84 protein-coding genes, 1 tRNA gene and 1 pseudogene (1 of these 86 running past the window's edge) are annotated in these 115,343 nt (G+C 37.0%); 29 read left to right on the forward strand and 57 right to left on the reverse strand.

All coding sequences use genetic code 11. The features are described from left to right. Positions 1-357 precede the first annotated feature (357 nt). Both WH267_RS08085 and WH267_RS08090 read left to right on the forward strand, forming a co-directional pair. Positions 358-2,034, forward strand: a complete 1,677-nt coding sequence (locus WH267_RS08085; protein WP_340007190.1) for a hypothetical protein — start codon at positions 358-360, stop codon at positions 2,032-2,034. A 161-nt stretch (positions 2,035-2,195) separates the two neighbouring features. Further along, complete coding sequence (locus WH267_RS08090) at positions 2,196-2,564, forward strand: VOC family protein (RefSeq protein WP_340007192.1); 369 nt, start codon at positions 2,196-2,198, stop codon at positions 2,562-2,564. 76 nt (positions 2,565-2,640) lie between these two features. Here the strand turns inward: WH267_RS08090 and WH267_RS08095 are convergent, their stop codons facing one another. Further along, the gene (locus WH267_RS08095; RefSeq protein ID WP_340007195.1) at positions 2,641-3,495 is read right to left on the reverse strand and encodes a hypothetical protein; all 855 of its coding nucleotides are present in this window, start codon (positions 3,493-3,495) and stop codon (positions 2,641-2,643) included. Between the two features lie 598 nt (positions 3,496-4,093). Here WH267_RS08095 and WH267_RS08100 point away from each other — a divergent pair. From WH267_RS08100 to WH267_RS08110, 3 genes are all read left to right on the forward strand, one after another. Beyond that, on the forward strand, positions 4,094-4,786 hold the full coding sequence (locus WH267_RS08100; protein ID WP_340007197.1) for a DEAD/DEAH box helicase: 693 nt from the start codon (positions 4,094-4,096) through the stop codon (positions 4,784-4,786). A 76-nt stretch (positions 4,787-4,862) separates the two neighbouring features. Continuing rightward, positions 4,863-5,057 carry a cold-shock protein gene (locus tag WH267_RS08105; RefSeq protein WP_340007199.1) on the forward strand — a complete coding sequence of 65 codons (195 nt, stop codon included), beginning with the start codon at positions 4,863-4,865 and terminating at the stop codon, positions 5,055-5,057. A 343-nt stretch (positions 5,058-5,400) separates the two neighbouring features. Next, complete coding sequence (locus tag WH267_RS08110; RefSeq protein ID WP_115972393.1) at positions 5,401-5,862, forward strand: MaoC family dehydratase; 462 nt, start codon at positions 5,401-5,403, stop codon at positions 5,860-5,862. Positions 5,863-5,922: 60 nt separating this feature from the next. On the opposite strand, the gene WH267_RS08115 is transcribed toward WH267_RS08110, so the two are convergent. The 19 genes from WH267_RS08115 to WH267_RS08205 form a co-directional block, all read right to left on the reverse strand. Next, positions 5,923-6,495, reverse strand: coding sequence for a YciE/YciF ferroxidase family protein (locus tag WH267_RS08115; protein WP_123319598.1), 573 nt, complete (start codon positions 6,493-6,495; stop codon positions 5,923-5,925). A 338-nt stretch (positions 6,496-6,833) separates the two neighbouring features. Further along, a complete protein-coding gene (locus WH267_RS08120) occupies positions 6,834-7,613 on the reverse strand; it encodes a 4'-phosphopantetheinyl transferase family protein (RefSeq protein WP_340007208.1) in 780 nt (259 codons plus the stop codon). A 4-nt stretch (positions 7,614-7,617) separates the two neighbouring features. Beyond that, entirely contained in the window at positions 7,618-8,613 is a 996-nt protein-coding gene (locus tag WH267_RS08125) for a fumarylacetoacetate hydrolase family protein (RefSeq protein ID WP_340007211.1), read from the reverse strand. Positions 8,614-8,650: 37 nt separating this feature from the next. Further along, positions 8,651-9,475, reverse strand: coding sequence for an alpha/beta hydrolase (locus tag WH267_RS08130; RefSeq protein ID WP_340007213.1), 825 nt, complete (start codon positions 9,473-9,475; stop codon positions 8,651-8,653). 4 nt (positions 9,476-9,479) lie between these two features. Further along, positions 9,480-10,733 (reverse strand): flavin-containing monooxygenase, encoded by a 1,254-nt coding sequence (locus tag WH267_RS08135; protein ID WP_123319602.1) that lies wholly within the window; start codon positions 10,731-10,733, stop codon positions 9,480-9,482. A gap of 1 nt (position 10,734) precedes the next feature. Beyond that, complete coding sequence (locus WH267_RS08140) at positions 10,735-11,541, reverse strand: enoyl-CoA hydratase/isomerase (protein WP_340007217.1); 807 nt, start codon at positions 11,539-11,541, stop codon at positions 10,735-10,737. Next, complete coding sequence (locus WH267_RS08145; protein WP_115972399.1) at positions 11,528-12,772, reverse strand: hydroxymethylglutaryl-CoA synthase family protein; 1,245 nt, start codon at positions 12,770-12,772, stop codon at positions 11,528-11,530. Before WH267_RS08145 ends, WH267_RS08140 begins: the two co-directional genes overlap by 14 nt. Next, positions 12,756-14,027, reverse strand: a complete 1,272-nt coding sequence (locus WH267_RS08150) for a beta-ketoacyl synthase N-terminal-like domain-containing protein (protein WP_340007222.1) — start codon at positions 14,025-14,027, stop codon at positions 12,756-12,758. Before WH267_RS08150 ends, WH267_RS08145 begins: the two co-directional genes overlap by 17 nt. A 4-nt stretch (positions 14,028-14,031) precedes the next feature. Beyond that, positions 14,032-14,280: an acyl carrier protein gene (locus WH267_RS08155; protein WP_115972401.1), complete on the reverse strand. Its 249-nt coding sequence runs from the start codon at positions 14,278-14,280 to the stop codon at positions 14,032-14,034. Between the two features lie 12 nt (positions 14,281-14,292). Continuing rightward, positions 14,293-16,527, reverse strand: a complete 2,235-nt coding sequence (fabD, locus tag WH267_RS08160; RefSeq protein ID WP_340007228.1) for an ACP S-malonyltransferase — start codon at positions 16,525-16,527, stop codon at positions 14,293-14,295. Next, on the reverse strand, positions 16,524-25,883 hold the full coding sequence (locus WH267_RS08165) for an amino acid adenylation domain-containing protein (protein ID WP_340007230.1): 9,360 nt from the start codon (positions 25,881-25,883) through the stop codon (positions 16,524-16,526). Before WH267_RS08165 ends, fabD begins: the two co-directional genes overlap by 4 nt. Next, positions 25,883-37,426 carry an SDR family NAD(P)-dependent oxidoreductase gene (locus tag WH267_RS08170; protein WP_340007233.1) on the reverse strand — a complete coding sequence of 3,848 codons (11,544 nt, stop codon included), beginning with the start codon at positions 37,424-37,426 and terminating at the stop codon, positions 25,883-25,885. Before WH267_RS08170 ends, WH267_RS08165 begins: the two co-directional genes overlap by 1 nt. 6 nt (positions 37,427-37,432) lie before the next feature. Continuing rightward, the gene (locus tag WH267_RS08175) at positions 37,433-43,627 is read right to left on the reverse strand and encodes an SDR family NAD(P)-dependent oxidoreductase (RefSeq protein ID WP_340007236.1); all 6,195 of its coding nucleotides are present in this window, start codon (positions 43,625-43,627) and stop codon (positions 37,433-37,435) included. 30 nt (positions 43,628-43,657) lie between these two features. Then, positions 43,658-44,947, reverse strand: a complete 1,290-nt coding sequence (locus tag WH267_RS08180; RefSeq protein ID WP_340007238.1) for a flavin-containing monooxygenase — start codon at positions 44,945-44,947, stop codon at positions 43,658-43,660. Positions 44,948-44,950: 3 nt separating this feature from the next. After that, on the reverse strand, positions 44,951-48,733 hold the full coding sequence (locus WH267_RS08185) for a Pnap_2097 family protein (protein ID WP_340007240.1): 3,783 nt from the start codon (positions 48,731-48,733) through the stop codon (positions 44,951-44,953). Between the two features lie 907 nt (positions 48,734-49,640). Next, positions 49,641-49,970, reverse strand: coding sequence for a DUF4280 domain-containing protein (locus WH267_RS08190; RefSeq protein WP_340007241.1), 330 nt, complete (start codon positions 49,968-49,970; stop codon positions 49,641-49,643). Positions 49,971-49,974: 4 nt separating this feature from the next. After that, entirely contained in the window at positions 49,975-50,940 is a 966-nt protein-coding gene (locus WH267_RS08195; RefSeq protein WP_340007242.1) for a T6SS effector amidase Tae4 family protein, read from the reverse strand. Between the two features lie 11 nt (positions 50,941-50,951). Further along, positions 50,952-53,201, reverse strand: coding sequence for a type VI secretion system Vgr family protein (locus WH267_RS08200; RefSeq protein WP_340007245.1), 2,250 nt, complete (start codon positions 53,199-53,201; stop codon positions 50,952-50,954). 268 nt (positions 53,202-53,469) lie between these two features. Beyond that, positions 53,470-53,554: transfer RNA gene (locus WH267_RS08205), tRNA-Ser, on the reverse strand. 304 nt (positions 53,555-53,858) lie between these two features. Here WH267_RS08205 and WH267_RS08210 point away from each other — a divergent pair. The 4 genes from WH267_RS08210 to WH267_RS08225 all read left to right on the forward strand — a co-directional run bounded on the left by WH267_RS08210 (position 53,859) and on the right by WH267_RS08225 (position 57,259). Next, positions 53,859-54,446 carry a hypothetical protein gene (locus WH267_RS08210; RefSeq protein ID WP_340007247.1) on the forward strand — a complete coding sequence of 196 codons (588 nt, stop codon included), beginning with the start codon at positions 53,859-53,861 and terminating at the stop codon, positions 54,444-54,446. Positions 54,447-54,774: 328 nt separating this feature from the next. Beyond that, positions 54,775-55,401: a hypothetical protein gene (locus WH267_RS08215; RefSeq protein ID WP_340007249.1), complete on the forward strand. Its 627-nt coding sequence runs from the start codon at positions 54,775-54,777 to the stop codon at positions 55,399-55,401. A gap of 65 nt (positions 55,402-55,466) precedes the next feature. Then, entirely contained in the window at positions 55,467-56,495 is a 1,029-nt protein-coding gene (locus WH267_RS08220) for a sensor histidine kinase (protein WP_340007251.1), read from the forward strand. Beyond that, positions 56,492-57,259, forward strand: a complete 768-nt coding sequence (locus WH267_RS08225; RefSeq protein ID WP_340007253.1) for a LytR/AlgR family response regulator transcription factor — start codon at positions 56,492-56,494, stop codon at positions 57,257-57,259. Before WH267_RS08220 ends, WH267_RS08225 begins: the two co-directional genes overlap by 4 nt. Before the next feature lie 98 nt (positions 57,260-57,357). Here WH267_RS08225 and WH267_RS08230 read toward each other — a convergent pair whose 3' ends face one another. The 3 genes from WH267_RS08230 to holA form a co-directional block, all read right to left on the reverse strand. Next, positions 57,358-57,735, reverse strand: a complete 378-nt coding sequence (locus WH267_RS08230; RefSeq protein WP_340007255.1) for a VOC family protein — start codon at positions 57,733-57,735, stop codon at positions 57,358-57,360. A 395-nt stretch (positions 57,736-58,130) separates the two neighbouring features. Next, on the reverse strand, positions 58,131-59,072 hold the full coding sequence (trxB, locus tag WH267_RS08235; protein WP_115972256.1) for a thioredoxin-disulfide reductase: 942 nt from the start codon (positions 59,070-59,072) through the stop codon (positions 58,131-58,133). Positions 59,073-59,343: 271 nt separating this feature from the next. Continuing rightward, positions 59,344-60,381 carry a DNA polymerase III subunit delta gene (gene holA / locus WH267_RS08240; protein ID WP_115972257.1) on the reverse strand — a complete coding sequence of 346 codons (1,038 nt, stop codon included), beginning with the start codon at positions 60,379-60,381 and terminating at the stop codon, positions 59,344-59,346. Between the two features lie 7 nt (positions 60,382-60,388). On the opposite strand from holA, the gene WH267_RS08245 reads away from it, so the two are divergent. The 5 genes and pseudogenes from WH267_RS08245 to WH267_RS08265 all read left to right on the forward strand — a co-directional run bounded on the left by WH267_RS08245 (position 60,389) and on the right by WH267_RS08265 (position 63,095). After that, positions 60,389-60,820, forward strand: coding sequence for a type I restriction enzyme HsdR N-terminal domain-containing protein (locus WH267_RS08245; protein ID WP_115972258.1), 432 nt, complete (start codon positions 60,389-60,391; stop codon positions 60,818-60,820). Between the two features lie 33 nt (positions 60,821-60,853). Next, positions 60,854-61,468 (forward strand): HAD family hydrolase, encoded by a 615-nt coding sequence (locus WH267_RS08250; RefSeq protein WP_340007263.1) that lies wholly within the window; start codon positions 60,854-60,856, stop codon positions 61,466-61,468. A 192-nt stretch (positions 61,469-61,660) separates the two neighbouring features. Next, a pseudogene (locus WH267_RS08255) lies at positions 61,661-61,921 on the forward strand (thrombospondin type 3 repeat-containing protein); the annotation flags it as partial. Positions 61,922-61,949: 28 nt separating this feature from the next. Beyond that, complete coding sequence (locus WH267_RS08260) at positions 61,950-62,159, forward strand: hypothetical protein (RefSeq protein ID WP_340007470.1); 210 nt, start codon at positions 61,950-61,952, stop codon at positions 62,157-62,159. 192 nt (positions 62,160-62,351) lie between these two features. After that, positions 62,352-63,095 (forward strand): dienelactone hydrolase family protein, encoded by a 744-nt coding sequence (locus WH267_RS08265; protein ID WP_340007264.1) that lies wholly within the window; start codon positions 62,352-62,354, stop codon positions 63,093-63,095. A gap of 90 nt (positions 63,096-63,185) precedes the next feature. Here WH267_RS08265 and WH267_RS08270 read toward each other — a convergent pair whose 3' ends face one another. The 11 genes from WH267_RS08270 to WH267_RS08320 form a co-directional block, all read right to left on the reverse strand. After that, positions 63,186-63,569, reverse strand: a complete 384-nt coding sequence (locus tag WH267_RS08270; protein WP_123319621.1) for a PEGA domain-containing protein — start codon at positions 63,567-63,569, stop codon at positions 63,186-63,188. Between the two features lie 190 nt (positions 63,570-63,759). Next, complete coding sequence (locus tag WH267_RS08275) at positions 63,760-64,008, reverse strand: hypothetical protein (protein WP_340007269.1); 249 nt, start codon at positions 64,006-64,008, stop codon at positions 63,760-63,762. A gap of 7 nt (positions 64,009-64,015) precedes the next feature. Beyond that, the gene (locus WH267_RS08280; RefSeq protein ID WP_115972266.1) at positions 64,016-64,387 is read right to left on the reverse strand and encodes a cupin domain-containing protein; all 372 of its coding nucleotides are present in this window, start codon (positions 64,385-64,387) and stop codon (positions 64,016-64,018) included. Continuing rightward, the gene (locus WH267_RS08285) at positions 64,384-64,911 is read right to left on the reverse strand and encodes a GNAT family N-acetyltransferase (RefSeq protein WP_340007273.1); all 528 of its coding nucleotides are present in this window, start codon (positions 64,909-64,911) and stop codon (positions 64,384-64,386) included. The genes WH267_RS08280 and WH267_RS08285 overlap by 4 nt, the downstream gene beginning before the upstream one ends. 2 nt (positions 64,912-64,913) lie before the next feature. Beyond that, positions 64,914-65,516, reverse strand: coding sequence for a DUF2911 domain-containing protein (locus tag WH267_RS08290; RefSeq protein WP_115972335.1), 603 nt, complete (start codon positions 65,514-65,516; stop codon positions 64,914-64,916). 115 nt (positions 65,517-65,631) lie between these two features. Further along, on the reverse strand, positions 65,632-66,237 hold the full coding sequence (locus WH267_RS08295) for a CDP-alcohol phosphatidyltransferase family protein (protein ID WP_340007275.1): 606 nt from the start codon (positions 66,235-66,237) through the stop codon (positions 65,632-65,634). A 56-nt stretch (positions 66,238-66,293) separates the two neighbouring features. Beyond that, complete coding sequence (locus tag WH267_RS08300; protein WP_340007277.1) at positions 66,294-67,337, reverse strand: bifunctional transcriptional activator/DNA repair enzyme AdaA; 1,044 nt, start codon at positions 67,335-67,337, stop codon at positions 66,294-66,296. 2 nt (positions 67,338-67,339) lie between these two features. Further along, the gene (locus tag WH267_RS08305; RefSeq protein ID WP_115972269.1) at positions 67,340-68,104 is read right to left on the reverse strand and encodes an isocitrate lyase/PEP mutase family protein; all 765 of its coding nucleotides are present in this window, start codon (positions 68,102-68,104) and stop codon (positions 67,340-67,342) included. 169 nt (positions 68,105-68,273) lie between these two features. Further along, a complete protein-coding gene (locus tag WH267_RS08310; protein WP_123319628.1) occupies positions 68,274-68,786 on the reverse strand; it encodes a methylated-DNA--[protein]-cysteine S-methyltransferase in 513 nt (170 codons plus the stop codon). Positions 68,787-68,828: 42 nt separating this feature from the next. Continuing rightward, positions 68,829-69,371, reverse strand: a complete 543-nt coding sequence (locus WH267_RS08315) for a DinB family protein (protein WP_340007282.1) — start codon at positions 69,369-69,371, stop codon at positions 68,829-68,831. A 59-nt stretch (positions 69,372-69,430) separates the two neighbouring features. After that, a complete protein-coding gene (locus WH267_RS08320) occupies positions 69,431-69,949 on the reverse strand; it encodes a Crp/Fnr family transcriptional regulator (protein ID WP_115972272.1) in 519 nt (172 codons plus the stop codon). A 68-nt stretch (positions 69,950-70,017) separates the two neighbouring features. Here WH267_RS08320 and WH267_RS08325 point away from each other — a divergent pair, with 68 nt between their 5' ends. The 3 genes from WH267_RS08325 to WH267_RS08335 all read left to right on the forward strand — a co-directional run bounded on the left by WH267_RS08325 (position 70,018) and on the right by WH267_RS08335 (position 72,547). After that, positions 70,018-70,869, forward strand: coding sequence for a hypothetical protein (locus tag WH267_RS08325; RefSeq protein ID WP_340007287.1), 852 nt, complete (start codon positions 70,018-70,020; stop codon positions 70,867-70,869). A gap of 27 nt (positions 70,870-70,896) precedes the next feature. Continuing rightward, the gene (locus WH267_RS08330; protein ID WP_340007289.1) at positions 70,897-71,901 is read left to right on the forward strand and encodes a hypothetical protein; all 1,005 of its coding nucleotides are present in this window, start codon (positions 70,897-70,899) and stop codon (positions 71,899-71,901) included. 235 nt (positions 71,902-72,136) lie between these two features. Continuing rightward, positions 72,137-72,547, forward strand: a complete 411-nt coding sequence (locus tag WH267_RS08335; RefSeq protein ID WP_123947387.1) for a hypothetical protein — start codon at positions 72,137-72,139, stop codon at positions 72,545-72,547. A gap of 113 nt (positions 72,548-72,660) precedes the next feature. On the opposite strand, the gene WH267_RS08340 is transcribed toward WH267_RS08335, so the two are convergent. From WH267_RS08340 to WH267_RS08410, 15 genes are all read right to left on the reverse strand, one after another. After that, complete coding sequence (locus WH267_RS08340) at positions 72,661-73,716, reverse strand: alpha/beta hydrolase (protein ID WP_340007291.1); 1,056 nt, start codon at positions 73,714-73,716, stop codon at positions 72,661-72,663. Next, the gene (locus WH267_RS08345; RefSeq protein ID WP_340007292.1) at positions 73,700-74,974 is read right to left on the reverse strand and encodes a PepSY-associated TM helix domain-containing protein; all 1,275 of its coding nucleotides are present in this window, start codon (positions 74,972-74,974) and stop codon (positions 73,700-73,702) included. The genes WH267_RS08340 and WH267_RS08345 overlap by 17 nt, the downstream gene beginning before the upstream one ends. Positions 74,975-75,276: 302 nt before the next feature. Continuing rightward, positions 75,277-77,448, reverse strand: coding sequence for a TonB-dependent siderophore receptor (locus WH267_RS08350; protein ID WP_340007294.1), 2,172 nt, complete (start codon positions 77,446-77,448; stop codon positions 75,277-75,279). Positions 77,449-77,657: 209 nt separating this feature from the next. Continuing rightward, positions 77,658-78,155 (reverse strand): hypothetical protein, encoded by a 498-nt coding sequence (locus tag WH267_RS08355; protein WP_123319635.1) that lies wholly within the window; start codon positions 78,153-78,155, stop codon positions 77,658-77,660. A gap of 126 nt (positions 78,156-78,281) precedes the next feature. Beyond that, on the reverse strand, positions 78,282-79,118 hold the full coding sequence (locus tag WH267_RS08360; protein WP_340007297.1) for a hypothetical protein: 837 nt from the start codon (positions 79,116-79,118) through the stop codon (positions 78,282-78,284). 69 nt (positions 79,119-79,187) lie between these two features. Further along, a complete protein-coding gene (locus tag WH267_RS08365; RefSeq protein WP_340007299.1) occupies positions 79,188-79,982 on the reverse strand; it encodes a hypothetical protein in 795 nt (264 codons plus the stop codon). Positions 79,983-80,224: 242 nt separating this feature from the next. Beyond that, on the reverse strand, positions 80,225-80,671 hold the full coding sequence (locus tag WH267_RS08370; protein WP_340007301.1) for a M91 family zinc metallopeptidase: 447 nt from the start codon (positions 80,669-80,671) through the stop codon (positions 80,225-80,227). Between the two features lie 64 nt (positions 80,672-80,735). Further along, on the reverse strand, positions 80,736-82,382 hold the full coding sequence (locus tag WH267_RS08375; RefSeq protein WP_340007303.1) for a hypothetical protein: 1,647 nt from the start codon (positions 82,380-82,382) through the stop codon (positions 80,736-80,738). Between the two features lie 10 nt (positions 82,383-82,392). Next, positions 82,393-85,164 carry a S8 family serine peptidase gene (locus WH267_RS08380; protein WP_340007305.1) on the reverse strand — a complete coding sequence of 924 codons (2,772 nt, stop codon included), beginning with the start codon at positions 85,162-85,164 and terminating at the stop codon, positions 82,393-82,395. Positions 85,165-85,546: 382 nt separating this feature from the next. Next, complete coding sequence (locus WH267_RS08385) at positions 85,547-85,921, reverse strand: hypothetical protein (RefSeq protein WP_340007307.1); 375 nt, start codon at positions 85,919-85,921, stop codon at positions 85,547-85,549. 87 nt (positions 85,922-86,008) lie between these two features. After that, on the reverse strand, positions 86,009-86,452 hold the full coding sequence (locus WH267_RS08390; RefSeq protein ID WP_115972285.1) for a hypothetical protein: 444 nt from the start codon (positions 86,450-86,452) through the stop codon (positions 86,009-86,011). A 118-nt stretch (positions 86,453-86,570) separates the two neighbouring features. Further along, entirely contained in the window at positions 86,571-89,753 is a 3,183-nt protein-coding gene (carB, locus tag WH267_RS08395; protein WP_340007310.1) for a carbamoyl-phosphate synthase large subunit, read from the reverse strand. A gap of 58 nt (positions 89,754-89,811) precedes the next feature. After that, the gene (locus WH267_RS08400; protein WP_115972287.1) at positions 89,812-90,165 is read right to left on the reverse strand and encodes a four helix bundle protein; all 354 of its coding nucleotides are present in this window, start codon (positions 90,163-90,165) and stop codon (positions 89,812-89,814) included. A gap of 39 nt (positions 90,166-90,204) precedes the next feature. Then, the gene (locus WH267_RS08405; protein WP_340007313.1) at positions 90,205-91,278 is read right to left on the reverse strand and encodes a carbamoyl phosphate synthase small subunit; all 1,074 of its coding nucleotides are present in this window, start codon (positions 91,276-91,278) and stop codon (positions 90,205-90,207) included. Positions 91,279-91,495: 217 nt separating this feature from the next. Further along, positions 91,496-92,386: an aspartate carbamoyltransferase catalytic subunit gene (locus WH267_RS08410; RefSeq protein WP_115972289.1), complete on the reverse strand. Its 891-nt coding sequence runs from the start codon at positions 92,384-92,386 to the stop codon at positions 91,496-91,498. A gap of 239 nt (positions 92,387-92,625) precedes the next feature. Here WH267_RS08410 and WH267_RS08415 point away from each other — a divergent pair, with 239 nt between their 5' ends. Continuing rightward, a complete protein-coding gene (locus WH267_RS08415; protein ID WP_045495405.1) occupies positions 92,626-93,087 on the forward strand; it encodes an Lrp/AsnC family transcriptional regulator in 462 nt (153 codons plus the stop codon). 289 nt (positions 93,088-93,376) lie between these two features. Here the strand turns inward: WH267_RS08415 and argH are convergent, their stop codons facing one another. The 8 genes from argH to WH267_RS08455 all read right to left on the reverse strand — a co-directional run bounded on the left by argH (position 93,377) and on the right by WH267_RS08455 (position 102,235). After that, positions 93,377-94,681 (reverse strand): argininosuccinate lyase, encoded by a 1,305-nt coding sequence (argH, locus tag WH267_RS08420; protein WP_340007322.1) that lies wholly within the window; start codon positions 94,679-94,681, stop codon positions 93,377-93,379. 312 nt (positions 94,682-94,993) lie between these two features. Next, positions 94,994-96,076 carry a M20 family metallo-hydrolase gene (locus WH267_RS08425; protein ID WP_340007324.1) on the reverse strand — a complete coding sequence of 361 codons (1,083 nt, stop codon included), beginning with the start codon at positions 96,074-96,076 and terminating at the stop codon, positions 94,994-94,996. After that, on the reverse strand, positions 96,051-96,845 hold the full coding sequence (argB, locus tag WH267_RS08430) for an acetylglutamate kinase (protein ID WP_340007326.1): 795 nt from the start codon (positions 96,843-96,845) through the stop codon (positions 96,051-96,053). The genes WH267_RS08425 and argB overlap by 26 nt, the downstream gene beginning before the upstream one ends. A gap of 160 nt (positions 96,846-97,005) precedes the next feature. After that, a complete protein-coding gene (locus WH267_RS08435; protein WP_340007328.1) occupies positions 97,006-97,965 on the reverse strand; it encodes an N-acetylornithine carbamoyltransferase in 960 nt (319 codons plus the stop codon). Between the two features lie 32 nt (positions 97,966-97,997). Then, positions 97,998-99,137: an aspartate aminotransferase family protein gene (locus WH267_RS08440; protein WP_123319653.1), complete on the reverse strand. Its 1,140-nt coding sequence runs from the start codon at positions 99,135-99,137 to the stop codon at positions 97,998-98,000. Positions 99,138-99,411: 274 nt separating this feature from the next. Beyond that, positions 99,412-100,377, reverse strand: a complete 966-nt coding sequence (argC, locus tag WH267_RS08445) for an N-acetyl-gamma-glutamyl-phosphate reductase (RefSeq protein ID WP_340007332.1) — start codon at positions 100,375-100,377, stop codon at positions 99,412-99,414. Between the two features lie 54 nt (positions 100,378-100,431). Continuing rightward, the gene (argG, locus tag WH267_RS08450; protein ID WP_340007334.1) at positions 100,432-101,628 is read right to left on the reverse strand and encodes an argininosuccinate synthase; all 1,197 of its coding nucleotides are present in this window, start codon (positions 101,626-101,628) and stop codon (positions 100,432-100,434) included. After that, complete coding sequence (locus WH267_RS08455) at positions 101,600-102,235, reverse strand: GNAT family N-acetyltransferase (RefSeq protein ID WP_228438794.1); 636 nt, start codon at positions 102,233-102,235, stop codon at positions 101,600-101,602. The genes argG and WH267_RS08455 overlap by 29 nt, the downstream gene beginning before the upstream one ends. Positions 102,236-102,395: 160 nt before the next feature. Here WH267_RS08455 and WH267_RS08460 point away from each other — a divergent pair, with 160 nt between their 5' ends. From WH267_RS08460 to WH267_RS08510, 11 genes are all read left to right on the forward strand, one after another. Continuing rightward, complete coding sequence (locus WH267_RS08460; RefSeq protein ID WP_123319655.1) at positions 102,396-102,812, forward strand: IS1/IS1595 family N-terminal zinc-binding domain-containing protein; 417 nt, start codon at positions 102,396-102,398, stop codon at positions 102,810-102,812. Between the two features lie 171 nt (positions 102,813-102,983). Next, positions 102,984-104,363, forward strand: a complete 1,380-nt coding sequence (locus tag WH267_RS08465) for a porin (RefSeq protein WP_340007337.1) — start codon at positions 102,984-102,986, stop codon at positions 104,361-104,363. Positions 104,364-104,460: 97 nt separating this feature from the next. Continuing rightward, positions 104,461-106,041: an MFS transporter gene (locus WH267_RS08470; protein WP_340007340.1), complete on the forward strand. Its 1,581-nt coding sequence runs from the start codon at positions 104,461-104,463 to the stop codon at positions 106,039-106,041. Positions 106,042-106,084: 43 nt separating this feature from the next. Beyond that, entirely contained in the window at positions 106,085-106,312 is a 228-nt protein-coding gene (locus WH267_RS08475) for a DUF6814 family protein (protein ID WP_340007342.1), read from the forward strand. 65 nt (positions 106,313-106,377) lie between these two features. After that, the gene (locus WH267_RS08480; RefSeq protein WP_340007344.1) at positions 106,378-106,572 is read left to right on the forward strand and encodes a hypothetical protein; all 195 of its coding nucleotides are present in this window, start codon (positions 106,378-106,380) and stop codon (positions 106,570-106,572) included. After that, positions 106,565-109,267 carry an ATP-binding protein gene (locus WH267_RS08485; protein ID WP_340007346.1) on the forward strand — a complete coding sequence of 901 codons (2,703 nt, stop codon included), beginning with the start codon at positions 106,565-106,567 and terminating at the stop codon, positions 109,265-109,267. Before WH267_RS08480 ends, WH267_RS08485 begins: the two co-directional genes overlap by 8 nt. A 9-nt stretch (positions 109,268-109,276) precedes the next feature. Continuing rightward, positions 109,277-109,636, forward strand: coding sequence for a response regulator transcription factor (locus WH267_RS08490; RefSeq protein WP_340007348.1), 360 nt, complete (start codon positions 109,277-109,279; stop codon positions 109,634-109,636). A 30-nt stretch (positions 109,637-109,666) separates the two neighbouring features. Beyond that, positions 109,667-111,553: an AMP-binding protein gene (locus tag WH267_RS08495; RefSeq protein WP_340007350.1), complete on the forward strand. Its 1,887-nt coding sequence runs from the start codon at positions 109,667-109,669 to the stop codon at positions 111,551-111,553. A gap of 57 nt (positions 111,554-111,610) precedes the next feature. Beyond that, positions 111,611-113,518 (forward strand): acetate--CoA ligase, encoded by a 1,908-nt coding sequence (gene acs / locus WH267_RS08500; protein WP_340007352.1) that lies wholly within the window; start codon positions 111,611-111,613, stop codon positions 113,516-113,518. Positions 113,519-114,022: 504 nt separating this feature from the next. After that, complete coding sequence (locus WH267_RS08505) at positions 114,023-114,388, forward strand: hypothetical protein (RefSeq protein ID WP_115972305.1); 366 nt, start codon at positions 114,023-114,025, stop codon at positions 114,386-114,388. Between the two features lie 109 nt (positions 114,389-114,497). Beyond that, positions 114,498-115,343, forward strand: partial view of a RelA/SpoT family protein gene (locus WH267_RS08510; RefSeq protein WP_115972306.1) — the start only. 1,365 nt of this gene lie beyond the right edge of the window; the window shows 846 of its 2,211 coding nt (coding positions 1-846); its start codon is at positions 114,498-114,500; its stop codon lies beyond the right edge, outside the window.

The following is a 115,343-nucleotide window of genomic DNA, read 5'->3' on the forward strand; positions in this document are numbered from 1 at the left end:
ATTAATAAATATTTAATAATCGTAACATATTATTCCATTGACAAAGTTAAATTAATTTTTGTCTACTCAATAATATAAAATATCTGATAAAATTAAGAAAACAAGGTCTTATTTTACATTAAAAAGCCTATAAAACCTTTGCTTTTCATTAAAGTAAATCTATTTTTTTAAAGGAGATGCAAAATTATGGTTTCATCAAAATATTTAAAATATGTTCTGATAGGGATTCAGACCTGTGTCAATATCATATTTTCAGTTTCCAGCGTTGTATGATTATTTTTTGTCTTGCGAAAGTAATTTTCTGTTTTTACAAGTTTTTTGATCTGTTGTCTTTATTTTTGCCGGATAACAATATCTATGAAATATTATACTGTACTGCTTTTGATTCTGTTCAGCTTTTTTGCAAAAGCACAGAAAGAATATTCTGAATTAACTGAAAAGGCATCAGAATTAATGGAGGAAGCCAAAGATGAGACCGGGTACCGAAATGCACTTGCCCTATATGAAAAAGCATTTAAAATGTATCCTGAAAATATAGACGGAGAAGGTCTGTATAATGCATCGGTATTGGCTTCAACACTGAAAAATAATGAAAAGGCATTTCAGTATCTTATCCCACTTTCTCAAATAAAAGGTGACGGAGACAATTATCCCGGCTGGAGCTATATCTTTGGTGAAAATGCTGAAAAAGAATATAAAAACCTGCTTTCAGATCCGGCATGGAATGCTTTGAAACAAAAAGCGTACGGATACAAAAAACAGTTCTATAATGAGCTACAGGAAAGGGAAACTGAGTTTTATCACACCCATAAAAGCACCCTTAGTACAGTTGAAAATCCAGAGGCTTTGTACAGAGAAATCAAAAACTTCAACCCTTATGAGCCAAAAAAGGATCGCGACTACTCTATTGCTTTCAAAATAAATGATTCTGCCACCACTTCGTTTATTATTCATCTGCCCCAAAATTATAATCCTCAAAAGAAATATTCTTTACTCTTTTTTCTTCATGGTGTGGTAAGAAATAATGAACTGATAGATTACCAGAGGGCTGATTGGAATTTAGGCGGCTGGAACAGGTATTATACAAAATATGCAGAACCGGATGATGTGATTCTGGTCTTTCCAAGGGCTAGTAAACAATATAACTGGATGTTGTCTGACCATGGTTTTTTTATGATTCCCGGAATGCTTAAACAGATCAAAAAGTCCATAAATATTGATGATAATAAAGTTTTTATATCAGGACATTCGAACGGAGCAACAGGTTCTTTTTCCTATCTGATGAAACAGCCCACACAATTTTCAGGATTTTATGGATTCAACACTTATCCAAAAGTTTTTACAGGGGGAACTTTTGTAGAGAATATTAAAAACCGCTCGTTTATTAATTTCTCAACAGATAATGATTACTACTATCCGCCCAATGCCAACGATGATTTTACAAAACTGATGAACGGAATATCTGCCGATTACAAAGAGTACCGTTATAATGGATTTCCTCATTGGTTTCCTCAATTTAATGAATCGGAACCTGCCTATCAGATTCTCTTTAAAGACCTGAAAAACCGAAAAAGAAATCCGTTTCCAAAAGAAATTTCATGGGAGTTTGATGATAACAGATATGGAAATATTGACTGGATTTCCGATATAAAACTAGATACTTTAAACAAGACAATCCGCCAGCATAAAGAACTGAACTTTACAATAAACAAATGGCTGGCTTATGATGACAAAGACAGCCTGATTGCCAAACAAGTTGATAAAAAAGCATTTGATTTTCCAAGAAAATCAGGTAAAATAAAAGCAGTATATGATCATAATGTTTTCCGGATTGAAACATCAGATATTAAATCTTTTTCAGTAAACATATCCCCTGAAGCTGTGGATCTGAAGGAAAAAGTAAAAGTATATGTCAATGGGAAATTATATTTCAGTGAGAAAGTAATATATAACCGGGAATTCATGCTGCAGAATTTTAATGATACTAAAGACAGGGAACAGATCTGGATCAATTATATCAATGTGAAAATATAAAATCTGATCCATCACCTTAAAAACAGAAAACGGGTTTTCCTTGGAAGCCCGTTTTTTATTTTGTACAGAAACAGTAAACAACTAACAAATCTTGTCATAAGACAGGCTGACTGAAGAATCATTTTAATAGCTTTATGAAATTAATTGAAAAAACATCAGATATGACGACAAGATTTGAAGCCGGGATCAATATTGCCATTAAAATTCCGAAAAACAAGTATGAAAAGACAGTTGCTTTTTACAGAGATATTTTAAAACTTACTGTAGAAGAAAAAAGGATTGATAATCCTACAATTTCCCGAACTCATGAAGTGAAGTTTGGAAATAATATTATTTGGTTAGATTGTGTAGATAATTATACCCATTCAGAAACATGGTTACAGCTGACGGTTCCTAATGTAGAAGAAGCCACAGAATATCTGCAATCAAATGGTGTAGAAACCTGTGACGAAATCGAAGAGCTTCCGGAAAACATGCACTGGATTACAGACCCCGCAGGCACCGTATTTAATCTACAACAGACGTCATAACTAGCGGTATAAAAAGAAAACACCAGTCCTAAATACACATACAGATCAATTAGGACCAGTCAATAAGTTAAAAAAATTAATCTAAAATATAGATTTTCTTTTCTTTAAGGTTAAATCCAAGTTTCTTCCCTAGCCAGTTGATACTTGTCTTCCCTTCATAGATCAATCCCTCCACAAAAAGTACATTAGGCTTCTCTACCTTCGCAAACGAATTGGAAACGGAGCTTATGCTTCCTTTGTAAAACTTATTGACAATTGAAGGATCAAATTCACTTTTCTTTTCGATAAGCTGCAGATTTTCTTTTTTAATACCCAAAGTACCCATAAGACGTTCACTAAGCCAGAAAGAATCATTGCCTGCCCCAGAGTCCAGAAGAACATTGATTTTGTAAATATCATTGACAAGAATATACGTTGAAATATCCAATGACTGGTCTGCATTAGTACTTAATTGGATATCCAACACTTTACTGCCATTTAGTTTTTCTTTAGGAAATATGATCTCCTTAGTGGTATAATCAATAATAAATTCCGTGTCATAAAACATAGGCAAAGAAATTAAGCCGTCAATTCCTTTGATTTCCATATCATGAGTAGCATACCAAATATCTTTAAATTTTTTGCCGTTAAAAATGACCTCTTTTGATTTGAAGATAGGAACGGTCATTTTTTCACCGGTAGCACGGAAAGCAGTTAGAAAGTTATAGGATTCTTTCTGAGGAAAGTTTTTGTGAAAATTTCCCAGGAACAGATTAATTCCTCCTCCGGTATCGAAAATGAAATTTCCATTTTTCCCTTCTACTTCAGCCTGCACAATAAGATGCCCTGAGGGTAATATATTTAATGGTGCTTTTTGTGCAAGTACAACAGAAGAATATAAAAATACTGATGCCGTAAGAATTGATTTTTTAATAAATGACTGATTAAACATCTGATTGTGTTATTAGTTTTGTTTCAGGTTAGTTTTGTAATATCTACTGACAAATATATAATATTACAAATCCCTTTTAAAGATATAGAACTTAAATATTGAATATTTGAAGAGTTTTTCTAATCAGGAAGACGATACAAAAAATTATTGAAATTATAATGGCTTGAGCCAGTTTAATCCTTATATAAATCTGCATCGGGCGGAAGCTACGAATATATTTTTGATAATCAACCAATTAAACATAGTATTGTTTATTTTATTTATCGTAGGTTTGTGATGTATTTATAAAACAGGCCACTGCCTTTGCTATTCTGTAATAGTTTAAAATCACAATTTTTTCTTTCAGTTTTGCTTTTTCAGCTGCCAATTTATAATCTTGATTTCAAAATAAAGTAGTAAAGGTTATAAAAGTCCTATTGTAAATAGGAGCGATATGTTATTGCAGGTTCATCAATAATACTTTAGTCTTATTGCTACAGCTAAAGCAAACCATGATAAGCCGACAAGAATATTCCTTTTTTGTTTATCACAATATACCCACTCAAATACTGATAAACAGATTTGTTTACAAACTACCGGAAGGCCGGGGAATTTTATAATGAACTTCAAGAATTTAAACCTAATCAACCCAATTATTCGTGCTGTTACAGAAGCGGGATACGCTAAGCCTACTGAAATACAGTATACTGCTATTCCTTATATTTTAGCTGGAAATGACATTATAGGATGTGCACAGACAGGAACTGGAACAACAGCGGCATTTGTTATGCCCATTTTACAGCTACTTAAAAAATATACTCCCGATCACTCAGAAATAAGAACATTAATACTTACTCCAACCAAGGAACTAGCAATACAGATTGAAAATAACTTTGGTATTTACAGTAAGTATCTGCCATTATCACAGCTTTCTATTTTTGGTGGAGTTTCAATAGGAGGTCAGCTTGCTGCCTTAAGAAAAAGAGTGGATATACTTGTCGCTACTCCCGGAAGACTTTTAGATTTGATCAATCAAAGACATATTGATTTGTCCAAAATTGAAATATTTGTTTTGGATGAGGCAGACCGAATGATTGATATGGGATTGATGAATGATGTAAAAAAAATCTTACAGTTAATTCCACGGAAAAGACAAACGCTGTTTTTTTCTTCAACTATGTCATTGAGCATAAGAAAGTTTTCTGAAACAATTCTCAGTAACCCTGTAGAAGTTATGGCTGTTCCTGTAACGTCACCGGCAAAAATGATCAGACATGTTGGAAAAGAATATGCAAAACCTGATAGGCTTTAAAATAGCCATCAGACAATTTAATAAATAAGATCTGTGAGTTACAGATTAAAATATACAATTTTTAATAATAATTACAATGCAACAAGGCACAGTAAAATTTTTCAATGAAGCAAAAGGCTTCGGATTTATTTCTCCTGCAGATGGGAGTAAGGATATATTTGTACATTCTTCAGGATTAAGTACAAAAGCAATTCGTGAAAACGACAAAGTAGTTTTTGAAGTTCAAAAAAGCGAGAAAGGTTTAAATGCTATTAACGTTAAGTTAGCATAATTGAAACCCTGATTGAAGGTATATAAATAATAACCTTGCAACCTCAGTTTCATTTTTACAAATTCAAAATCCATATACTATCAGTATTCGGACCTAATGTTTAAAAGAACATTGATGCAAGTTAGATTACTTTTTATTTTCTATAATGTTCATTTAACCTCTCACACCATGTGAGAGGTTTTTATGGGCTTAAAAATTGACTCTTTTATGGTTTAGCCTGTTTTTTGTACTGTATTTTGAATAGGATACAATTCAGAAAATATTAAAAGGCATTCGTAATGCCATTGGTATAAATATTTTTTTCACTACATGAAAAAATTACTGCAAAAACAAAGAATATAATATGATTGTTATAAATTGTTTTAACGACTATAAATCTCTGGAGGGCAAAATGATTGGTGTTTCCGGCTGGCATGAAATAAATCAGGATCAGATCGACAGATTTGCCGGTGCAACTTTAGATGATCAGTGGATCCATGTCAACAAAGACAGAGCGGAAAAGGAAAGTCCATTTAAATCCACCATAGCTCACGGTTATTTAACATTAGCCCTCATTCCCTATCTCTGGAAACAGATTGCAGAGGTACGAAATGTAAAAATGGAAATCAACTACGGAATAGAAAATCTCAGGTTCGGACAGGCTGTCCCTGTAAATAGTGAAGTGAGGCTGCAAGCCACAGTAAAATCAGTCACCAACCTTAAAGGTACAGTAAAAGCCGTTGTTGAAGCGAAATTATTGATTAAAAATCAGATTAAGCCTGCCTATACAGGTGATGTAGTTTTCCTTTATCATTTTATTGAGTAGAAAATAAAAAAATATCCTCCATTAAAGGAAGATATTTTTAAGTATATGAGAAATGATGGATTACAGTGCCTTACTGTTTAATCCTACATCAGCAACCTTTGTCAGGAGCTTATCACATTTCTTTTCTTCATTAAGTGTGGCCAGGAAATTCTTAAGACATACATTTTCTTTGAGAATCTTTGCATATGCTGCAAGGGTTCCATAGGTTGCAATTTCATAATGTTCCACCTTTTGTGCTGCTGCAATAATTCCGGCATCTCTTACAGAACCGGGCTTTGTTTCTTCCATGATGCTTTTACCTTCGTCCAATAGCCCCTGCATAGCATCACATTTTTTAGCCTGTGCTCTTTTTTTGATAGATTTAAAACACTCTTCAAGTCTTTTGACATGTATTTGTGTTTCCATCAGGTGATTCTCAATGGCTGTTTTAAGCTTTTTGTCTGTTGCATTTTTAAACATTTTTGGTAAAGCCTTTACCAATGCCTTTTCAGCCCAATAGATATCTTTCATTCCATCTTCAAACAGGTCTCTCAGTTCCTTTGCTGCATTTTTCTTTGCAGGAGTCTTCGCTGTTTTTTTAGTGGTTGCCGATTTGGCTGCAGATGTTTTTCTTGTTACTGTTTTTGTTGCCATAATATTAGATTTAGTGTGATTACTCCTATAGTTGCAATTCTGATACCACTTATTATCTTATCCCCATTTTATAGACAGAATTGGACAGGTCAGACTCAAAAAGTAGTATTTCTTAAGCTGACTAAAATGGTGTTCCTGGATAAAAGATCTTCATCCAGCTCTATCCGTTCATATGAGGTTTAAAGGCCTCCTCGGGAATTAGATTTCTGAAAGCATCTCAATTGGGATTCTCACTTTATCACAAAAATAGGCTTTACGAAATCCGTAAAGCCTAAACTTTATTTAATCCTTATGGATAAAGAGTTTTAAAAATATAATAAGATCACAAACTTCAGGTATTATATACAGCTTCTTGGAATATTACCTTCCATATTCATTGAAAGCACCTCTATCAAATGATCTTTAAACCTTATTATACTGTTTAATTCCATCTCTGATTTAGCAGGAATAACAACTGAACACACATGGGTATCTGTTTTAAACATAATCCCTTTGTATTGGCTGAAATTTTTAAAATGACATTCCCATACATCATTTGTAAGAGGTCTGGACTTATTTAAAGCCAGGAATTTAAAGTCAAGAGTTAAGCCTGTATTTAAAATTTTTGACAATGCCTCCATAGCACTCCAATGCATAAAAGCTTCTTCAGTTTCAGTGATACCAGGAAAGCAATTATGATCATCCAGCGTAACAAACTGTTTTATAAGATCTGTTTTTTTATAGTCAATTTCTTCAATATCAATTCCAACAGGATGTTCTTCTGGAAAAGCCAATGCTACACCCAGCTTAGAGCAATGTGAAATACTTACTCTTATATTTTCAGATAATCCGGTTACAACAGGAAATCCAAAAACACCATGTCCAATACTTATAGAGTTGGATTGGATATCAGGTAACAGATTCGAAATCGCCAGTTTTGCGGAGACTCTTCCTAGAATATAGCTTATCTTCCTCTTTTCAAATCTGAAATGATGATACTCTTTTTCTTCCCTTCCACTTAATAAGTATGCTAATCTGTTTAAAGATGAAAATTCTCCTGTAATGAACGCATAGCCGATAGTATATACTCGATCTTTTCTTATTAAAGGAAAATTTCCATTCACAAAATAGGGTTCCATACAATTAGCCCGGAAAATATTGAACTACTTTTTGCTTTATTTTTCCAAAAACAGAGTTCCCCTCTTGATCAAGCATTTCTATTTCAATTGTATCTCCAAATTTCATGTAAGGTGTTTCCGGAGCACCGTTCTGTATGGTTTCCAGGCATCTTACTTCTGCTAAACAACTCGAGCCATCAGGGCTACCATTATTGGCTACTGTTCCGGAACCTATGATTGTCCCGGCAGTTAGAGATCTCGTCTTTGAAACATGCTCAATTAAACGGGCAAAATCGAATGTCATATCAATTCCGGCATTGGGAGATCCTATTTTAGTTTCGTTTAATGTAGAAGTCAATGGCAAATGAACTTTTGCACCATCCCATGAAGCCCCTAATTCATCAGGAGTAACAGCAACGGGAGAAAAACTCGTCCAAGGTTTCGACTGGTAAAATCCAAATTGTTTACCCAATTCGTTTGGAATCAAATTACGCAAGGTTACATCGTTTACCAACATAACCAGCTTAATATGTTTTTGAGCCTGCTCTGTTTTTGTTCCGGCAGGAATATCATCAGTTATTACAGCAACTTCAGCTTCAAAATCGATTCCCCATTCTTCGTTTTCTACCAGAATATCATCATTGGGACCAATAAAAGCGTCCGAAGCCCCCATATAAACCAACGGATCTGTCCAAAAAGAAGCTGGCAGCTCTGCTCCCCGTGCTTTTCTTACCAATTCAACATGCGTTACATACGCACTTCCATCTACCCAGTGGTAGGCTCTTGGAATCGGTGACATAACGTGAGCTGTTGAAAACTCGAAAGTATTCTCCAATACACCCTTTTCGAGATCTTCTGCAACTTTACGTAGCTGAGGTTCTACAACATTCCAGTTATCAATTGCCTCCTGCATTGTTTTGGCTATTTCAGTTGTTTTAACGGCAGTTTTCAGATCTCTGCTGACCACAACCAATTGTCCGTCTCTACTATTTATATTATCTACTACTGTTGCAAGTTTCATTTTTTTTAGCTTTTTTATTATTTTATATACAAATTTATTATAATCTATTCTTTATCCAATCTATTATCATTCTTTTTTGCCCTATACTTCTATCTCCCTGCAGTAATTCATGACCACAGTTTTCAACAGTTTCAAACGTTTTATCAGAAGAAGTTGATTTTTCAAATAATAATTTACTTCCGGCTGGATTTGATAATTGGTCATTTAAATCATGAAATACTAAAAATGGCATTTTCATTTGATTAATTGATGGTGGAACTGTATTCATGGCACGCATTAATTCTCCCAAAAACTTCCACTTTGCCCCAATATTAGCTACAAGTGGATCATTATTATACTTTTCAATTACTGCTTTGTCTGTTGAAAGTGCCAATGCATTCAATTTGACAGAAGAACGTTTGCGTGCCAGGAGTTTTGACAGAGCAAGAACAATTTTTATCTTCAGTTTTGATGCCGCGGCATTTTGAATCAGTGATGGAGATGTTAGAATCATTCCACGGACATTGGGAGTTTTACTGCCTGTAACATATTTGTAAGTGATTAATCCTCCCATACTATGCCCCAACAAGAAGAGGGGTGTAACTGTTCCAAGGCTTTTTACAAAATGATCAAGATCATGAACATACTCATCAAATGACTGAATAGCAGTTCGTTCTCCGGTAGATTGACCATGCCCTCTCAGATCGAAAGCAAAAACAGAAATCTGATGCTGATTAAGGTATTGAGCTACCTCTTCATAGCGACCGCTATGATCAGTATATCCATGTGTGATAACCACATTTGCAATAGGTTGTTCCACTCTCCATTGCCTTGTAAATAATTCAACAGTATTGTCTGTTACCAGTTTTTTTTCTTCGTACATGTTTTTAGTTTTTTTGCAATGCGATAAGACTATCTGTTTTCTCTATGAGTTTCCTAAATCTTTTGATACAAGCTTTAGGCGTTGTTCTTAACGGATTCGTCCGTTCGCCGAGACCGGCATAGATGATACCTACCGGTTTGGATTCTTTCTGTTGCAATTGGATTGCTTTGGAAATCAGTTTTGCGTTGGTAAAGACAATAGGACCAATACCATTATTCGGTACTCCGGAGCCTATCACATAAAATTCTTTAGCCAATGGAGTAAAAATTCCGTGAACCAATGCAGGCCTATTTTCTTCAACCGGGATCACTCCAGGTTCAACGATCTGATAAGAGGGCCGGTATCCTGTAGCAAAGATGATCAAATCATATTCTTTAGCTGTACCATCCACAAACAGAACATTCTTCCCATCAAAACCTTTTATTTCAGGTTTCAGGGCAAATTTCCCGTGTTTTATGCTGTGAATAAAGCTCTCGTTGACCGTTGGAGGTTTGGTAAATAATTCATGTTTGGGTTTTGGAAGCCCATAATCACGAATATCTCCGAATATTACATTGTGAGTATGTTTGATAATGCGCTTTTTAATCCACAAAGGAACATTCATTCCAAGGTAATCTGTAATGGGCTTTTTCTTGAACATTTTCGGAATAATCCATGGAGTATCTCTCAGGCTCACATCTGTTGTTTGGGCATTCAATCCGGACTCAACAACGATATCCACTCCTGAATTTCCTGCACCTACAACCAATACATTTTTCCCTTTCAGGATTTCCGGTGTTTTGTATACTGAAGAATGCAGGATTTCACCTGTAAAGGTTCCTTCATAGTTTGGTATTACAGGAATTCTAAACAAACCGATTGCCAGAACAATTCCAGAAAACTCTTCTTCATTACCATCCCTGAACTGAATAAGCCATCGCTCATCTGGCAAACATTTGATTAATTGAATTCCGGTATTGAGCCTGAGATGTTCTTCCAATCCTTTTTGTTTTACAAAATCCTGAAGATAATCCTGAATTTGTTTCTTACTTGGGAAAACAGGGAAACTTTCCGGCATTTTAAAGTCTGGAAATTCCATGACCTTCTTAGGGGTAATGGTATGACCGCTTTCGTAGACAATGTTGTACCAGTTTCCTCCGATTTGTGAATTTGAATCGTAAACTACAAAATCAACGTCTGATTTTTTCAGTTCATTCGCCATAGCAAGACCTGAAAACCCTGCGCCAATAATGGCATATTTTTTCTTTGTTTCTTTCATATTACTTTCCTTCCCAGGGAAAACGCCCTGTTGATAGATAATTTTTAATTGTCGTCTGTACCTGATCCGATCCGGCAAGTTCTGAAATAGTATTTACTGCAAGTTGTTTGGTCTGCTCATCAATAATCCAAAGTTTTTCCAGATAATTTTTAGCACCTTTGATGGTTTGTGCTTCCAGTTTCGTCAGCCGAAGTAAGAGTTTACGTACTTCATTATCCGGGTCATTCGTTTTCACATCAATTAAGCCAAGTTCATAGGCCCGTTCACATGGGTATACCTGAGTGGTGAGTGTCATCATTAATGCTTTTTGATAGCCTATTCTCCGGATCAAATAAGGCAGTACACATGCAGGAAGCAAACCAAATAAGGCTTCTGACAGGGCAAATGTGGAACGCTCTGATGCAATAACGATATCTGATGCAGCCACCAAACCAATACCTCCTGCATTTACCCTTCCATCTACTTTGGAAACAATGATTTTACCTGTTGATGAAAATTGTTTCAATAATTCATAATATTCTTCCGAATCCCTTGAAGCCAGTTTCCCTTCAACATCAGATGTTAATGCCCTGAAATCCATTCCAGTACAAAAAATACCGTTGGCTCCTTCCAGAATAACCACTTTTATCTCTGTATTTTCTTCAATTCCGGTCAATATACTTCTCATTTCGGACAGCAAAACACTGTTTATAGAATTTTGTGCTTCCGGCCGATCTATGCGAATGGTTACAGTCCCTCCATCCTGTCTGAGTTTGACCGTAGAAAATACTGTCTGCAGAATTCCTGTCATACTGTTATACCCATTCATATTTTCTATGAAAATCTTTGATTGCTGAAAAGACCAACTTGTTTTTTCCTTTAACATGATTAAATGGTTTTGGGAAACGATTAAAATCGATTTCCAGATCTCTCAATCCGAATCGGATATCTTTGTTGGAATAGATAACTTCTTCGTATTCGTCCATTGTCATCACATAACGGTCATTCAAATGTTCTTTCAAACCATATTCTCTTAATATTTCCTGTGATTTCGGAGTCACTACTCCACTGTAAAATTCAGAGCTGCATCCTGATCCGTAAGAAAATATACCTAAGCGTTTCGGAACAGAAAAATCACCATTATCAATTGCACTGGCTAACGCAAGATGAGCTGTAGCACCCATGATATTTCCAACACGCTGACAATAATGCAATGACGGTTCAACCCGCTCTTGAAAATCAGTTTCAATTTCATTAGGTTTAGCCCGTTTGAACTTTCGCATATTGGTACGATGTGCTCCTTTCACCATTCCACCGAATGGGGTATGGAAGACCAGGTAATCAAACGAATCCTGATAATCGGCATTTTCAACTCTTTTTTGATATTCCAGGAACGTTTTCTCACAACAATCAAGATATGAAAGCAAGGATAAATCAGCATTTCCGGCTTCATGATCCGGAATTGGTCTGCAGGAATCCATCACTTCATAGCCATAGTAACCATTGGCTCCTTTATCCACTTCAAATATCAGGGGATTATCACTGATCAGCATTGCTACCGCTCCTGATCCGGAACTTGGCTCTGCATAGCCTAATTCGGAAAGGCCTTCTACTACAGACGCTCTTGTGATATCCGTTGCAATTAACAATACTTTTTTCCCGGGCGCAACCTGCGAGAAAATGAAATTAACGGCCATCTGGAATCCGGCAGTTCCTGAATAACAGGCGTTTTTCATCTCAAATAAACGACAGTTTCTGCCCAACTCCAGGTAGTGATGTACATAGGTACTGAGTGATTTACCAAAATCCAAGCCGGATTCTGTACAGGTAATCACCATATCAATGGATTCCTTTTCCTCTTTACTTAAGCGATCAATGATCGGTTTTGCAGCATTCACAGCATTTGTAACCGGATCTTCGTACGGCATAGGAACCGTTTTCTCTCTCATCAGGAGGTTTTCGAAACGTTCATTATCCAGATTTCTTCGAACGGCAAGTTCTTTTACATTAATGGCAGCAGAGCCACAATAAACGTTCATTTTTTCAATTCCTGCTCTCATTTATTTTATTTTTTAATACGATGGAGGTATTGATGCCTCCAAATCCATAACTATTGCTGATACACCAGCTCAATTGGCGTTGATCGTTAAGGGTCTTTGCCCAGTTTATATTATTTTTTACTGCAGATTCAAGATTTCGTGACTTATGTACAAATCCTTCTTTCATCTGAATGACACTTGCTACTACCTCTACCAGTCCTGCAGAAGTAATACCATGTCCAATCAGCGATTTTGTACTATTAACAAGCGCCGAATGGCATCCTGCAAGCAACAGTGCTTCGGCTTCAGTCTGATCGCCTAATGGGGATGAACTGCCATGTGAATTGACATAATCAATCTCATTACCAGATATTTCTGCCATTTTCAGAGCTTTTCCCATTGCAGCAGCTTCACCGTTCAAATCCGGGTTCGGATTTCTGTTTGCATCCAGTACTACCCCATATCCCCTGATTTCTGCTAATGATTCTGCATTCCGTTTTTGCACATGTTCTGAAGATTCAAGAATAACACATGCTGCGTTTTCTCCAAATACAAAACCTGCATGCTCTTTATCAAAAGGACGGCACAAGTGTGCAGGATCACCATTATCTTTCAGTTTTGCCATTGCACCCATCTCGGTAAATCCTACAAATTCATAAATAGATAAAGCCATCATCGGTGCAACGACAATTACTACATCATATTCACCTGTTCTGATTAAACGGCTGCCCTGTACCAATCCCATATTCCCACTTGCAGAAGCAGCTCCCAGAGTATAACCTTCTCCCTTTATTCCTATTAGTTCACTGATAGTGCCAACGATATCGGTATCCAGAAAGTTGATTCCATAGCTGGCAGACAGACTTTGAAGTTTGAGTCTGTACTTCTCCATAGTTTCAAATTGATTTCCTGCCTGAAAATTACTTCCACAGGCCACAATTGCTACACGGGAAAGATTGACCTGTGTATCATTCAAACGAGCATTACACCAGGCATCAAGTGCAGTGTAAATACCCATTTGAAATCCTTTTGAAAGATTTCTCAGGCGAATTGCTTTTTTAAAAAGCTCATCATTTGAAGGATGTTGCTGGAAATATTTTTTGATGTCTAAATCCGGATTTTGCGCTATTGGGAACCGGAACTGCTGATTTTCCAATTCCAGATTGACAGAAGTATAGTTTGCATGTCCATTCTTCAGCCCATCTGTAAACTCAGCAATTCCAACCCCAATTGGAGTCACTGCACTTATTCCTGTTATTTCAACAGAGATACTCATACACTTAGTTTAATTCCTTACGTTTTTCGGCAATCAGATCCGCCAATTCTCCGATCGTTTTTGCATTCACAAAATCAATTCTTGAAATGTCCAGTCCAATACGTTCCAGAGTCAATGTAATTAATTCTCCACGATCAAGGGAGTTTGCCCCCAGATCAACAAATGTTTCTTCGTTGGAAAATGATTGGTCTTCCAATTCAGGCATGATTTCGATTAAATTTTCACGGATTACTGTTTCTAGTTCTTCTTTCATTTTTTTTTAGTTTTAGTTGTTATATATAGTGTTTACTTTTTCTTCAAAAAAGAGGGTAGCCTCATGCATCAGTTTTTCACCAATCTGATCAACATGACGTGCCCGCCAGGGTTCTAATCCTGTTCCCTTTACCCATTGATTAAAGGCTCCTAATGCCGGGCCGGTATGAATCTGAAAATCAACTCTTCGGTCACTGAATCCATTCAAGGCACTTCTGCTGCTGAATCCAAAATACCACTTGAATACCATAGCCATTTTCTGCTTTCCATTCTTTTCTGCTTTTTCAATGTCACTGCTATTCCCTTTTGATAACTGATAATTTTTTACTTCCTGCCAGATTTCATCCAGATTTTTTTTGAAATAGGATTCTTCAAGCTGTTTCCGGATATTTACGGGAAGTTCATCCAGGCTTTCATAATGATTGTAAAGTGTATATAGCTTATTGGCTCTTGGAGAAAAGAGTACTCCTTTTTTAAGTACCTGTACCTTTGCTCCTATTTCAAACATATCGCCTGCCGGTGCATAGTCTGTATCCTGAACATTCATTTCCTGTAACAGGTCCTTGACAAGGTCGCTGGTTCCAGCCTCAACGGTACATTGATTTATGGAACCTGTAAGTACAAAATCAGCTCCCATCATAAAAGCGCAAACCACTGATTCTGGTGTTCCGATTCCTCCTGCAAGACCAATTCTGATAGGTTTTGAATAACGACTGGCAGTAGAAATCTGATCACGCAATGTTCGGATTGCAGGCAAAATAACCAATGCTCTTCCGGCATCAGTGTGCCCACCGGAATCTGCTTCTACACAGATATCCTGGCTAACCGGCACTTCTCTTGCCATTTCTGCTTCCTGTTCAGTGATCTTTCCTTCAGCGATAAGTTGTTTCAATATGCGTTCCGGAGCAGGATTCATGAATACCTCAGCCACTTCAGGTCTGGAGATTTTGGCCATGATCTGGTTATTGGAAATAATATTACCATGAGCATCTTTTCCAAGTCCTTTGACACGGAAGTATACCAACGGTTTTGTCATTTGCATAAATGCAGAAGCTTCAATATATTTTATATTTTCTTTAAGGTAAAGGTCTACCAGCTTCCATTCTGTTTCCGGATCTCCGAAATGATGCAGTAGATTAATACCGAATGATTCACCATTATTTAGAGCAGTTTTTATTTGCCTGATTCCGTTTTCAATTTCATTCAACTGTAATCCACCCGTACCATAAAATCCAAACATTTTTGCTTTTCCCAACCGGATAACCATTTCGGGAGAGGCGACTCCGCGATACATTCCACCGGCAACATAAGGTAATTTAATATTATAATCCCGGCAAAAATCTTTGCTTCCAAGAAAAACTTTCTTTTCGTTTCCTGAAAGTACAGAAGATTTATGATGAGTCAAGGGGGAACAGTTTTTTTTGATATCTGCTACCATTCTTGTAAGAATATGGCCGCCTATTTCCTTGAATTCTGTTACTTCATTCCCCATTAAAAACCGAATGGAATCTACCCATCTTACAGATTGGGCTATCTGTGATCCCAAGGTTTCTTTAACTGCTGATGTGTACCAATTGGCAGTAGTATTTGCAACTACAGGAATATGTAACGGGTTCAAATCAACCCCACTGATAAATTGCTCAAATTCCAGGGCCGCGTTTTTCATGTAACGGGAATGGAAGGGAGCACTAACCTGGAGTGGGATTGCCTGGATCTTTTGTTCTTCAAAGTAAGTCACTGCACGGCGGATATCTTCTGCCTGACCTGCAATTACAATTTGACTCGTTGTATTATAGTTGGCTATATCAATTCCATCAAAGCCACCTTCAGCGAGTAATTTTTTTAATTTTTCTGCTGAAGTACCCAAAATAGCAGCCATTCCTCCTCCTGAAGCAGCAGCCATTAAAGCTCCGCGCTTATGAACGAGTCTTAATCCTGTTTCAAAATCAAATACTCCAGACGCCAATAAGGCATTATATTCTCCAAGACTATGTCCGGCCAGGAAGTCCGGTTTGGGATTCTCTTTCAGGTATTCCCAGTAATGCATAGCACTGACAGTAAAAATTGCAGGTTGTGTATATTGGGTTTGTGCAAGCAAATCGTCTTTATCTTCCAGACATAATGCTTCCAAATCGTATCCCAGGATTTCTCTGGCTTTTATTTTTATTTCCGGATATTTTTCAAACAATCCTTTTCCCATTCCTTTGAATTGGGAACCTTGTCCCGGAAAGATTAATGCTTTTTTCATACGCTTGTAATTTTTGATGAGATGGTTACTATTTCAACTAATTTTTTCAGACTGTTTCCTTCGAAAATTGTAAAGTGATCTCCTTCCAGTTCATAATAAGTATAGGTTCCGGTAAGCCAGGCTTCCCAAGCTTTTGCATCTCTTTCAGATCCGATAAATGAACGGTCTGTTGCCACTAAAATGTGGGTATTGCTGTTCACTGGTGATAATGCCTTATAATGGGAATAAGCAACACAATTATTCCTGAACATTTCGAGGAGTTTCTGTACGGTTTCCATGGTTATTTCGGCTGGAAACAGTTTCATTTCAACTGCCTCATCCAACATTTGCTGCATGGTGCTTCCTTTTATAAGCTGCCCACCTTTCTGAAAACTAAGATCCTTCAGAAATTTTTCAAAAACTTCCGTTTCGTGAACGTTTTCCAATTGATATCCACTGGAATGGAAGTAAGAATCAATCAGGAACAGATCTTCTACCTTCTCTCCCATCAGCTCGAGCTGGCGGGCCATTTCAAACGAAATAATTCCACCGAAAGACCACCCCCCTATGCAATAAGGACCTTCGGGCTGAACGGATTTCATGTCTTTAATATAAGCTGCGGCCATTTTCACTACATCCTGAGATTCATTTCCTGTGGCATGAAATCCATATACAGGTGTTTCCGGATCCATTAAGCGAGCTAACTGGTTATAACAAAAGACGGATCCTCCGATCGGATGAACCAAAAAGAGCGGTTGACCGGCAGCACCGGCATTTCGGATGGCAACAACCGATTTTGTAGTACTCTGGCCTGAGGATTTACCGGCAATCACCTGAAGTTGGGCAGAGAAGCGGCTGTTTTGTAATAATTCGCTTAAGTCGATTTTCAATTGAAGGTTACTTTCCAGCAAAGCAGCCAATCGAATTACCAACAAAGAGTTGCCTCCCAATTCAAAGAAATCATCTGATCCTGAAATATGATTTACCTGAAGTAATTCTTTCCAAACTGTTTGAAGTGCTATGGTGAGATTTTCCGACACTGCTTCCGCGCTCGGCTCTTTCTGCTCAGCTGTTCGCGGATCAGGAAGACTTTTTCTATCGATTTTTCCATTTTGTGTAACTGGAAGATCATCGAGGGAAACAATGTATTTCGGAATCATATAGGCTTGAAGCTGAGATCGCAGCTCTTCTGTTAATTCCTGTTCATTGATAGGCTGGTTTTTAGGTACAGTATAAGCCACAAGGTAATTGTTACCAATGATATCTTTCCGTATATCAACTACAGCAGCTTTTACTTGATCGGAACGCAGTAAAGCAGCTTCTATATCCCCCATTTCAATGCGATAACCCTGTACTTTCACCTGAAAGTCTTCTCTTCCTAAAAACTCAATATCACCATTTCGCATCACACGCCCCAAATCACCCGTTTTATAAATGATTTCGTTTGTTTCCGGGTGACGGACAAATTGATTTCTGGTTTTTTCTTCATCTTCCAGATAACCTTTTGCCACTCCAATTCCACCGATATAAATATCTCCGGTAGTAAGAAAAGGACAAGGATTCATAAACTGATCAAATACATGCATGGTTTGATTGGCCAGAGCTTTTCCGTAAGGAATACTACGCAGCGTTGGATCAATCTCTTTGATTTCGTGATAAATGGACCATATAGAAGCCTCAGTTGCCCCGCCCAGACTCACTACTTTTGCATTCGGTACAAACTGCCGTATCCTTTCAGGAAGCGTTACGGGAATCCAATCCCCGCTCATCATTACCAGTTTAAGTTGTGGAATAACTTTTTTCTCCAGCAATGCATTGTATTCGATAAGCATATTCATCAATTCAGGAACAGAATTCCAGACAGTGATTTCATATTCATGAATCAGTCTTATCCAATGTCCTGGATCACGCAGCTTTTTATAATCCGGAAATACAATGGTACCTCCACAGCCAAGTATTCCGAAAATATCAAAAACAGATAAATCAAAGTAGAGAGCAGAAAGTGCCAGTACCACACTTTGATTATCCAATTCAAATCGACTGTTTATATCTATACAGGTATTGAGCGCTCCCCGGTGATCAATCATCACTCCTTTTGGGAAGCCGGTAGAACCTGAAGTAAAAATAGTGTATGCCAGGTCACTGTCTGTCAGTTCGATTTGAGGTCTTGTATCTGACTCAGATGCAAAATCGGTTTCAATATTCCAACAGCGAACGTGTTCAGGGAATGCAAATTCTTCTACCGGAACAGAAGCTGTAGTTATCACCTGGTGCACTCTGGCTTTTTCCAGAATATAATTTAATCTGCTTTCTGGCATTGTAGGATCTAATGGAAGATATGCTCCGCCGGATTTCATAATTCCAAGTGTTGCAGGAACCTGTTCCCAACCTTTGTGCATTAACACCCCTATGAGCTTATTCGGGCTGGCTCCGTTTTCTTTAAGTTTGTTTGCAATACGATTCGATAAGCGTTGTATCTCTTTATAAGTGAGTTTTACTTCTCCGTCGATTACTGCTACTTTATCTCCATATCGTTGTGTACTTTTCTCGAAAGGATCAAATAAAAAGGTTTTCGGAATTTCAGCCTCCGTTTCATTGGTATGGTTAATCAATGCTAACTGATCTTCCAATATAACAGACTCCAAAGGTGTATTCCAGTTTGCTGCAGCAAGCATACGGATGGCTTTTTCATAGGAACGTATAATATCATCAGTGACACCATTCTGGAAGTATCCGTCATCGATGTCAAATGAAAGCAGTAATGATCCGTCCGGTTCCTCACAAACCTGATGATCCATTGCAACCTGGGGAACCTGAAGGCTTGCAGAAACTCTTCTGAATGGATGCTTTTCATCGTATCCTAGGCCAAAAGCACTGGCAAAAGTTACCGGAATAGCAATTTTTCCAAGTAATCCACGTTCGATATTGAGATCTCGAATCACCTCAATCCCATTATACGACTTGTATTTCTGGTCTTCCCAGATCTGACGCGAAACGGCAGCTACTTCTGCAGAAAAGGATTGCTCTTTTCTATAATCCAGCTCTAAAACTGAAATACGGGAAAAGTTTCCAATAACCTTATTGATTTCTGCATTCGGGAATTCTCTTCCCAAGGTCATCATCGTTAATGAAAAATGTTTGCTTCGGCTGTATGTCGCCAATACTTTTGTATAAGCAGTACACAATACTGATGAAAGTGACAAATTACTTTTGCGTACTTTCTCTTTTAGAACGGAAAAGGTTTCGCGATCTATTTTTTTCTCTTTGTGTACCATTATGCCTTCATCCGTTCCATTACTGTAAGCCAGTTCAGGGCCAAGTGGTAAATCTATCAGACGGTTTTTCCAGTATGCTTTTGCCTCTTTGTACTCCTGGCTATTACGAAGCTCTTTTTGATAATCAACATAATCCCTGAATGAAATTGTTAAAGGTTCAAGAATTAAATCCGGATTTGTATAAAGATCAAATAGTTCCTTGAAAAATATCGCCACACTACTTCCGTCACATACGAGTAAGCTCAGATTAACCACCACCTGATCTTTAAGATTGGTTTTGAATACTGTGAAATCAAACAATGGCCAGCTAAGTTTATCAGGACTTGATTTTCTTTTTTCATTCACATAACTGATTACGGCTTGTTCAGTAGTTTCCTGATCCATATCAACAAGATGTCTTATTACCGTATTGTAAATCGGAATATGTTCTATCAATTGTTGCTGACCGGTCTCCAAAAACCTGGTTCTCAAAATACCATGTCGGTGAATCAACTGATTGATCGCCTGATCCAATTGTTTTACATCTATGGAATCAAATTCAAAACGAACTGTAAGATGTGCTTGCTTTCCTCCTAATTCAAGTTCTTTATTTTCTCCAACCCAATATGCCTGTTGCATATAGGACAATTCAAACGGAGTAATATTTGCAGAAATTTCGCTCACTGAATTATCAACCTGTTCTGCAGCATTATTATCTGAAGTAATGAACTGTTTAATCAGATCATCAATAGTAGTATACTGATACAGGTCTCCTGCTTCTAAAGACGTTCCAAATGCTGTATTTATTTCACGTATGATTTCCACACCATTGATGGAATCCATTCCCAATTCGCTGAATACGCTGTTATCACTGAAATCAGCGCTATTAATATGCAAACAGTTGGAAATGATGATCCTGATCGTTTTTCGTGCTTCAGAAAGGTCTATTCCTATTGTTTTTTCAAGAAAAGGGAGTTCTTTTTCTATTCCTGCAGTATGATTATCAGGAGTTTGGACAGCAGGTCCTTTTTCTGTTAATCCGGAAATATGGCTGGCCAATTGATGTGGTGTAGCAAAATGGTATAAAACGGCTCCTTCAAGATCAAGACTGAATCTGGTATTGATTTCCCTAAGGATTTCCACTCCATTAATGGAATCCATTCCAAGCTCAGTAAATACGCTGCTATCAGTGATATCTGTAGTTTGAAGATGAAGTGCTTCTGCTACAATTTCTTTCAGGAAAAACAGTATCGAAGTATCTTCATGCATTGTTTCTGATACAATTATCGCTGTATCTGCACCTATTTCTACAGCTTTCGAATTATGACCGTTCAAGTGAGCAGCAAGCAAATTGAGTGTCCCGTACTCATACAATACCGGGCCTTCAAGTTGCAGCTGCAGGGTTTCATTTATTTCCCGAAGTATCTCAACTCCGTTGATGGAATCCAATCCCAGCTCCGTAAATTGAATATCAGCGGTAATTTCAGAATCCGGAATATGAAGTATTTTTCCCACAATTCTTTGCAGGGTCCCGAACAACTGTCCTTCACTTTGATCATTCAATATTGGATTCTGAACCAGTATATTATCTGATGACAGCCTGCTCAGAGTTATTTTTATTGTTTCCGTAGAATCTGTGATTGATTTTCTTCCTGCAACTTCTACTGGTGGTATTAACTTAACTTTCCCAGGTACTGATTCTTTTTCTAGGATTACTGAGTGAACTACCGGTGTATGAGGTTTGGAAAACTGCTCGGCTATTTTCTGTTTTACTTCTGGCTGCGCAAAAGTAATTTTCTGCATTTCTACCTCCCGGGCAATATGTTCTGTTTGTTTCACAGAAAGGTCATAAGCCAGTTTCTCTTTTAAGAGCTTCAGTGCAGAAACCGGTTTTGTTGCCATTTCACGTGCAATTTTCAAAGCTTCTCCCACAACATCCATACAGATTCTCACTGATGAACCTTTTTCGCGCAATTCTTTACCACTGTACATTTTTCCGGTAAAGAGCATTTCATTTGCTATGTTGATGCCAAGTTTTTCTCCCAACAGGAAAGTAGCTCCCATTCCCGGTGTAAATCCATAATTCATGAAATTGGCGCTGTAAGTACTCTTTTCTGAAAGTAAGACTATATCACCGTATAATCCGAGAACTAGGCCGCCGCCAAATGCATGCCCCTGTATTGCTGTAATCACTGGTAAATCGAATTCCAGCAGTCCTTTATATAAAAACGGCAAATCTGTATAAGCTCCTTTATTATCGGAAAGATCTGTAAGTCCTTCCCTATCTCCACCCATTGCAAAAATGGTATCATATCCGGTCAGAATTACTACTTTCAAATCTGTTCGCTTGCTCAATTGATGGAAAGCCAGATAAAGGTCATTGACCATATCATAAGTAAACATATTTTTTGAAACTCTGGATTCCATGGCCACAACAGCAATGCCATTTTCAGGAAAAGTCGTATTTACCGTTCCTGTTGATTTCCCTTGCAGACCATTGAGGTATAGTGATTTTGAAACCGGGATAATGGCCGGTTTTATTTCAGTATCTAATTTCTTTTTGATCTCTTTATCCAGAAAGCTATCAAACCAATACCGTTTATTGTCGAATGGATACGTTGGTAAACTGATCTTATGTGGGAATTGTCCGTTATAAATCTCTAACCAGTTTATATTTGATCCGCTTACCCATTGATTTGCCAATTCATTAAATACAGAAAAAAATACTCCGGATCGAGTACCGTTTTCTGAAGAACCTACAAGGTATTTACCTGATTCTCCGGTAAGAAAAGCATTTAACTGCTTCGTCAGATCATGCAGGTTATCTGCTTCAATGACCAAACGGTGTTCCATAGCTATACGCCCTGTTTGAAGCGTGTATGCAACATCATACACAGAAAGTTCTGGGTGATCCTGAATATAAAGTTTTAGTTTTTGTGCATAATATTGTAGCTGCTTTTCGTTTTTCGCAGAAATTATTACCAATGCAGGATCGTTTGATGTATAGTTTTTTTGTACCGCCTTGTATTCCTGAACAATCATGTGTGCATTGGACCCCCCTGCACCGAAACCACTGATTCCTGCTGTTCGTAAAGTGCCGTCTTCAACAGTCCATTCTTCCAGCCTTTGCTGGACTGAAAAAGGGGTATCACCAAAACGTATCTTCCGATTAAGACTTTGGGAATGAAGAGATGGAACCAATTGTCTGTGTTTGAGCTGTAAAAGTATTTTCGTCAGTCCTGAAATCCCGGCAGCAGATTCGCAATGCCCAATATTGGACTTAATGGAACCGATTTTACAGAATTGTTTTTTTTCTGAATTAAAGGCTTTTGTCAGTCCTTCAATTTCTATTGGATCTCCCAAACTGGTTCCGGTACCATGAGCTTCAATATAACTAATTGATTCGCCGGACAAACCAGCTTTTGACAATGCAGAACTGATTACATTCGCCTGTGAAGCAGGATTAGGAATGGTATACCCATTACCTTTACCTCCGTGATTAATAGCTGTTCCAAGAATTGTTGCATAAATCTGGTCTCCGTCTTTCTGTGCATCTGAAAGTCGTTTTAATACTACTGCTCCAACTCCTTCACCCGGAACAAATCCCTGCCCGTTGCTTCCAAAACTCTCACAGCGGCCCTTCGGTGACAGGAATGTACCCTGACTCAATACCAGGTATTTATTAGGATGCAGGGTAAGGTTTACACCACCGGCAATAGCAATATCTGTATCGCCACATTTCAGATCATTACATGCCATATGAATGGCTGTTAAAGAAGATGAACACATCGTATCGACTGCCATACTCGGTCCATTGAAATCCATACAGTATGAAACCCTGTTTGCAATTCCAGCCGGATTAGCTCCTAATGCAACTCTTCCGGTTTCAGATTCCATTACAGCACCATACAGCTGATATTCTTCATACATTACCCCAACATATACACCTGTTTTGACAGCATTACGTTTACTGAAGTCTGTGTATTTGTATCCGGAATCTTCAATGGATTCCCAGGCAGTCTGAAGGAATAAACGTTCCTGCGGATCCATCCGTTCTGCTTCTCTGGGAGAAATATTGAAAAATAGCGGATCAAACTGATCGAATTCATCAATAAAACCTCCGTAAGGACAGTAATTTTTGCCAGGTTTTCCCTTCAAAGGGTCAAAAAATCTCTCATTATCCCATCGATTCAATGGGATTTCAGAAATCATATCTTTTCCTTCGGATAATACCTTCCACAATTCATCTAAAGTCTTTGCTCCTGGATATTTACCACTTACACCGATGATTGCAATAGGTTCATGAATAGATGAGGTATTCGCAGATTGTGAAGCTTGCGCTTGCCCCTGAGTGGGGTCAGAAATAGAAAGCCCCGGTTCAGAAACAAAATACTCTGAATAATTTTCTGAAAAATAGTGTGTCAGTTCGTTAATTGTTGAATACTCAAAAAATATGGTTGACGATATAACGGGAATGATGCGTTGCACTCTTTTGGTAAGTTCTCCAATCATAATAGAGTCTATTCCCAGTTCATCAAGCGGAGCATTCAGGTCCAGGCGTTTTGCATCGCATTGTAGTAATTCAGCAAACATATTGATGAGGAAATTCCCTATTTGTTTAGGCTCTAAAGAAACCTTATCCTCTTTTGAAGCATCCGCAACAATAACCATTGGTTCAGTATTTTGTACTGATAAGTAAGAAGCCAGTTCATTAATTGTTCCGTATTCAAAAAGCAGTGTTACTGAAATATCACCGTATTTTTGTGACAATTGTCTGGAAAGTGTTCCTATCATAATGGAATCAACTCCCAATTCATCAAACGGAGCATTCAGATCCAGGCGTTTTGTATCACATTGTAAAACAGAAGAAAATACGTTTTTGAGTTCTTCGAGAATGAGATTACTGTCTGAGGCAACCTGTTTCCGGGCAGATAATGTTGTAAGCTGAGTCTGAGTCTGTGTTAAACTTATTTCCTGTTCAATCCATCCATCACTATAAGCAGCAATAATTTGCTGGGAACAGCTGTTACCAGACGGATAAACAGTACTTCTTACAAAACCGGTTTCTTCCAGCGCAATGGTCCAGTTTTCAAAAGATAGTCCCGGATTATTTTTAAATCGGAGTTCTTCGTCTTCATACAACCACCATCCATCAAGAAGTCCAAAGGTCAGTGTTGTGAATAATTCCTTACGTGCAATTTCATTCATCAGTACCACACCATTTGCTTTCAACAGCTTTTTCAGTTGTGTAAGCGTATTAGTGATATCTTTTGTAGCATGCAATACGTTAGCGGCAATGATAATATCGTAAGTTCCTTCCGTAAATCCTTGTTCTAGAGGATCTTTTTCAATATTCAGAATGGATGTTCTGAATCCTGTAAAATCCGATTTAAACAGTGATTCAGCATTGAACAGAAAGCTTTTTGAAAGATCTGTAAAATGATAGTCAATGAACTCTTTTTGTGCAACCAACTTGTTCAGTACACATTTAGTTGTTCCCCCTGTTCCGGCACCAATTTCTAAAATCCGGATTTTCCCACCAGTACTGGCAACTCCAGTTTGTACCAGACCAGCTAGTAATTCATTGAAATAATCTGCTTGTTTATTGCCATTGTAAATTCCTTCTACCAATTCCAATGATCCGAGTGGAAAAATAATATCTGTAGCACGTTTCTTTCCTGTAAGAATATCTCCGTACACCGCAAAACAAAGGCTTATCAATCGGGTATACGGTTCAAAATCCGGATGATTTTTCCCGAAATCGGTAAGGTCTGAAAGCACTTTATTCATTGGCAGGATTTCACTGGAAATATGCAGATGATCTCCAGAGAAGGTCAAATATCCATTTTGAATCAGTTCTTCAATCAGCTCCGTAAACAGTCTTTCATATTTTGGTAAAATTTCCAATCGTACAGCGAGTTCACTTGCTTTATTCAATTGATTTCCATTTTCTCTCACCCCCAGATCATATAATACTGCAATCAGGCCCTGGAAAAGAATTTTCCCCATGAGATCAACAGTGTGTGTTTCAGCATTGAAACGTTGTGGTTCAGGCATATTCAATACGACCTGAGAATATTGACTTATTTGTGATATCTTTTTATTTTGATTGATTAGGCTCATTAGTTCAGAAATTTTATTGCTGCCAATTGTTTTTGTTCTCCTGCTAAAATTTGTTCAAGAATTTGCATTCCTTCTTTTGCGTTAATACTTCCCAGCCCTGACGCTGCCAGTTTTGCTCTGTATTCGTCTGTGGAAACGATTCCTACGTCTCCCCAATATCCCCAGTTGATTATATACACCGGTGTTTTTTTTCTTTCCTGTTGCAATGCATGTGCATAGCTGTCTTTGTATGTACAACCGGCTGAATAATTGCTTTGTCCCGCGGCATTTACCTGAGACTGAATGGATGAATAAAAACAAATAAAGTCCAGTGCTTCCCCCTTGAATACTTCAAAGAGATTTTGTGTAGCCAGCGACTTAGGTTCAAATGCCATTTTAAACGATTGTTCCTTCATATTTTTGATCAGGCGGTCATTTAAAACAATGGCAGAATGGAAGATTCCATTAATGTGGAGTCCCTGTTCCATAAATAACTTATGAATATTTTCTACTTCTGATTTTTTTGTAGCATCACACTGGAAGTATTCCGGTCGATTGGAAGGAGTACCAACCGAATTAATCTCTTGTTCAAGCTTAGAATCCATTCCTCTTCTTCCCAGCCAAATCACTTTGGCGTTATATTGTTTAATGAGATAATCAGATGTTACTCGTCCTATTCCTCCGGCTCCACCCAATAAAAGATAGACTCCATTCTGTTTCAGTTTGGATGAAACACCAGTATGTTGATCCAGTTGTCTCAGTTCAGATCTGAACAGAAAGCCATTTCTATAGGCTACTACTGCTCCATCTTTATTGGATGAATGAGATATCAGGGCATCCCAGTTCCATGTAGTTTCTGTTCCCAGATCAATCATTCGGATGGTCCATCCCGGCTGTTCTTTTGCTAAAGACCCGATGATTCCTACAATACCGCTTCCTTTAGGATTGACTGTATCTGTATCCAATACTTTTTGAGTATTTCTGGTAAATACTGTCAATTCTATATTTTTGGGGTTAAAAATACTTTCCTGCAGCACTTTGACTGCTCGGAAAACGGTGTACTCCATCTGCTCCAGACTGTCTTCCTGACTGTAGGCAGATTGAAGTCCATGCAAAAGATATATGTGCCCAACTCCCACCGGAACGTGATCCAGAGTATCCGCATATAACGGAACTATCCCTTTCTTCTTCAGATCTTGTGCTAAGCTATCTGATAGGATTTTATCTGTTTTTTGTCCGATAATTAAATGTTGTCCAATATTTAAAATAGGTTGTACAGATATTTTCCCTGTTTTGATTCTATTCCATTTTGGGATATATAAATGTTTCTTTCTGTTTTCTACAATTTGAGGTTTGTTTACTGCTTCATGTAATGGAAACACAGCTACGTTTTGTGCTTTTCCCAGACATAGGCCTTCTTCATCGTAGATTTCGACAGTGAATGTAGTTTTACCCTGTACGTCCAATTCTTTTCGCGCATAGGTCCAAACCCTTTCTGGCATTGAGTGGTAAAGCAATAAATCTTCAATTCCAAAAGGAAGTTTCAGAGTTGAGTTCTTGTGATCTATGCCCAGGCAAGTTTGAAAACAAGTATCTAGCTGACCCAGAACAGATTCTTCACTTGAATTTCCAATTTTTTCTGAATAGGCCCATGCCTCATTTTCACTGAAATACAGCTTTTTCATCCCGTTGAAAAGCGGACCATATTCCAATCCTATAGAAGCGAATCGTTCATAAAACTCATTATTTTCCAAGGCAAAAGGAAGTAATTTGTATTGTTCATGTTTGCGACCTGAAATAACAGGTTGTTCTGTTGAAAATGACGTGAATCCTTGCGATTTCACTTTCGTCTGACCCTGCTCTACTGTAGTAATCCGGTACTCAAACTCCTGATCTTTTTGTTTGATTTCAACCTGAAAGGTAATTGGCTCCCGCCCAATATACCCGGGATCCAACAGTTGAATGTTACGGAAACGATTAACGTCCAAATGAAATCCTTGTTTCATGGCCTCTTTTACGATCTGGAGATAATACACTCCAGGTACAATTTTCCGTCCCTGAACTTTGTGATCGTTTACCAAAGGACTGTTCGGAGCTATTGTGGTTTTGTATATCCATTCATTCAATGAAGTATTCACAGATGCTTCAATTGATTTTGTATGCACTACATCCACCCAGTGACGTTCTTTCTCAAACGGATAGGTCGGCAGACTGATCTTTTCAGGTTTTTCTCCATCAAATAAAGAAATTACTTCAATAGACTGTCCTTTTAACCAACTATTGATAATCTCCTGTAATCTTTGATTTACAATTTGTAATGAGCGCTGGTGGATACCTTGCGATTTTACATTTCCCGTTATGTAATGAACACCTGTCCCATTCAGATATTCCTGCAAAGTAACAAGCAAATCTGCTTGTGTTGAAGCAACAATAGCCAAGCGTTCAGGCATTGCTTCTCTTCCGGTTAAAAGGGTATACGATACATTATTTAAATTACGTTTTTCCTGAAGAAACTCACAATACAGTTTTACCATTTCCACCAACCGTTCCTGATTTTTTGCTGAAAATAGAAATAACCGCTCCTGATCCTGAACCGTCTTTTCCGGTAATCGTTCAAATGCCTCCAGTATCACATGGGCATTGGTGCCACTGTATCCAAAACTGCTGACAGCAGCTCTGCGGACTCCTGAATTTGGTAATTTCCATTCTCTCAATTCTGTATTCACATAAAAAGAGGTTCCATTTAACTGAATGTGCTCGTTACACTGATTATAATGCAACGACGGTGGTATCTGCTTGTTTTTCATAGAAAGGACCACCTTAAGTAAACTGGAAATTCCGGCAGCGGTAAGAGCATGCCCAATATTTGTTTTTACACTGCCTAGTGCACAGCTTTCCGGTTTGAAATTCTCACCGGAATACATTTCTTTCAGTGCTTTGATCTCAATCGGATCACCGAGTTTCGTTCCGGTTCCATGTGCTTCTACATAGGAAATACTTCCGGGATCAATATCAAAACGGTTTAATACCTGTTGAATAAGCTTTTTCTGTGAATTGGCACTTGGTGCCATAATACCATTGGTTTTTCCATCCTGATTGACTGCACTCCCTTTGATAACCGCATAAATGTTGTCTTTATCATTGATTGCCTGTTGTAACGGTTTTAGCAAAACCACCCCAACTGCTTCTCCCGGAACAAAACCATTCGCTTGATTATCAAACGTATGACATTTACCATCTTCGCTCAACATTTCCGTCTTGCTGGTAAGAATATGCATACTTTCCGTGGTCATGATATTTACACCACCGGCAATAGCCATTTCACATTCACCGTTCCGAAGACTTGAACAGGCCTGGTGAAGTGCTACCAACGAACTTGAACAGGCTGTATCAATGGCAATTGCAGGTCCCTGCAAATTCAATAAGTAAGAAATACGGGAAGCAAGCATCGAAGTGGTAACACCTGTCAATACATGATTATCCAATAATTCATTATGTTTAAAACGGTCAAAATAATCTCCCGGCCCAACCCCTACAAAGACACCACAGGCACTCTCTGAAAGACTTTCAGGTGAGTAACCTGCATCTTCAAATGTTTTCCAGACTTCTTGCAGGAATACCCGTTGCTGGGGATCCATTTTTTTTGCTTCTGCCGGAGAAATATTAAAAAAATAGGTATCAAATTTATCTTCGTCATGAATGGCTCCCATCCATTTTCCATAGGATTTGCCAGGAACCCCTCTCTCTTCAGAATAAATGTCTGCTACAGACCACTTCCTCCCCGGAACTTCAGTCACACTATCTTTTCCTGAAGCTAGGTTTTTCCAGAATTCATCAACATTATCTGCCTGTGGAAAGCGACCACTAATCCCAATAATGGCAATATCCATTGCTGAAATCTGAGGCTGATTTTCTTCGACCAACACAACGTTTTCTTTAATTGAAGTAGTTGGTGTCTCAGGTATTATTATTAATTTCTCCGGAAGCTGACCTGTGATAAAATCTGCAAGTTTCCGGATATTGAAATAATCGTATAAAATAACGGTTTCCAATGACAGATCAAATTGTTCATTGATTCCCCGTACCACTTCAACACCGCTGATAGAATCTACTCCGAAATCAATAAAAGATTCATCGATGGACAGTTCTTCAACAGGAAGGTTCAGCATCCGACTGAAAATCTGTTTCAGAGACCCGATTACATCTGAGGTGTTCTCCTGTACGGTCTCAGTCTCTTCTTTCCCTGGTGAAATAACTGGTTCTGCAGCCGGTTGAACGGGTTCTTTCTGGGAAATAACCGGAATCGTCATTGAATTCTTTTCAATAAATACCGATAAGGTTTTGATATTCGGATAATCGTACAATAATACCGCTTCCAACTGAAGATCAAATTTTTCATTGACGGACCGTATGAATTCCACTCCGCTGATGGAATCAATTCCCATATCCAGGAATGTATCATCTGCTCCAATTTCGTTTGTGTGGAGATTCAATAATGCGGCAGCACAATCTTTCAGAAAATCAATAATAGTTCCACTTTGAACGGTTACCTTCTGCTGGTCTGATTTAATATACTTTCCTTCCCTTTTCGAGTCAACCAATAGTGGTTGGGTGACCGGTTTTAGTTCACTGATGAAATCTGTTTGCCTGACATCACGAAGTGATACTTTTATGAATGGCTCAAAACTGAATGGCTTTACTCCTTTAGCAGCAATCATATCAGGATGTTCAAGTTTAACTTTTGAGTCAACCGGAGCAATCGTGGTCTTTTTCTCCGGATTTACCGCATTTGGACGATTAAACGTTGACATAATGAGGTTTCTGACTTCATCAGTATGAAATGTTTTATCGTGCATTTCCAATTCTTCTTTCACATGCAGCTGTAAATCCTGCAACATTCGGTCAGAAAGGTTTCTTTTCAAAACTTCCAAAGCAATTTTCGGTTTGGAAGCAAGCTCTTTTGCTGTCCTGATAGCTTCCTTCAGTACGTCTGCCGTAATTTTTACAGTGGCTCCTCTTTCTCTCAATTCGTTTCCACCGATCAGTCGTGCAGTGTACATCATTTCCTGAGCCAGCTGCTGACCAAGTTTCTTCGGCATGATATAGGTGGCACCCATCCCAGGGGTAAAACCGTATTTCATAAAGTTGGAACTATAAGTAGACCGTTCGTCCATGTAAACTATATCTCCATACAACCCGAAAATCAGCCCTCCACCAACAGCCATTCCCTGTATTGCTGTAATAACAGGAACTTTAAATTCAAGGAGTCCCTGATATACAAACGGTGCATCAGTATATTTTTGTTTCTTACTGGCAATTCCATTTAAAACATCCTGTGAACCACCCATGCAAAATACATTGTCATAGCCAGTCAGAATTACAACTTTCAGATCAGCCCGTTGCTCCAGTTCCGAAAATGTTTTTGTAAGACTTTTGATCAATTGATCATCAAGCATATTTTTGGTTTCGCGGGATTGCATTTTAACCATTACAATTCCGTTCCCCAATTCTTCTATTCCAATTTCATTTCCAACGACATGGTCTATCTGCAAAAACTCTTTAGTCTGAGATCCTTCGGATGTACTGATCTCCTTAATTTCGTTATACCAGCAGCGCTCACGCAGAAATGGATATCCGGGAAGCGCTATTCTCCGTACTTCGGCTGCATCGTAGAACTGTTTCCAGCTTACCGGCTGGCCCTTCAGCCAGGAATGCATAAGCGATTCCAATTCATTTGAAACCAGAAGATTTCGCCGGACAGCTATTTTTATATCTTGGTCATTAAAGGCATTTAAATCTGCCATTCCGGAAACAAACGCAGATTGTTTTCCAAGAATCACTTGCTCTAATTGTTGTTTTAAATCATTTAGAGAATCCGTTACCAAAGCGGTTCTTATGGACATTGCATCTCTTCCTACAAGTAATGTTTGAGCGATATCATGCAATGAACAATCTGAATTTTTCTGAAGAAAGGCAAACAGATTTTTCTGAATAGTCAAAAGTTGGCTTTCCGTTTTTGCTGATAGGCAGATCAATGTCTTTCCATGCTTCGGTTTCTTTGCTTCATTGTCAGCATATTCCTGCAGGATCACATGCGCATTGGCTCCGCCAAATCCAAAACTGCTCACTCCGGCTATCCTCATTTTCTGATTTACAGACTCCCAGTATTCTGTTTCTTTTGACAATCGGAACGGGCTGCTGTGTAGCTTCAATAATTCGTTTGGTTCTTTGAGTTGTGGATTTCCGCCCAATGTCTGATGCCCCAGGCACAGAATGGTTTTTATTATACCCGCAATACCAGCAGCTGCTTCCAGGTGACCAATAGAAGTTTTGACACTACCAAGTGTACAATTTGCTTGTTTTAATGGAGTATTTCCTGTCAGCTCTTCAAAAGCCATTTTAAGTGCATCTATTTCAATCGGATCACCAAGTGGTGTTCCCGTTCCATGCGCTTCAATGTAGCTGATATCATTCGGATGAAGTCCCGCTTTCTGAATGGCGTGAATAATAAGGTTTCGCTGTGCATTAGGATTCGGAGATGTCAAGGTGCTTACTTTCCCACCGTGGTTTTCGGCCACAGATTTAATGACTCCATAAATCTGATCTCCATCGCGTAAAGCGGCGGCTTTGGATTTCAGCAGTATCAATCCCATTCCTTCGGAACGAACATATCCATTGGCATTTTTATCAAATGTTTTACAACGTCCGTCTTCACTTAACATTCCAGCCTGACTGAACGACAGTGATAATTCTGGGGATAAAATAATGTTTACTCCGCCCGCTACTGCCATTGAACAATTTCCTGACTGAATACTTTCTACAGCTCTGCTAATTGCAATTAATGAACTGGAACAAGCTGTATCGACCGGAATACTCGGACCGTGAAGATCAAAAAGATAGGATATTCGGTTTACCAATACAGAATGGGTATTTCCGGTTGCATATTGTGCATATTGGTTGAGCCCTTTTTCCTTGTTGATCAGCGCTGCATAATCTGAGCTGGATACACCAATAAATACTCCGGTATCGGTTCCTTTCATTTGTTCCGGTGCAATTCCTGCGTGTTCAAATAAATGATAGACTCCTTCAATGCTAATACGGTGCTGAGGATCCATCAGCTGTGCCTCCAATGGAAGCACCCTGAAAAATTGGCGATCAAATTTATCTATATCGGAAATAAAACCTCCAAATTTTGCTTTTGTTCTTCCGCGTTCTTTCTTCTCATCACCATAGTACATTTCCCATTGCCAACGATCTTTTGGTATTTCAGTAATCAGGTCTTTGTTTTCTAAAATATTTCCCCAATAGTCTTCCAGTGTTTCTGCTCCCGGAAATCTGGCTGTCATGCCTATTATGGCAATTTCATCTTCAGAAGCCAGCAGGCTTTCTTTCAAATGTTTTTCAGATTTAATCTCCTGTGGCTCTTCCTTTTCCTCAAAAGATGTTGAGACCGGCTCCACTTGTTTAAGATTTTCAAGTTCAGAACTGTACGTTATGGCAATGTATGAAGCAAATTTTCGTATTGTATCATATTGGAAAAGCAAAGTAGGATAAAGTTCAATATTCCAATTGTCACCTAATTCGCTTGTAAGTTGAATCAAAACTGTAGAATCCAATCCAAGGTCCATAAACCCTTCATCTACTAAAATATCTGCCGGCTGAATGCTTGTTTTTTGAGCAATTTTATTACGAATCAGGCGAATGATCTCATTTTCCAACCCATGGGTCAAAGGTTTCGTTACAATTGTTTTGGGTGTAGCTTCTTCTTTTTCAAAAACGGCGGAATTGGTGTCCCCTAACCAGTAATTTTCTGATTGACGCTGAACTTTTAACGGGATTCGCTTACAATTCATTTTATCCTGAGTGGCTTTCGACAAAATGAGATGACAGTTGGTTCCCCCAAATCCGAAACTTGAGATCGCTGCAATTTTCTGTTGTACATCCCATTTTTTACGAGCAGTAATTGGATAAAACGGTGATTCATTGAATTTAAATCGCGGATGTGGCTTTTCACAATGGATGGTAGGAACGAGTTCATCATGCTGCATCTGCAGAATAATCCTGATCAATCCGGTAACACCAGCTGCAGTCATGGTATGTCCAAGATTACTTTTTACCGAACCGATTGCACAAAATCCGGTTTTATCTGTTTGCTGCTGATAGACTTCAGAAGCTGCATTAATTTCGATGGGATCTCCAAGCAGTGTTCCTGTACCATGGGCTTCATAATAGGAAATCTGATCGGGATGTATTTCAGATTTAGCCAAAGCTTCTGCAATTACCTCTTTCTGACCTTGTTTATTGGGAACAGTAACTCCCATTGTCTGTCCATCGTTATTAACTGCAGATCCCTCCACCACAGCTAAAATCCTATCTCCATCCAGCAGTGCCTGTCCATAATCTTTCAGCAGAACCAATCCACCTCCTTCTCCCAGTACAAAACCATTGGCACGTTCATCAAAAACGTAACTTTTCCCGTCAGCAGAAAGAACATTTGCCTGGCTAAATCCAACATGTCCATATTCGTCTACTATTACAGAAATACCTCCTGCAATAGCCATGTTAAGCTTACCCGAAAGAATTGCGTCACATGCCTGATGGATCGCAACCAGTGAGCTGGAACAAGCCGTATCAATTACCTGACTGGTTCCTTTCAAATCATAAAAATCTGAAACCCGGGCAGCAATCATATTACTGATGCTGTTTACAATGATATGCTGGTGTGTTCCCTCGGGAAGTAAATCATATCCATTCCTGATATAATTATTGTCTTTTGCTCCAATAAATACGCCGGTATTAGTTCCTGCCAGTTCTTCTTTTTCGAAACCTGCAGATGCCAGCAGATCGCGTGTTAGTTCCAGAACAATCCGCTGTTGCGGATCCATTGCAAGAGCTTCTTCCGGCTTTATCTTGAAATAGTGAATATCAAATGCAGCAGGGTTTTTCATGAATCCTGCTTTGTTTGAATAGGATGTTGAATTTGTTTTTGTTTCGTTATAATAGCCTTTACGAAAAGATCTGTTAACAGGAACTTCACTGATCAGATCTCTCCCGTTTTGTAGATTTTCCCAAAGTTCTTCAGTATTTTCAGATTCAGGCAAATTGCAGGAAATTCCAATAATAGCAACTCTATTGGGTTTATATGAATTAACTTGTTTGTCCGGAGTTCCTGAAACCTGAGTTTCCGGAACTGCATTTTTCTGCAGAATTTCTTCTGCTGCAACAAGTTTGTTATCTACAAGATAAGCAGCCAACTCTCCGATTGACGGATGCTGGATGACCGTAGTGGGATCCAAAACACAGTCATATGTTTCTTCCAATGCCGTGAGGAGTTTCATCATGATGATTGAATCCAGTCCATAATCTGACAAATGAGAGTCTGCATCCAAATCGGATACATTTAATTTCAGGAGATTTGCACAAATTTCCTTTAATCGGTTTATTATTACTTCTATACTCATACCAGCAATTTGTGGTTCTTCATTGGTTGTTACGGTTATGTTGTCAAGTGGGATTTTTTTAATTATTTTTTGCTGTTCACCAAAGAGAACCAGAATATGATTCAAACTGCTTTTCAAAATAGCATCCAGGGCTCCCATTCCCAAATTGGTTGGAAGAGGTTCCATTCCCCAATGTCGCTTTAAGTACTGTTCTGATGACTCGTCGATCTGCATACCACCAGAACGCCACAACGGCCAGTTTATACTCAGGGTCTGTCCGTGTCTTTCTCCGCGTTCAACTAAAATATTACGGTAATGTGTGTAATCATCCAGATAGGCATTCGCGGATGCATAATCTGACTGACCAATATTGCCCAATACGGCAGATACAGAAGAAAAATTAACAAAAAAGTCCAGGGACTCATCTTTGGTTGCCTCGTCCAGATTTATAATCCCTGAAATCTTAGGATCAAACACTGCTTTGATTTCTTCGTGGGTTTTCTGAACCAATAAACTGTCTCTGAGAACACCGGCAGCGTGAATGATTCCGGTCAGATATCCATATTCCTCTTTGATTTGGCTTATGAGTCTTTCAACAGAAACGGTATCGCATACATCGGTTTGAATGTATCTCCATGAAGGTTGATCTGACAGTAACTCCTGCTGCTTTGCATTGGCTGTTCTCCGTCCTGATAGAATAATTGTAGCTGTTGGATAATTCCTGCTGATGTGCTGGGCCAACTGAATACCTAAACCGCCAAATCCGCCTGTAATAAGGTATACCCCTTCCGGGCGAAAGGAAATGCTTCGGTTACCCGTAAGATCCACAGACCTCAGCGTACACACTGATCGGATTCCTCCTTGGTAGCGGATCTCTTTGGAAGCAGTATTGAGTTCATTTTTTAGGATCTGCACCCATTTTTCAGGAGCATTAAAATCTTCCAGTCCAAGAATTCTTCCTGTAAACCAGGAACATTCCTGCTCTGCTGATTTGATTAATCCGCGTAAAAATCCAAAGCAATGATAGTGAGAAGTTAATCCCGCAACAGTAAGATTCAATGGTGATTTGCTGGTGATACTTTTAAGAATCTCTTTCTTTACTCTTTCAAACAGATCAACAGAAGAAGATGAAGAAAGATGAAGGACTTTACAGTCCAGAGATTCCGATACTGAAGCGATAAGCTCTTCCGAAGCATCGATCAAAACAATTGTAGCGGCTGGGGATAAAGTACCATCTGCATCCGGCACAAGATTTCCCTGTTTCCAGGTACTTTGGTAGTAACTCACTGAAGCTGTTTCCGATGTGGCAGAAACCGGATCGGGGTGATTCTGGCTCACCTCTGGTTTCTCTGCGGCTAATGTTAAAGCGGAAAAACCAATTAGTGACACAAATACTTTTCCTGAATTATCAGACAGGTAAATAGAATATTCTTTCAGACGTGCTTTCGGGTTCGTCACTTCAGTATAGCACCAAACGGTCTCCGGTAATGTGCCATATATATTCAATTCCCGAAGGCTGAAAGGCAGTTCAAGCGAACCTCCTTCCGGGACAAATCCAATTCCCATACAAGTTTGTAAAGCACTGTCGAGCATTCCCGGAGAAAGAAGAAAACCGTCTTCCCGTGGTAATATTATTTGAGATACCGCACAGGTTTCTGAGCAGTACATCTCTTTGATTCCCTGAAATGTGTGACCGTAGAACAGTCCCCGACTCCGGAAACTTTCATAACTTTCTTCTGCAGAAACAACCTGTTTACATGACATCCGTGCAGCTTGCAGATCAATTGTACGTGGGATAGGTAAAATTCCTGTGTAAATGTGTCCCTGGCTATGTATTTCTTTGGTACCGGAGCTTCGAGAACCAATCTCATAAGTAATTCCTGAAACTTCTTCCATATACCCGGTTACCACATCAACTGGTTCATTATGAACGCGAATCGGGCGCATCCAAACCACATCACGTAATCCTGTCACCTGTTTTTCAAGAATGTATTCTCCTCCAAAACGGGCCAATTCAAGGTAAGCAACTCCGGGAAGGACTTTTGTTCCCTGAACCACATGGTCAGAAAGAAACTTTTCCAATCCTGTAAATCTGCTTTGAAATTCTTTTAATATTGTTTTCATCTTCTCTTATTTCACCTGATGCAACAAGGGATGCAGCTTTCCGGAATGTTTTGTTTCCATGGTTTCTTTAACAACAATTACTGGTTTCAATCCAATTGATTTAACCGGGATCCAGTGTCTGTTTTTGGCAAACGGATAATTGGGCAATTGCAACTTAACAGGTTGTTTGTTCTTGTATTGTTTCGTCCAATCCACAATGTAGCCCTCAACCCAAGCAGTTGCCAGTTCCGTCAGTTCCTGAAGCTCTCCTATTTTTTTTCCTTTTGATTTGCTTACCATTCCTTCAAATACTTTCTCAGCCTTATTTTCATAAAGATTTTCTCTCAGTTCCTCTACGTCAGAGACAACTGTTGCCCAACGGTATTTGAGTTCCTCTCTCCCAATGTGGAGTGTATAGGCCATATTTTTCAGATCAGTATGCTTATTTTCCTGAATAAAATTCAGGTAATTACTCTTCAATTGTTGAAGTGCAGACTTCGTATTGGCAGATAAACAAATCACAACCGGTTCATTTCCTGAAGAATAATCCGGTGTTTTTTTAGAATATTCCTGTACAATTACATGGGCATTTGAGCCTCCAAATCCAAAGCTGCTCACTCCTGCAATTCTCGGGTTATCGGATTTCCAGTGTTGTGTTTCTTTTACCAGTTCAAACGGACTTCCTTCCAGCTCCAGATATTCATTTGGAGAAGTAAGATGAGGATTGCCTGGCAATGTTTGATGCTGCATACTAAGAATCACTTTAAGTACACCAGCAATTCCTGCAGCGGATTCAAGGTGACCGATATTTGTTTTTACGCTTCCGAGCTTACAAAATAATTTATTCTTTATCGGTAAATTTTGAACGGCAGCAATTTCTTTAAAAGCAGCTTTTAATGCTTCCGTTTCAATCGGATCTCCAAGAGGAGTTCCGGTACCATGAGTTTCAATATAGGTTACATCCGTCAAAGAAACTCCACTTTTCAAATAGGCATTTACCAATAAATCTTTCTGTGCTTTGGGGTTCGGAGATGTTAATGTATTGGCTTTTCCGCCATGATTTTCATTACTCCCTTTAATAATTCCGAAAATGGTATCTCCATCTTCTTCTGCCTGTTTCAATGATTTCAGCAAAATAAATCCGACTCCTTCCGAACGTACATAGCCATTTGCTTTTTTGTCGAATGTTTTACATCTTCCATCTTCACTAAGCATTCCAGCCTGTGTAAATGACAATGTTAAGTCGGGAGCCAGTAAAGCATTAACTCCTCCGGCAACAGCCATAGAACAGTTTCCGGATCTGATGTTTTCAACCGCCCGGTGAATTGCAACCAACGAACTGGAGCAAGCTGTATCAATAGCCTCACTAGGACCATGCAGATCAAACAGGTAAGAAATTCGATTGGCCAAAACAGCATGAGAATATCCCGTGGAAAAATGGGCTTCACTTACTACATCTGCATGTTCTTTTAGCAGAACGGAATAATCTGTGGATGAAACCCCAACGAAAACTCCGGTATCTGTTCCTTTTAAATCTTCTGGACGAATGGCAGCATTCTCAAATAAATGATAGACCAATTCAAGTGTAATGCGTTGTTGCGGATCCATCAACTCTGCTTCATGCGGAGAAATATTAAAAAACAAGGCGTCAAATTTGTCAATGTCGGTAATGAATCCGCCATGAATTGCCTTAGTTTTATTTTTTTCTTTAAACGGGTCGCCGAAATAATTCTTCCAACTCCATCTGTCTGCAGGAATTTCCGAAATTGCATCATGTTTATTGACCAGATTTTTCCAGAAGATATCCAGATTTTTTGCTCCTGGCAGTCTCCCGGCAATACCAACAATTGCCACTTCTTCCCGTTCAATTATTTGTGAATGTATTTTTACTGTTTCTTCATTTTCTATTTCTTCCGGAATATCGAAAACTGATTCGTTTGCTTCGAAAGATGATGTATTTTCCTTTACCACATGATCGGTATGTTCTTCCAGCAGGAATGAACCTAGCTCATGAAGTGTAGGATAGTTATAGAAAATGGTAGGCATCAGATGAAGATCATAGGCTTCGTTCAGCGCATTGGAAAACTGGGTCAGTGAAATCGAGTCAAAACCAAATTCACCGAATTCAAGTTCCGTATCCATTTCTGCAGCATCCAACTTCAATATATCAGCGGCCAGCTTTAGCAGATTATTTCGAAATACTTCTTCCTGCATTGTTTTATCAATAACCGGTTTCAACACTGGTTTCTTAGAAGCAATTACAGGTTGATTATAAAATTTCTTTTCGAGAATATCCTGATCACCGTATACCAATCCCGCCACAGAACAGTTGCTTTTCAAAATAGCATCCAGAGCTTCCATTCCCAAATTGGTTGGAAGAGGTTCCATTCCCCAATGTCGCTTTAAGTACTGTTCTGAGGACTCATCGATCTGCATGCCACCAGAACGCCACAACGGCCAGTTTATACTCAGAGTCTGTCCGTGTCTTTCTCCGCGTTCAACTAAAATATTACGGTAATGTGTGTAATCATCCAGATAGGCATTCGCGGATGCATAATCTGACTGACCAATATTGCCCAATATGGCAGATACAGAAGAAAAATTAACAAAAAAGTCCAGAGATTCATCTTTGGTTGCCTCGTCCAGATTTATAATCCCTGAAATCTTAGGATCAAACACTGCTTTGATTTCTTCGTAGGTTTTCTGAACCAATAAACTGTCTCTTAGAACACCCGAAGCATGAATGAGCCCGGTCAGATATCCATATTCCTCTTTGATTTGGCTTATGAGTCTTTCAACAGAAACGGTATCGCTTACATCGGTTTGAAGGTATCTCCATGAAGGTTGATCTGACAGTAACTCCTGCTGCTTTGCATTGGCTGTTCTCCGTCCTGATAGAATAATTGTAGCTGTTGGATAATTCCTGCTGATGTGCTGGGCCAACTGGATACCTAAACCGCCAAATCCGCCTGTAATAAGGTATACCCCTTCCGGGCGAAAGGAAATACTTCGGCTATCCGTAAGATCCACAGACCTCAGCGTACACACTGATCGGATTACTCCTTGGTAGCGGATCTCTTTGGAAGCAGTATTGAGTTCATTTTTTAGGATCTGCACCCATTTTTCAGGAGCATTAAAATCTTCCAGTCCAAGAATTCTTCCTGTAAACCAGGAACATTCCTGCTCTGCTGATTTGATTAATCCGCGTAAAAATCCAAAGCAATGATAGTGAGAAGTTAATCCCGCAACAGTAAGATTCAATGGTGATTTGCTGGTGATACTTTTAAGAATCTCTTTCTTTACTCTTTCAAACAGATCAACAGAAGAAGATGAAGAAAGATGAAGGACTTTACAGTCCAGAGATTCCGATACTGAAGCGATAAGCTCTTCCGAAGCATCGATCAAAACAATTGTAGCGGCTGGGGATAAAGTACCATCTGCATCCGGCACAAGATTTTCCTGTTTCCAGGTACTTTGGTAGTAACTCACTGAAGCTGTTTCTGATGTGGCATCAAGATTTTTGTGGATAATTACCGGCAACTTTTCTGCAGTTTCATCCGGTTTTCTATCATTTACTTCTATCCAAAAACGCTTTTCTTTGAACTGATAAGGTGGCAATTCTATTTTTTTAACATGGGAAGAATTTAATAATTCCCAGTCTATCTGCACTCCTTTTGTCCATAAACCAGCCAATGAATTCAATTCTGAAAAACGAACTGCTGCATCAATATATGCTTTTCCAGCTTCTCCGGTAAGCAACAATTCTATCTTATCTTTTCGTGTATTTCCTTCAAAATATTTTTTCGGAGAAGAGACGTTATCCAGGTAAGCTGTCAACTGCTGCAATAAATCTTCAATTGAATCTGTAACAAAGGCTAAACGATACTGGAATTCATCTCGTCCTACCTGTAAAGTATAAGCCAGATTGTGAAGAGAAATATCGGTTCTTATATTCTCCTCTACAGCCGGCAGTTTATAAAACGCTTGTAATTCTTTTCCCCATTTGCTTTCAATATGAGTTATTAAATGAGCAACGGATGTGGTATTTATAATTTCATGCTGGAGTTGATCAATGTTCCAGTGATCTGAAAAATAGACAGCAAAAGTAACGAGGTCAAATTGCTGAATATTCAGTTCTTCAAAACTCATGTCGGGTCTGATCTCTGTTTGCAAAATGCTCAGGTGATCTGAAAACCATCGAAGTAATTCCTTCTTCAATATATAAGATAGTGCAGGTTTTCTTTGATGAGAATCTCCCAATAAAAATGCCCGTAAAGCAATAATATACTTTTTTAAACTATCTTCAGACTTGGCTGAAACGGGAACTATCAGTTTCTTTTTCTCTTTCTGAACAGGCTGCTTATTTTTATCCTGATAGGCAGTAACAAGAATATGTGCATTGGAACCACCGGCACCAAAAGAGCTTATTCCAGCTGTTAATGGATACTTTTGTCCATTTAATTGAACTTCTTCCCAATTATCACCACTCTGAGCAATAATAAACGGTGTATTTTTCAGATCAATCATCGGATTAATATCTTCCGAATGCAATGATTTGGGAATATAGCGATGCTTCATACTGTATAGCACCTTTGCAAGCCCTGCAAGTCCTGCAGCCGTTTCAGCATGACCGATATTGGTTTTTACAGAACCTATTTTACAGTATCCATTGGGTGGACTGCTGATTCCTTGTTCTGAAAACAAATCAGAAAAAGCCATTTTCATACCGTTGATTTCAATCGGGTCTCCCAATGCTGTCCCGGTTCCATGCGCTTCAATATAGCTGATGGTTCTTGGATCTATGGAGGATTTTCGGATCGTTTCTTTGATCAGTTCTGCCTGTGCAAGCGGATTCGGGGCAGTTAACGAAGCAGAGGCACCGCCATGATTTTCCGAAGAGCCCACAATTACACCGAGAATCGGGTCATTGTCTCTCTCAGCAGCACTTAACTTCTTCAAAATAACGGCTCCTACTCCATCTCCCCGAACATATCCGTTTGCCTCTTTTGAAAAAGTTTTACAACGTCCATCCTCACAGATCATTCCTGTTTTGGCATATTGAATATGCATCGTAGGATCCATCATGATATTTGCAGCTCCTGCAATTGCCATTTCACAACCTTCGTTCTGAATAGCAAGTGCAGCTCTATGAATAGCTACCAGAGAACTGGAACAAGCTGTGTCAATAACGTGACATGGTCCATTTAAATTCAACTGGAATGCGATTCTGCTTGGGCAGAAGACATGCGATGCAGCCGTCAAGGTCATGGCATCCAGCGGTAACTTCTGTAGCTTGAGCTGATAATCCATGAGATTGATTCCCAGAAACACAGCTATTTTCTTTGAAGAGAGCGAGGCTGTGCTGTAGCCTGAGCGGTAAATAGCTTTCCAGACGCTCTGCAAAAAGAGCCTGTGTTGAGGGTCCATGAGTTCTGCCTCTTTCGGTGAAATGGTAAAAAATTCAGGATCGAACTGATCAATTTCAGGAATAAATCCACCCCATCTGACATTCGTTTTATTCTCTTTCTGTGGGTTCCCAAAGTGATTTTCCCAATTCCATCGGTCAGCAGGAATACTTTCGATACAATTATCTTCATTTCTAAGATGTTCCCATAATTCCTCTGCGGAACGACTTTTTGCAAACATTCCATCTATTCCGATGATAGCAATCGGTTCATAGACTGAAGGTTTTATTTTTTCTTCTATTGCCAGGGTTTTCGTATGGTCAGTCTGTTTACTTAAAAACACTCTTCTGTATTTTTCCAGCAATGCTTTTTCTTCAGCATGTGTTTCTGCTTTCATAACAGAATCAGCCCCGGAGACCTCTCTTTCTGTTATTTCTACAGTCGATTTTCCTTCCTGGAACAATTCCGGATTTTTTTGATAAATAATTTCCGCCAATCGCTTTAAATTTCTGGCTTCAAAAAAAATGGTAGCATGCAGTTCAACAGAAAATTTGCTGCTAAGACGTTTGATAAATTCTGTAATGAGCAACGAATCCATACCATATTGAGAAACACCACTGTTTACATCAATTTTATCAAGTGGAAGCTTTATTAATGCCGACAATTGTTCGGTAAGTTCCTGTTCAATAAAAGTAAGATGCATTTCTGATGATAATGCAGTAGCTTGGTGTGCAGCAATAGTGTCAGGAGTTTTTACTTTTTCAACAAGTGATTTGCGGGCAAGTTCTATTAATTCATTCTCTAGGTAGGCTTTCATTTTACTCTGAATAGGATCCATAAAAGTGAATTAGGAGTTAGTTAACATATCGGTGTAATAATTGACTTCTTTGAGATATTTCCAGAGATCAACTTCCCATTGATGTCTGTATGAATCGAGGAAATTCCGTTGTCCCATATCCGGAATATTTTCATTTTTTGCTTCTTTGAATTGCTGAAGGCCTTTTTTCCCGGATCGGATGGCATGGATATACTCCACGCAAAAATTAGCACTCGACTCAATAAAACTTCCAAAACCTGTGGCTGAATTAATGAATCCGACAAACAGCAGATTATCCATACTTTTTGGAACCATATGAAGGAAAAAGTCGGGAACTCCATTTTTCATATCAATTAACCCTTTTTCAAGAAATGAAAAGTCACGGTCATAGCCTGTGGCGCAGATAATCAGGTCAATTTCGGTTTCTGTTCCGTCTTCGAATTGAACTATTTTCCCTTCCAGTTTACTGATATCCGGTTTTGGTTCAATGGATCCATGGCCGATATAATACAGAATCTGTGAATTCAGAATCGGATGTGCCTCTTGAATCGGGTAATCAGGTTTTGGTAATCCAAAGTCTGTTCCGTCGAACCCGGCAAGTTTAAACACCTGCTCTATGTAAGCCATTCCTTCTTCTTTTGAGTCAAATTTATTTCCAAGTGAAAGCATCCAGTCTGAAGTTGGCATTCCATTGATAAATTTCGGCTGATAATAATACCCTCTTCTGGTACTATGAAATACTGCTGCAGAATGATGAACACAATCTACCGCAATATCGCAACCTGAATTTCCGCCACCCATTACCAGAACTCGTTTACCTGCTATCTGATGAGATCCTTTATAATTCAGGGAATGAAGGACTTCTCCTGTATAATCAGAAAAATTCAATTTGGGAAATCTCCCGATACGCTGCAAACCATTGCATACAATTACAAAGTCATAATACTCGGAATGTCCATTTTCAGTATTTATCCTCCAACCATCTTCTTCTTTACGAACAGATTTTACTGCTGTATTGAATCGGGCATGCTTATAAACCCCTGAAGATCTGGCTACTTCTCTCCAATAATTGAGTACTAATTCGTGTTTGGGATAATGCGGATAACTCTCTGGCATTGGGAAATCCATCAACTGAGTAATTTTCTTTGATGAGATAAGATGAGCAGATTCATAAACCCGGCCACAAAGCTCATTTGCATTCCATACTCCGCCGAAATCGGCTCCAGCTTCGTATAAATCATATTCAATTCCGGATGTGGAAAGCTTACGCGCGATGGAAATACCGCTAGGCCCTCCGCCAATAATACAGATTTTACTCATAGTTTAATTTTGATACAAAAATTCCGTTATCATTTCTCCTTCTCTTACTCCTTTGAATGCAAATTGCATGATACCTTGAGAGTTGAATAACAGAAAGTCATAACTGTTTTTGGTTTTCTTGATTTTAAATGGCATTAGTGGATTTAAATCTCCTTTTATATTGATTTCTTCCGAAAAATAGGGAAGTAAATCTTTTGGTTCTGCTGAATAATTGACTGTCTTTGAGTTGACAGAAGCCAGTATTTTACGAATAGTCCAGAGTCCCTGAAATATGTTGAAAAGAGTTCCTGTTCTTACTTCTATTATTCCATCAAAACTATTTTTTCCTGCATGAATTTCAAGAATTCTGCAAGGGTTGTGAACGGTCTGTAATTTGCGGTTCAGCAGCTGTGAATCCAGTTGATTCAATTGTTTTTCTTCCCGGGAATTGATCTTATTATACTCATCTTCCCTATTACATTCATGCACTTCACCAAAAAACAAAGGTTTTCCGGATTTGCTGAATTCAAAATATTCTGCTTCATCTTTTCTGATGATTCTCAATGGAACCTGGTCTCCAGATTTTAAATCCATATTCTCTTCTGTCCAGAATACATTTTTCAGAATATATTGTTTACCAGAATGATTGTCCTTAAATATTCCACGAATTAATTCAGGAAATAATAACCCAAAGTCTTTGTTTATCCACCCCGCTAAATCCGGAATTAAACAATTGATCAGTTCATCAGTTAAACAGGATCTATCGTGGTTACAAATCTCATGGGATTTATAATTTTTTACTTTATCTTTTTTTGAACCAGGAATCCAATATCTTTCTTTTGCAAACGGATAAACCGGTAAATCAGTTAACCATTTAATATTTGAAGAAATATACTGTTTCCAATTAACTGTTCCTCCGGCTACCCAATATGCTGCAATTTGGTCCCAGTCAGCATTTTCCGGAAGGACTTTTGCAGTATCCGGATTTGCTTTCCCGTGAACCAATCTATTATTGGGTTTGTGATGCTCAAAATCTTCAAGTGCAGACATTAATTCTTCCTTTTCAGAAGAGATAACAGCAATTCGTTGCCCTAATTCAGCCCTTCCCATCTGCAATGTTGCAGACAGTGCCTGCAAGTCTGTATTCTCATTTTGAAGGATGTATTTTTTCAGCTTTCTGGCAAGTTCCCGTAAAGCTTCAGCAGTAACTGCGGAAAGCACAAACAATAATGGACTGGATGTATCTCTTACTTTCTGAATTCTTTCTTGTTCGATACGAGATCCAATTATTACATGAGCATTGGTTCCTCCAACACCGAAGTTGCTTACCCCGGCAAAAAGTGTATTATTTTCATTTTCAGAAACCCATTTCTGAAGATTCTGCTGTATGTAGAAAGGACCTGAGTTCAGATCTATTTTAGGATTTAACTGTTTATAGTTGATGGTAGGAGGAATTTGCCGATGCTTCATTGCCAGTAAAACCTTCAGAACACCTACTAAACCGGAGGCTGCCTCCAGATGACCAATGTTACTTTTTACAGAACCAAGTCCACAGCTATTAGGTCTTATTTCACCATTCATTTTATTAGCAACATCATTCAGTCCGTTGATTTCAATTGGATCACCCAATGATGTTCCTGTTCCATGAGCTTCCAGATAAGACAAATCACTCATCGTTAAATTTGCATTTTTTAATGCAGCAATAACCAATTCAGACTGCTGTTTAGGATTGGGAACGGTTATTCCGCTTACTCTTCCTCCGTGATTAACAGCTGATCCTTTGATCGTTCCAAGAATTTCATCGTTATCTGCCACTGCTTCACTCAGTGGTTTCAATAAGAACAAGACAGCTCCTTCAGCCCGTACATAACCATTTGCATTTTGATCAAACGTACTGCATTTTCCATCTTCACTTAACATTTTTGAAGTATAATATGAGATGGTTTTTGCACTGTTACACATCAAATGAACTCCACCAACTATGGCTTGTGTACATATTCCTGCCTGTAATGCCAAAATCGCATCATGCAGGGCAACCAATGACGACGAACAAGCCGTATCAACTGTTTTACTAGGCCCCTTTAGGTCAAAGAAATAGGAAATACGATTGGAAAGAAGTGCAGATGCGCTTCCGGTTACACTGATTCCAGATGTAGAGTTGTATGAAAGCTGTTCATAATCACTTCCGCTTGCACCGATAAATACTCCGATATCTTTTCCTCTATACCTGTCCGGATGATATGCTGCACGCTCAAAAAGCTCCCAGGATAGCTGAAGAAGCAAACGTTGTTGTGGATCCATTAATTCAGCTTCTAAGGGAGAAATAGAGAAAAAGGAAGGATCAAATTCATCCAGTCCGGTAATAAAACCTCCTTTATCTATTCCTTTATGTAAGATTTGTGGATTTATTTCTTTCGGCCATTCCCATCTTCCCTCTGGTAAAATCCCAATGACTGATTCTCCGGATTTCAAGATTTCCCAAAAAGCTTCTGCTGTATTCGCTCCGGGCAATTTGAAGCTGGTTGCTACAATAGCAATTTCGTCCTTCGTTTTTTCCTTTTCAATTTCGAATGCTTTAACTGTGTTTCCCGATCTGTTCAAAACTATATCAGCAATTTCTTCACAGTTCTGTGCTCCATAAAACTTACTAGGATTTGTATTCAAATTCAGGTCAATATTCAGTTGCTCAGAAAGTTCCATAAACAAAATAGATTCGATTCCAAGAAGAGATAAATCAGTTTTGGATGAAATGGTTACTCCTCCAAGCATTTCGGATAAAATTCCTCCAATCTTTTGAATCAATTCTGTTCTTTCTATACAGGTTCTGTTTTCTGTAAAATCTTCAATCTTTTCAGACTGCTGTACAAACGGTCTTGTTTGTTCATCTGAATGTTTCTCTATTTCCGCTGTCCATTCTTTTTTAAATTCACGAACAACAAACTGTTTGGAAATCAGTGCCCGATCTGCTTTTCGGTATATTGAAGAAGAGATTTGAATTTTATTTTTTTCCAGGAATTCATAATGATTCAGTTCATAAACCAGCTCATCTTTTGGGTTTGCATTTCCGAAATAAAAAATATCGCGGGACAAACAAACATTGGATTGGGTCCAGTCACTATCCTCAATATCCAGTATTTCGTTAAAGACCTTACGTTCACAACGGTCGTTAATCATTGGATAGGAAGCAAAATATAACAGTCCAACACCATTAATATCAGAGAATGGATCTATCTGATAAGTATATTGAGCAATACAATGAGAAGTAACTTTAAAACTGTTCCCGGCAAATGTATGCCACCACTCTGATTTATCTGTATCCGACAAATTGCTTTTCATCTGCAGAAATCCTTTGGCAAATTCAGGTAATTCTTTATGCGTTATTGTTTTTTCGTCTGCCTGCTTTACGGGAGCTGACTTTTGCAATTCTGTATTGTCTGTAGTTCTTGCAGAAAATACAGTCATTAATGAAGCCCTTATTTTATGATCTGCTCCTGTTAATTCCTGTTCTGAAAAGAACATTTTATTACCGAATCTGGAAATTTCGCTGGTAATTCGGATCGGGTCATTTTCTTTAAATGCAGATAAATCTTTATCTGATTCCCATTTTATTCTGACAAAACTGGCATAGAGACGTTCACCAGAATGATCTACAAGTTTGTCTGTAGAAATTCCCAGACTACCAGAAATCAAATTCCAGTGATGATCACCAAATTCTTTTAAGAACCAATTTTCGGAGAGACCGGTTAGGGATAAATGAGGCATCCCTAAAGTATAATCTTTACCTTGTGTAAAAAAAGTTTCTGTCATAATTTACAATATTTAGCAAATTCCTGCTCTATCAGCTGTTTCTTTGCTACCATGTATTGCCTTTTTTATAGGGTATACAGATTAAAAAAAAATATATTTTTCAGATAGAAATCTTGGTTTAATTCCAAAAATCTCATTGAAATTCTACTTTCAATTATTGTATAATTATGTAACTCCATCCTATGTTTAAAATTTAAAAATGCTCAACTTTTACTAGTTAATCTCTCAACAAAAATGATATCATGTTTACTTCTATCCTATCCCTCTTTGGAATAAAGATTATAGTAAGGTGATTTTGCTAAGTAGTGAATACTACCAATAAGTTAATTATTAAGTTCCTGGTTTTTAGATTGCCAATATAGCACCATTAAAATTCACGCACAAATGAAATAGAAATTTTATAGAAAAACATTCATAACATTGCAATAAATCAAATAATTACAACATAAATTAATAGCATTAAAAGGAAAATAATAATTAATTTCGTTTAAATAAAGAAGAGAATATATCACCGATTAAAGAAGAAACAAGGGTATATAATTGATATCCTAAGAAAAATGAGGTAACGGTTTGGGCTATGAACTGAAAGTCTAAACTTATGAGTTTTTTTCAATAACGGGTAACTAAACAGAGTGTTTCATAGTAGAGATTATGAAGCAGCAACTTTGGAATAAATATATTGTTTGTGCCAGACTAATTTAGGGAAGTAAAGGATAAATTATGTTTTGTTTTGACACTATCCAATCATTTACCTGACAGAAAATATTTTGTTCTGCCCTGGTGATGGTAAAAATGAATGTTCATCAAAATAAAAAAAGTCATTATTTCACATTATAACAAAATGATTATAAACTAGTTATTTAAACAAATAATAGATTGTATTTTAGTATTAAAATCAGTCTATATTTCACTCTTCAACAAAGTTCTGGGCTGACTTTACAACAGATATTTTACCACCAACAGAACACTGACAAGTAGAGCTGTCCAACAGCTCTTTTTTACCCTCAATTTCAAAATCAGAGGTATTGTCCCATTTAACAGGTGAAGGAGTGCAGGAAGACCTTAAAACACTGCATACTCCAAAAGGTTTGATATTACTGTTAGGTTGCTTGTCTTCCTCTGTAGCCTGTAGCTTATCTTCAATGTTCATAAAAGATTGACTGGTTACTGTGATAGGTGTTGGTACAGATCCTTTATCACATTTTAGCTGGGTGGTGTCTGTAATATGATTTGGCATTTTATCATTTTTTTGAAGTTTTCTTTTTGGGTGTCACTCCAATAATTTTTTTGATATAACTATCTAGTTCTTGAGATTCATAGAAATGTAAGCAATCTGCTACGACTGTATAACTTCTACCTGTTTCAGAATGATAAGATGATTCAAGAGTTGCTATGTCTTTAGATTGTTTTTCAGTAAATTCTCTAATTTTAGCACTTTCTTTATTAGAAATTTTACCTAAATCAATAAATAGATTTTCAGATTTATCACTTAATTGAAACTTATCGTTTAAATAAGTAGCATCTAATTTATTATTATTTACATATATACAATTACAATAAGCATATTTCTTCATATACTTAATTTTATCATCTTTTGTTTGACCATAAATTTGATTGCTGAAGATAATTAAACTTATAATTATTAATTGTAAAGTTATTATGCCTTTAGCATTGTGTATTTGTGCCCAATCAGCTTGTGAAACTTTTTTCTTACTATTCCACAATTGTGCCCATTCTGATTGTGTAAGATTGTTTTTCTTTCTGAGATTGGCTGGCATTTCAATTTTATCTAATTTTATATCAATTTCTGGTTTTCCTAGATGGTCAGACAAATATGGAGCTAATTCACGTACCCTGTACCAATAATTCAATTTATCATCACCTTTATGAACTCCTCCTATTGTTCCTTTTGCTTTATAATTTGAATTATTATTTGGTAATTTAAACCCACTGTAATTCAGACCTCTGCTCATTCTAAATGCACAAGTGTTTTCCCATGCACTATTTTGTTTCAACATACCAAGTAATCCATTTCCAATATCGGTGTATAGGGTGTTTACATCTACAGAGCTATTAGGGTAATTTTTAATCATATCTCTCCAGCTAGGTCTTAAAACCTGTACTGGTCTTGTCTGTTGGTTTCCACTTGTGGCAATAATACCTCTTCGTTGCTCTAGTAGAGTTGGTATAAAGTTATTAATATCCATGATAAGCGTGTTTATGTATTTTCCGATTCTATTTCTTCTTCTGTCATAAGTTCAAGAGTGTAAGTCTTTAAAGGCTCCTTAAAGATTACTGTTCCATCTCTGTCTACTGTTCCTGATAAAGTAAGCTCATCTAGTCCTTCTGCTAAAGGCTCTCCATCATCGGACTTTATAGTTACATCAATACCTTCTCCCTCTTCGTAGTTTCTTGTTTGAACAATAAGATTCATGTCAACAAAAAACTTGGAACCATCCATTAGAGAAGTATTTTCCTCTTCATAAGCCCAATACATTGATGCAATCTGTTTTTCTTTTGTATAATCAAACTCTCCATTTTGAGGGAGTTTATTCATTTGTGGAGCTTTGTACTCAATTTTGTCTTTAGCAGTCAATAATGAGTTTGCTCCGTACACATGCATTCTGTCCTTTGCTCCAAATTCAGTTTGTCCATCTGTATACCCAATGAGCTTTTCTTTACCATAAAGGTCTAAGTGAGCTTTTGCTGATATTTCGGTATTGGTTCCAGCATTGATGATAGTTTTCTTCCCACTGTCTTGGCTTATCTCTTGCTTAGCAATAATCTTAATGTTCTGCCCAATATTGGTATCCATGTTCTTGCCTGCCTTGGTTTCAATATTCTCTTCAATATCAAACTTTAGGTTCTTGGATTTTATTGTAATGGTTTCAGGGGCTGTAATGTTTATGTTGCTTCCCTCTGTATCAAATCTCAACTCATTACCACTCTTATCTGTCAGTAAAATACTCTCATCTTCTGTAAACACTAACCTGTGTCCACTTCTGGTTTGTAGGGATTTTACACGGTTATCCATACCACCCCCCAATCCTACACCACCATGAAACATTCCACCCATTGCAAAAGGAAAGTCTGGATTATGATATTCAAAGTTAACCATTATCTGGTCTCCAATTTCTGGAACAGCTACAAAGCCTCTGTTCTGGCTTATGGCACCTGTTCCCCCAGCATCAGGACTCATCATTCTGATAAAATGAGTGGTATCATTTAACTGCCAATCAAACTGCACCTGTATTCTTCCTTGATTTAAAGGGTCGATATTGGAAACTACAGTGGCTACCTGTGGCTCTGCTTTTGGCATCACAAAATCAGGTTTAGGCATGAAGCCTGTTCCCTCGGCTATAGCTTCAAAACTTCCCGTATAATATCCTCTTGCATCAACTTCGTGGCTCACCTCTGTTATCATCAAAGTTGTAAAGTGAGAGGTCTTGTTACTGTCCTGTTTTCTCATGTCTATATCTGCTATACAACCTACAAACAGGAAAGGAATAGTTGTGTTCCCAGATACAGTAAAAACTTCTACAGCTTTACTTCCTCTTGCACTTCTTTGGGAATCATCCACATCCAAAAATATATTGGCATTAATAGGGGTGGGAGTCAGTGAACGGGTTTTAAAAATATTTTTATTCAGCTCATAGGCTTTGGATGATAGGTCTCCTAAATGCTTTATAGCATTGTCAGAACCATTCATTTTAGCATGACTGCTGCTGTTATAACCAAAGTATTCGGGTTTTGTATGAACTGCTTTTAACTCTACCTGTACATCTGTAATATTACTTCCATAAATAAGTTGGAGAGGTTTTTCAGTTGGAGGTGGAAGTTTTCCAAAATGTAAAACATACCCATCATAGTAAAATTGCTCTCCATAGGCTTCTGCTAATCTTGTCAGGTAATTATAATGAGTTTCACAATATTGAGCACTATAGTTAATATAGCCTTTATTTTGGGTGTCTATTCTAAAATCAAATTGAGTTGTTCCCAATGTCTCTTTAATGATGTTGTCAGCAATGACAGAAGTGTTGACGGTCTGACTGCCTCCAAAACTTTGAGTATGGGGTGCAGAATCCATTAGTATAGTTGGACTGCAGCCTTTGAGTACAATATTTCCTAGGCTCATTTTTTCCTGACTGAATGCCACTTTTGTAACCACACCAACAAATGTTCTTTCGGGGCTTTCGTTTTCAGCATCTTTATATTTAAAAGTAACGGTCAGACGTTTCCCCAGAAACTGCTGTGCCTGTTCTAAATTATAGCTCTGTCTTTCATCAAGAGAGTCATGTGCTAAAGTAAGCTCAAAGTAATGGTGTTTCCTGGCACTCTGCTGTAAACGGAAGTGTTTAAAGTGACTGATAAGTTTTCCATTAACCACAACATCAAGCTTGACCACACGGTTAATACCTGCTATATGGTTCTCGGAAATCCTCTCAGAATTTGAGACGTTTTTTTTCATTATACATTTGTGTGTTTTTGATATTATATCACTAAAGGTAGAGAAAATATCATGACAGATATAAAGTTTCTGTTAAATTTTTAAAAGTGTAGTAGAGCTGCGATTGTTAAGATTCTATGAAAATTTTGCTTTTATCCAGAATGTGAAACCAATTTTAACAGGTGAACCAGCTTTTTATGTATTGCTTAAAGAAATATAGGAAAAATGTGGAAAAAAACTTTGATAAAAAAAAACCTACTGTAATCAGTAGGTTTTTTCTGCTTTATTGCGGAGAGTGAGGGATTCGAACCCCCGGACCTGTTACAGTCAACAGTTTTCAAGACTGCCGCAATCGACCACTCTGCCAACTCTCCTTAAACTCCGATTGTATCGTTGTTTTCAGTGGTGCAAATATAGAACGTTTTTTAATTTCCGCAAAACTTTTTCAACACAAATTTTAACAAAACTTAATAATCGGCTAAAAATCAGATCAATTATTTTTATAATTTTATGTAAAATAAATTCTGGCCTGCTACTTTTCCTCCTGTTCATCCCACTTTTGGAGAAAAAACGTTTGTGTTCCTGAAGAAAAAAGGAGTACCAATCAGAAATTAATCTGAATATTTCTATTTGGTTCATTTTTTGCAATGCCTGTCGGAATAAAAAAAATTAATTATTATGAAGTTTTCTTATTGGGGAGCAGGGATTTTAGCGGTTGCGTTGACAGTTACCCTAGGATCTAACACCCTTTTTGCCAGTCAGCCCTTGACGGCAGCTACAGAATATATGCAGAAGAATGATTCTGATTCCATAAAAGTTGAAAATCTGGCTAAAGAGCTTAAGAAATTAAAGCCTATCAGTTCTGATGATTTTAAAAGCAAATTTAAAAAAGAAATTAGCGGGTTTAAACTTACAGAAGCTACCGCCTTTGAAGATAAAGAAACAGGATCATATGCTACAGCAAACTATGCTAAAGGATCTAAAAATGTTTATTTAATGGTAACAGACGGTGCCGGAGCTGGAGCAGAACAGGTTAAAGGAAATCTTTTGAGCTATCTGGAATTAAAAGCAGTAGAAGAACCAGGCGATAAAACAAATATCAAAAATTACAAAGGCTGGTCGGTTTACTTTGATCACAGCATGTATGAAAATGATAAAATGACAAGTATCCAATATTTGGAAGGGAACAGATATAGTGTTGTAGCTTCAGGGACTAATATCCCACTTGATGAGCTAAAAAGTCTTTTGGATAACATTAGCCTGTAAGATTTTCTCACAATAAAAAAACAGCTCCGATTTATGAAGATAGATCGGAGCTGTTTTATATCCGAAATTCGGATTGAAGCCTTTCCTATTAATCTGTAAAAATACATCATTCATTCCTTTATTTCCTGCGTTCATTATTTTTTCATTGAACTGAAAAAGTGATTGTAATAGCTTTGATTCATCAAAATAAAAACAATTAATACGATAACATTATGAACAGGGAATTATTTTTTTTAAGAACATTTGCTTTTGCAGCAGTTATAGGAATAACTTTTTAACAGCTTCCGCATTCAAAACAGACGGTCATCAGAAATTTACTGAAATTGATGTGGAAAGAATCAATGTGGTGGAAAAAGACGGCACGGTAAAAATGATTATTACCAACGTTGACAAATTCCCATCCGGAGAAGAAAAAGTAAACGGCAGCGCTCCTAATAAAACCAGAAAAAAACGTTCAGGAATGCTCTTTTTTAATGAAGAAGGAATTGAATGTGGTGGCTTTATCTATGACGGGCAGAAGAATAAAAACGGACACAGTTCCGGACTGTCTCTGACCTATGATCAATATGACGGAGATCAGGTAATGCAGCTGTTAACACAGGATTATAAGAAAGGAGATAAAAGAATTGTATCCAGTGGACTTTATTTCAATGATCGTCCCGCAAAAGAATCCCAAATCAGAACCGGGGAGATTATGACAGAACTTGATGCACTGGAAAAGAATCCGGAAGCATTCCAGAAAAAATATAAAGAGTATGAAAGCCAGGGACTCATCGGAGGAGCTCCACGAATGATGCTGGGTAAAACTAAAGATGAGAATAACGGTCTGTTTTTATTTGACAGTAAAGGACAGCCACGCGCCAGATTCTGTGTGGATAAGAACAATGAAGCTAAGCTGGATTTCCTGGATGATAAAGGAAATATTACGGCTTCATTTCCTGAAAAGAAAAAATAATGTTCAGAAAACGGCCCTGTAAAAAATATAGGGCTATTTTTGTGAAAAAGATCTCTGATAACTGCATGAAAACCATTTTAAAACAGATCAGCCAAAACAGATACTTCCTGCTGTTTATTCTTTTATTTGCTTATATCCAGTCTATTCATGTACGAGTCACTGTCAGAAGAACACTGAACAGATATATTTTCACACCTGAAGCAGCTGTAGCAACGTTCATCAGCGCCTGCATCCTGTTTTTTGTCATCGATATATTCATCAAGAAATGGCAAAGGTCATCCAAATTCAGAGGCAGGGAAATTTTTAAAATTTTCACTTCATCATTATTAGTTTACCTCCTTGTGATGAACATGATAGGCTTTATGATCTCACTTACGTTTGGAACCATTGAAAAGAATTTTAACAGAGAAACATTTATTTTCACCTCTTTTTCTGATCTTATTGACGGCTTTGTATATGGAAGTTTTTTTCTTGCTTACCGATATTATAAAAAAAATGTAGTATACCAGAAACAGTTGTTACTGTATGAGCAGGCATTGTCAGACAGCAAGATCAATCAGTTGAAGACTCAGCTTAATCCTCACTTTCTGTTCAATAACCTTAATGTTCTGGATCAGCTGATAGAAGAAGATAGACAAAAAGCTTCCGATTTTCTCAATGAATTTGCAGAAATTTACCGGTATGTTCTGGATGTTTCCGATAAGAAACTGATTTCCGTACAGGAAGAGCTGGCTTTTGCTGAGAAGTATTTCAGTCTGATACGCTCCAAGTATGGAAATGCCTATATGCTCCAGACAGACTATGAAAATATAACAGGAAATACGGTACCTCTTTCTCTGCAACTGCTGTTGGAAAATGCAGTACAGCACAATCTTGGAAGCTCGTCCCATCCTGTTCTGATTACCGTTCATGTAGGAAAAAATATAACCGTAACCAATAATAGAATTCCTAAGCGAAGCATTAAAAAGATATCAGGAAGAGCTTTAAATAATCTTATAGAACAATATTCTGTATTCACTGATCAGCCTTTGGAAATTGTAAAAACAGAAACAGAATTCACCATCATCATCCCTATAATTCCGGAGAAAATATGATAAAAGTTATCATCATTGAAGATGAAATTCCAGCCAGGAATAAATTAAAACGATTTCTCAGCGAACTAGAGCATCCTGTAAAGGTTATTGCAGAAATTGATACTATAGAAAGTGCTATTGATTTTCTGAAAAATTCAACGGTGGATGTCATTTTTTCAGATATAGAATTATTGGATGGAAATGCTTTTGAGATCTATGATCAGGTAAGTATTGCCTGCCCCATTATCTTTACCACTGCCTATGATCAGTTTTGGATGAATGCTTTTGAAAGCAATGGTATTGAATATCTTTTAAAACCTTTTACTCAGGATCGTTTTAAAAAAGCATGGAATAAATTTCTATTATTAAAAAAATCAGATCCGGTAGAGAATGAGATACTGATGAAACTTCAGAAGATGTTACATAACAATCAGCCGGAGAAAAACTATAAACAGCGCTTTACCGTCAGTTCCCATCAGGGAATGTATTTTATTAATACGGAAGATATAGCTTTCTTTGAAGCTGATGAAGGAATTGTTTTCGCAATAGATACATTCGGTAAGAAGCACCTACTCAGTGAATCTACACTGAAGGATATAGAATCACTTCTCGATCCCTCGGTATTTTTCAGAATCAACCGTAGTGAACTTGTACAGAAGCATCATGTTGTAAGAATAGAACGGTATAATAAGAATGCGGTAGCCATTCAGATGAAAGGATATAAAAGCCACCTGATTACAAGCCAGGCAAATACATCTGCTTTTCGCAGGTGGATTGAAGAATAACCTGAAATAATTATCCTATAAGACAGTATAAAACCCATTTAAAAACAAAAAACTGTTTCATTCAGAAACAGTTTTTATTTTTATGATGCAACAGGTTTCTACTCTCCTGCCGGTTCAAATAATTCGATTTTATTTCCTTCAGGATCCATAATATGAACAAATTTTCCATATTCGTAAGTTGCAATTTCATCCAGGATCGTAATTCCTTCTTTTTTTAATTCTTCTACCAAGGATTCAATATCTGCCACATGATAATTGATCATAAAATCTTTTTCTGAAGGCTCAAAATATTGGGTAGATTCTTTAAACGGACTCCATAATGTATATCCTTTTTTTTCAGAGTCAGTTTCTCTCCAATCAAATTTTGCTCCGTATGGGCTGGTTTCCACTCCAAGATGGGTTTTATACCAATTGTTTACCTGTTCCGGATCTTTACATTTAAAGAAAATTCCTCCAATTGCTGTTACTTTTTTCATGCCTGTTCTTTATTAAGTTTTTATATTAAATCAATTTGAAACTTCACAAATATATCAATGTTTTCATTATAATATTCTACTTTATATAAAGATTGGGTATTAATAAGATTTGTATAGTTGGAAATAGCAAGGGCGCAAAATAATATAAAAATAAAATGTTTTAAGGCGCAAATATTTTATCTCCGGTAAAATTGTACACTGCTGAAGTATACTTTTATAATCGTCACGATGCACTAATATTTTTTTATGTGCCTCTGGCCTCTGTGGTTCAAAAAATATTTATAACCACAGAGACTTTATATATAAAATTATGCATGTATGTTTTATTCGTGTATCCGTGGCAAATAAAAAAGCGTACCCATCAGGTACGCTTTATATTATTAAAAACTAAATTATTAGTGTAATTCAGCTAAATATTTTTCTGCATCCATTGCAGACATACAGCCGCTTCCTGCTGCTGTAATAGCCTGTCTGTAGATATGATCCTGAACATCACCAGCAGCAAAAACCCCTGGAAGGTTTGTTCTTGAAGAACCTTTTTCGGTTACAATATATCCATTTTCATCTAGGTCTACCTGTCCTACAAAGATATCTGTATTCGGCTTGTGACCGATTGCGATGAAGATCCCTTCAACATCTACCTTAGATGTTTCCTGAGTCTGATTATTGATAATCACAGCTCTTTCCACTAAACTGTTTTCCCCTTCAATTCCAATAAGCTCATGGTGAAATTTCACTTCAATATTCGGAGTATTTTCTACTCTGTGAACCATTGCTTTTGAAGCTCTGAAAACGTCTTTTCTAACCAATAATGTTACCTTTCTGCATAGTTTAGCAAGATAAGTTGCTTCTTCAGCAGCTGTATCTCCTGCTCCTACTACCACAACATCTTTTCCTCTGTAGAAAAACCCATCACATGTAGCACAAGCTGAAACTCCACCTCCTGCATATTTTTTTTCATCTTCAAGACCTAAGTATTTTGCTGTAGCTCCTGTAGAAATAATTACAGTTTTAGCTAAAATCTCTTTATTTCCTGCATATAGCTTGTGAACACCTCCAACTTCTTTTGAAAACTCAGCTTTGGTGATCATTTCGTAATGTACTTTAGTTTCAAATCTTTCTGCCTGCTTCTGCAGATCCATCATCATTTCAGGACCTGTAATCCCTGCTGGATATCCTGGAAAGTTATCAACCTCCGTAGTTGTAGTTAATTGTCCGCCCGGCTCCAAACCTGTATACAATTCAGGTTTTAAGTCTGCTCTTGCTGCATAGATAGCAGCTGTGAAACCAGAAGGCCCAGATCCAACGATCACACAATCTAAAATATTTTGCTCCATAATTTATTTGTTCGAAAAAGGATTTAATTAAATTAAGACCGCTAATTTCGTAATTTTTACTGTCTTTTTAAAGTTATTTTAATGATAGTTGTCAATAAGAGATATGCGGATTGTCAATGAATGTACAGGATGCAGGTCTCAGAATACGAGATACAAGGCAGTAAGATACAGGATACAGACTTAAAGCTTAACATAACCTCTGATCTACAGGACAACCATTCCCAGTCTATTATCTATCCGTATATCATTTCAAGATCTCCTACTCTCAACTTTAAACCTTCATTTTAATCTTGTCCACATTAATAATCTTATACACCAGCTCCTTGATGAGTTCCGCTTCTCCCATATTCACGGCTCCAAGCCCTTTTCCTTTCATATCAAACTCTCTGAGGATAGAAATGACCCTTGTTGCATGTTTTAAAGGATACAATCTTGCACTTTCTGCATAATCCTTGATAAAGTAAGGGTTTACACCCATCTGAGACGCTATCGTCTGTGGTGGCTGCCCTGCCATTGTCTGGTAAATGATCACATTTGAAAAGTAGCTGTAAAGACTGGCCAACATCATAACAAAAGGATTATTCTTTGGATTTTTGCCCATAAAGTGAGCAATTTTAAAGGCTGCATTGGCATTCTTTGTTCCTAATGCCTTCTGAAGCTCAAAAACATTATACTCTTTACTGATCCCGATGTGGTTTTCAACAATGGTTCCATCCAGTAATTCTCCTTCTTTAAGGATGATCTTTAATTTATTCAGTTCATTGGCAATTCTGGAAAGATCATTTCCAAGATATTCTGCCAGAAGATGAGAAATATTGGGTGCCGTTTTGATTTTCAGTTTTACACATTCATCAGAAATCCATTTTGGAAGATTGTTTTCTCTTACAGACTCGCTGAGGAAAAGAGCATTGGCCTTATCTAAAGCTTTAGCAGCCTTTTTCCGGCTGTCTAATTTTTTATGTTTATGAGCAAAAACCAATACTGTAGAAGGAACAGGATTTCCAATATAAGTTTCCAGAATTCTGTTTTCCTCTTCATTCAATTTCAGATCCTGAGCTTCTTTTACAATAATCACCTGCTTATCTCCCATCATCGGAAACTGCCTTGCCAGAGAAAGAACTTCCTGGTATGAAGTATCTTTTCCATAGGTTACGGTTTGGTTAAAGGCTTTTTCATCCTCTTCCAAAAAGTTGTGTTCAAGAGCTTTTACGGCAACATCAATAAAGTAGGCTTCTTCTCCGTGGAAAAAATAAATAGGTAAAACTTCTTTATTTTTAATATTTTTGAGGATTAAATCTAATTCTTTCATCTTACTAATGGAACTTCCAAAACTGAATTTTCAGGAAACTTTTGATTTTAAATTCAAGAAAGACAAAGATAAGTTTTTTATTTATGACTTGGTTCGTAAAACTTATCTTCTGCTCACTCCTGAGGAATGGGTAAGGCAACACTGGATTCACTATTATCTTACCGTAAAATCCTACTCTGCATCGGCATTAATTACCGAAAAAAAAATTGTTTTAAATGGTCTTACCAAAAGAATCGACCTTTTAGTGACCGAAAAAACAGAACCTATTATCCTGATTGAATGTAAAGCCCCGCAAATCAAATTAACGGAAAAAACATTTGAGCAGACAGCCCGATACAACTCTATTATCGGAGCTAAGGAAATTATTTTAACAAATGGTCTCCAACATATCAATGCTTATTATGAAAATGAGCAGTATGTATTTTATAAACCAGATTAGATCTAAGGTAAAAATTAAACAACAAATATTAATATGAAAATTAAAAATATAGTATTCGATTTCGGAGGAGTTTTAATGGACTGGAACCCGAGATATTTCTTTAAAGATTATTTCAATGATGACGAAAAAATGGAATACTTCCTGGAAAATATTGCTCAGGACGAATGGAATATTGAACAGGACCGCGGAAGAAGCCTTTCAGAAGGAACAGAGATCCAGGTAAAAAAATTTCCGGACTGGGAACAAGAAATCAGAGCCTATTATGATAACTGGACCGTGATGCTGAAAAGTGATATTCCTCAAAATGTTGATATTTTAAGAAAGTTAAAGAACACAGACTATCAACTATTTGGATTAACAAACTGGTCTGCAGAAACTTTCCCTTATGCGTTGGAAAACTATGACTTCTTCCAGCTTTTTGATGGAAAAATTGTGGTTTCAGGAACAGAAAAACTGATTAAGCCTGATCCTAAAATCTGGCATGTTTTACTGGAAAGATATAACATTCAGGCAGCAGAGTCTGTTTTCATTGATGATAATCCAAAGAATATTAAAATGGCAAAGTCGCTGGGATTCAACACCATTCACGTTCTGCCGGATACAGATCTGAAACAGGAACTGTCTCATCTGGGTGTAGAAATTCAGTGATTTTATTATAAATAGTAAAAAAATCCTCAGTTAAGTTATTTTTATTAATTTGGATGAGAATTTTTTATGAATATGAGAAAAATTTTACTTTTATTTCTATTTGCTGTTACAAGCTTTCATGCACAAAGTATTGAAACCCCGGAAGCATTCAAAAAATGCCGAAAGGAATTCAACAAAAAGATCTGTCTTTCGGATGAAGACCAGGACGATATTCTATTTTATCTGGACAAATGTCCTAAACAAGGAGGTCCTATTGAAAATAACGGTTGCCCATGGCCTGATGCAGACAAAGACGAAGTTCCCGATAAAGATGACCAATGCCCTGCAATAGCTGGCCCAAGAGAAAACCAGGGATGCCCATGGCCTGATATGGATGGTGATGGCGTTCTGGATAAAGATGATGCCTGTCCTGCCATAAAAGGTGTCCAGGAACATAACGGATGTCCCCCTCCAGTCATAAAAGGCTGTAGATAACTATTCAATGGATATAAGAAAAATGGTGTTTTTCCTGGTATTTACAGGAACTTATTTCCAGGCTCAGCATTCTGAAGATCAGGAAGCGCTCAAAAAATGCAGTAAAGAGTTCAATAAAAAAACCTGTCTTTCAGATGAAGACCATGACAATATCTTGTTTTATCTTGATCAATGTCCAAATGAAATAGGCCCTATAGAAAACCATGGTTGTCCATAGCCAGATACAGATAAAGACGGAATATTGGATAAAGATGATGCTTGTCCTACCGTTCCCGGAATTCCCAATCTGAATGGCTGTCCAACCTGGAAATAGCCTTTCAGGAAGAGAGAATAGTATGAAGACAATCACTAAAACAGAATATGCTGAATCATAAACAACATTAAAATTTTCAATCCAAAACAAAATAATATGATACGTTCAATCCTACTAACAGCAGCAATTATTACCTCAGGAACTCTTTTCAGCCAAAATCTTAAAACAGTCTCCTATCAGGATGGTACACAAAAGCTGAATGGCCTAATCACTTCCAATGCAGGTAAAAAACTTCCCGGAGTATTGATTCTACCTGCCTGGAAAGGAATTGATGAAGAAGCTAAAACAGCAGCCATTGAACTTGAAAAGCAGGGATATATTGCTTTTATTGCTGATATTTATGGAGAAGGAAAAATCCCTGCTAACAGTGACGAAGCTGCCAAAAGCTCAGGCTATTACAAAAAGAATTATGCAGAATATCAGAAAAGAATCTCATTGGCATTGGAACAACTGAAAAAGAACGGAGCTATTGCCGATAAAACTGCAGTTATAGGATATTGTTTTGGAGGAACAGGTGCTCTTGAATCCGCAAGAGGAAACCTGCCTGTAGCAGGAGTTGTTTCTATCCACGGAAGCCTGGGAAGAGATCAGAGCAGAAAAAATGAAAAATTAAATACTAAAATACTGGTGGAGAATCCGGCAGATGATAAGAGTGTAACACCTGATGATTACAGCAACCTCATCAAAGAAATGAATGATGGAAATGCAGACTGGCAAATCATTACTTACGCCCATTCCAAACATACTTTCACCGACCCAAAGTCACCGGATTATAATGAAACGATGGCGAAAAGAGCCTGGAATCATACATTGATGTTTTTAAAAGAACTCCTGAAGTAAATTCAATATACCAATGTATCAGCGTAACAATGTACCAATGCTTTGATGTAAAATCACTTATTGGTACATTACTATTTTTAAATCTTTATTTTACTGCTGTTTTGCTTCCAGTTCTACCTCATATTTCTTAGTAGAATATTTTGTAAGAGATCCTGTTGCAGCGTCAATTCCAACTCCTATGGCACCTCCAAAAAGAATATTGAGAAGCGTTACAGCATTAAAATTCTTATCCAGCTTTACTTCCTGATGATTAAAACCTTCTTTTTCAAAAGTTACTGTTTGCTTACTCAATGATCTTGGAATATTTGCAGTACAGGGAGTTACACATTTTTCAACTCCTTTATGAAACACTGTTGCTCCTTCAGGAGTGGAGTTAAAGGAAATTTTGTCATTGGTTCCTGTAAAAATAGTGGCGCAAGACGTAGTGGAAAGCGCGATTCCTAACAATAATACAATTGATAGATTGTTCTTCATATATTTTATTAAAAAGTTAAGTCTGCCGGCTCATTTTTCGGCGTGCGAACTTACAAAATAATTAGTAACAATAGGCATTCACAAGCGATTGTATCCTTATTGAAAGGATAACTCACTGATTATCTAAATATTTTTTTGATTGTTTTGAATCTAAAAATATTGTATTCAGCCTTAAAACAAAAAAACTATCTCAGTTTTGAGACAGTTTTTCTATTTTTTGTATTGTATTACAACTGGAACACCACCAATATTCTTTTGAAGAATCTTTCAGCTTCGTTTTTGCTTTATTCCCACAACCATCACAAATGCATTCATCATTTTCATTTTCTAAAGCGTGATAGCTGCAAGAAAAGCATGTCCAATGGGTTCCCTCAGGCTCTTCATCTATATACCATGTAAAAGAGTTTTCTTTACATTCAGGGCAAATCTGTGTAGCCATCAATACATTAATTTACTCCTTCCTCTTCCCTGTTCACCAATTCCATAGAAAATGCAGGCAGGCAGATAGCAAGATATTCACAAGGTTCTGAAAATGGATTGCTGTAGCGAATTCTCGCTCCTCTTTCAATCAGAATACTGCTTCCTTTTTCAAGGATTACAATTTCCCCATCAATCTCAAATTGTTTCTTTCCTGAAATAATATAAGTAAACTCATCAAATTCGGGAGTCTGATGGGGCTCGCTCCAATCCGGAGGAGCTACCATATGAGCAATGGAAACATTAGCATTTCCTGTAGAATTCCCCCAATGTTCTTCAATCAGTTTTCCGTCTGTAGTAGGCACTACAAAAGGAGATTGCTGAATTTTATATTTTTTCATATCCAAGCTTCTTTTTTGATCTCATATACAAAATTGGTTCTTGTAGGTTCTGCAAAATAAGCCACCTCTTCTTCAGCGATTTTTTTACCACCGAGTCTTTCCAATGCTGTTTGCGAACGAAAATTTTCTTTTCCGATATGAAAATGAACTTTATCTACATATTGGAATATATAATCCAGCATCAGTTTCTTAACTTTAGGGTTAATCCCTCTTCCCCAGGATTTTGTCCCATAGAAAGTATAGCCGATGAAAATATGACTGTCCTTTTCATCAAAGTTGTAATAACGGCTGCTACCCAACACCTCTCCAGTTGCTTTTTCTACAATTTTAAAAGCTCCTTCACTTTCAATGGCTCCTCTGAAAAAGTTTTCAAAAACCTCTCTTTGGTAACGATCCTTATTAGGATGCTGTTCCCATACTTTAGGATCTGATGCCACTTCATATAAAGATTCAAAATCCCCTTGCTGTAAGGGGATTAATTGAAATTCTTCATTCTCTAAAACAGACTGAACAGAAAAATTCATACTTAGCCTTTTTTGTTAGAGTCTGATTCTATTCTCTGGATTTCTTTCAACTTATCAGAAATCTTGATTACCGTATCTAATTTGGCTGGCTTCAATGGAATTTCAGCCTGATTCATATCCCATTTGATCACGAGATTTCCTGAGTTCTCATCTGTTGGATTCAGGGTAATTTCAAACCATTCCTGCTTGTCAGCCAATTTGTTTACCGGCACAGTAACATCTACGACATCCTGTTTAGGATCATAGGTATAAGCACCCCATTGCTGGAAATCTTTATTCAGAATTACTTTCCATTCTTTTTCTGTAGGAACAATGAATAATCCATAAGTTCCTGCCGGAACATTTTTCCCACCAAAATTAACGGTCTGTCCGAATGTAACTTTTGTAGATGAGTTAGCTCCTGCTCTCCAAACCTGCCCATAAGGAACCAGTTCTCCAAAGATCTTACGTCCTTTCACTCCGGGTCTTCCGTAATCCACTGAGATTTTGGACATTGAAAACTGCTGCTCTACCTTCTGACGCGGACTTGCTGCTGGTACAGAATAATCCTGCGCTAAAGCAAATCCTGAAACTGAAATACAAACTGCTATTAATAATTTTTTCACGTGTAAATTTTTGTTTAAAATTACAAAAATCAAAATAAAATAGCTTTCTCTAACCTCAATATTTTTTGTTTTTTCGGGATTCATCAACTGCAATACCCTATAGCAGCCATTCAATCTAACCGTTAAAAATTTTATGTTTTTTAATCGTTTTTCCCTGTCTGAGCATTATGGCATGATAAACAGTTGGCACATCATTCGTCCATTTTTTCAGAATTAAAAGGACGGCAATAATTTCAGCCCTTGTCAGCAATCCAATCCAGAAACAAAGGTTAAACAATAATACCGATTGACATTGTAAAATAACCTGAATAAGTGTTGCAAAAAGCAGTAAAGTCCAGATCTTAGCTCCTATGGAATGGGTAGCAACCTCTTTTTTAAACTTAAAGAAGCTAACGATATAGATCAAACACTCAGCACCTACAAGAATAATAAGTTTATAGATATTTTCACTAAAGAATTCAGGACATTGTATATAAGTAGCAACTCCTGCCGAAATGAAAAAAACCTGATCAACAGTAGAATCCAGACGGCGGATCTTTTGGGTTGAAATATTGAGATGTCTTGCTATAATTCCGTCAAAAATATCCGTTAATAACCCAATTGATAAAAGAACAATTGCAATAACCTGATAATCTTCAACTTTAAAAATGCTTAAAACAATAATAGTAAAACCTATGATAAGTCTTGAAAAAATTAAGATGGCGGGAATTTTTGATTTCATAAAAAAGATACCTCTAATCGTAAAAAGGTACTGATAAAAATTGTTTTTTTAAAAATTTAAAATAGAATAGCTTGCTCCAGCTCCAATAATTTTTGTTTTCTCCAGATTCCGCCACCATAACCCGTTAACTGCCCATTGCTTCCGATAACTCTGTGACAGGGAATCAGAATAGATATTTTATTTAAGCCATTGGCATTCGCTACAGCCCGTACTGATTTAGGATTTCCCAGGATCTCGGCCTGCTCCTGATAACTTCTGGTTCCTCCGTAAGGAATTTGCTGTAAAATCTCCCATACCTGCTTCTGAAAAGCAGTTCCTACAGGAGAAAGAGGAACGGTAAACTCAGTTCGCTTTCCATCAAAATATTCTGAGAGTTCTTGTTCCAGCATTATAAAATGTGGATTTTCACCCTGTACAATATTAGCATTAAAATGTTTTGAAATATTCTTTAATTCTGTTGGAAGGGCTTTTCTGTCAGAAAACTCCAAAAGGCAAATTCCGTGTTCGTCTGCACAGGCAACCATGGTTCCCAGGATGGTTTCCATTCTTTTCAGATCAATGATCTTTTCTCTTTTGTTATGGCTGGGAGATACCCCAAAAATATTTTTAAAACTTTCATTAAATCCACTTAAACTTTCATACCCTGAATCAAAAGCGACTTCGGTAACAGATTCTCCCTGCTGAAGCTTTTTAAATGCCATATTCAGCTTAGACATTCTCTGAAAGGCGTGAAACGTAACTCCATGATGCTTCACAAACCAGCGGCGGACTGTTGCCGGTTCCAATCCTCGTTTTACCAGATCATAATCTTTCAGTTTTAAAGAGGGATCATCAGAAATCTCCTGCAGCAGTTCTTTAATATATAATGGAGTTACATTGAGTGTTTCCAAAGGTTTACAAACCTTACACGGACGATACCCTTTCAACATTGCATCTTTTGTATGGGAAAAAAACTCTACGTTTTCAAACTTTGGTTTGCGGGCTGTACAGGTGGGTCGGCAGAATATTCCGGTTGTTTTTACACCCATCCAGAATATTCCTTCAAAAGAAGAATCCTTACGAAAGGAAGCTTCATACATTATTTTTTCTGTGAGCTTCATAATCAGATGAAAATTGCGGTAAAGCTTTTGGCATTAATAATCGTATGGCTCATCTTTTCCAGTTCCTGGTAAATATATCTGTTTAAAAAACTGCCTGAAGTAATTCTTTTTACACCCCATGTTTTTAAGGTCTCAAAATCCGGAAGATCAGGTAAACTCATTACATTAATGGGTAATAGAGTTGCCTTCACTACTGTTTTAATATCTTCTTCATCAGTGATACCGGGAATAAATATTCCGTCAATATTAAGTTTATCCAGCATTTCAATCCTCTTTAATGTTTCATCCAGAGCGTTTTCCATTCCCAATAAAAAAGGGTCTGTTCTTACATTGATAAAGATCTCCATTCTTCTCTCTTTCAGCATTGACAGAATATTGCTTATTTTTTCAAAAAACACGTTTCTGTTTAAAAGCTGCCTCTCTCCGTCTATAACATAAGAATCTTCCAGATTGATCCCAACCACCCCTATTTCCAACAGTCTGATGATATTGGAAACAATCATTTCGGGAGTACTTCCATATCCTGCTTCCAGGTCTACTGACAAGGGAATGGAAATGGAACTTTTTATTCTTTTAATAATATAAAAATACTCCTCAAAGCTCATTTGCTCTCCATCTTCATATCCTAAGCTTATCGCGATTCCTGAACTTGAAGTAGCCAGGGCTTTGTAGCCAGCTTTTTCTAAAACTCTTGCACTCTGCACATTCCACACGTTACCTAATAATAGAAGCTCCTCTCCCTGATGTAAATTTTTGAAACCGATCATGATATTTTTTATTCAAAAGTAGGGATATTGCCCAGCCGGCTGCAACCGAAAAATAAACAAGTATTTTAGAAGAACAGGGAAAGAAAGCTGGAGGATGGAAGCTGGAAGTTTATTGAAGTGATTAATAACTAAAATTCAATTTATAATTACTGAGGTCTCTCTCATCCATTTAAAACAAAATGGCCTTTTCCAGTTCCAGTAGTTTTTGTTTTCTCCAGATTCCGCCTGCATAGCCTACCAATTCTCCATTGGAGCCAATCACCCGATGACATGGAATTAAAATAGCAATCTTATTGATTCCATTGGCCGTACCTACAGCACGGATCGCCTTTGGATTCCCCAGAAGTTCAGACTGCTGTTTATAGGTCCTGATCTCTCCCATCGGAATTTCACGCAGCAGCTGCCATACTTTTTCCTGAAATTCGGTACCTGTAGTGAATAAGGGAACTTCAAACCGAGATCTGTTTCCGTCGAAGTACTCCTTCAGCTCTCTTTCCAATTGCAGAAAATGAATATGTTCTTTTTCTACGATCTCCGCTTTCAGGTTTTTAGACAATGCTTTAAGCTGCTTTTCGACACTCTTTCTGTCCGTAAACTCTAACAGACAGATTCCCTGATCTATAGCACAGGCGATCATTTCTCCCAATGGAGTCTGTATCATTTTTTGGTGTATGATTTCCATTAGTTTAAAATTACTACTTTTCCGGAATTCACCCCTTATCTTTTATATATTCTTTAAAACGTTTTCTGCCTGAACAATATGTCTGGCATTATGGTAGATGACAAAACGTAAGGTATCCCCCAGCTTTAAGGTGATCAGTTTTGAAATACTGATGGAGGTTTTTGTTTTTCCCAGATCTACAGATCTTGCTTTTTCCAACAGGTCAAGTAATTGTTCCTGCTGTTTTATGAACTCATTTACCACCGCCGTATTCAATTGACTGTGAATAGGGTTCATGGTTTTAAAAGTTTTCATCTTATTCAGTTTCTCCTTTGGAAGCATACTTTTAGCAAAATAATCCCCAAGAATTCCTGGTTTAAAATCTGCTTTTGAATTGGTTTTGGAAGAAGATATTCTTTGGGAGATCTCAGGAATATAAAAGTTTCCGTAGCGGTTGAGATGTTCCAGACATTCCAATACACTCCAGCTGTCGGCAGAAATCCTGAAATTTAGCTCATTTCCCGGTTTTAATAAAAGAGTTCTGGCATAGTGCAAATGTTCTCCGGTTTTGTTTTTTAATTCTTCTAACAATGCTGTGGTTGACATTTTCATTATTGTTTTCCTGCAAATTTCCGGATCGGTTTATTCTTAAATATTGATTGAACTCAAGATTTTTTAAGCCTTGATAAAGTTTCCGGCGACATTCTGAGATAATTGGCTATATATTTATTCGGAACTTCCTGAAATAGCTTCGGGCTTCGCTTTAAGACTCTTTCAAAACGTTCACCCGGAGCATTAATCAGTAAATCTTTTTCTCTCTCCAGCTGTTGCAGTATGAGGTCTTCCAAAACATTCATCCAAAATTTCATATGCTCTTCATCACTTTGGATATAATCATAAAAATCTCGTTTTGAAGCTACTTTAACTGTAGTTTTCTTTATCGCCTGAATATAAAGTTCTGATGGCTTTCCGGAAAGAAAAGAATCTAAGGAGACAATAATGTTTCCGGTATATCCGAAACGAATGATCCTTTCTTCGTTGTCGTCGGTCATAAAGATCCTTACACTTCCTTTTTCGATAAAATAAATCTGGGTATCTGTACTTCCTGAGATCTTCAGAAACTCATTCCGTCTGAAATCCTTATGTTCCCAATGAATCCCGCTTTGAAGCAATTTTTCAACCATCCTATTTTATTATTTGGTGTTCCAAAGATAATGGGTAATTTTAGAGGATTAAACACCGATCACCAATAATGCTCAAAAAAACTTTCTTTTTACTGCTTTTTTCCACCGGATTTCTCGGTATAAAAGCTCAGCAAACTATCCCTTTCCGGATTACCAAGCATAATAACATTATTGTAAAAACCCTTGTCAATAAAAAAGATTCTTTAGATCTGATGTTTCAGATTGCCATGAAGGAGGGGGCTATCTCTCCACAACGGCAACGGAAAGCCGATCACCTTATTTTCAATAATGGGGAAAGTGAACATAATACGGTAGATATTGGCAAAATGAGCTGGAAAGACATCAGGTTTACGGACAATCAATTGACTGGCCACGAGGCAGACGGAAAGATTGGTACAGCTCTTTTTAAAGGAAAAACTTTTAAAATTGATTATGATAATAATCGATTTGAGATCTATGAAAAACTTCCTGATTTAAAAGGATATCAACCTATCCCCGTTATATGGAAACAGGATCTTTTTTATTTTGTTGCGGATAATGTTGTGGATGGAAAAAAGCAACAGGAAGAATATTTTGCACTCCAGTCAGGATATTCGGGAGGAATCTTGTACAGTAATGATTTTGCAGATGAGAAAGAACTCGATAAACATTTAAAAGTTACCGGAGAAAAAACATTGAAAAACTCTCAGGGGCAAAGTGTCATTACAAAACAGGGAATCCTTCCTTTTTTCAAACTGAATAATTTTGTGTTTAAAAACATGCCTGTAGGGTTCTTTTCCGGAGAACTTAAAACTCAGAATATCAGTTATTTTGGAGCAGATATGATGCGCAGATTCATCTGGATTTTTGATGCAGACAGAAAAATGGCATACATTAAGCCAAGTAAATATTATTCTGAGCCTTACTATAAAATAAATTAAACTTAAATATTCAAAACATTCTTAATAATGAAGATTAATACAGCCTTAGTGCTTTTATGCTCACAACTGATGATTGTCAGTTGTAAGAAGGACGATAAAAAACCGATCCAGGATCAGGCAAACATCACAAAAGATTCTGTAAAAACGGTTAAAGCGGAAGAGGAAATAGATTTTAAGAATTTCAATATTTATAACGTTTCTACAGTACAGCGTAAAGATCTTATGGACACTTTTATCTCCGTATCGGATATTTATATTGACAAAAATGCAGTTCCTGCAGATTTTTTAAAAAAACAAAAGGAACTTCCATTTGAAAAGATGAGCTATATTGAACTGGATGGTTCCTACAGAAAAAAAATGCTGGACGGCATTCACGTTACTGAAAATGATTCATTATATCTCTACAACTATGAGGCTAACAAACTGCAAAAAACTCCTGTGAATAAGTTGAAAGCAGTGGCTTACCTCTCACCTTACACTGTAGAAGGAGATGAAATAGATTCAGATTCCTATATGACTGGTTTCCAAATTGAGACAAAAAAAGGAAATGATATCTTTGATAAGTATATGAACGTGATTGCTTATTTTGGAAATAAAAATCCATTCGTAGAAAATCAGATGAAGATGATCAAATGGGAAAAAGCAAGTGCTGATATTCAGAAAAAATATTTCACCGGTTCCACTCTTAAGTATGGAGGTACTTACCTGTATAAGTATGAAAACCTTACGTATTACGTACAGGATCTACTTGAAGAATATGGTACTCAGGAACGTAAACTGGTAGTCATTAACGACCAGAATGAAAAGATATTTGAAAAAACATTTACCATTGAGGATGGTGCAGAATTCAATCCTCTTGAAAAAATGGAAAATTCGGAAACCAATTATTATGCTCAGTGGACAGGCAAACTTTTTAAAGGAAAAGCGCCTGTAGTCTTTAATTTCACAACGCCTTCTTTCGGATGTCCTGTCATTACTTTTTTAAACAAAGAAAAGACCGAATTGAATATTAATTGTGATAACAGACATTAAACCGGAGAACAGATAAAAAAAGAAAGTAACAAAATACTTCAGAAAAACAATTATCTATTATTTCACGAACTGAAAAATGACACCCAGAATTTACTCAATCTGTATTTTCTGAAAGAAAATTTTCAACAATACAACCTAAGGGCAGACCTGTAAATAAACAGGTTTGCTTTTTATTTTTGAAGGAATGTGCGGAATCAAAAAATATTGTACTTTTAATACAACACAAAACACAATTATGAAACAAAATATACTTCTGTTTACGCTCTGTATCTTCATCAACTTACTGGTTGGCAACATCATACTATTCGTTCTGTTTCCGGATTTAATGTTCATTTATAATCTTCTTATTTCCCTGTTTATATTTATCATTTATGGGTTTGTATTTTATAATTTAACCTTAGCACCTAAGAAATATAAAACATGGAAACTTGCCGGAATTTCTGCAGGATTAAGCCTTTCAGCGTTATTAATTGCCTGTATTTTCACTTCAATAGGTAACCGATTACCGTCAGACACCATCGTGACTGCAGGATTAAAAGGAGTTATCCCCATGTTTATTTTTGCCACTGTTCTTGCCTCTCCTTTCTGGGTCCCTTTTGCTTTTTTTAATTTTGGATGTCTTTATTTTATGAAACAGGAGCCTTAAATCTTACAGGGAATTCGCTCAAAATCTGCAAAATTTATTAAAGTAATAAAAAAGGGCATATTGAATCTTTATCAATATACCCAAATTTAATCCTATTTACAGTATGGTTTCAATTACTTAACCTTAGGATAAAGTTTATTTTTCAGGCTCATAAAGTAAGTTTCAGATTCTTTAAAGTCATTGCTTTTCATGAATTTAAGAACCACATTCAGATAAAATTCTGAAGGATGGAACTCTGAACCCATTTTCACCGAGAACTTCTTATAGTCTTCCTCCAGTAAACCAGGATTTTTAGCAAGCTGCTTAACATCTGTTCTGAACCCTTTGAATATGAATTTCAAGGCTTCATAATTTCCGGGATAAGAAACCGTTCCATGCGTCTCACCTGCAAAGAAGTGGTGCTTATAGTTTAAAGTTCCATTCTTTTCTATAATCTCTTTAAACTTTTCAATAGCCTGTGTCATGTCTGAATTCCAGTTTTTCTGCTGTTCTTCATTATCTGCCTGAGAAACGTATAAAAACTTATTGGCTGAAAACTTTTTATTCTTTTCCAGGTAATCTTTTGTTCTGGAAATGGTAACTTCATTATCCCACCATAAACTCGGATCGTTCGCCACATAAGCGTTGAAATATTCCGGATGGGTCAAAAAAGTATTAATTGCAAACAGACCTCCGAATGAATGTCCTACCAAAACAGAATAACCCTGTATTCTATAGTTTTTACTGATGAAAGGTTTCAGTTCTTCCTGCAGAAATTTTACAAAACTTTCACTTCCGCCACTATCAGCAAAAAGGGTTACAGCAGGATTTACCGGACTTTTTTTCTGTGACTTTGTAGGGGTAAGATCTCTTGTACGTTCTGTATTTTTAATCCCGACTACAATACATTCCGGAATATCGGCATAAGGAGTTCTGGCAATAAAATCCGACAACCCTGCATAATATTCAAAGTTGGTTTCACCGTCTAAAAGATAGATAACAGGATACTTTGCTGGATTGATAGCCGTATCGTTATACGTTTTAGGCAGATGGACCCAAATTTCCCGGTTTTCATTTAAAACTTTCGAAAATAAAGTCTGCTTCTCTCCTACTGTAATCTTTTCCTGAGCTTTCCCGAATGTGAAGAATGAAAATACCAATAGATATAAAATTTTAAACCAATTGTTCATGATGTGATTCTTTTCTATGTTGATGAATGTTTTTAATTTCGTTTCCTTTTTTACCGGATTTATTCCTTCTTCCCCACCAGATTAGGAACCCAGTAACCGGAAGGCTGGTACAGATGATTCCGATAATGAAGGTGAAGATTTTCCCAAACATCCCGCCCCAATAGCCGACATGCAGGTCAAAATTCATGTGTTCGATCACTTCATGCATCAGGACTTCTTTCGGGTAATTGATTTCGTCTCCGGTATACTTATTGACTTCTTTGCTCTTCCCGTCAACAATACTTTTTAAACCTATAAATTTGGCCGCTACCACATTGTAAACGGTGGCAGAATCCTTACGCGGCACGCTCATTCTGACTTGGTTTGCGCGTGGAATTTCTTTAAAGCTTCGGTCTATGAAATCACTAAAAGAGAGCGCTTTTTTATCAGGATCATATTTTGGCTCATACTTTTCTGCAATCTTATGGGCATCAGCAACGCCTCCAAAGGCGGCCTGGGTAAGATCTGTCAAAATCTTATACGCCATAACCAATCCGGTAATGGTAATAAATACTGCCGGTAACAGAGAATAAAATCCAAAAACATTATGGAAATCGTAATTCTTTCTGCGCCATTTCGTTCCTGATTTAATCTTAAATGCAGTGGTTCTTGTTGTTTTATTCCATTTTTTTGGCCACCAGAGGATCAATCCACTGATCAGCTGAATGAAAAATATAATAGAAGCCACTCCTACTACCGTTTTCCCGAATTTACCTGCCAATAACTGGGCATGAATATGAGCGACCACATAGAAAAACTCGTAGCTTTTTGTAGAACCCATTACTTTTCCAGTGTATGGATCAAGATAATGATAGGCAAATACGCCTCTTGGTCCTCTTCCTTTGCCTTTAGGTTTTTCTGCTTTTTCAGTATTTTTATCTTTCGGTGGTTTGGTGGCAGAGGCTACACGAAAAGTTCTGTCTGCTTCCCTATAAGTATCAAAATAGAAAGCTTTTCTGTCCGGAACCTGCTGGTGAAATTGAACCAACAGTTCTTCAGGTGACATTTTTTTGGCATGAGCCGGAGCCTGAATGTATTTGGCAGTTCCAGCGCAAAGATCAACGATCTCGTCACAGAAGACGAAAACCGTTCCGGAGAGCGTAACGGTAAGTACAATAATCCCGGAAACGAGTCCAAGCCAGAGATGGAGCCTTCCTGTAATTCTTTTGGTCAGGGATTTCCCCTGCTTTTTCTTGGGGTTAGTTTTTTTATTTTCCATATCTGAGAGGGTTGTCTTTGGATCATTATTGTTGGAGAAGCACAAGGGCGCGAAGATTCTTCAATATGTCTATAAGGTGCAAAGATTTTATCTTCGATAAAACTGTAGGCTGTACTATATTATTTCCCGCTGATTTCACAGATTACGCAGACGTTTGAAAACAGATAGTATACTCTATTTAAGCTTTTGAAAATTGATATATAACGGGCTGTTTCTGCTGGAAATCTCTGATTTTATTTGCGCCATTGCGCTTTTCCAATCAACTTTAAGATTGAGACAAGGTTTTTTGTTTTTAAAAAATATTAGAATTTAAATGCGAAGTTGGCCAGAAATTCTCTCGGTTTTTGTGGCTGTCCGTAGAAATTCCAGTAGGTTTGGTTCAAAGCATTGTTCATTTTCAGACCGATTCTGTATTTTTTCTTATCGTAGAAAACAGTAGCACCTACTGTTGTATAGGCTGGTGCCAGGAAATGGTTTCCGATGTTGATATAGGTTTTATCTACAAAGTTGAATCCGGCTCCGAAACCAAGCCCTTCATAAGCTCCGTCCATGATTTTATAGCTTGTCCATAAGTTTGCAACATGTTTAGGTGCCCATGCTACTCTCTTTCCCGCATCTTTAGTTCTATCATCATAACGGTTATCATTATACCCGTACCCTCCTACAATGTTCCATCCTTTTACCGGATTGATGACAAGATCTATTTCAAATCCCTGATTCTTGATATTACCATCCTGTCTTTTTCCCAAACCTCCCGGATCTTCAATGACTCTATTCTTCACTCTCATGTTATAATAGGAAATAGTGGACAGTAGCTTTTTACCAAACAGATCTAATTTAAATCCGGCTTCAAACTGATTTCCCTGTTCCGGATCCCATTTGGTAAGAATTCCATCCTGATTAGGTCCTGGAGCAATATTCTTAAATCCATTCACATAGTTGGCAAAGAATGAGATTTCATCTTTTTTAATTTCATATACCAAACCAAATTTTGGGGAAAATTGCGTCTGGCTATAGCCATCGGTTCCGGCTACTCCATTTCTTTTAATATCTCCATTTTTGTAATGATCCATTCTTAAACTTGCCATTACAAGAAAATTATCTGTAACATTTAATACATTGGAAACATAGGCACTGTATGTACTGTATTGAGAGATTTCATATTTTGTAGCGGTTCTTGGAAGTTTTTTTACAACGTCACGCGAAATAGGAGTCCAATCTGATTTGTCATTTAATATAACAATATCATTTCCTTTTTCAGTACCGTAATTTTCTCCGAATATTCCATTCAAAGGATAAGGAGCAAATGCAGAGTTTGTATTTTTACCCACTGTAAATACCGGATATTGGTTTTTGCTGGTCTGCTGGAAATAATCCAATCCTACTACCAATCGGTTTCTTAAACCACCAATTTTAAAATCTCCAATAAAGTTCTGCTGAATATTATCTGTTGTAATCTTATAGTTGTCAAAAGGACGGATACTTCTACTTACCCTGTTATTATCCATATAGTTCAATACCAAAAAGACAGACTCTTTCTCGTTGGCTTCTCCTCTTTGGTAGGATGTTCTGGAAGTCCATTGATCATTAAATTTATGGGTAACTTCAGCCATTGTTACAAAATTGGTTCTCTTCGATCCGACATCGTTACTCGTAAACGACCTGCCATGAACAGCTTCAAGATCTTTCATTGAGTGAAGAGTCAATTTTTCAGACTGTCTCACATAGGCATTCAACGTTTTTTCCGGTGCATGAAATTCTGTATCTAAGGTTACAGTAGTCTTATCACTTACCTTATATAAAATACTTCCAGAGAAAAATACTCCTTTATTATATCCTGCATCCTGAAAAGAATCCTGAGAATACCCCGCTACATTAAACCTTGCCAATGCTGTTTTTTCTTTATTTAAAGGAGTATTGACATCTGCTGTAATTCTGTTCATTCCCCAGCTTCCGGTAGTATAATTGATGATTCCACCGAAGTTTTCCTGTGGTTTTTTAGTTACAATATTCACAACCCCGCCATAATTGGCCAAAGTTCCACCAAATAAGGTTCCTGATGGTCCTTTGATTACTTCTACTCTTTCAACATTTGCAATCTCCGACTGTACCCTTGGGTTTTGAATTAACCCGTTTCTGAAACTGGCATTGGAGCTGAACCCTCTCAGGAAAACATCATTCCCACTGTCGTTCACACTATTGCTTACTACTACTCCAGGAACCGAAGCCATCGCCGTATTGAAGTCGGTTGCGCTCATCTCACTGATGATTTCTTTAGGAACAAGATTGTAAACGGTTGGATTTTCAAGATTTTCTAACGGAAGCCTGGCTACGGATTCAGATTTTTTGGTTCTGTAATTATGAGTTCCCTGTAGGGAGACTGACTGGATCTCTGCTACTTTAAGGGTATCACTTTCCTGTGCACTGAGCATGGTGACTGCTAATAATGATGCAGAAATAATAGTTTTTTTCATTTTTATAATTAAGCTTAGTGCCGCAAAAGTACTTTATTTTTATTAATTCTAAATAAAAATATGACACAAATCATAAATTTAAAAACTTGAAAAAGGCCATAAATAAAGGGTTTTCGGTGTTCCGAAAACCCTTTATATCAATTGCAGATGAAATTTACACATTCTATTTTGGCGGAAATCATAATATTCTGTATGGTTTATTCAAACTCTTAGACAATAGCAGCCACCATCATAGACATATAATAATTGGCACAATGTAATGAAGTAAACAACAATAAGTCTTTATTGGAGAATCCTTCAAAACTGTCAGAGGTAGTAATATGATATTCGTAATTCATAGAGGTCCATTTAAGATGGGGTTTCATTATGAAAAGTTCAACTCCTTCTTGGTCTGTAAGTACAAATGCTTCTTTAAATACTCCTCTATGTTTAAAAGCAAAGCTCTCTTTTATTCCATCAAAATATGTTTGTACCACTATTTCTCCATTCCAGTTCATCCTGAATTTTAAAAGAACTTTATCATGATCTTTCAATTCAATGGTGGTTCCCCAAAAACCTTTTGGTTCTACAAGATAAGAATGGTTTGAAACTTCTATTTCGGCATTAAACCTGAACCAGTTTTTATAAATAAGCTTTCCTATTAACTGATCGTCCTTAGTAAGTTCAAAGGATAAAGAATCATTGGATTTTGCGTAATATTCTGCCATGGTTGTTTTATAGTTTGGTGAAATTAGATCAGGTTATAACAAATATTGAATTATATATTTATGATCCCCTAATTTACAACCTCTTATATAAATCAGCAAAAAAAATTAAACAGGTTAGTTTTACTATTAATTCTTTCCAAACCAATATTCCCATTTTTCAGCATCAATTCCGAATTTTCCCTGCCACCATCGTGCGGGATACCCTACATCATCATTTCTGATTGGTCTGTGTTTTCTTTCAGGATAAGTAATATACTGCTCAGCATACCCAAAATGCTCATCATCATGTAAAATACCAATAACTCCCATAATTTCCAGTAATGCTACCCTTTCATCATCATTTGATTTGAATGTTTTTGAAATCCGTTTTTTAAGCTGAGAAATCCTATCGTTCGGCTCTGAGGTTTCAATGATTTCTTTCAGTTCATGTAATATCTTATCATCATTATCACCAGGCATGACAACAGGTAGTTTCGGAAATTGTTCTACATCAAACAACACCTGGATTAAGCTATCAAAGCAGGCCCCGTATTTATATTTAAAATAATTGATGGTATTAAACTCAATAGGTTCTTCAAATTCAAAGGTATGAAGTTCACAGACTGCGCAAATTCCCTCATTAGGTTCCGGGCTGGCTATAAAGCTATGTTCTGACAATGATTGTGCAATACAGTAGCTTGATAAAAATGAACGATATTCCAATTGCCTTGTACTTAAACTGTAAAGAAAGGCATTGACAACATCCTGCTTTTCAATCTTAGCTACGGCAGTCTTAATTCTTCTGCAAATATCATCATGACTGATATTTTCCTGCTCATACATTACATTATACTTTTTTGCATACTCAAAATCGTCTTTGGTAATATATTGCATATAAGAATCCCAATCAAACCAATCACTTAAACTTTCATCCTGAGAGGTCTTTATGGCTTTAAATAAAATATTTATTGCTTTTTTATCCATGTATTATTGATCATCATGTTACCTATTTTCATTCCCCCTCAAGGCAATAAACGGTCAGCATACTATTTATTATTTTGTCTTCAGATATATTCCAGCAATGGTGGCGTTCAATCCGAATTGTCCGCTGCATACTCCTTGGGTATACTGAACCAAAGCGAATCCTTTGTAAAACTTTACTCTAAATTCACAATCGTCTGTATCTGGCAGTTTATAAGTAAAATCAGTTGTTTTAAGGCTGATGGTGTCATCATCTATTTGTGCAAGATTTCTTGCAGGTTCTCCGGTAATTGATGTTATTCCAAAAACTGCTTTTGAATCGGGCAATCTTTTAATTTCCAAATCTCCCTGATATCCTGCCTCACTATACTGGTAATGATAACGCCCAAACAGATCTTCTACTTTTGTTTCTATTTCCTTTGAAACAAGAGCAGTATCCTTTTTTACCAGATTGAGTACAAGTTCCTTTCTGGTCTTTGGTGAAAACCAACTTCCTTTGAAATCACCAGCCGCGGGCTTTCCGGTAATAACACCCGTTATATTTCCAGATTTTTCAAATTCTAAAATCCTGTAGTTATTATCATCGTCAATGGTTCCCAAAAGAGTAATAGGCAATTTGTTTTTAGTATTCAGGTATGTGATTTCTCCAACAATTACATTACCATCCAGTTGATAATGGATAAACACTGGGGTTTTCCCGTTGAGCAATCCTTTCCATGATATTTCTTTCCCGACCTGAGGTTTTACTGATGCTAAAGTGACTGATTCTTTGGGAATAGCAGAAGCAGAAGCCTTATCTTTTTGTTCAGGCTTATTACAGGAAATAATTGCCAATAACGGAATGTAAAATAAATAGTTGTATTTCATGGTACTCTCTTTATGCTAATATACGGCCTGGAGAGGAATTTAGATTACTTTTATAAAACTATTTTATCTCCATAATTTATTTGATAAACCTGAAAGCCTACAATTGATACCACAAACTATGGATGATGACAAGTATTTCCGGCTCATCAATGACATTTATGTGTCTAAAAATACATCGACTATAATGCTATATGTATGAATGAACCAACCAATCCCAGAAGTCGGACATTTTTTACATTGAATTAAACAAATCGCTCTGCTAATTTACCAATCAACCATGGTGCTGTATTATCTTCCTCTCCTTCATTGGTATTATCTACATGAGTAAAATCCCAGGTACCATTTAAAAAATCAGCGGCATGAACACTTTCATGAATTAATGTATTGACTGCTGTTTTTAAGTTGTTACTAAAACAGCGTGTATTAAGCTTTATCAAAGTTGTACTCACGGTTTTTGCATTTACACAGGTTCTTGGTCTAAACGGGTTGATCTGCCAATATGTTTCTATTTGAATTTCCTGATTTGCTTCTCTGAGAATATCAGAAATCTGAGTAGGGGTTAGCTTTGTATTATAAAACTGAGGAAGTTTTTTAATTTGTTCAAAAAATTCGGAATTATTCAGAATTTCATTTGCTTTGTCAACGGCAATCTTAATACTGATCTGATCCCCCTTAAAAATAAGTTTCATAGTTTTTTGTTTTTTTGTTAAAGCTACTGATTAGAAAAAATATAAGATTCCAAGTCTACGCTCTCTAATTCCAATTGTTAAGAAATCTTTTCAAAAAATTCTTTCCATTTTCAGACAAAAATTTATCTACACATTGCACAAGATAGCTTTCTTCTATAGGTTCAGAATTTTTGTTTTTAAACACTCTGATCTCCTTCAACGGTTCCAGTCTTTTATCTACAATTGGTAAATAAACAAGAAGATCATTTCTAAGTTTTCCTAAACTTGTCACATCATCATAGGGATTTATAGGATTTATAAGTCCGTCATAATCAGATCCTATACAGATATGATCCCATGGACTGCATTCTCCTACCCAATTCATTTCTGAATACCCTAATCTTACGGCATAAAGAATGTGCGCGCAAAGCAGATAGATGTGTCTTACTTCACGGTCTGTTTTGGATTCGGTTGTAAAGGCTTCTTTAAGATCAAAAGTTCCTTCTTTAAACCATTTACGCCATTCGTAAAGAGGTATTGCTTCCGGGTCTTTAAAATAGTCGGGTCTGGAACCATCCATCATACTTTTAGCAGCTCCTAAAATACGCTGATCCATCGAAATTCCTATAAGTCCATTACTTTTCATAATTTCCAAAATCTCCTCATCAAATAGATTGATTGTCCATGGATTGGAAAATAATTTATTATTCAAAAGAAAATCTGTTTTACCTATTGATTGATTTTTAGACTGAATTTCGCAGATCGTTTTACCCTGAACATATCTAAAATCAGAACGATAGTTTTTCTGTTCTAAAAAGTCTTTTATTGAAGAAAATGTAAACCCGGTATGAGAAGAAATAATTGGTAACCGAAGCGTTTCCGGATGCTCTGATCCCAATTCTTCCCGGAACTGATAAAATTTGTGACGGGAAAAAACACTCATATGTTTAATGTCAATAAGGGAAGGGTTAGAATGAAGGAATACAGTCCGGATAAAATCTTTTCCCTTGTCAGAGATCCCAAAACCTGACTTTGGAATAAAATCTTCACTCCGGAAAGCGATTTGTGCTGTACCGTTTAAAGCCTGTGCAAAACCACACATATGCTGTTCAGGGATCTCACTAAGATGAACAAGATTAATACTGAAAATATCTACATTTTCTTCATCATTCTGAATTTCACGATAACACTTTTCCGGGTTCGTAGCTGTGGCTGTATCTCTTATTTTAGCATTCGAAAAGTTATGAGCACCTTCAACAGAAAATGCAAGATAAGTATACTGTTGATTGTTAAAAATATCTTCATCAGAAGGCTTTTTCCTGCTGATAAATTTTATTTTGAAATCATTTTCCAGCATAGCATAATTTGATTGATAATAGCCAATTTCTTCTTTCAACAAATCAAAATAGGTAGTTTCTCTGTTTTTCACACGATCTATAAAGTCCCAGTTGATGGGAAGCTTAGATGAGCTAAAGCCTTTAAAAAAACCATTTATATTTTCTGCAAATGCATATTCCATAGCCATAAGAGCTGTCACTCCGTACCCGAGTGAACTACTTTTTACCATTCCAGGTGAAGACTGGCTGTCGAATGCATTACCCATAAACTCATCTATGATACTCATTACTCCTTTTGTTTTAAAATTGGAGCTTAGAGGAAGGCGGCCAGTATCTTTTTTGCTGATCAAATGTTTAAACAACAAATGAAAGTGAAAATCGAATATATTTTTCATAATTTGTGTTTTAAGGAGTAAGCACTTTATCTCTTATCGCATTAAATGTGGCAAGTGATTCATTTTCTTCACGATTACTTATACTTTCTGTATCAGTTCTACCCATAAAGGTATTACGTTTCACAATTTTTTTGGCATGATCAGACATTTCATACTCCTCATCTTGAAGACTTTCTTCATTTTTCACACCTTTGATAATGCTTCTCATAATTCCGTTCCAAAGCATCTTCAAGCTTTCCCCAACGGTTCTGAACCCCATAGCAATACGGCTTATATCTTCACCATTATATGCATTATTTAAACTGGAAGCAGCCGGAAGATTAGTTTTTAAAAGCTTATCAACATCTAAAATCCCTGCCCCGAAGTCTTTAGAAGGAAGACTGTGCTTGGTTCTTGCCGAGTCTTTAAGACTGGTTCTAAATGCTTCAACAACCTGATAACCATGATAAGCTTTCAAATCTTCTCTGTTTTTGTAAAGCCAAAGTACAGCTGCAGATGAAACATGGGGAGTGGCATAGCTCGTTCCATGTCCATATGCCATTCCATAGCGGAACAAGCCCGAATCTTCTTTTAAGGATTTTGGCACATAAACATGCATTCCTGGAGCTGTGATATCTACGGCTTCTCCCCTGCATGATCCTTTCCATTCTTTATCATCGGGGTTTGATGCTGCTACTGCAATGGTTCCGGGATGTACGGCAGGTGCAACGACTTCTTTCACTTCATTTCCTGCTGCACAACACCATATAATGCCTTTTTCATATACTTTTTTTGCCAGATTATAAGTCGTCATAGTAGGTGGTAATCCCATACTTGTAGTAATCACTTTTGCTCCCGTTGCAATGGCTGCATCCACTGCTTTTGCCAATTCTTCCTGCCTTCCTATAATTATTACATCCTGTGCAACCCTGTAAGGAATAAGCTTAACACCGTTTTGATTTAATAAACCACAGTTACCGTTTTCTTCTGCATCAGAATAAGGGTTTCCAATAATAATACTCCCTGTTCTAGCACCGTGACCGGCATCTGCCAGAGTAAATATTTTATGATGTTCTTCTTCTCTGGAGTTGTCATCATCATCTACAAAATCATAATCCTCAGTAAGATCAAATGAACCATAGTTTTTCGGATGATGGGAATACCCTGTATCAAACTGGACGATTTTTACTGAATTCCCAATGATATTTGTTATACCTCCGTTATAATTCACGGCTTTCCAATTCCACTGTCTGTAATCTTCCTTAGTCTTTCCTTTTACATATTTACTGGACTGACTATATAATTCAAGAAAATGCTTCTCATTGTTAAAATCTTTTGAACCTGAGCTCTCGAAAGCTTTAAACTCTTCATCATAAGCCACTTCCATATTGAGATAAATTTCACTGTCATATTCTGCATGAATAATTTCTTCTAATGAAAGTAATTCTCTTGCAAATTCGTTTGGATTCTTACCTTCGGCAGAAATATTCAGTACAAATAATTCTTCCTCATCTTCTTTTGCGGAAACCGGAGTAGCAAGATAAAGATCGAAGTCTTTTCCATAATTCAGTGTAAGCTCTGTTTCAAGGTTATTAAAATTTTCCGGGTTATTTTTCGCCAGAATAATGAATGGAAACTTTTTTGAGCCATCGGCAGTATCTACAACATTTTTTGTATTCAGCACCTGATTATCAATTACAGAAACAGGATTTTTCAGTTTTTTTGCTTCATCCTTTACTTGGGTAAGAGAAATCTCCGGCTGATTCTTAACGACTTCTTTGAGTTCTTTTTTGATCTTATTGGTTCTTGCAAGGATTTCGCTTTTCTTTACATTGTGAGCAGGATCATCAAAATTTTTCTTTTGCAGAAATTCTAATATTCTACTGATACGAATTCCGGCATTGGCCACCCATTCAATTTCATCATCCGGTGTATCTAAACTGGCAATGGCCCCTGATTTTGTAAGAGGTCTTTTATTTTCATCCATTTTAGGTACTCCAGTCTGATGCAGAGCAACTATTTCACAAGTACCTAATGCTGTAACCGGAGCGCCTGAGGAACCCGACAAAGAATCTGTTTCATACATAATCAGATCCTGAGTCTCGGAAAAAAAAGAATTATTATTAAGCGAGGTCTTTTTAGGCTGGCCATTAGGATGCTGAATAATAATACACGTTCCTCCTTTAGTTATTTTACCAGCATTACCATCTATTTCTAAAGAAGGAATATCTGCAATTTTTTTTCCTCTGGCATTAAGTTCTTCTAATGCAACCATTGTAAAGTCTAATCCGGAAAATTCATCTTCCGTCTTTTTTTGAATATCTGAAGTAAAAAAGAATGTTTCCGGCTCCAGTCTGAATTGGATGGGATTCAAAATTCTTCCTTCTTCGTCAATTTCATAAAAAAATTCAGCTTTAATATTTGCACATTCTTCCACACTTGAAATCACATGATTATTGGTCATTAAAATATTTCCATTGATTAAAAAGCCAGATCCAAGGGGTTGATTATTATACAAAATCCTGCATACTGATTTGGAAATCTGTAGTACTTTTGAGAGATTTACAATATCTACCAGATCATTTTCTCCGGTTATTTTTTCAATTCCTAAACGGAAATTAAGATCCTCACGGGCAATTCTGGTCTCAAAACGCTTCTGATCATCCTCCAGGTTTATGAGAGGATAGTTTAACAAACGTACTTTTTCCAGCTTTTTTTGATCCCTGATCATTTGATCATACTGATTCGCCAGCTTGTCAACAATGACTGCTTTTGTTTCCCCAGAATTTAAAGAATTAAACATAATATTAAGTTTTTAAGGTTATTAATTCAAAACCAGAGAAACTGAAACAACACTAAACTTATCCTAAATAAACTGTAAAGTATATCAGCAACTAACAATTTCTCCGATAAATAATATTATTAAAGAAAGCGATAAAAAATTACTGAACAATGCTCAATAAGCTGTAATATCACTATTTCTCAGAATATTTTATTCAAAGTTATCATGAATCATTATAATAAAAAATAGCACTTTTGTGTAATAATCAGGATATAAAAAAACCTAACAGGTTTTTGAAACCTGTTAGGTTTAAGATATTTTAGACACTCAATAAATTAACTTCAATTAAGTGGACTATTTAAAGTACTTTTTTAATTAAATTTCCGCTCAAATTCAAAACCTGCTAATCCAATTTTTCATAATAGTGATTTAAATCTGCATTCAGAATGATCCTTGGCTTTCTAAAAATTTTATTTGAAAAATAGGTTTTATAGATAGCTGGTTTGTCAAGTTCCTTATAATGTAGTTCTATTTCAGGATTTATTCCATTCTCAATATGGTATGTTCCAACACTATAAAATTTACTTTTAAATGTACCATTTCTATATAAAATTAGAGTATCTGCTACATGAGGAGCCTCCACACAACAAGTTAGATTATCAAAATTTTTATTGAGGTATTTTCCATATATACTTTGATCATTTAATGGAAAATCGATATTAAAAATAATCATACATGCGATTCCTAATACAGTGAATATTAGAAGTGTTTTTTTCATGGAATTTTAGATATGTTAAAATTAAAACGTTCAATCATAGTGCCCAATAGTCTTTTGAACAGATTTGATTTATATTCCACAACATGCTTAGTTAATTTTTAAAATATAATCATTACTAATAAACTTCGTTTTATTTTTTAATTCTGCCGGAGTAAATACCTTCCCATCCATCTCAACACTTTTAATCTTCTCCCTCCAATGTCCGTTATGACTTTTATCAATTCTTGTTGTTGAATTGGGATAAATTTCCAGAACAATGGCAGAATCACCTACCACCTTTTTTTCAAGAGACTTTAGGCTTTTGATTTTTTGAAAAGACCGGGGTGTCAATATTTCATTCTCATAATTAAACTCAAAGCTGCCAGGATCATTGGCAATTGCTTTTGAGATCGGATAATTATAATTGATCTTTATTATTTTTTTAGTTGCAGTCAGGTTTTGAATGTAAAAATCTGTCAAATAAGAACATCCAAAAAACACTAGGACGAAAATAAGACTTAAAAATCCTCTGGTAATTACCTTTATACTCATTTTAACATAGTTTAGATGGTTTTTGTAAAAATAAAAAAATATTTTGATTCATAAACTTATCCAATAAAAAAGCCCTACAAGTTTTCTTGCAGGGCTTATCATATTTATTTTTTCGAAATTACATCGTCTCCATTTTGAAACTCATGCTTTCAATTACTTTTAGGATTGCTTCTACTGTATCCATTGAAGTTAAACAAGGAACACCGTTTTCCACGCTCATTCTTCTGATCTGGAATCCGTCTCTTTCTGCCTGTTTTCCTTTTGTAGTGGTGTTTACTACATACTGAACTTTTCCTTTCTGGATCAGGTCGATAAGGTTTACACTTTCTTCTCCAATCTTGTACCCTATTTTGCAAGGGATTCCTTTTTCTTCGAAGAATTTTGCTGTTCCTTCTGTAGCCCAGATTCTGAACCCTACTTCATGGAATCTTGCTGCCAAATCAGCAGCTTCTTCCTTGTGCTTATCTGCTACTGTGAACAAGATAGAACCGTGCATTGGAACTTTTCTTCCTGCTGCGACCAATCCTTTGTAAAGGGCTTTCTCTAACGTAGTATCTTTCCCCATAACTTCTCCTGTAGACTTCATTTCAGGGCCTAAAGAGATGTCAACCTTTGTCAGTTTTGAGAATGAGAATACCGGTACTTTTACAAAGACTCCTTCTTTATTCGGAACCAATCCGTTTTTGTAACCAAGATCAACCAATTTCTGTCCTAGGATTGCTTTCGTTGCAAGGTTCGCCATTGGAACTTCCGTGATTTTAGATAAGAAAGGAACTGTTCTTGATGAACGTGGGTTTACTTCGATCACATATACATTTCCTTCGAAAAGAACGTACTGAATGTTCATTAATCCTATCACTTTCAATCCTTTTGCCAGCCTTTGGGTATAATCTACTAAAGTATCAATTTCACTTTGTGAAATATTCTGTGGCGGGTATACTGCGATAGAGTCTCCGGAGTGAACTCCTGCTCTTTCGATATGCTCCATAATTCCTGGAATTACCACTGTTTCACCGTCGCAGATGGCATCTACTTCAATTTCCTTTCCTACCATGTATTTGTCAACCAAAACAGGGTGTTCAGGACTTGCATCTACTGCGTGTTCCATGTAGTGAGCTAATTCTGCTTCTGCGTAAACAATTTCCATTGCTCTACCTCCAAGAACGTAGCTTGGACGCACTAATACCGGATAACCGATTTCGTTCGCAATTTTGATCGCTTCTTCTTTTGAAGTGGAAGTTCTTCCTTTTGGCTGAGGAATTCCCATCTCCTGAAGTGCTTTTTCGAATTTATCTCTGTTTTCAGCTCTGTCAAGGTCTTCTAATGAAGTTCCTAAGATCTGTACTCCGTGAGAAGCTAACTTATCTGCAAGGTTGATAGCAGTCTGTCCTCCGAACTGTACCACTACTCCTTTAGGTTTTTCAAGCTCGATGATATTCATTACATCTTCTTCCGTTAATGGCTCGAAGTATAATTTATCTGAGATAGAGAAGTCTGTAGAAACTGTTTCAGGATTGTTGTTGATGATGATCGCCTCGTAACCCATTTCTTTGATTGCCCAAACTGAATGTACTGTTGCGTAGTCGAATTCTACTCCCTGTCCGATTCTGATAGGTCCTGAACCTAAAACGATGATCTTTTCTTTGTCAGAAACTACACTTTCGTTTTCCTCTTCGTAAGTTCCGTAGAAATAAGGGGTTTCAGATTCAAACTCAGCAGCACAAGTGTCTACCATTTTGTAAACCGGCATTATTCCGTTTTCTTTTCTGAAGTTGAAAATTTCACGTTCTTTTACATCCCAGAGTACTGCGATATTGATATCTGCGAAACCTAATCTTTTAGCTTCAATTAATGTTTCTTTATCAAATTTATTTTCAGCGATAACTTTTTCGAAATCAACCAGCTTTTTCAGTTTCCAGATGAAGAATTTATCAATTTTGCTCCATTCTACGATTTGTTCCCAATCATATCCTCTTCTTAAAGCATCTCCGATGATGAATAATCTCTCATCATCACACACTCTGATTCTTCTTTCGATTTCTTCAGCTGTAAGGGCCTGAGCCTGCTTAGTTTTTAATCCTAAATGTTTGATTCCTGTTTCTAATGAACGGATCGCTTTCTGTAAAGACTCTTCAAGGTTTCTTCCGATTGCCATTACTTCTCCAGTTGCTTTCATCTGAGTAGAAAGTCTTCTGTCTGCTGTTTCGAATTTATCGAATGGAAATCTTGGGAATTTAGTCACCACATAATCCAGAGCAGGCTCGAAACATGCGTATGTCTTTCCTGTTACCGGGTTCATGATTTCATCCAGTGTTAATCCTACCGCAATCTTTGCAGCGATTTTTGCAATCGGATATCCTGTTGCTTTACTTGCTAAAGCTGATGAACGGGATACTCTAGGGTTTACTTCGATGATATAGTATTCGAATGAATGTGGATCTAGCGCTAACTGTACGTTACATCCACCTTCAATTCCTAATGCTCTGATGATCTTTAGGGATGCATTTCTCAATAATTGGTACTCTCTGTCTGAAAGCGTTTGAGAAGGTGCTACTACGATGGAATCTCCTGTGTGAACTCCAACCGGATCTATATTTTCCATGTTACAAACCACAATGGCATTGTCGTTTGCATCACGCATTACTTCGTATTCAATTTCTTTGAAACCTGCAATTGATTTTTCAATAAGACACTGGGTAACCGGGCTGTGTTTCAGTCCCAATTCAGCAATCTCTTTCAATTCTACTTCGTTGGAAGCGATACCTCCACCTGTTCCTCCCATGGTAAAGGCAGGACGAACAATTACAGGATATCCGATCTCATTAGCAAAGGCAATTGCTCCTTCTACCGTGTTTACAATATCAGATTCTGGAACTGGCTCATTCAATTCTCTCATCAGCTCACGGAAAAGGTCTCTGTCTTCCGCTCTGTTGATGGCAGAAAGTTTAGTTCCCAATACTTCCACTTTGCATTCTTCAAGAATTCCTGATTTTTCAAGTTCTACCGCCATGTTAAGACCAGTCTGCCCTCCAAGCGTTGGTAACAATGCATCTGGACGCTCTTTTCTGATAATGTGGCTTACAAACTGTAATGAAATCGGCTCGATATATACTTTATCTGCGATTTCTACATCTGTCATAATTGTTGCAGGATTTGAATTGATCAAAATTACTTTGTAGCCTTCTTCTTTCAAAGACAGACAAGCCTGCGTTCCTGCGTAATCAAATTCAGCTGCCTGCCCGATGATGATAGGTCCTGAACCGATTACTAAAATTGTTTTTATATCTGTACGTTTTGCCATTTTTCTTTTTTTAGATACAAGATGTCAGATGTCAGATTTCAGACATCCAACAGATGTTTTACTTTTTTAAATTAGATTTGAATGTATAAATCATTCTTTGAATTTCATTCAGATTTGATATTAAACCATTGACTTTTTCTGCTTCGAGCAAATTTAACTCTCTCGTTAAAATTAACTGTGTCTGCAATTCAAAAGAGGAAGCATTTGCAATTCCAAGAAAGTGATAAAATTCTTTATCATTATTTCTTCCTGCCCCTTCTGCTATATTTGAAGGAATAGAGATTACAGATCTTTTAATTTGAGAAATCAAACCAAACTTTTCATCTTTAGGTAATTCTACACAAATGATATAAACCTGCTTTGCAAGCTCAATTGATTTCTGCCAAAAAACCAGTTTTTCAAAGTTGTGCATAATAAGTCTGTTATCTGATGTCTAATATCTGAAATCTCATTACTTTTTAAAGTCTTCCATCATTTGGATAAACTCATCAAATAAGTAGTTTGCATCTTCAGGACCTGGGCTTGCTTCAGGGTGATACTGAACGGAGAAACAAGGGTGGATTTTGTGTTTCAAACCTTCGTTTGTTCTGTCGTTCAGAGCGATGTGTGTTTCTACAAGGTCTGTTCCTTTTAAACTTTCCTGATCTACTGCATATCCATGGTTCTGAGATGTGATCGCTACTGTATTTTTTGCTAAATCAAGTACAGGGTGGTTTCCTCCTCTGTGTCCGAACTTCAGTTTGAAAGTTTTTGCTCCACAAGCAAGACCAATTAACTGGTGTCCTAAACAGATTCCGAAGATTGGAACTTTTCCTAATAATCCACGAATCATATCCAGTGCGTGTGGAACATCTTCAGGGTCACCAGGACCGTTGGAAAGCATAATTCCATCCGGATTCATCAACAGGATATCTTCTGCTGTTGTATCATGAGAAACTACAGTGATATCACAGTTTCTTTGAGATAATTCTCTGATAATTCCCAGTTTGGCACCAAAGTCTACCAATACTACTTTGAAACCTCTGTTAGGGTTTGCATAAGGTGTTTTTGTAGAAACTTCTTCCACCTGGTTGATTGGGAAAGTAGTTGTTTTCAGCTCTGCAGCTGTAGCTGCTTCATCCGCATCTGCATTCACAATTTTTCCTTTCACTACTCCGGAGTTACGAAGAATCCTTGTCAGTCTTCTTGTATCAATTCCTGAAATTCCAGAAAGGTTTTTCTTTTTAAATAATTCATCTAAAGTGATCTGAGTACGGAAGTTGGAAGGAAGATCACAAAGTTCTTTTACGATAAGTCCTTTAATTGCCGGCTCAATACTTTCATAATCATCACGGTTAATACCATAATTCCCGATAAGCGGATAGGTCATACAAACTATCTGACCACAGTATGATGGGTCAGAGATCAATTCCTGATACCCTGTCATTCCGGTATTGAAAACTACTTCACCTGCAGTTTCCAATTCTGCTCCGAAACCTTCTCCATGAAACACTTCACCGGACTCCAGTATTAATTTTTTCTTCATTTTTTCTATTTAGATTTTCTTTTTTATTAACAGGTCGCCTCTTGGAGGCTATTTTTTATTATTCCCCAAGGGCTTCGCCCATGGTTATTAATAGGTCGCCCCTACAGGGCTCATATTATTATTGTATTTCTTATTTTTCCAGGGGTTTCCACCCATGGCTATTAACAGGTCGCTCCTACGGAGCTCACTATACTTTTTACTTTTATCCTGGCTCTTTTTACTTAAAAGTAAACCCTTTTTCTTGCAGAGCATCTTTTAAGATGGCCATTCTGGCAAAAACACCGTTTTCCATTTGTCTGAAAACTCTTGAACGTTCACATTCTACCAGGTCTGAGTCTATTTCCACTCCTCTGTTGATAGGTGCCGGGTGCATGATGATTGCTTCTTTTTTCATAGCCTTCTCTCTTTCTTTGGTCAGGCCATATTTTTTATGATAGTCTGATGCTGTAAAACTCATGGCAGCATCGTGTCTTTCATGTTGGATTCTTAATAACATCAGAACATCTACTTCAGCGATCAGTTCATCTACTGAAAGATAAGTTCCATTGATTAGTGCTCCTTCGTCAAACCATTGTTCAGGTCCGGAGAAATATACTTTAGCGCCTAATCTTCTTAAAGCTTCAGCGTTTGAGTTGGCAACACGGCTGTGTTTTACATCTCCTACAATTCCTACTTTTAATCCTTCAAACTTTCCGAATTCCTGATAGATGGTCATCAGATCCAGCATACATTGTGAAGGATGGTTTCCTGTTCCGTCTCCTCCGTTGATGACAGGAATCTTAATATTTTCCAGTTCCTCGAAATATCTGTCTTTCTTATCCCTGATCACTACTAAATTTACTCCCAGACTTTCAATTGTCCTTACCGTATCATAAAGACTCTCTCCTTTATTTACAGAACTGTGTGAAGCATCAAAGGGAACCACCTGCAATCCCAATTTTCTTTCTGCAATATCAAAGCTTGTTTTTGTTCTTGTACTGTCTTCAAAGAAAAGATTGGAGCAAAAAACTTCGCCTTCAATTTTAGCAGTTTTTCCATTTCTAAAAGCCATTGCTTCTGTCAGTATACTGTTGATTTTCTCGGTACTTAGTTCTGTAATCGTAAACATAATCTTAATTTTTAAGCATAAAAAAAGCGAAGACAACAATCTTCGCTAATAACAATAAATATCGTAAAGGGCGCTTTCGCCCGGTAAATCTAATGATATAAATGCTTTTTTATTCATTAGGTGCAAAGATATAACAATTTTATGAACCTACAAAAATTAAGTTTAAAATAAATTAAAAACTTCAGTACTTCTTATTCTCATTTAAAATTGATATTTTTGTTAACATTCAAATATATTCTATGGATTTAAAAGACAAAATGATTCTCAGCATTATACAGGAAGACTCCACCTTATCTGTTAAAGAAATTTCAGAAAAGATAGGTCTTACCTTCACTCCGACGTATGAAAGAATCAAACAACTGGAGAAGCAGGGGATCATTCAGAAGTATGTAGGTCTTTTAAACCGTGAGAAACTGGGTCTGAATATTGTAGTCTACTGTAATGTACGTCTTAAAGAGCAATCCAAGAAGGTATTGGAAACCTTTGAGAAGCATATTGGAAAGTATGATGAAGTACAGGAAATCATCAGTCTTTCCGGGGAGTATGACTATATGTTGAAGATTATTGCCAAAGACATCAATTCTTATAATGAATTTGCGGTCAATGTTATTTCAAACATTCCTAATATCGGACAGTATCACAGTTCTATTGTACTTCATGAGGTGAAAAAGTCTACTAAATTCAAGATTGACCTTGAATAGTTTTCAATTTTAAACCATTAGAAACTTTAAGTGATGAAGAATAGCTAAGGATATCTGCAAGCTAATTATAAAGCTATGCAGAAAATTCAAACTTTTCTTAACTCATCTTATCTTAAAGAACCTTAAATGGTTCAATCATCAAATTCAAAGATCAAAATAAAATCCAACCATTAAGACAGCTTAAGCAATTAAGATTTAAGGATTTCACAACGATAAAACATAAGGCGATCTAAAGTAATTTTAGATTTTTATGTCTGCCTAAGCTTTTATTATCTTAATGGTTTAGATTTTAACCTAATAATTTATTCTTCAGTTTATTGAACTGGTATTCTATTTTATCCAGGCAAAGGTTTCCTATACTTCCCTGGTGTGAATGATTCAAAGCGCCCGGCTCGAATTCAAACTCATTATTTTCAATTTCCTGCCCTACTTTCACATAAGCATCACGGAAAGAGCTTCCGTTTTTCACTTCTTCATTGATCTTCTCTACACTGAACAGGTATTTATACTTTTCATCCTCCAGAATTCCGTCTTTCACCTGAATATTCGGTAAAGTATAGCTTAAGATTTCCAGACATTCCTTTAATGAATCAATTGCAGGGAAGAGAATTTCCTTCGTCAACTGTACATCTCTGTGATATCCTGACGGAAGATTATTCGTTAGCAAAATCAATTCATTTGGTAACGCCTGAATTCTGTTGCACCGTGCACGAACCAGCTCAAAGATATCCGGATTCTTTTTGTGCGGCATAATACTGCTTCCCGTTGTAAATTCTTTCGGAAAGCTGATGAAATTGAAGTTTTGATTCAGATACAGACACACATCATAGGCAAATTTCCCAAGTGTTCCTGCCAGAGTTGCCATTGCCATTGCTAATAGTTTCTCAGATTTTCCACGAGTCATCTGAGCATAGACTGAATTATAGTTCATAGACTGGAATCCCAGATTATAAGTGGTGCTTTCACGGTTGATCGGGAAAGATGAACCATAGCCTGCCGCTGATCCTAATGGGTTTTTATTGATGATATTTTTAGTTGAAAACAACATTTCAACATCATCCAAAAGTGCTTCTGCATAAGCTCCAAACCACAATCCGAAAGAAGAAGGCATAGCAATCTGCAAATGGGTATATCCCGGAAGCAGCACATCTTTATGCTGATCTGCCAATTGGATCAAAATCTGGAAAAACTCATCGGTCAATGCAGTAATTTCACGGATCTCATCTAATAAATACAGTTTGACATCCAATAAAACCTGATCATTTCTTGATCTTGCCGTATGAATTTTCTTTCCGGTATCTCCTAATTTTGTAATTAGGATTGCTTCTATCTGAGAATGGATATCCTCAGCTTCTTTATCAATTTCAAAATTACCATTTTCAATTTGCTGTAAAATATCATTTAATACTGCCAGCATCTGCCCGGATTCTTCCTGAGAAATAATTCCGGTCTCTGCAAGCATTGTACAGTGTGCCATAGAACCTTTAACATCATATTTTGCTAAACGCTCATCAAAGTCAAGATCCTTTCCTACTGTAAAGTTATTGACTAATATATTGGTGGCCAGGTCATCCTTTTGCCATATCTTTTTCATAAGTACTGATTGATTTTCTAAGACTGCAGGTTATCATATACTGATTTCATCACAGTCCGATTTAAAATATTTGATTGATTTTGACAAGCCCAGCAAGACTATCCTTATTATTACTATTAACTATAAAAAAACATTTCCTTAATATGTAAAGTCACTTTTAATCGTATTGTTTGCATAAATCCTTATTAAAACGTGAACTTTATTGCCTGCTGAGCATTAGTCAAAATATATGTTAAGCTGGAGGTCTGAAGCTAGAGGCTGAAAGTTAATAGTAAACCACAATCCTTTCTTCCTTCTTCCCGCTCCCATCTTTTATAACACTTTTTCCAAAATTTTGATGTAGATCTCTATACCTTCTTCTATTTCATTGATATAGATAAATTCATCCGCTGTATGAGAGCGCCTACTGTCTCCAGGCCCCAGTTTTACAGATGTACATGGAATAATCGCCTGATCTGAAGATGTTGGTGAACCATAGGTTGTCCTTCCTATTTCCAATCCTGCTTTTACAAACGGGTGATCCATTTCTATTTTTGATGAATTTAACCTGAATGACCTTGCGGTAAGCTTTGATTTCATCTGCGACTGAATGATATCAAAGGCTTCTTTATTGGAATATTCATCCGTTACCCTTACATCTAATGTAAAATGGCAAGACTCCGGCACTACGTTATGCTGCACTCCGGCATTCATTCCTGAAAGAGTAACTTTTACTTCGCCCAGATAATCTGAAACCTTTGGGAATTTAAAATTTAAAATTCCCTGAAGATCCTCCATACATTTAATAATGGAGTTATCATCATTAGGATGAGCAGCATGAGAAGGAGTTCCTTTCATCTCTCCGTCAATCACCAACAGTCCTTTTTCCGCTATTGCCAGATTCATCTGCGTGGGTTCTCCTACAATGGCAAGCTCGATATTAGGTAACTGTGGAAACAGAGCCTCGATTCCGTCAAAACCTGAAATCTCCTCCTCTGCTGTCAACGCAATCACTAAATTATATTCTAAATCTTCTTTATCATAAAAATGTAAAAAAACCTGCGCCATGGAAACCAGAGAGGCTCCGGCATCATTGCTTCCCAATCCGAACAGCTTCCCATCCTTTTCAATCGGTACAAAAGGATCCAGCGTGTATGCTTTGTTTGGCTTTACCGTATCATGATGCGTATTGAGTAAAACTGAAGGTTTAAATACATCAAAGTTTTTATTGACCGCCCAGATATTGTTTTTAAAACGTTTCGTCGGGATCTGGTGCTTTTTGAAAAAGTTTTCAATTTCCACTGACGTATTGAATTCATCTTTGCTGAATGAAGGAATTTCAATCAAATTTTTAAGTAATTCAACAGCATTGCTTAGCAATTCTTCTTTATTATAAACAGATTTCGGTTCCTGCATGATGATTCTCTATATGGTTTTTCAATTCTGTTTCTTTAATCAGAAACACTTTGTTTACATTATTTTTTATTGCTCCAAGAGCATTTTCAAGTTTGGGTAAAATCCCTTTATGAAGCTTTCCTTCTTCTTTCAGCGTTGTAAAATCGTCTTCAGAAATACTTTTGATGAGAGATTCCGGATCATCCACATTCTCCAACACTCCTTTTTTATCAAAACAATACAGCAATTCCACTTCATATTTCTCAGACAATGCCTGAGCAATTACAGAAGCAATAGTGTCTGCATTGGTATTAAAAAGATTTCCTTTTTTATCGTGGGTAATGGCAGAAAATACAGGAATGAGATCCAGCTTGATAAGCTTTGAAACAAGTTTCTTATTGACACTCTTCTTATTGATATCTCCTACAAAACCGAAATCTATTTCAGGATGTTCTCTTTTTTTAGCTTTAATAAGATTCCCATCTGCTCCGGAAAACCCTATGGCATTACATTTTTTATGTTGTAGTTTTTCAACAATATTCTTATTGATTCCCCCTGCATATACCATCGTTACAATATCCAATGTCTCTTTATCAGTAATCCTCCTTCCATTAATCATTTTCTGCTCGATTCCCAGTTTATCAGCAAGTGTTGTGGCTAACTTACCACCACCATGAACAAGGATTTTCTTTTCTTTAATTTCGGAAAACTGATCTAAAAACTGATCCAGTAATCGTTCATCATCAATGAGCGCACCGCCTATTTTTATGATGTATATTTTCTGTTTCATTTTTTTATGTTTATTGTATTGATAGAATTTCCATTCTACCTGGGGTTTAAATTGATTGGAATGTATTCCAACCCTAGATTAAATTGTCACTTCAGGACTCTGTTTGGATTAATTATGTCTTGTTGAATTTTCAATCCTTGTCAAGGATTTTGCAAAAGAATTATTCAACTTTCAAGCCTTCCAAAATTTCACTAAAGACTGCCTGTGCTGAGTAAATTCGGTTCTTTGCCTGTTGGTAGATAATGGAATTTTCTCCATCCATTACCTCATCACTTAATTCTACATTACGGCGAACCGGAAGACAGTGCATTACTTTTGCCTGATTGGTATTCGCCAGTTTTTCATTGGTAAGCATCCAGTTTTCTTTTACTTCAGGCATTGCTGCATAGTCGTCAAAAGAAGACCAGTTTTTTACGTAGATAAAATCAGCATCTTTTAACGCTTCATCCTGATCGTGAACAATCTTTACATCTTTTGTGAAAGCAGAATCCAGATCATATCCTTCCGGATTAGCGATTACCAACTCAACGTCCATTTCCTGCATCCATTCTGCAAAAGAATTTCCTACTGCATGAGCAATCGGTTTGATATGCGGTGCCCAGGTTAAAACTACTTTTGGTTTATGGTCTTTTTTCCAGTTTTCTGTAATCGTAATACAGTCTGCCAGACTTTGTAAAGGATGGCGAGTTGCTGATTCCAAAGAAATAACAGGAACTTTTGCATGTTTTTCGAATTGGCTCAGAATACTTTCGTTTACATCGTCTTCTTTGCTCTTCATTCCGGCAAAACAACGTACAGCAATGATGTCACAATATTGGTTTAAAACTTCAATAGCATCTTTGATGTGCTCTACGGTATCTCCATTCATCACAGCTCCGTCAGCAAATTCAAGATTCCAGGCTTCCTGAGCTGCATTTAGAGTTAATACATTCAATCCCAGGTTTTGCGCTGCAATCTGGCTGCTTAAACGGGTTCTTAAACTTGAGTTTAAGAATACAAGACCAATTGTTTTTCCTTTTCCTTTTTCTGTTTCAGAAAGTGGGTTTGTTTTAATTTCTAAAGCTTTTTTTATAATTTCCTGCAAGTTTTTCACATCACTTACAGTAGTGAATTTTTTCATTTTGAATTGATTGTAAAGATTTTTAATACCTATTAAATATTTCCCAACACCTCTTTCAGAGCGCTGATAAAAAGATCTGTTTCCTCTTTTTTGATATTCAGTGCCGGAAGAATCCTTAAAACACTTTTATCATTAGAGTTTCCAGTGAAGATATGATGATCGAACAGTAAGCTTTTCCTTACTTCTGAACAGTCTCTGTCGAGTTCTATTCCGATCATCAGTCCTTTCCTTCGGATTGATTTAATATGGGATAAATCTTTAATTTCATTTTCAATATACTCACCCATTTGCTGAGTATTTTCGATAAGATTTTCATCTTTCATTACATCCAGAACTGCAATCGAAGCTACACAGGCTAAGTGATTTCCTCCAAATGTTGTTCCTAACAAACCATTACTAGCCTGAAACTTAGGACTAATCAAAACTCCGCCAACAGGAAATCCGTTCCCCATTCCCTTAGCTGTTGTAATGATATCCGCTTCAATTCCGAATTCCTGATGGGCAAAGAAATATCCGCTTCTTCCATATCCTGACTGGACTTCATCCAGAATCAAAACAGTGTCATATTTTTCACACAATTCTTTAATTTTAGATAAAAACTCCGGTGTTGGGATCATGATTCCACCTACCCCTTGAATTCCTTCAATAATGACTGATGAAATCTCATTTCCATATGCGGCAAAAGTTTCTTCAAGTTGCTTAATGTCATTCCATTCAGATTTGATAAATCGTTCTGAAAAGTTAACCGGAGCAACAATTTTTGGATTATCCGTTACAGAAACTGCAGCAGAAGTTCTTCCGTGAAATGATCCCGAGAAATAAAGCACTTTACTTTTTCCATTGTGAAAGGAAGCAAGCTTCAATGCATTTTCATTAGCTTCAGCTCCTGAATTACATAAGAAAAGGCTATAATCTTCATATCCTGAAAGTTTTCCAAGCTTATCAGCCAGCTCTACCTGTAATTCATTCTGAACAGAATTAGAATAGAAAGAAATTTTTTCCAACTGCTCTTTCAGCTTGTTTTGATAATGCGGATGGTTGTGACCGATAGAGATTACAGCATGTCCACCGTAAAAATCAAGGTATTTCTCTCCTTTATCATCCCAAAGGAAAGATCCCTGAGCTTTAATTGGATTTATATTGAATAATGGATATACGTTGAATAAATTCATTTTTTTGTTTTTAATTAATTTCTTTTGTCTTAAAACAAAAGAAACAAAAGTTCAAGACCTGGAAACTTCCGCTAAAAATTAGTTCTATTCTCTAAAAATTCTAAAACTTGTGCGAATTCTAAACGAGTTCTTCGATTTTATATACACCTCGTACTTCGAACAGTAGAATTTTCTTAACGTTCACAGAATTAATTTTCTTAACGCTCCATTTTCCTAAGTCGGATTTGATGTTAGTTTTTAAAACTTACGATTGACTTATTTTAATCAATTGAATTTAAAATGCTATCGGTTTTAAATTCAAGCCTGTATTTTCTTCCCAGCCCATCGCTATATTCATGTTTTGCACAGCTTGCCCTGAAGCTCCTTTTAACAAATTGTCAATCGCTGAGTGAATAACGGCAACATTTCCACTCTTTTCGATCTGGATCACACAGCGATTGGTATTGACAACCTGCTTTAAATCAATTGCTTTTTCACTTACCGTAACAAACGGCGCTTCTGCATAAAAATCCTGATACAATTGATAGAGGTCAGAAAGTCCCAAATCTGTTTTCACTGTAGAACTTGTAAAAATTCCTCTCGCAAAATCCCCTCTCCATGGTACAAAATTCAGGCTGACTTCTTTATGATTAAACAAAACTATTTGTTGTAAAATTTCATCTACATGCTGATGAGCCAAAGTTTTATAAGCTGATACATTATCATTCCTCCAGGTAAAATGAGTGGTTGCCTGTAAAGACTGTCCAGCTCCTGTAGAGCCTGTGATTCCGGTAGTATAAACCTCATCCAAGGCCTCTTTCCCAGCCAATGGCAATAATGCTAACTGAATGGCCGTAGCAAAACATCCGGGATTCGCAATACTTTTTGATCCTGAAAGTTGTTTTTTATTGATTTCCGGCAATCCGTAGATAAAATTTCTCTTTTCAAAATTTCCGTCCAAACGGAAATCATTTCCCAGATCAATCACCAATGTTTCTTCTTTAACCGGATTTTGGGTTAACCAGTTCTGACTTTCCTTGTGCGGAAGACATAAAAAAAGCATATCTACTTCTTCAGGCTGGTCCGTCAGTACCTGCTCACAAACCGTCGTTAAATCCGGGTACAGATCTGAAATTCTTGTTCCCGAATTCGAACGACTATATAAAAAACTCAATGTCACATGGGGATGGAAAGCCAGTAAACGTATTAACTCGCTTCCTGTATAACCGTTGGCACCAACTATTCCTACTGTCTTTTTCATATTTTAATCAATAGGACTTTATCCTATCTTTTGTTAAATCGCTCCTTCGGAACTTTAGTTGATATTTTGATTAATCTGGTGATATATATTTAAGGAATTGCTTACAATTTTTGTATATCCTTTTACATCTTCTCCCGTCCATGCTCTGTTGGCTTCTCCGTAACTTCCGAATTTATCAGACATTAAATCGTGATCAGATTCAATTCCATTTAAGATAAATCTGTATGGATGAAGGGTTACAAATACTTTCCCACTCACTGTTTTCTGAGAATCCGTTAAGAAAGATTCAATATTTCTCATTACCGGATCTAAGAAAAGCGCTTCATGAAGCCAGTTTCCATACCAATCAGATAACTGAGATTTCATCATCTGCTGATATTTTGAAAGGGTATGTTTTTCCAATAAATGATGCGCTTTGATAATCACCGAGGCTGCCGCTGCTTCAAATCCTACTCTTCCTTTGATTCCTACGATAGTATCACCAACATGAATATCACGTCCAATTCCATAAGCAGAAGCCAGCTTTTCTATTTTTTGAATAGCGTATACAGAATGCTCAAAGCTTTCTCCATTTACCGCTACCACTTCTCCATTTTTAAATTCAATTTCCAGTTCTGAAGGTTGAGTTTCCTGAACCTGAGATGGAAAAGCTTCTTCCGGCAGATAACTTCTTGATGTTAAAGTCTCTTTTCCACCTACGGAAGTTCCCCAAAGTCCTTTATTTACGGAATATTGTGCTTTATGGAATTCCATTTCATACCCATGATTCTTCAAAAACTCAATCTCCTCTTCACGAGATAAAGCCATGTCACGAATTGGCGTAATAACCTCAATATCAGAACACATTACCTGGAAAATCAAATCAAAACGAACCTGATCGTTTCCGGCACCGGTACTTCCATGAGCAATAGCATCTGCTCCTACTTCAATAGCATATTTTGCAATTTCCTGCGCCTGAATGGTACGTTCAGCACTTACAGAAAGAGGATAGGTATTATTTTTTAATACATTTCCAAAAATCAAATACTTTACACAAGAGTTATAATAATCTTCCTGAGCATCTACGCACCTGTACTCTTTTACTCCTAGGTTTAAAGCTTTTCTTTCTAATTCTTTTTCTTCTTCTTTAGAAAAACCTCCGGTATTTACAGTAACCGCATACACATCATACCCCAGTGTTTCACTAAGATATTTTGCACAGTAGGAAGTATCTAAACCTCCACTAAACGCTAAGATGACTTTCTTGTTCATTGTTATATTTAATTTCTGGTTGTGTATTCACAACACTGTTTACTTTATTTTGATCAGGCTGATTTACAACCTCATTTTTTTTCATATTTTCCGGAACAAATAACATGGCTGTACATAAGCAGTTTTTACGTTCCTTTTTCATTAAAATTTCATAATTCACACAGTTCTTACAGCCGCTCCAAAACTCTTCATCCTGAGTCAGTTCAGAATAAATCACCGGCTTATATCCTAAATCACTGTTGATTTTCATTACCGCAAGACCTGTTGTTAATCCGAATACCTTTGCTTCCGGATATTTTTCTCTAGATAACTGGAAAACTTTATGCTTAATCTGAGTAGCCACTCCGCCATGCCTGAATTTGGGAGATACAATCAATCCCGAATTAGCCACAAACTTCCCATGCGACCAAGTTTCTATATAACAGAAACCTACCCACTCACCGTTTTCAGTAGCAACCACAGCATTGCCTTCTGAAATCTTCTTACTCAAATATTCGATGGAACGTTTTGCGATTCCCGTTCCTCTACGCTGTGCAGAATCATACATTTCCTGCTGTATTTCACTCACATACATTAGATGTTCGCATGAGGAAACTTCTATTTCCATTTATTTATCTAATTTTTTTGGCAAATTTAAAATATATTTTCTTTAAAAACCAAATTAAAAAGATATTTTTTTTGTTTTAAAAATTTACACAGGTAAAATTATCTTTATTGAAAAATATATTTTTGCTAATTTATTATATATTTGCTAAAATAATATAGCTATGGAAAATACATGTCCCAAATGCAAGGGGAATAAAGTGGTTAAAAGCGGAATTATCAATGAGAAACAGAGATTTCTCTGTAAAAGCTGCAACTATTATTTTACCGTAAAAAAGCTGGGAAAACAGATTGATGACTATTATGTAACCAAAGCCTTACAACTCTATCTGGAAGGCTTAAGCTACCGTGAAATTGAAAGAATTATTGGGGTTTCTCATGTTACGATAAGTTCATGGATCAAGAAATATAATATTACAAGGCCACCCCATTCTGAATTCCATCCTGTGTATAAAATATTAAAACAGAATGAATTGATTGAATACATTGCTAAAGAAGACAACATTAAAAATTCCGGGATTATTATTACTCAGTTTGCTGATAAGTATATGTTGATTAAATGGGAAAGGTTTAAGAAATAGAAGGTGGAATAAAGAGAATAGATTGATAGATAATAGACTTTGCAGCCTGAATTTTATACTTTCAATTCTATATAACTATAGTATTACCAATAGTATATATTAAATTTTCATAAATAAATTATTAATTCCAATTTGGCTTTCACAAAAAACAACGCCAAAAATTGATAATTTATGAAGAAATTACTTACATTTATTGGAATAGCCTTAATTAGCGGTTCTATGTATTCGCAGGGTTCTCCTGATTATGGCAGCGGATTAAAAATTAACCTCAATCCTGAGGGAGACAAATTCATCAGATTTATTTTATGGGATCAGCTTTGGCTAAGAAACAGCGCAATGAATCCCGGAAGCATGGTTGGAAATGAACCAACAGATAACACGTGGAATCTGGGTAACAGACGATTACGCGCTCTAACGTATGCGCAGATCTCTAAAAGATATATGATTCTCCTTCATTTTGGAATCAACAATCAGACTTTTATCAATGGCGGCGGATCAGGAACTTCAGGAACAGGAGGTTACGGAAACGGAAAGAAAACCCAGATGTTTTTCCATGATGCCTGGAATGAATATGCAGTTATTTTACCTGGAGAAGCAGGAAAATTCAGTTTATCTTTAGGGGCAGGGCTTCATTACTACATGGGACTTTCCCGTATGACTATGGCCTCTACCCTAAACTTTCTTACAGTAGATTCTCCGGTATTCTCATGGCCACTGATAGACAATTCGGATCAGTTTGGAAGGCAAATCGGAATGTTTGCTAAGGGTAAGTACGGAAAACTGGAATATCGTTTCAGCTTAAACAAACCTTTTGCTACAGACCTTGCTCCTGCGAATGTGACCGATCCGTCAAAAGCCGTAGCAGTAGACAATAACGGAAATCCAAGTTTTTCAAAAGCAGGATATGTTGAATATCAATTCTTAGATGAGGAATCCAACACCTTACCTTTCAAAGTAGGATCTTATCTTGGGACAAAAAAAGTATTCAATGTAGGAGCCGGATTTTACCATCAGGCAGACGGAACCAGAACTTCAGTGAATTCAAATGTAGAAAAACATGACATAACTCTTTTTGCGGTAGATGCTTTTGCAGATATCCCATTGGGAGAAGCCAAAAACAAAATGGCAGTTTCAGCCTACGCCGGATATTATAACTATAATTTCGGTCCAAATTATGTAAGAAATCTGGGAACAATGAACATTGCAGCTACCGACCCTAATTTCATTGGTAATAAAGCTATCGCAGGACCGGGAAATTTACAACCTACCATCGGAACAGGTAATATTATCTACGCACAGGCTGGTTTGCTATTACCAAGTCAGGCAGAAAAGCCGAAAATCAGAATACAACCCTTTGCAGCATATACTCACAAAAACTTTGAAGCATTTGACAAATCATCTTCTCAGTTTGATGTTGGAGCTAACTGGTTTATTGACGGACATCATGCAAAAATCACAACCCAGTATTCAACAAGACCAGTTTACACCAATCCTACTGAAAAACCTTCTTCAAAAGGAGAATTCATCATACAGTTCCAGATCTACTTATAATCTAAACACATTAAGGCAATATAAAATGTAAGATGAGCTAAGTTCTATTAAGAATAAAACATTTTACTCTTTCCATTAACATCAAAAACCAATCAATATGAGCGAAAATCATCACGAAAGCTACGAAAATATGACCGAAAAGCAGAAAAACCGCACCATCTGGAGTGTTATCACTGCTTCATCCCTCGGAACATTGATAGAATGGTATGACTTCTACATCTTCGGAAGTTTGGCCATTGTTTTAGCGACCAAGTTTTTCCCTGCAGATAATCCGACAGCGGCATTTTTATCTACGCTAGCCACTTTTGCAGCTGGATTTGTGGTAAGGCCCTTTGGAGCTTTATTCTTCGGAAGACTGGGTGACATTATCGGAAGAAAATACACTTTCCTTGTCACTCTGCTCATTATGGGATTTTCCACTTTTCTTATCGGATGTATCCCAAGTTATGAAACCATCGGGTTCCTGGCTCCGGTTTTGGTTTTAATCCTTAGATTATTACAAGGTCTTGCTCTTGGGGGCGAATATGGAGGGGCAGCAACTTATGTAGCGGAATATGCACAACCTCATCGAAGAGGCTACTGGACTTCATGGATTCAAACCACAGCCACAGCAGGACTTTTCATTTCACTGATTGTTATTTTAATTACAAAAAATACACTTTCTCCCGAAGAATTCGATGGCTGGGGATGGAGGGTTCCTTTCTGGATCTCAATCTTAATGGTGGGAGTTTCTTATATTATCAGAAAAAATATGAAGGAATCTCCGCTTTTTGCCAAGGCAAAAAGTGAAGGAAAAACTTCTAAAAATCCTTTAAAAGAGAGTTTTGGTAATAAATTCAACTTTAAATTCGTATTGCTTGCTCTTTTTGGAGCAGCAATGGGACAAGGGGTAATCTGGTATACAGGACAATTCTACGCTATGAGCTTCATGCAGAAAGTAATGAATATTGATTCTACTCAGGTAGATTATTTAATGGCAACTGCTTTATTTTTAGGAACTCCTTTCTTCGTATTTTTTGGTTGGTTATCTGATAAAATCGGAAGAAAAGCTGTAATGATGACCGGAATGCTGGTGGCAATTTTAGCGTACAGACCTATTTATGACAGCATGTTCAAAAGTGTCAGTCTTGAAAATAAAACGGTAGCCACTAGTGGAATTACCGAAAAAAGAACCGCTAAAATCCACAAAGATATTGCTACAGACAGCCTTGTAACCTTCCATAAAGAAACACTTTATACCGATGGAACTTTAATTAAAAAAGACAGTATCGTTCACTGGTCACCAAGTGGTCCTGTTATAAAAGACGGAAAAGCTGAAGAACCTAAGATTTCACAATCTGTAACGGTGAGTGACAACACAAAATGGTATCTGGTTTTCTTAGTATTCATCCAGGTGATCTTTGTAACTATGGTTTATGGGCCTATTGCAGCGTTCCTTGTTGAAATGTTCCCGGTGAGAATCCGTTACACTTCGATGTCTTTGCCTTATCATATTGGAAATGGTGTATTTGGAGGACTTCTTCCGGCCGTAGCTACTTATCTGGTAACTACAGGAAAAGAAGCGGGACATGCCACATGGTATCTTGAGGGATTATGGTATCCGATCGGAGTGGCTACAGTCTGCTTGATTATCGGATTAATTTATCTTAAAAATAAGAACAATAATCTTCACGATTAATCACTGAATCACTCAAATTTTTATTAATTTTAAAACTACTAAAATGAACGCACTAAAAAAAATATTAGGCATACTCTGGATCGCAATAGCTGTGGTCGTAGGATATTTTGCAATTACAGTAATGGGAATTCCAAAAATAACTTCCGGAAAACAGGAAGACCTGGTTTTCGGGATCATCATCCTGTTTGTACTGATGCCGATTGTTTCAGGTGGAATGGCTGTTTTTGGCTATTATGCTTTAACAGGAGAATATTCTGACGAAAAAATATAATTAAACAGATAATGATAATTGATGAATGCTCATATTCATCAATTATCTTTTATCCATCATCATTTATGAAAAAAAGACACGAACAAAAACTGGTTATCCTGAGCATCGGACTGATGATTGCTTTCAGTATTCCTATTTCACTGCTTTTCAATAATGAGCGGGAGGTTTTAGGATATCCTATGATTCTGATTTACCTGTTTGTTGTCTGGATGATCTCCATTGTAATTTCCTTTGTAATTGTAAAAAAGCACAATGAGTAGCTTCGCATTATTTTCTGTGGTTATGTTTTATCTGGCTCTCCTGTTCTTAGTTGCCCATCTGGCAGAGAAGAAAAGAAGCAAGTTCTGGATCAACAATCCTTACATTTATGCATTGTCATTGGCTGTGTATTGTACAGCATGGACGTATTACGGGAGCATCGGAGTGGCCGCTACAAGCGGATTAAACTATTTACCGATTTATATTGGCCCTGCAATGATTATTCCTGCCTGGATTTATATTAACACAAGAATTGTAAGAATTGCCAGGGTTAATAAAATAAGCAGCCTCGCAGATTTCATCTCGTTACGATATGGAAACAGCAGAAGTCTGAGTGCGATTATCACGATTGTCTGTCTTCTAGCGATTGTTCCTTATATAGGATTACAGATCAAAGCCATATCAGAAACCTTCCATCTGGTAACAGAAACTCCGATGTCGAAGAATATACTGACCGACAATGCCACATTTGTGGTGATTTTAATCGCTTTATTTTCTTCCTATTACGGAACAAGATATGTAGACGCTTCGGAAAAACGACTGGGAATTATCTCCGCTATTGCACTGGAAAGCTTTCTAAAACTATTCTTCATCATTATTCTTGGTCTTTTTGTGATCTACTATGTTTTTGACGGATTTACAGACATCTACCAAAAAGCTAGTCGTTTTGAAGATTTTAAAGAAAAAAATACTTTCAACGGCATTGAGGGTGCCATGAACTGGATGGTTTTATGCATGATCTCAGCAACAGCTATCTGTATATTACCACGACAGTTTCATACCGCGATCGTTGAAAACAGGCAGGAAAAGCACATCAGAACAGCAATATGGTTTTTTCCGCTTTATTTATTAATCTTCACCATATTTATTTTCCCGATTGCATGGGGCGGAAGGCTGATCTTTGATGGCGAGAAAGTAAATCCTGAGTTCTACTCTATTTTAATTCCACAGCATTTTGGTAATACATTAATCACCGTTCTGGTTTTCCTTGGCGGATTGAGTTCATGTATTTCCATGATTATCATCTCTGCTATTACTTTATCCATCATGCTTTCCAACAACCTCATCATTCCTTACGGTTTACTTGGAAAACTGAAATCTGAAAATGAGGAACAAAATACAAGAAGCATTACCAACATCAGAAAATTCAGCATTTTTGCACTGATTATCATGGCCTTTGTGTTCTACAAATATTTTATTTTAAAAACATCGCTGGATTCTGTGGGATTGATCTCTTTTGTAGTGATTGCACAGCTCGCTCCGGCATTTTTTGGAGCTATATTCTGGAGAAGAGGAAGTTATAAAGGTGCTGTTATTGGGCTTGCTGCCGGGTTGGCGATCTGCTATTTCGGATTAATCATTCCACAGTATTATTTTTCGTACAACCAAGAACTCAAAGGGGTTTTAAGGGATATGTATAATTCTTTCAACTTCTTTACCATTCCTTATCTGGCCAGGATTCCTCAGATTTTTTTCTGGTCAATTCTTGTGAATACTGGCTTGTTTACGATTGTTTCAGTGAGCACCAAAGGAAATTACCGTGAAAGAAACTTTGCTGAATTATATGTAGACATCGATAAATACATTCAAAATCACGAAAATGCATTCATCTGGAGAGGAACGGCCTATATTTCCGATATTCAGAATATCCTGGAAAGATTTTTAGGTAAAAATAAGACCGAACAGGCGTTGAGAATATTCAATTTAAAATATAATATTGATTCTAAAACAGAGACTGCTGATTCAAGATTCATTAAATTTTCGGAAAACCTTCTGGCAGGAAGAATCGGGACAGCTTCAGCTAAAATTCTGATTGAGGGAGTCACCAAAGAAGATAAAATATCACTGAAAGAAGTTTTGAATATCCTTGAAGAATCCAAAGAAAACATCAGTTTAAACAAAAAACTTACGGAGCAGTCTGAAGAATTACAGAAGCTTTCTGATGACCTTAGAAATGCCAATGAAAATCTGATTGTTAAAGACCGCCAAAAAGATGACTTTCTGGATTCTGTCGCCCATGAACTGAGAACTCCAATTACTGCGATACGTTCAGCAGGAGAAATCTTAGCTGACGATGATGATATTCCTTTTGAAATAAAGCAAGAGTTTTTAAATAATATCATCACAGAATCTGACCGGTTAAGTGAGATCATCAACGATATTCTTTATCTTGATAAACTTCAGCATGGTGAAATCTCGTTAAACATTCAACAAAACAACATTCTTGAAACCTATAAAAAAGCATTAAGCCCCCTATTGCACCTGATACAGCAGAAAAACATTCATTTAAGTGAGGTTAATCTCCTGAACCGGGTTATATTTGAATATGATGAAGCCAGAATGATTCAACTGCTTCAGAATATATGGGGAAATGCCCTAAAATTCACAGATGAACAGGGAACGATACAAACTAAATTATTTGAAAGAGAAAATCAGTTGATGATTACTATTTTCAATACAGGAAAGCACATTCCGGAAGAGGATCTGGAAATGATTTTTGACAAGTTTTATCAGTCTAAAAATCAGAACATTTTAAAACCTACAGGAAGCGGACTTGGCCTGGCTATTTCCAAGAAAATAATACAGGCCCACAACGGAAGTATAAAAGCTGAAAACAGCGGTCTTGGAGTAACTTTTACCATCAGTCTTCCTGACAGAATAATAAACGAGATTAAAAATGAAGTTGAACACCTTTAAAAAGCCTTTATGAAAAAGATAATCATTGCAGATGACGAACACAAAATATTAATGTCCCTGGAATACAGTTTTAAAAAGAACGGTTACGATGTTTACATTGCCCGTGACGGAACCGAGGTTCTGGAGTTTTTAAAAACAATGGTTCCGGATGTAATCCTGCTCGACATTATGATGCCGAATCTTGACGGCTACAGTACCTTAGACCTTATCAAACAGGATGCAAAACTAAAGGACACAAAAGTGATCTTTCTCAGCGCCAAAAACAATCCGAGAGATATTGAAAAAGGCCTTGAAATGGGAGCGGATGCTTACGTTACAAAACCCTATTCTATTAAGAAACTGATACAGCAGATTGAAGAGCTGTTTTAGAGAAAAAACACCAAACAGAAGACTATTAATATGAATACAGATACTCTATTTAAACAAAGCATAGAAGACAAAGAAAAATTCTGGAAAGAACAGGCTGAAGCTATACAATGGTTTGATTTTCCACAACAGATCCTTTCAAATGATTCCAATGGCTATCCTCAGTGGTTTGCTGACGGGAAACTTAATATATGCCATTTATGTATTGACAAACATATTGAAGATGGTTTCGGAGATCAGAATGCTGTTGTTTATGATTCACCGGTAACAGGGCAGAAAAAAACATACACCTTCAATCAGGCTAAAGAAGAAATATCAAAATTTGCAGGCGGACTGGCTTCTTTAGGATTAAAAAAAGGAGATACAGCAGTTATTTACATGCCAATGATCCCACAAACTCTTTTTGCCATGCTTGCCTGTGCAAGAATTGGAGTTATTCATAATGTAGTTTTCGGAGGATTTGCCCCACATGAACTGGTGGTAAGAATTGATGACTGCAAACCTAAAGTTTTAATCACAGCCACAGCAGGAATAGAGATTGCTAAAAGAATCCCCTATCTTCCATTAGTAGAAAAAGCAATTGAACTTGCTCAGGATAAAGTCGATAATATTATTGTTTACAACAGAAAATTAGTAGACAACCAACACGAAATGTTTGACGGGCTGATTGATTATGAAGAATTGGTTCAAAAATCAAACCCTGCCGATTGCGTTCCGGTAGAGTCCACTCACCCACTCTATCTTCTTTATACTTCCGGAACGACAGGTAAACCAAAGGGAATTGTTCGCGATACCGGCGGCTATGCTACTGCATTAAAGTTTTCCATGAAGTATGTATATGGTGTTGAACCAGGTGAAACTTATTGGGCAGCCTCTGATTTCGGCTGGGCCGTTGGACATAGCTATTCAGTTTATGGACCGTTACTCAACAGAAATACAACGGTAGTTTTTGAAGGAAAACCTATTATGACACCTGACGCAGGAACTTTCTGGAGAATTATCTCAGAGTATAAAGTTTCCGTGATGTTTACCGCTCCTACAGCCATCAGAGCGATAAAAAAAGAAGATCCCAATGGTGAATTGGTAAAAAAATATGATCTTTCGCACTTCAAAAAACAATTTCTTGCCGGTGAAAGATGTGATGTCGCTACTTTGGACTGGTTTACTGAACACATTGGAGTTCCCGCTATTGATCACTGGTGGCAGACAGAATCCGGGTGGCCGATGCTTGGTTTATTAACCTTTGATGAAAGTTACAATATCAAAAGAGCTTCCGCAGGAAAACCTATTCCCGGATATGACATCAAAATTTTTGATGAAAACGGACTGCAGCTGGATCCTCATCATGAAGGTTATTTAGTCATTAAACTCCCTCTTCCTCCGGGAGCACTTCTGGGCATCTGGAAAGACCATGAACGTTTTGAAAACAGTTATTTATCGCAATACAACGGGTATTATTTTTCTGGTGACGGAGCTATACAGGATGAAGATGGTTATATTTTCATCACAGGAAGAGTGGATGATGTCATCAATGTAGCCGGCCACCGGCTTTCCACCTCAGAAATGGAAGAAATTGTTTCGTCACACCCTGATGTTGCAGAGTGTGCTGTTTTAGGAATTGACGATGATTTAAAAGGCCAGGTTCCTTTTGCAACGGTTGTTTTAAAAAATGGTTCCACCATTACCGAAGAAGAAATTGAAAAGAATATCATTCAAATGGTTCGGGAAAAGATTGGCGCTGTAGCTTTTTTAAAAAATGCCTTAGTTGTCAAAAGATTACCTAAAACACGATCCGGAAAGATCTTAAGAAAGCTCATCAGAACCTTGCTTGATGGAAAAGATTTCCAGATTCCATCAACCATTGATGATGAAAAAATCATTGAAGAAATTCAGGAAAAGATCAGAGAATACAGAGCTTAAACGAAAAATTAAACATATATTTAAAATACGATTCAAATTTCAAAAAACGAAAGGGATATGAGAAATTACTTAATAGAAGATTTACCACAATACTTTGAAGATTACAAAAAATCCATCAAGAATCCGAAGAAATTCTGGGACAAAGTAGCCGATCAGAACTTTGTATGGTATCAGAGATGGAGCAAGGTTGTTAAGTACGATATGAATGAAGCCAAAATCGAATGGTTCAAAAACGCCAAGCTCAATATCACCAAAAACTGTCTGGACAGACATTTAGCCATAAGAGGAGACAAAACCGCAATCATCTGGGAACCCAATGATCCAAAAGAGGAAGCTCAGCACATCTCCTACAACGAATTATACACCCGTGTCAATAAAACAGCTAATGTTTTAAAGGATATGGGCATTGAAAAAGGAGACAGAGTCTGTATCTATCTTCCTATGATCCCAGAATTGGCAATTACCATGCTGGCATGTGCTAAACTGGGCGCCGTTCATTCCGTTATATTTGCCGGATTTTCTGCTTCTGCCGTATCTTCAAGAGTGAATGACTGTGAAGCTAAAATGGTGATCACTTCAGATGGAAGCTACAGAGGAAATAAAGTGCTGGATCTGAAAAGCATTGTTGATGAAGCAGTAGAAAAAACACCAACGGTTGAAAACATTCTTGTAGTTAAAAGGACCCACAATGAAATCAAAATGAAAGAAGGAAGAGATCACTGGTTGTCTGACCTGTATGAAAAAGCTTCTCCTGATTTTGTAACCATTATTATGGATTCTGAAGATCCGCTTTTCATCCTTTACACTTCCGGTTCTACGGGAAAACCAAAAGGAATGCTTCATACCTGTGCCGGATATATGGTGTATACTGCTTACACCTTCAAAAATGTATTTAACTATAAAGAAAATGATATTTACTGGTGTACAGCAGATATTGGCTGGATCACAGGCCACTCTTACATTCTTTACGGACCATTGCTGAATGGAGCTACCACTGTTATTTTTGAAGGAGTTCCAACGTATCCTGAACCGGACCGTTTCTGGGAAGTGATTGAAAAACATAAAATCACGCAGTTCTATACCGCTCCTACCGCCATCCGTTCTTTAGCTAAAGAAAGCACAGAATGGGTAGACAAGCATGACCTGAGTTCTCTGAAAGTCATCGGATCTGTAGGGGAACCTATTAATGATGAAGCATGGCACTGGTTTAATGATCATGTTGGAAAGAAAAAATGCCCGATTGTTGATACCTGGTGGCAAACCGAAACCGGAGGAATTATGATTTCACCTCTTCCTTTCGTTACCCCTACCAAACCTACTTATGCAACTCTTCCTTTACCGGGAATCCAGCCTGTTTTAATGGATGATAAGCGTAATGAAATTACAGGCAATCAGGTAACCGGAAATCTTTGTATCCGTTTTCCATGGCCGGGCATTGCAAGAACCATCTGGGGAGACCATCAAAGATATAAGGAAACCTACTTTACGGCTTTCCCTGGGAAATATTTTACAGGTGACGGAGCTCTGAGAGATGAAGTAGGTTATTACAGAATTACAGGGCGTGTAGACGATGTTATCATCGTTTCAGGTCATAATCTGGGAACCGCTCCTATTGAAGACAGTATCAACCAGCATCCTGCTGTTGCAGAGTCTGCAATTGTAGGCTATCCACATGATATCAAAGGAAACGCATTGTATGGTTATGTTATGCTTAAAGAATCCGGAGAAGGTCGTGATAAGGAAAATCTTAAGAAGGAAATCAATCAGTTGATCGCTGACCAGATAGGGCCTATCGCCAAGCTGGATAAGATACAGTTCGTTTCAGGTCTTCCAAAAACACGTTCCGGAAAGATTATGCGTAGAATCCTTAGAAAAATTGCGGAGGGAGACTTCAGTAATTTTGGTGATATCAGTACTTTATTGAACCCGGAAATTGTAGAGGAAATTAAAAACGAAAGAATTTAATCGGATTTAAAATAGTAAAACAAAGAGATCATTTCTATATGGAGTGATCTCTTTTTATGTATAAGCTTCTCATTATCTTTTTATATAACCTCTCGCTGATTTCGCAAATTACGTAGATAATGATATTATAATAAACTATTTTTTAGAGTCTTGAAGACTCTCCAATCCACTTCGTTCCGTTGAGAATGACAGAATTAAAATATAATTGCGGGTATTAAATCTGCGTGAGCAATAAATTAACTCATATCCGAAAATTAGAGTTAAATAATAGGAAAGTTTTAGATCCTTCTTTTATCAGGGGAATTGATGAAACCTTAATTCCTGTATAGGATTTTAAAAAAAATTATTAAGTTGATAAATTTAAACACCCGTTCAATAGATATTTTCAAATATTTTAACATTACTTTATAGATAAAATATTAATAGATAAATTTTATTGACTTTACATTAAAAAAATAGAAAAATTATTATTAACTTTAATCACAACTTTAAAACCCATTAATTATGTCAAATATATTAGCTGGGCTATTTGAGCACCATAGCGATTACAAGAAGCTTGAGAGTGATCTGGAAAATTCAGGAATTCCTAGTTCTGATTACATCATATACCTTAGCAGTGAAACAACTAACGCCCAATACCTGGCAAGTGTGGCGGTAAAGGATAGCAGCCAGACGGATAATGTCCGGAGTATTTTCACGCAGCATGCAGTGATCAAAACTTATTTATTTGAAAATATGAGTATTGATCAGGCCAATTATGATACAATTAAAAAGTACATAGATGCCAGAAACAGGGCTGAGATTCACAACAGCCCGGACATTAGAATTAAAACCTCAACCGAGGGTATCAATTCAGAAGTGAAATCCTAATCGATATAAAACCTAATAACCAGAAATCCGTAGTACATACTACGGATTTTTTATGTTTGAAAAAAGTAAAATTTTTCGTATTTTCGTCTAAATATAGGCATCTGCACAAATGAGTTACGATTTAGAACAAGAGAATAAAGAGATCCTTGCCAGATATAAGGACCTGATTTCCAACACATACAGAACTTTAGATGAGGAAAATAACAAACTCATCCGGAAAGCATTCGATATTGCATTGGATGCTCATAAAGACCAAAGGAGAAAATCCGGAGAGCCTTACATCTATCACCCTATCGCTGTAGCCAAAATTGTAGCAACAGAAATTGGTTTGGGGGCAACGTCTATTGCCTGTGCATTACTGCATGATGTCATTGAAGATTCTGATTACACTTATGAGGATCTGAAAAAGATCTTTGGAGAGAAAATCGCCAATATCGTGAATGGATTAACCAAAATATCCATCATGAACCATCAGAATATCTCTGTACAGTCAGAAAATTACAGAAAACTGTTGCTGACACTGTCTGAAGATTTCAGGGTTATCCTGATCAAAATCGCAGACCGTCTTCATAATATGAGGACACTGGAAAGCATGGCTCCGGACAAGCAGAAAAAAATCGCCTCAGAAACGGTTTACATTTATGCTCCCATGGCACACCGCCTTGGGTTATACAACATCAAATCTGAGCTGGAAGATCTTTCCTTAAAATACAATAATCCGGAAGTATACAATGAAATCACGGAAAAGTTGGAATTGGCCAAGGAAAGCCGTGAAAGATACATTGAGGAATTTAAAACCGAAGTTTCTGAGAGACTTAAGGAAGAAGGTTTAAATTTCACCATCAAAGGCCGCGCAAAGGCTATTTCTTCCATTTACAGAAAAATGCTGAAGCAGGGAGTTTCTTTTGAAGAAGTTTTTGATAACTATGCGATCAGGATTATCTATAAATCGGAT

This window comes from Chryseobacterium sp. MYb328 (assembly GCF_037572595.1).
Classification (GTDB): domain Bacteria; phylum Bacteroidota; class Bacteroidia; order Flavobacteriales; family Weeksellaceae; genus Chryseobacterium; species Chryseobacterium pennae.

Bases quoted from the DNA above. Each gene is read 5' to 3' on its own strand.
- WH267_RS08480 (WP_340007344.1), top strand. From the start codon at position 106,378: ATGAAAAAAAGACACGAACAAAAACTGGTTATCCTGAGCATCGGACTG.
- WH267_RS08315 (WP_340007282.1), bottom strand. From the start codon at position 69,371: ATGTCAACCACAGCATTGTTAGAAGAATTAAAAAACAAAACCGGAGAA.
- WH267_RS08310 (WP_123319628.1), bottom strand. From the start codon at position 68,786: ATGGAAATCATACACCAAAAAATGATACAGACTCCATTGGGAGAAATG.
- WH267_RS08425 (WP_340007324.1), bottom strand. From the start codon at position 96,076: ATGCAGGAACCGAAATCTGTTTATAATAAAGAAGAATTGCTAAGCAAT.
- WH267_RS08370 (WP_340007301.1), bottom strand. From the start codon at position 80,671: ATGAAACTTATTTTTAAGGGGGATCAGATCAGTATTAAGATTGCCGTT.
- WH267_RS08120 (WP_340007208.1), bottom strand. From the start codon at position 7,613: ATGGAACCCTATTTTGTGAATGGAAATTTTCCTTTAATAAGAAAAGAT.
- WH267_RS08400 (WP_115972287.1), bottom strand. From the start codon at position 90,165: ATGCACAACTTTGAAAAACTGGTTTTTTGGCAGAAATCAATTGAGCTT.
- WH267_RS08375 (WP_340007303.1), bottom strand. From the start codon at position 82,382: ATGAAAAATATATTCGATTTTCACTTTCATTTGTTGTTTAAACATTTG.
- WH267_RS08350 (WP_340007294.1), bottom strand. From the start codon at position 77,448: ATGAAAAAAACTATTATTTCTGCATCATTATTAGCAGTCACCATGCTC.
- WH267_RS08440 (WP_123319653.1), bottom strand. From the start codon at position 99,137: ATGAATTTATTCAACGTATATCCATTATTCAATATAAATCCAATTAAA.
- WH267_RS08320 (WP_115972272.1), bottom strand. From the start codon at position 69,949: ATGGTTGAAAAATTGCTTCAAAGCGGGATTCATTGGGAACATAAGGAT.
- WH267_RS08455 (WP_228438794.1), bottom strand. From the start codon at position 102,235: ATGGAAATAGAAGTTTCCTCATGCGAACATCTAATGTATGTGAGTGAA.
- WH267_RS08355 (WP_123319635.1), bottom strand. From the start codon at position 78,155: ATGGCAGAATATTACGCAAAATCCAATGATTCTTTATCCTTTGAACTT.
- acs (WP_340007352.1), top strand. From the start codon at position 111,611: ATGAGAAATTACTTAATAGAAGATTTACCACAATACTTTGAAGATTAC.
- WH267_RS08365 (WP_340007299.1), bottom strand. From the start codon at position 79,982: ATGAAATACAACTATTTATTTTACATTCCGTTATTGGCAATTATTTCC.
- WH267_RS08190 (WP_340007241.1), bottom strand. From the start codon at position 49,970: ATGCCAAATCATATTACAGACACCACCCAGCTAAAATGTGATAAAGGA.
- WH267_RS08460 (WP_123319655.1), top strand. From the start codon at position 102,396: ATGGAAAATACATGTCCCAAATGCAAGGGGAATAAAGTGGTTAAAAGC.
- WH267_RS08170 (WP_340007233.1), bottom strand. From the start codon at position 37,426: ATGAAAACAATATTAAAAGAATTTCAAAGCAGATTTACAGGATTGGAA.
- WH267_RS08285 (WP_340007273.1), bottom strand. From the start codon at position 64,911: ATGAATTTTTCTGTTCAGTCTGTTTTAGAGAATGAAGAATTTCAATTA.
- WH267_RS08475 (WP_340007342.1), top strand. From the start codon at position 106,085: ATGAACGCACTAAAAAAAATATTAGGCATACTCTGGATCGCAATAGCT.
- WH267_RS08435 (WP_340007328.1), bottom strand. From the start codon at position 97,965: ATGAAAAAATTCACTACTGTAAGTGATGTGAAAAACTTGCAGGAAATT.
- WH267_RS08195 (WP_340007242.1), bottom strand. From the start codon at position 50,940: ATGGATATTAATAACTTTATACCAACTCTACTAGAGCAACGAAGAGGT.
- WH267_RS08230 (WP_340007255.1), bottom strand. From the start codon at position 57,735: ATGAAAAAAGTAACAGCAATTGGAGGAATTTTCTTTAAATGTAAAGAT.
- WH267_RS08360 (WP_340007297.1), bottom strand. From the start codon at position 79,118: ATGGATAAAAAAGCAATAAATATTTTATTTAAAGCCATAAAGACCTCT.
- WH267_RS08340 (WP_340007291.1), bottom strand. From the start codon at position 73,716: ATGAACAATTGGTTTAAAATTTTATATCTATTGGTATTTTCATTCTTC.
- WH267_RS08225 (WP_340007253.1), top strand. From the start codon at position 56,492: ATGATAAAAGTTATCATCATTGAAGATGAAATTCCAGCCAGGAATAAA.
- WH267_RS08490 (WP_340007348.1), top strand. From the start codon at position 109,277: ATGAAAAAGATAATCATTGCAGATGACGAACACAAAATATTAATGTCC.
- WH267_RS08410 (WP_115972289.1), bottom strand. From the start codon at position 92,386: ATGTTTACGATTACAGAACTAAGTACCGAGAAAATCAACAGTATACTG.
- WH267_RS08145 (WP_115972399.1), bottom strand. From the start codon at position 12,772: ATGAGAGCAGGAATTGAAAAAATGAACGTTTATTGTGGCTCTGCTGCC.
- WH267_RS08095 (WP_340007195.1), bottom strand. From the start codon at position 3,495: ATGTTTAATCAGTCATTTATTAAAAAATCAATTCTTACGGCATCAGTA.
- WH267_RS08330 (WP_340007289.1), top strand. From the start codon at position 70,897: ATGAAGATTAATACAGCCTTAGTGCTTTTATGCTCACAACTGATGATT.
- WH267_RS08130 (WP_340007213.1), bottom strand. From the start codon at position 9,475: ATGTACGAAGAAAAAAAACTGGTAACAGACAATACTGTTGAATTATTT.
- WH267_RS08090 (WP_340007192.1), top strand. From the start codon at position 2,196: ATGACGACAAGATTTGAAGCCGGGATCAATATTGCCATTAAAATTCCG.
- WH267_RS08275 (WP_340007269.1), bottom strand. From the start codon at position 64,008: ATGGCTACACAGATTTGCCCTGAATGTAAAGAAAACTCTTTTACATGG.
- trxB (WP_115972256.1), bottom strand. From the start codon at position 59,072: ATGGAGCAAAATATTTTAGATTGTGTGATCGTTGGATCTGGGCCTTCT.
- WH267_RS08335 (WP_123947387.1), top strand. From the start codon at position 72,137: ATGAAACAAAATATACTTCTGTTTACGCTCTGTATCTTCATCAACTTA.
- WH267_RS08220 (WP_340007251.1), top strand. From the start codon at position 55,467: ATGAAAACCATTTTAAAACAGATCAGCCAAAACAGATACTTCCTGCTG.
- WH267_RS08325 (WP_340007287.1), top strand. From the start codon at position 70,018: ATGCTCAAAAAAACTTTCTTTTTACTGCTTTTTTCCACCGGATTTCTC.
- WH267_RS08210 (WP_340007247.1), top strand. From the start codon at position 53,859: ATGAAGTTTTCTTATTGGGGAGCAGGGATTTTAGCGGTTGCGTTGACA.
- WH267_RS08415 (WP_045495405.1), top strand. From the start codon at position 92,626: ATGGATTTAAAAGACAAAATGATTCTCAGCATTATACAGGAAGACTCC.
- argB (WP_340007326.1), bottom strand. From the start codon at position 96,845: ATGAAACAGAAAATATACATCATAAAAATAGGCGGTGCGCTCATTGAT.
- WH267_RS08295 (WP_340007275.1), bottom strand. From the start codon at position 66,237: ATGAAATCAAAAATTCCCGCCATCTTAATTTTTTCAAGACTTATCATA.
- WH267_RS08470 (WP_340007340.1), top strand. From the start codon at position 104,461: ATGAGCGAAAATCATCACGAAAGCTACGAAAATATGACCGAAAAGCAG.
- WH267_RS08345 (WP_340007292.1), bottom strand. From the start codon at position 74,974: ATGGAAAATAAAAAAACTAACCCCAAGAAAAAGCAGGGGAAATCCCTG.
- carB (WP_340007310.1), bottom strand. From the start codon at position 89,753: ATGGCAAAACGTACAGATATAAAAACAATTTTAGTAATCGGTTCAGGA.
- WH267_RS08085 (WP_340007190.1), top strand. From the start codon at position 358: ATGAAATATTATACTGTACTGCTTTTGATTCTGTTCAGCTTTTTTGCA.
- WH267_RS08270 (WP_123319621.1), bottom strand. From the start codon at position 63,569: ATGAAGAACAATCTATCAATTGTATTATTGTTAGGAATCGCGCTTTCC.
- WH267_RS08150 (WP_340007222.1), bottom strand. From the start codon at position 14,027: ATGAGTATCTCTGTTGAAATAACAGGAATAAGTGCAGTGACTCCAATT.
- WH267_RS08175 (WP_340007236.1), bottom strand. From the start codon at position 43,627: ATGAAAGCCTACCTAGAGAATGAATTAATAGAACTTGCCCGCAAATCA.
- WH267_RS08185 (WP_340007240.1), bottom strand. From the start codon at position 48,733: ATGACAGAAACTTTTTTTACACAAGGTAAAGATTATACTTTAGGGATG.
- WH267_RS08165 (WP_340007230.1), bottom strand. From the start codon at position 25,883: ATGAGCCTAATCAATCAAAATAAAAAGATATCACAAATAAGTCAATAT.
- WH267_RS08260 (WP_340007470.1), top strand. From the start codon at position 61,950: ATGGATATAAGAAAAATGGTGTTTTTCCTGGTATTTACAGGAACTTAT.
- fabD (WP_340007228.1), bottom strand. From the start codon at position 16,527: ATGAAAAAAGCATTAATCTTTCCGGGACAAGGTTCCCAATTCAAAGGA.
- WH267_RS08485 (WP_340007346.1), top strand. From the start codon at position 106,565: ATGAGTAGCTTCGCATTATTTTCTGTGGTTATGTTTTATCTGGCTCTC.
- holA (WP_115972257.1), bottom strand. From the start codon at position 60,381: ATGAAAGAATTAGATTTAATCCTCAAAAATATTAAAAATAAAGAAGTT.
- WH267_RS08495 (WP_340007350.1), top strand. From the start codon at position 109,667: ATGAATACAGATACTCTATTTAAACAAAGCATAGAAGACAAAGAAAAA.
- WH267_RS08505 (WP_115972305.1), top strand. From the start codon at position 114,023: ATGTCAAATATATTAGCTGGGCTATTTGAGCACCATAGCGATTACAAG.
- WH267_RS08380 (WP_340007305.1), bottom strand. From the start codon at position 85,164: ATGTTTAATTCTTTAAATTCTGGGGAAACAAAAGCAGTCATTGTTGAC.
- WH267_RS08280 (WP_115972266.1), bottom strand. From the start codon at position 64,387: ATGAAAAAATATAAAATTCAGCAATCTCCTTTTGTAGTGCCTACTACA.
- WH267_RS08135 (WP_123319602.1), bottom strand. From the start codon at position 10,733: ATGAAAGAAACAAAGAAAAAATATGCCATTATTGGCGCAGGGTTTTCA.
- WH267_RS08110 (WP_115972393.1), top strand. From the start codon at position 5,401: ATGATTGTTATAAATTGTTTTAACGACTATAAATCTCTGGAGGGCAAA.
- WH267_RS08390 (WP_115972285.1), bottom strand. From the start codon at position 86,452: ATGAGTATAAAGGTAATTACCAGAGGATTTTTAAGTCTTATTTTCGTC.
- WH267_RS08265 (WP_340007264.1), top strand. From the start codon at position 62,352: ATGATACGTTCAATCCTACTAACAGCAGCAATTATTACCTCAGGAACT.
- WH267_RS08200 (WP_340007245.1), bottom strand. From the start codon at position 53,201: ATGAAAAAAAACGTCTCAAATTCTGAGAGGATTTCCGAGAACCATATA.
- WH267_RS08405 (WP_340007313.1), bottom strand. From the start codon at position 91,278: ATGAAGAAAAAATTAATACTGGAGTCCGGTGAAGTGTTTCATGGAGAA.
- WH267_RS08465 (WP_340007337.1), top strand. From the start codon at position 102,984: ATGAAGAAATTACTTACATTTATTGGAATAGCCTTAATTAGCGGTTCT.
- WH267_RS08100 (WP_340007197.1), top strand. From the start codon at position 4,094: ATGAACTTCAAGAATTTAAACCTAATCAACCCAATTATTCGTGCTGTT.
- WH267_RS08105 (WP_340007199.1), top strand. From the start codon at position 4,863: ATGCAACAAGGCACAGTAAAATTTTTCAATGAAGCAAAAGGCTTCGGA.
- WH267_RS08125 (WP_340007211.1), bottom strand. From the start codon at position 8,613: ATGAAACTTGCAACAGTAGTAGATAATATAAATAGTAGAGACGGACAA.
- WH267_RS08305 (WP_115972269.1), bottom strand. From the start codon at position 68,104: ATGATCGGTTTCAAAAATTTACATCAGGGAGAGGAGCTTCTATTATTA.
- argG (WP_340007334.1), bottom strand. From the start codon at position 101,628: ATGAACAAGAAAGTCATCTTAGCGTTTAGTGGAGGTTTAGATACTTCC.
- WH267_RS08140 (WP_340007217.1), bottom strand. From the start codon at position 11,541: ATGAATGGGTATAACAGTATGACAGGAATTCTGCAGACAGTATTTTCT.
- argC (WP_340007332.1), bottom strand. From the start codon at position 100,377: ATGAAAAAGACAGTAGGAATAGTTGGTGCCAACGGTTATACAGGAAGC.
- WH267_RS08180 (WP_340007238.1), bottom strand. From the start codon at position 44,947: ATGAGTAAAATCTGTATTATTGGCGGAGGGCCTAGCGGTATTTCCATC.
- WH267_RS08245 (WP_115972258.1), top strand. From the start codon at position 60,389: ATGGAACTTCCAAAACTGAATTTTCAGGAAACTTTTGATTTTAAATTC.
- WH267_RS08300 (WP_340007277.1), bottom strand. From the start codon at position 67,337: ATGAAGCTCACAGAAAAAATAATGTATGAAGCTTCCTTTCGTAAGGAT.
- WH267_RS08155 (WP_115972401.1), bottom strand. From the start codon at position 14,280: ATGAAAGAAGAACTAGAAACAGTAATCCGTGAAAATTTAATCGAAATC.
- WH267_RS08115 (WP_123319598.1), bottom strand. From the start codon at position 6,495: ATGGCAACAAAAACAGTAACAAGAAAAACATCTGCAGCCAAATCGGCA.
- WH267_RS08250 (WP_340007263.1), top strand. From the start codon at position 60,854: ATGAAAATTAAAAATATAGTATTCGATTTCGGAGGAGTTTTAATGGAC.
- argH (WP_340007322.1), bottom strand. From the start codon at position 94,681: ATGAAAAAGATATGGCAAAAGGATGACCTGGCCACCAATATATTAGTC.
- WH267_RS08385 (WP_340007307.1), bottom strand. From the start codon at position 85,921: ATGAAAAAAACACTTCTAATATTCACTGTATTAGGAATCGCATGTATG.